The 110,850-nt window shown below is 70.5% G+C and carries 102 protein-coding genes, 5 tRNA genes, 1 other RNA gene and 6 pseudogenes (2 of these 114 cut by a window edge); 56 read left to right on the top strand and 58 right to left on the bottom strand.

The genetic code is table 11. The annotated features are described in order from the left end of the window. The 4 genes from AC2W7E_RS02525 to AC2W7E_RS02510 all read right to left on the bottom strand — a co-directional run. Positions 1-1,299 carry the 5' portion of an acyltransferase family protein gene (locus tag AC2W7E_RS02525; RefSeq protein ID WP_485988472.1) on the bottom strand. The gene continues 9 nt to the left of window position 1, outside the view, so the window shows 1,299 of its 1,308 coding nt (coding positions 1-1,299); it begins with the start codon at positions 1,297-1,299; its stop codon lies off the left edge, out of view. A gap of 96 nt (positions 1,300-1,395) precedes the next feature. Continuing rightward, the gene (locus tag AC2W7E_RS02520) at positions 1,396-2,067 is read right to left on the bottom strand and encodes a response regulator (protein ID WP_085607696.1); all 672 of its coding nucleotides are present in this window, start codon (positions 2,065-2,067) and stop codon (positions 1,396-1,398) included. After that, positions 2,064-3,332, bottom strand: coding sequence for a sensor histidine kinase (locus tag AC2W7E_RS02515; RefSeq protein WP_338566191.1), 1,269 nt, complete (start codon positions 3,330-3,332; stop codon positions 2,064-2,066). Before AC2W7E_RS02515 ends, AC2W7E_RS02520 begins: the two co-directional genes overlap by 4 nt. Before the next feature lie 5 nt (positions 3,333-3,337). Then, on the bottom strand, positions 3,338-3,991 hold the full coding sequence (locus AC2W7E_RS02510; protein WP_378871314.1) for a DedA family protein: 654 nt from the start codon (positions 3,989-3,991) through the stop codon (positions 3,338-3,340). 131 nt (positions 3,992-4,122) lie between these two features. On the opposite strand from AC2W7E_RS02510, the gene AC2W7E_RS02505 reads away from it, so the two are divergent. The 3 genes and pseudogenes from AC2W7E_RS02505 to AC2W7E_RS02495 all read left to right on the top strand — a co-directional run bounded on the left by AC2W7E_RS02505 (position 4,123) and on the right by AC2W7E_RS02495 (position 6,336). Continuing rightward, complete coding sequence (locus AC2W7E_RS02505; RefSeq protein ID WP_025103638.1) at positions 4,123-5,721, top strand: ABC-F family ATP-binding cassette domain-containing protein; 1,599 nt, start codon at positions 4,123-4,125, stop codon at positions 5,719-5,721. Between the two features lie 22 nt (positions 5,722-5,743). Further along, a pseudogene (locus tag AC2W7E_RS02500) lies at positions 5,744-6,106 on the top strand (pyridoxamine 5'-phosphate oxidase family protein); the annotation flags it as partial. After that, on the top strand, positions 6,076-6,336 hold the full coding sequence (locus AC2W7E_RS02495; protein WP_485988471.1) for a pyridoxine 5'-phosphate oxidase C-terminal domain-containing protein: 261 nt from the start codon (positions 6,076-6,078) through the stop codon (positions 6,334-6,336). The pseudogene AC2W7E_RS02500 and the gene AC2W7E_RS02495, both read left to right, overlap by 31 nt. A gap of 176 nt (positions 6,337-6,512) precedes the next feature. On the opposite strand, the gene AC2W7E_RS02490 is transcribed toward AC2W7E_RS02495, so the two are convergent. The 4 genes from AC2W7E_RS02490 to AC2W7E_RS02475 are packed head-to-tail and all read right to left on the bottom strand — an operon-like array spanning position 6,513 to position 8,410. Continuing rightward, positions 6,513-7,322: an SURF1 family cytochrome oxidase biogenesis protein gene (locus AC2W7E_RS02490; protein WP_366215547.1), complete on the bottom strand. Its 810-nt coding sequence runs from the start codon at positions 7,320-7,322 to the stop codon at positions 6,513-6,515. Next, positions 7,319-7,513, bottom strand: a complete 195-nt coding sequence (locus AC2W7E_RS02485) for a hypothetical protein (protein ID WP_025103635.1) — start codon at positions 7,511-7,513, stop codon at positions 7,319-7,321. The genes AC2W7E_RS02490 and AC2W7E_RS02485 overlap by 4 nt, the downstream gene beginning before the upstream one ends. Beyond that, positions 7,510-7,854 (bottom strand): DUF3099 domain-containing protein, encoded by a 345-nt coding sequence (locus AC2W7E_RS02480; protein WP_025103634.1) that lies wholly within the window; start codon positions 7,852-7,854, stop codon positions 7,510-7,512. Before AC2W7E_RS02480 ends, AC2W7E_RS02485 begins: the two co-directional genes overlap by 4 nt. A 52-nt stretch (positions 7,855-7,906) precedes the next feature. Continuing rightward, the gene (locus tag AC2W7E_RS02475) at positions 7,907-8,410 is read right to left on the bottom strand and encodes a DUF4190 domain-containing protein (protein ID WP_338566184.1); all 504 of its coding nucleotides are present in this window, start codon (positions 8,408-8,410) and stop codon (positions 7,907-7,909) included. A 140-nt stretch (positions 8,411-8,550) separates the two neighbouring features. On the opposite strand from AC2W7E_RS02475, the gene AC2W7E_RS02470 reads away from it, so the two are divergent. Then, complete coding sequence (locus tag AC2W7E_RS02470) at positions 8,551-9,261, top strand: beta-ketoacyl-ACP reductase (protein WP_485988470.1); 711 nt, start codon at positions 8,551-8,553, stop codon at positions 9,259-9,261. Positions 9,262-9,276: 15 nt separating this feature from the next. Here AC2W7E_RS02470 and AC2W7E_RS02465 read toward each other — a convergent pair whose 3' ends face one another. The 3 genes from AC2W7E_RS02465 to AC2W7E_RS02455 are packed head-to-tail and all read right to left on the bottom strand — an operon-like array spanning position 9,277 to position 11,936. Next, positions 9,277-9,972, bottom strand: a complete 696-nt coding sequence (locus AC2W7E_RS02465) for an alpha/beta fold hydrolase (RefSeq protein WP_485988469.1) — start codon at positions 9,970-9,972, stop codon at positions 9,277-9,279. 38 nt (positions 9,973-10,010) lie between these two features. Then, complete coding sequence (serB, locus tag AC2W7E_RS02460; protein WP_485988468.1) at positions 10,011-10,646, bottom strand: phosphoserine phosphatase SerB; 636 nt, start codon at positions 10,644-10,646, stop codon at positions 10,011-10,013. Between the two features lie 48 nt (positions 10,647-10,694). Continuing rightward, a complete protein-coding gene (locus tag AC2W7E_RS02455; protein WP_062634342.1) occupies positions 10,695-11,936 on the bottom strand; it encodes a glucose-1-phosphate adenylyltransferase in 1,242 nt (413 codons plus the stop codon). A gap of 69 nt (positions 11,937-12,005) precedes the next feature. Between AC2W7E_RS02455 and glgA the strand changes: the two are divergent. The 3 genes and pseudogenes from glgA to AC2W7E_RS02440 all read left to right on the top strand — a co-directional run bounded on the left by glgA (position 12,006) and on the right by AC2W7E_RS02440 (position 14,370). Next, positions 12,006-13,189, top strand: a pseudogene (glgA, locus tag AC2W7E_RS02450) (glycogen synthase). A 17-nt stretch (positions 13,190-13,206) separates the two neighbouring features. Beyond that, positions 13,207-13,992 carry an ABC transporter ATP-binding protein gene (locus AC2W7E_RS02445; RefSeq protein ID WP_485988467.1) on the top strand — a complete coding sequence of 262 codons (786 nt, stop codon included), beginning with the start codon at positions 13,207-13,209 and terminating at the stop codon, positions 13,990-13,992. Between the two features lie 120 nt (positions 13,993-14,112). Further along, positions 14,113-14,370 carry a type B 50S ribosomal protein L31 gene (locus AC2W7E_RS02440; RefSeq protein WP_025103626.1) on the top strand — a complete coding sequence of 86 codons (258 nt, stop codon included), beginning with the start codon at positions 14,113-14,115 and terminating at the stop codon, positions 14,368-14,370. Between the two features lie 69 nt (positions 14,371-14,439). Here AC2W7E_RS02440 and AC2W7E_RS02435 read toward each other — a convergent pair whose 3' ends face one another. Genes AC2W7E_RS02435 through AC2W7E_RS02425 form a run of 3 tightly spaced genes read right to left on the bottom strand, consistent with a single transcriptional unit; the run spans position 14,440 to position 18,034 of the window. Next, a complete protein-coding gene (locus AC2W7E_RS02435; protein WP_303709786.1) occupies positions 14,440-14,724 on the bottom strand; it encodes a hypothetical protein in 285 nt (94 codons plus the stop codon). A 53-nt stretch (positions 14,725-14,777) separates the two neighbouring features. Then, positions 14,778-16,034, bottom strand: a complete 1,257-nt coding sequence (locus AC2W7E_RS02430) for an alpha/beta fold hydrolase (RefSeq protein ID WP_485988466.1) — start codon at positions 16,032-16,034, stop codon at positions 14,778-14,780. Then, positions 16,031-18,034: a DUF262 domain-containing protein gene (locus AC2W7E_RS02425; RefSeq protein WP_485988465.1), complete on the bottom strand. Its 2,004-nt coding sequence runs from the start codon at positions 18,032-18,034 to the stop codon at positions 16,031-16,033. Before AC2W7E_RS02425 ends, AC2W7E_RS02430 begins: the two co-directional genes overlap by 4 nt. Before the next feature lie 176 nt (positions 18,035-18,210). On the opposite strand from AC2W7E_RS02425, the gene AC2W7E_RS02420 reads away from it, so the two are divergent. Beyond that, entirely contained in the window at positions 18,211-18,984 is a 774-nt protein-coding gene (locus tag AC2W7E_RS02420) for a hypothetical protein (RefSeq protein ID WP_025103622.1), read from the top strand. 182 nt (positions 18,985-19,166) lie between these two features. After that, positions 19,167-19,670 (top strand): DUF3145 domain-containing protein, encoded by a 504-nt coding sequence (locus AC2W7E_RS02415; RefSeq protein ID WP_025103621.1) that lies wholly within the window; start codon positions 19,167-19,169, stop codon positions 19,668-19,670. Between the two features lie 139 nt (positions 19,671-19,809). Here AC2W7E_RS02415 and yczR read toward each other — a convergent pair whose 3' ends face one another. Then, positions 19,810-21,213 carry a MocR-like transcription factor YczR gene (gene yczR, locus AC2W7E_RS02410; RefSeq protein ID WP_303709790.1) on the bottom strand — a complete coding sequence of 468 codons (1,404 nt, stop codon included), beginning with the start codon at positions 21,211-21,213 and terminating at the stop codon, positions 19,810-19,812. Between the two features lie 95 nt (positions 21,214-21,308). Here yczR and yczE point away from each other — a divergent pair, with 95 nt between their 5' ends. After that, on the top strand, positions 21,309-21,986 hold the full coding sequence (gene yczE / locus AC2W7E_RS02405) for a membrane protein YczE (protein ID WP_485988464.1): 678 nt from the start codon (positions 21,309-21,311) through the stop codon (positions 21,984-21,986). 86 nt (positions 21,987-22,072) lie between these two features. Here yczE and AC2W7E_RS02400 read toward each other — a convergent pair whose 3' ends face one another. From AC2W7E_RS02400 to aceE, 6 genes are all read right to left on the bottom strand, one after another. Further along, positions 22,073-23,311 (bottom strand): beta-ketoacyl-[acyl-carrier-protein] synthase family protein, encoded by a 1,239-nt coding sequence (locus AC2W7E_RS02400; protein WP_485988463.1) that lies wholly within the window; start codon positions 23,309-23,311, stop codon positions 22,073-22,075. A gap of 95 nt (positions 23,312-23,406) precedes the next feature. Beyond that, positions 23,407-23,655, bottom strand: coding sequence for an acyl carrier protein (locus tag AC2W7E_RS02395; RefSeq protein WP_017202249.1), 249 nt, complete (start codon positions 23,653-23,655; stop codon positions 23,407-23,409). 69 nt (positions 23,656-23,724) lie between these two features. Further along, the gene (locus AC2W7E_RS02390) at positions 23,725-24,726 is read right to left on the bottom strand and encodes a beta-ketoacyl-ACP synthase III (protein WP_085607669.1); all 1,002 of its coding nucleotides are present in this window, start codon (positions 24,724-24,726) and stop codon (positions 23,725-23,727) included. Next, positions 24,723-25,643 carry an ACP S-malonyltransferase gene (locus AC2W7E_RS02385; RefSeq protein WP_485988462.1) on the bottom strand — a complete coding sequence of 307 codons (921 nt, stop codon included), beginning with the start codon at positions 25,641-25,643 and terminating at the stop codon, positions 24,723-24,725. The genes AC2W7E_RS02390 and AC2W7E_RS02385 overlap by 4 nt, the downstream gene beginning before the upstream one ends. Positions 25,644-25,740: 97 nt before the next feature. Further along, positions 25,741-26,937, bottom strand: coding sequence for a PucR family transcriptional regulator (locus AC2W7E_RS02380; protein WP_025103615.1), 1,197 nt, complete (start codon positions 26,935-26,937; stop codon positions 25,741-25,743). A 31-nt stretch (positions 26,938-26,968) separates the two neighbouring features. Then, positions 26,969-29,695 carry a pyruvate dehydrogenase (acetyl-transferring), homodimeric type gene (gene aceE / locus AC2W7E_RS02375; RefSeq protein WP_485988461.1) on the bottom strand — a complete coding sequence of 909 codons (2,727 nt, stop codon included), beginning with the start codon at positions 29,693-29,695 and terminating at the stop codon, positions 26,969-26,971. Positions 29,696-29,848: 153 nt separating this feature from the next. On the opposite strand from aceE, the gene AC2W7E_RS02370 reads away from it, so the two are divergent. From AC2W7E_RS02370 to AC2W7E_RS02360, 3 genes are all read left to right on the top strand, one after another. Next, a tRNA-Val gene (locus AC2W7E_RS02370) sits at positions 29,849-29,921 on the top strand. Positions 29,922-29,949: 28 nt separating this feature from the next. Next, positions 29,950-30,837, top strand: a complete 888-nt coding sequence (locus AC2W7E_RS02365; protein WP_366215555.1) for a TIGR01777 family oxidoreductase — start codon at positions 29,950-29,952, stop codon at positions 30,835-30,837. 64 nt (positions 30,838-30,901) lie between these two features. Further along, a complete protein-coding gene (locus AC2W7E_RS02360) occupies positions 30,902-31,855 on the top strand; it encodes an L-lactate dehydrogenase (protein ID WP_485988460.1) in 954 nt (317 codons plus the stop codon). A 34-nt stretch (positions 31,856-31,889) separates the two neighbouring features. Here the strand turns inward: AC2W7E_RS02360 and AC2W7E_RS02355 are convergent, their stop codons facing one another. After that, positions 31,890-32,654: an SDR family oxidoreductase gene (locus AC2W7E_RS02355; protein ID WP_485988459.1), complete on the bottom strand. Its 765-nt coding sequence runs from the start codon at positions 32,652-32,654 to the stop codon at positions 31,890-31,892. A gap of 100 nt (positions 32,655-32,754) precedes the next feature. Here AC2W7E_RS02355 and AC2W7E_RS02350 point away from each other — a divergent pair, with 100 nt between their 5' ends. Then, positions 32,755-33,591: a helix-turn-helix transcriptional regulator gene (locus tag AC2W7E_RS02350; RefSeq protein ID WP_315108278.1), complete on the top strand. Its 837-nt coding sequence runs from the start codon at positions 32,755-32,757 to the stop codon at positions 33,589-33,591. An 11-nt stretch (positions 33,592-33,602) separates the two neighbouring features. Here the strand turns inward: AC2W7E_RS02350 and AC2W7E_RS02345 are convergent, their stop codons facing one another. Further along, on the bottom strand, positions 33,603-34,442 hold the full coding sequence (locus AC2W7E_RS02345) for an aldo/keto reductase (RefSeq protein ID WP_085607652.1): 840 nt from the start codon (positions 34,440-34,442) through the stop codon (positions 33,603-33,605). 100 nt (positions 34,443-34,542) lie between these two features. On the opposite strand from AC2W7E_RS02345, the gene AC2W7E_RS02340 reads away from it, so the two are divergent. The 4 genes from AC2W7E_RS02340 (at position 34,543) to rnpB (ending at position 37,805) form a co-directional block, all read left to right on the top strand. Next, the gene (locus tag AC2W7E_RS02340) at positions 34,543-34,926 is read left to right on the top strand and encodes a YchJ family protein (protein WP_025103608.1); all 384 of its coding nucleotides are present in this window, start codon (positions 34,543-34,545) and stop codon (positions 34,924-34,926) included. 37 nt (positions 34,927-34,963) lie between these two features. After that, positions 34,964-35,701, top strand: a complete 738-nt coding sequence (locus AC2W7E_RS02335) for a zinc ribbon domain-containing protein (RefSeq protein WP_085607651.1) — start codon at positions 34,964-34,966, stop codon at positions 35,699-35,701. Between the two features lie 22 nt (positions 35,702-35,723). Continuing rightward, entirely contained in the window at positions 35,724-37,424 is a 1,701-nt protein-coding gene (locus AC2W7E_RS02330) for a bifunctional 3'-5' exonuclease/DNA polymerase (RefSeq protein ID WP_485988458.1), read from the top strand. Positions 37,425-37,448: 24 nt separating this feature from the next. Beyond that, positions 37,449-37,805: RNase P RNA component class A (rnpB, locus tag AC2W7E_RS02325), an RNA gene on the top strand. Positions 37,806-37,920: 115 nt separating this feature from the next. On the opposite strand, the gene ppgK is transcribed toward rnpB, so the two are convergent. After that, positions 37,921-38,667: a polyphosphate--glucose phosphotransferase gene (ppgK, locus tag AC2W7E_RS02320; protein ID WP_025103605.1), complete on the bottom strand. Its 747-nt coding sequence runs from the start codon at positions 38,665-38,667 to the stop codon at positions 37,921-37,923. 81 nt (positions 38,668-38,748) lie between these two features. Here ppgK and AC2W7E_RS02315 point away from each other — a divergent pair, with 81 nt between their 5' ends. From AC2W7E_RS02315 to AC2W7E_RS02300, 4 genes are read left to right on the top strand one after another with little or no spacing between them, the layout of a single operon-like run. Then, the gene (locus tag AC2W7E_RS02315; protein ID WP_025103604.1) at positions 38,749-38,988 is read left to right on the top strand and encodes a hypothetical protein; all 240 of its coding nucleotides are present in this window, start codon (positions 38,749-38,751) and stop codon (positions 38,986-38,988) included. Between the two features lie 2 nt (positions 38,989-38,990). Next, on the top strand, positions 38,991-40,328 hold the full coding sequence (gene glnA / locus AC2W7E_RS02310) for a type I glutamate--ammonia ligase (protein WP_025103603.1): 1,338 nt from the start codon (positions 38,991-38,993) through the stop codon (positions 40,326-40,328). A 7-nt stretch (positions 40,329-40,335) separates the two neighbouring features. After that, on the top strand, positions 40,336-43,311 hold the full coding sequence (locus AC2W7E_RS02305) for a bifunctional [glutamine synthetase] adenylyltransferase/[glutamine synthetase]-adenylyl-L-tyrosine phosphorylase (RefSeq protein ID WP_485988457.1): 2,976 nt from the start codon (positions 40,336-40,338) through the stop codon (positions 43,309-43,311). Between the two features lie 48 nt (positions 43,312-43,359). Beyond that, positions 43,360-44,280 (top strand): diacylglycerol/lipid kinase family protein, encoded by a 921-nt coding sequence (locus tag AC2W7E_RS02300; protein ID WP_025103601.1) that lies wholly within the window; start codon positions 43,360-43,362, stop codon positions 44,278-44,280. Here AC2W7E_RS02300 and AC2W7E_RS02295 read toward each other — a convergent pair whose 3' ends face one another. Next, positions 44,281-45,384 carry an AI-2E family transporter gene (locus tag AC2W7E_RS02295; RefSeq protein ID WP_374460143.1) on the bottom strand — a complete coding sequence of 368 codons (1,104 nt, stop codon included), beginning with the start codon at positions 45,382-45,384 and terminating at the stop codon, positions 44,281-44,283. A gap of 148 nt (positions 45,385-45,532) precedes the next feature. Continuing rightward, the gene (locus AC2W7E_RS02290; RefSeq protein WP_485988456.1) at positions 45,533-46,903 is read right to left on the bottom strand and encodes a serine/threonine-protein kinase; all 1,371 of its coding nucleotides are present in this window, start codon (positions 46,901-46,903) and stop codon (positions 45,533-45,535) included. Positions 46,904-47,039: 136 nt separating this feature from the next. Here AC2W7E_RS02290 and AC2W7E_RS02285 point away from each other — a divergent pair, with 136 nt between their 5' ends. After that, complete coding sequence (locus AC2W7E_RS02285; protein WP_485988455.1) at positions 47,040-47,432, top strand: VOC family protein; 393 nt, start codon at positions 47,040-47,042, stop codon at positions 47,430-47,432. Positions 47,433-47,455: 23 nt separating this feature from the next. Here the strand turns inward: AC2W7E_RS02285 and AC2W7E_RS02280 are convergent, their stop codons facing one another. The 4 genes from AC2W7E_RS02280 to glnA (AC2W7E_RS02265) all read right to left on the bottom strand — a co-directional run bounded on the left by AC2W7E_RS02280 (position 47,456) and on the right by glnA (AC2W7E_RS02265) (position 50,931). After that, a complete protein-coding gene (locus tag AC2W7E_RS02280; RefSeq protein ID WP_485988454.1) occupies positions 47,456-47,740 on the bottom strand; it encodes a WXG100 family type VII secretion target in 285 nt (94 codons plus the stop codon). Beyond that, positions 47,737-47,877 carry a hypothetical protein gene (locus tag AC2W7E_RS02275; protein ID WP_485988453.1) on the bottom strand — a complete coding sequence of 47 codons (141 nt, stop codon included), beginning with the start codon at positions 47,875-47,877 and terminating at the stop codon, positions 47,737-47,739. The genes AC2W7E_RS02280 and AC2W7E_RS02275 overlap by 4 nt, the downstream gene beginning before the upstream one ends. Before the next feature lie 340 nt (positions 47,878-48,217). Beyond that, complete coding sequence (locus AC2W7E_RS02270; protein ID WP_485988585.1) at positions 48,218-49,426, bottom strand: putative T7SS-secreted protein; 1,209 nt, start codon at positions 49,424-49,426, stop codon at positions 48,218-48,220. Positions 49,427-49,506: 80 nt separating this feature from the next. Then, complete coding sequence (glnA, locus tag AC2W7E_RS02265; RefSeq protein ID WP_025103592.1) at positions 49,507-50,931, bottom strand: type I glutamate--ammonia ligase; 1,425 nt, start codon at positions 50,929-50,931, stop codon at positions 49,507-49,509. A gap of 147 nt (positions 50,932-51,078) precedes the next feature. On the opposite strand from glnA (AC2W7E_RS02265), the gene AC2W7E_RS02260 reads away from it, so the two are divergent. Beyond that, the gene (locus tag AC2W7E_RS02260; protein ID WP_025103591.1) at positions 51,079-51,474 is read left to right on the top strand and encodes an RDD family protein; all 396 of its coding nucleotides are present in this window, start codon (positions 51,079-51,081) and stop codon (positions 51,472-51,474) included. Between the two features lie 3 nt (positions 51,475-51,477). Here the strand turns inward: AC2W7E_RS02260 and AC2W7E_RS02255 are convergent, their stop codons facing one another. After that, the gene (locus AC2W7E_RS02255) at positions 51,478-51,966 is read right to left on the bottom strand and encodes an ATP-dependent zinc protease family protein (RefSeq protein WP_036292426.1); all 489 of its coding nucleotides are present in this window, start codon (positions 51,964-51,966) and stop codon (positions 51,478-51,480) included. An 18-nt stretch (positions 51,967-51,984) separates the two neighbouring features. Here AC2W7E_RS02255 and AC2W7E_RS02250 point away from each other — a divergent pair, with 18 nt between their 5' ends. Next, positions 51,985-53,172 carry a RimK family alpha-L-glutamate ligase gene (locus AC2W7E_RS02250; RefSeq protein ID WP_025103589.1) on the top strand — a complete coding sequence of 396 codons (1,188 nt, stop codon included), beginning with the start codon at positions 51,985-51,987 and terminating at the stop codon, positions 53,170-53,172. 57 nt (positions 53,173-53,229) lie between these two features. Here AC2W7E_RS02250 and AC2W7E_RS02245 read toward each other — a convergent pair whose 3' ends face one another. Continuing rightward, positions 53,230-53,940, bottom strand: a complete 711-nt coding sequence (locus AC2W7E_RS02245) for a DUF4191 family protein (protein ID WP_025103588.1) — start codon at positions 53,938-53,940, stop codon at positions 53,230-53,232. Positions 53,941-54,104: 164 nt separating this feature from the next. On the opposite strand from AC2W7E_RS02245, the gene AC2W7E_RS02240 reads away from it, so the two are divergent. Continuing rightward, positions 54,105-55,538, top strand: coding sequence for a hypothetical protein (locus tag AC2W7E_RS02240; RefSeq protein WP_485988452.1), 1,434 nt, complete (start codon positions 54,105-54,107; stop codon positions 55,536-55,538). 15 nt (positions 55,539-55,553) lie between these two features. On the opposite strand, the pseudogene sucB reads toward AC2W7E_RS02240, so the two are convergent. The 3 genes and pseudogenes from sucB to AC2W7E_RS02225 all read right to left on the bottom strand — a co-directional run bounded on the left by sucB (position 55,554) and on the right by AC2W7E_RS02225 (position 60,246). Next, positions 55,554-57,322: pseudogene (gene sucB / locus AC2W7E_RS02235) on the bottom strand (2-oxoglutarate dehydrogenase, E2 component, dihydrolipoamide succinyltransferase). A gap of 66 nt (positions 57,323-57,388) precedes the next feature. Continuing rightward, the gene (gene lpdA / locus AC2W7E_RS02230) at positions 57,389-58,762 is read right to left on the bottom strand and encodes a dihydrolipoyl dehydrogenase (RefSeq protein WP_485988451.1); all 1,374 of its coding nucleotides are present in this window, start codon (positions 58,760-58,762) and stop codon (positions 57,389-57,391) included. Between the two features lie 5 nt (positions 58,763-58,767). Further along, a complete protein-coding gene (locus tag AC2W7E_RS02225; protein WP_485988450.1) occupies positions 58,768-60,246 on the bottom strand; it encodes a leucyl aminopeptidase in 1,479 nt (492 codons plus the stop codon). A gap of 114 nt (positions 60,247-60,360) precedes the next feature. On the opposite strand from AC2W7E_RS02225, the gene AC2W7E_RS02220 reads away from it, so the two are divergent. From AC2W7E_RS02220 to AC2W7E_RS02210, 3 genes are all read left to right on the top strand, one after another. Further along, on the top strand, positions 60,361-61,302 hold the full coding sequence (locus tag AC2W7E_RS02220) for a proteasome assembly chaperone family protein (RefSeq protein ID WP_025103583.1): 942 nt from the start codon (positions 60,361-60,363) through the stop codon (positions 61,300-61,302). A gap of 215 nt (positions 61,303-61,517) precedes the next feature. Beyond that, positions 61,518-62,711: an RNA polymerase sigma factor gene (locus tag AC2W7E_RS02215; protein WP_378871878.1), complete on the top strand. Its 1,194-nt coding sequence runs from the start codon at positions 61,518-61,520 to the stop codon at positions 62,709-62,711. Beyond that, entirely contained in the window at positions 62,711-63,403 is a 693-nt protein-coding gene (locus tag AC2W7E_RS02210; protein ID WP_029989267.1) for a coenzyme F420-0:L-glutamate ligase, read from the top strand. Before AC2W7E_RS02215 ends, AC2W7E_RS02210 begins: the two co-directional genes overlap by 1 nt. 98 nt (positions 63,404-63,501) lie before the next feature. Here the strand turns inward: AC2W7E_RS02210 and AC2W7E_RS02205 are convergent, their stop codons facing one another. Next, positions 63,502-64,518, bottom strand: coding sequence for a sugar-transfer associated ATP-grasp domain-containing protein (locus AC2W7E_RS02205; RefSeq protein ID WP_485988449.1), 1,017 nt, complete (start codon positions 64,516-64,518; stop codon positions 63,502-63,504). A gap of 84 nt (positions 64,519-64,602) precedes the next feature. Here AC2W7E_RS02205 and AC2W7E_RS02200 point away from each other — a divergent pair, with 84 nt between their 5' ends. Beyond that, entirely contained in the window at positions 64,603-65,307 is a 705-nt protein-coding gene (locus tag AC2W7E_RS02200) for an alanine racemase C-terminal domain-containing protein (RefSeq protein ID WP_485988448.1), read from the top strand. Continuing rightward, positions 65,304-66,356 (top strand): alanine racemase, encoded by a 1,053-nt coding sequence (locus tag AC2W7E_RS02195; RefSeq protein WP_485988447.1) that lies wholly within the window; start codon positions 65,304-65,306, stop codon positions 66,354-66,356. Before AC2W7E_RS02200 ends, AC2W7E_RS02195 begins: the two co-directional genes overlap by 4 nt. Before the next feature lie 26 nt (positions 66,357-66,382). Here the strand turns inward: AC2W7E_RS02195 and AC2W7E_RS02190 are convergent, their stop codons facing one another. After that, positions 66,383-66,601 carry a DUF7455 domain-containing protein gene (locus AC2W7E_RS02190; protein WP_025103577.1) on the bottom strand — a complete coding sequence of 73 codons (219 nt, stop codon included), beginning with the start codon at positions 66,599-66,601 and terminating at the stop codon, positions 66,383-66,385. Positions 66,602-66,782: 181 nt separating this feature from the next. On the opposite strand from AC2W7E_RS02190, the gene AC2W7E_RS02185 reads away from it, so the two are divergent. Next, complete coding sequence (locus AC2W7E_RS02185; RefSeq protein WP_025103576.1) at positions 66,783-68,894, top strand: DNA gyrase/topoisomerase IV subunit B; 2,112 nt, start codon at positions 66,783-66,785, stop codon at positions 68,892-68,894. 60 nt (positions 68,895-68,954) lie between these two features. On the opposite strand, the pseudogene AC2W7E_RS02180 reads toward AC2W7E_RS02185, so the two are convergent. Continuing rightward, positions 68,955-71,395 (bottom strand): annotated as a pseudogene (locus AC2W7E_RS02180) (DNA gyrase/topoisomerase IV subunit A). A 44-nt stretch (positions 71,396-71,439) separates the two neighbouring features. On the opposite strand from AC2W7E_RS02180, the gene AC2W7E_RS02175 reads away from it, so the two are divergent. Continuing rightward, positions 71,440-72,561 (top strand): alkaline phosphatase family protein, encoded by a 1,122-nt coding sequence (locus tag AC2W7E_RS02175; RefSeq protein WP_485988446.1) that lies wholly within the window; start codon positions 71,440-71,442, stop codon positions 72,559-72,561. 15 nt (positions 72,562-72,576) lie between these two features. Here the strand turns inward: AC2W7E_RS02175 and sepH are convergent, their stop codons facing one another. Beyond that, a complete protein-coding gene (gene sepH, locus AC2W7E_RS02170; RefSeq protein WP_025103573.1) occupies positions 72,577-73,626 on the bottom strand; it encodes a septation protein SepH in 1,050 nt (349 codons plus the stop codon). A 199-nt stretch (positions 73,627-73,825) separates the two neighbouring features. On the opposite strand from sepH, the gene AC2W7E_RS02165 reads away from it, so the two are divergent. Then, complete coding sequence (locus AC2W7E_RS02165) at positions 73,826-74,119, top strand: DUF4193 domain-containing protein (RefSeq protein ID WP_025103572.1); 294 nt, start codon at positions 73,826-73,828, stop codon at positions 74,117-74,119. A gap of 75 nt (positions 74,120-74,194) precedes the next feature. Here the strand turns inward: AC2W7E_RS02165 and AC2W7E_RS02160 are convergent, their stop codons facing one another. After that, positions 74,195-74,659, bottom strand: coding sequence for a DUF3093 domain-containing protein (locus AC2W7E_RS02160; RefSeq protein ID WP_126893120.1), 465 nt, complete (start codon positions 74,657-74,659; stop codon positions 74,195-74,197). 12 nt (positions 74,660-74,671) lie between these two features. On the opposite strand from AC2W7E_RS02160, the gene dut reads away from it, so the two are divergent. The 5 genes from dut to dxs all read left to right on the top strand — a co-directional run bounded on the left by dut (position 74,672) and on the right by dxs (position 81,541). After that, the gene (gene dut, locus AC2W7E_RS02155) at positions 74,672-75,142 is read left to right on the top strand and encodes a dUTP diphosphatase (protein WP_126893121.1); all 471 of its coding nucleotides are present in this window, start codon (positions 74,672-74,674) and stop codon (positions 75,140-75,142) included. Beyond that, on the top strand, positions 75,139-75,726 hold the full coding sequence (locus tag AC2W7E_RS02150; RefSeq protein WP_025103569.1) for a DUF3710 domain-containing protein: 588 nt from the start codon (positions 75,139-75,141) through the stop codon (positions 75,724-75,726). Before dut ends, AC2W7E_RS02150 begins: the two co-directional genes overlap by 4 nt. After that, positions 75,723-76,457 carry a DUF3159 domain-containing protein gene (locus AC2W7E_RS02145; RefSeq protein ID WP_025103568.1) on the top strand — a complete coding sequence of 245 codons (735 nt, stop codon included), beginning with the start codon at positions 75,723-75,725 and terminating at the stop codon, positions 76,455-76,457. Before AC2W7E_RS02150 ends, AC2W7E_RS02145 begins: the two co-directional genes overlap by 4 nt. A gap of 108 nt (positions 76,458-76,565) precedes the next feature. After that, entirely contained in the window at positions 76,566-79,445 is a 2,880-nt protein-coding gene (locus AC2W7E_RS02140) for an aconitate hydratase (protein ID WP_197426452.1), read from the top strand. A gap of 155 nt (positions 79,446-79,600) precedes the next feature. Beyond that, entirely contained in the window at positions 79,601-81,541 is a 1,941-nt protein-coding gene (dxs, locus tag AC2W7E_RS02135; RefSeq protein WP_485988445.1) for a 1-deoxy-D-xylulose-5-phosphate synthase, read from the top strand. 28 nt (positions 81,542-81,569) lie between these two features. Here the strand turns inward: dxs and AC2W7E_RS02130 are convergent, their stop codons facing one another. Both AC2W7E_RS02130 and AC2W7E_RS02125 read right to left on the bottom strand, forming a co-directional pair. Next, positions 81,570-83,012 carry a glycerol-3-phosphate dehydrogenase/oxidase gene (locus AC2W7E_RS02130; RefSeq protein ID WP_485988444.1) on the bottom strand — a complete coding sequence of 481 codons (1,443 nt, stop codon included), beginning with the start codon at positions 83,010-83,012 and terminating at the stop codon, positions 81,570-81,572. Next, complete coding sequence (locus AC2W7E_RS02125; protein WP_485988443.1) at positions 83,009-83,617, bottom strand: TetR/AcrR family transcriptional regulator; 609 nt, start codon at positions 83,615-83,617, stop codon at positions 83,009-83,011. Before AC2W7E_RS02125 ends, AC2W7E_RS02130 begins: the two co-directional genes overlap by 4 nt. A 20-nt stretch (positions 83,618-83,637) precedes the next feature. Between AC2W7E_RS02125 and AC2W7E_RS02120 the strand changes: the two genes are divergently transcribed. The 3 genes from AC2W7E_RS02120 to AC2W7E_RS02110 are packed head-to-tail and all read left to right on the top strand — an operon-like array spanning position 83,638 to position 87,839. Then, on the top strand, positions 83,638-85,269 hold the full coding sequence (locus AC2W7E_RS02120) for an FAD-binding oxidoreductase (protein ID WP_485988442.1): 1,632 nt from the start codon (positions 83,638-83,640) through the stop codon (positions 85,267-85,269). 1 nt (position 85,270) lies between these two features. Next, positions 85,271-86,185, top strand: a complete 915-nt coding sequence (locus AC2W7E_RS02115) for a YegS/Rv2252/BmrU family lipid kinase (RefSeq protein ID WP_485988441.1) — start codon at positions 85,271-85,273, stop codon at positions 86,183-86,185. Continuing rightward, positions 86,175-87,839 carry a GMC oxidoreductase gene (locus AC2W7E_RS02110; protein WP_485988440.1) on the top strand — a complete coding sequence of 555 codons (1,665 nt, stop codon included), beginning with the start codon at positions 86,175-86,177 and terminating at the stop codon, positions 87,837-87,839. Before AC2W7E_RS02115 ends, AC2W7E_RS02110 begins: the two co-directional genes overlap by 11 nt. Here AC2W7E_RS02110 and AC2W7E_RS02105 read toward each other — a convergent pair whose 3' ends face one another. From AC2W7E_RS02105 to AC2W7E_RS02090, 4 genes and pseudogenes are all read right to left on the bottom strand, one after another. Next, complete coding sequence (locus AC2W7E_RS02105; protein ID WP_485988439.1) at positions 87,840-89,981, bottom strand: 3-hydroxyacyl-CoA dehydrogenase NAD-binding domain-containing protein; 2,142 nt, start codon at positions 89,979-89,981, stop codon at positions 87,840-87,842. After that, positions 89,978-91,182 (bottom strand): annotated as a pseudogene (locus tag AC2W7E_RS02100) (thiolase family protein). Before AC2W7E_RS02100 ends, AC2W7E_RS02105 begins: the two are co-directional and overlap by 4 nt. Before the next feature lie 73 nt (positions 91,183-91,255). Then, positions 91,256-92,449, bottom strand: coding sequence for a ribonuclease D (locus tag AC2W7E_RS02095; RefSeq protein ID WP_485988438.1), 1,194 nt, complete (start codon positions 92,447-92,449; stop codon positions 91,256-91,258). Further along, entirely contained in the window at positions 92,442-93,023 is a 582-nt protein-coding gene (locus AC2W7E_RS02090; RefSeq protein WP_025103557.1) for a DUF3000 domain-containing protein, read from the bottom strand. The genes AC2W7E_RS02095 and AC2W7E_RS02090 overlap by 8 nt, the downstream gene beginning before the upstream one ends. A gap of 25 nt (positions 93,024-93,048) precedes the next feature. Between AC2W7E_RS02090 and AC2W7E_RS02085 the strand changes: the two genes are divergently transcribed. Next, a complete protein-coding gene (locus tag AC2W7E_RS02085; RefSeq protein ID WP_025103556.1) occupies positions 93,049-94,206 on the top strand; it encodes an alpha/beta hydrolase family protein in 1,158 nt (385 codons plus the stop codon). Here AC2W7E_RS02085 and AC2W7E_RS02080 read toward each other — a convergent pair. After that, a complete protein-coding gene (locus AC2W7E_RS02080) occupies positions 94,190-94,621 on the bottom strand; it encodes a SufE family protein (RefSeq protein ID WP_025103555.1) in 432 nt (143 codons plus the stop codon). The two genes, AC2W7E_RS02085 and AC2W7E_RS02080, sit on opposite strands and share 17 nt — an antisense overlap. Positions 94,622-94,639: 18 nt before the next feature. Then, positions 94,640-95,533, bottom strand: a complete 894-nt coding sequence (locus tag AC2W7E_RS02075; protein ID WP_485988437.1) for a sulfurtransferase — start codon at positions 95,531-95,533, stop codon at positions 94,640-94,642. Between the two features lie 144 nt (positions 95,534-95,677). Between AC2W7E_RS02075 and zapE the strand changes: the two genes are divergently transcribed. From zapE to AC2W7E_RS02055, 4 genes are all read left to right on the top strand, one after another. After that, positions 95,678-96,715 (top strand): cell division protein ZapE, encoded by a 1,038-nt coding sequence (zapE, locus tag AC2W7E_RS02070; RefSeq protein WP_025103553.1) that lies wholly within the window; start codon positions 95,678-95,680, stop codon positions 96,713-96,715. 134 nt (positions 96,716-96,849) lie between these two features. Beyond that, positions 96,850-98,088 (top strand): ammonium transporter, encoded by a 1,239-nt coding sequence (locus AC2W7E_RS02065; protein WP_025103552.1) that lies wholly within the window; start codon positions 96,850-96,852, stop codon positions 98,086-98,088. Positions 98,089-98,397: 309 nt separating this feature from the next. Next, on the top strand, positions 98,398-98,700 hold the full coding sequence (locus AC2W7E_RS02060; RefSeq protein ID WP_485988436.1) for a type II toxin-antitoxin system PemK/MazF family toxin: 303 nt from the start codon (positions 98,398-98,400) through the stop codon (positions 98,698-98,700). Positions 98,701-98,783: 83 nt separating this feature from the next. Continuing rightward, a complete protein-coding gene (locus AC2W7E_RS02055; protein WP_303709152.1) occupies positions 98,784-99,170 on the top strand; it encodes an SPW repeat domain-containing protein in 387 nt (128 codons plus the stop codon). Positions 99,171-99,230: 60 nt separating this feature from the next. Here AC2W7E_RS02055 and AC2W7E_RS02050 read toward each other — a convergent pair whose 3' ends face one another. Both AC2W7E_RS02050 and AC2W7E_RS02045 read right to left on the bottom strand, forming a co-directional pair. Next, positions 99,231-99,404, bottom strand: a complete 174-nt coding sequence (locus tag AC2W7E_RS02050) for a hypothetical protein (RefSeq protein ID WP_153244978.1) — start codon at positions 99,402-99,404, stop codon at positions 99,231-99,233. A gap of 111 nt (positions 99,405-99,515) precedes the next feature. Next, positions 99,516-99,941, bottom strand: coding sequence for a GIY-YIG nuclease family protein (locus AC2W7E_RS02045; protein ID WP_126893134.1), 426 nt, complete (start codon positions 99,939-99,941; stop codon positions 99,516-99,518). A 103-nt stretch (positions 99,942-100,044) separates the two neighbouring features. On the opposite strand from AC2W7E_RS02045, the gene AC2W7E_RS02040 reads away from it, so the two are divergent. Together AC2W7E_RS02040 and AC2W7E_RS02035 are read left to right on the top strand one after the other, a co-directional pair. Next, the gene (locus tag AC2W7E_RS02040) at positions 100,045-101,010 is read left to right on the top strand and encodes a TIGR03885 family FMN-dependent LLM class oxidoreductase (protein WP_485988435.1); all 966 of its coding nucleotides are present in this window, start codon (positions 100,045-100,047) and stop codon (positions 101,008-101,010) included. After that, a pseudogene (locus tag AC2W7E_RS02035) lies at positions 101,007-102,670 on the top strand (alpha-amylase family protein). The gene AC2W7E_RS02040 and the pseudogene AC2W7E_RS02035 overlap by 4 nt, the downstream one beginning before the upstream one ends. A gap of 52 nt (positions 102,671-102,722) precedes the next feature. Here the strand turns inward: AC2W7E_RS02035 and AC2W7E_RS02030 are convergent. Continuing rightward, positions 102,723-102,795: transfer RNA gene (locus tag AC2W7E_RS02030), tRNA-Val, on the bottom strand. A gap of 151 nt (positions 102,796-102,946) precedes the next feature. Here AC2W7E_RS02030 and AC2W7E_RS02025 point away from each other — a divergent pair. The 5 genes from AC2W7E_RS02025 to AC2W7E_RS02005 all read left to right on the top strand — a co-directional run bounded on the left by AC2W7E_RS02025 (position 102,947) and on the right by AC2W7E_RS02005 (position 104,273). Then, positions 102,947-103,019: transfer RNA gene (locus tag AC2W7E_RS02025), tRNA-Gly, on the top strand. A gap of 52 nt (positions 103,020-103,071) precedes the next feature. Next, a tRNA-Cys gene (locus AC2W7E_RS02020) sits at positions 103,072-103,142 on the top strand. A 27-nt stretch (positions 103,143-103,169) separates the two neighbouring features. After that, positions 103,170-103,244: transfer RNA gene (locus AC2W7E_RS02015), tRNA-Val, on the top strand. 206 nt (positions 103,245-103,450) lie between these two features. Then, the gene (locus AC2W7E_RS02010) at positions 103,451-103,771 is read left to right on the top strand and encodes a hypothetical protein (protein ID WP_025103546.1); all 321 of its coding nucleotides are present in this window, start codon (positions 103,451-103,453) and stop codon (positions 103,769-103,771) included. A gap of 172 nt (positions 103,772-103,943) precedes the next feature. Next, positions 103,944-104,273 carry a DUF7882 family protein gene (locus AC2W7E_RS02005; protein WP_062634442.1) on the top strand — a complete coding sequence of 110 codons (330 nt, stop codon included), beginning with the start codon at positions 103,944-103,946 and terminating at the stop codon, positions 104,271-104,273. A gap of 75 nt (positions 104,274-104,348) precedes the next feature. On the opposite strand, the gene AC2W7E_RS02000 is transcribed toward AC2W7E_RS02005, so the two are convergent. After that, complete coding sequence (locus AC2W7E_RS02000) at positions 104,349-104,822, bottom strand: DUF4383 domain-containing protein (protein ID WP_085607600.1); 474 nt, start codon at positions 104,820-104,822, stop codon at positions 104,349-104,351. Positions 104,823-105,010: 188 nt separating this feature from the next. On the opposite strand from AC2W7E_RS02000, the gene AC2W7E_RS01995 reads away from it, so the two are divergent. Together AC2W7E_RS01995 and AC2W7E_RS01990 are read left to right on the top strand one after the other, a co-directional pair. Beyond that, positions 105,011-105,505 (top strand): DUF6098 family protein, encoded by a 495-nt coding sequence (locus AC2W7E_RS01995; protein WP_231729437.1) that lies wholly within the window; start codon positions 105,011-105,013, stop codon positions 105,503-105,505. After that, positions 105,502-106,254 carry an MBL fold metallo-hydrolase gene (locus AC2W7E_RS01990; protein WP_485988434.1) on the top strand — a complete coding sequence of 251 codons (753 nt, stop codon included), beginning with the start codon at positions 105,502-105,504 and terminating at the stop codon, positions 106,252-106,254. Before AC2W7E_RS01995 ends, AC2W7E_RS01990 begins: the two co-directional genes overlap by 4 nt. A gap of 10 nt (positions 106,255-106,264) precedes the next feature. On the opposite strand, the gene AC2W7E_RS01985 is transcribed toward AC2W7E_RS01990, so the two are convergent. The 6 genes in view from AC2W7E_RS01985 to AC2W7E_RS01960 are tightly spaced (at most 50 nt apart) and all read right to left on the bottom strand, a layout consistent with a single transcriptional unit that may run on beyond the window. Further along, complete coding sequence (locus tag AC2W7E_RS01985) at positions 106,265-107,491, bottom strand: Dyp-type peroxidase (protein ID WP_485988433.1); 1,227 nt, start codon at positions 107,489-107,491, stop codon at positions 106,265-106,267. After that, positions 107,491-108,021: a copper chaperone PCu(A)C gene (locus tag AC2W7E_RS01980; protein ID WP_485988432.1), complete on the bottom strand. Its 531-nt coding sequence runs from the start codon at positions 108,019-108,021 to the stop codon at positions 107,491-107,493. Before AC2W7E_RS01980 ends, AC2W7E_RS01985 begins: the two co-directional genes overlap by 1 nt. Before the next feature lie 11 nt (positions 108,022-108,032). Next, on the bottom strand, positions 108,033-108,653 hold the full coding sequence (locus AC2W7E_RS01975; RefSeq protein ID WP_485988431.1) for a copper resistance CopC family protein: 621 nt from the start codon (positions 108,651-108,653) through the stop codon (positions 108,033-108,035). Next, positions 108,568-109,371: a hypothetical protein gene (locus AC2W7E_RS01970; protein WP_485988430.1), complete on the bottom strand. Its 804-nt coding sequence runs from the start codon at positions 109,369-109,371 to the stop codon at positions 108,568-108,570. Before AC2W7E_RS01970 ends, AC2W7E_RS01975 begins: the two co-directional genes overlap by 86 nt. Positions 109,372-109,421: 50 nt before the next feature. Continuing rightward, positions 109,422-110,771 (bottom strand): cryptochrome/photolyase family protein, encoded by a 1,350-nt coding sequence (locus tag AC2W7E_RS01965; protein ID WP_485988429.1) that lies wholly within the window; start codon positions 110,769-110,771, stop codon positions 109,422-109,424. Beyond that, a protein-coding gene (locus tag AC2W7E_RS01960) for a DoxX family protein (RefSeq protein WP_025103536.1) crosses the window boundary here: on the bottom strand, positions 110,768-110,850 show its 3' portion. It continues 295 nt past the right edge of the window; 83 of the gene's 378 nt are visible here — the last part of the coding sequence; its start codon lies off the right edge, out of view; the stop codon is at positions 110,768-110,770. The genes AC2W7E_RS01965 and AC2W7E_RS01960 overlap by 4 nt, the downstream gene beginning before the upstream one ends.

The following is a 110,850-nucleotide window of genomic DNA, read 5'->3' as shown; positions in this document are numbered from 1 at the left end:
GACGGGGCTTTCGGAGCGTCCCGCCAGCCGCAGCGCCGCGACCAGGAGCAGCACCGCGAGGGCGGCGGTGGAGACGGTCGTGCCGAGGACGAGCAGCAGCACCACTCCGGTGAGGCCGAGGACGGTTCCCACGGCCAGGCGGCGCCGCGAGGACGTGGCCTGCGGCGAGGGGTGATTCTCGAACCGGTCGACACGGACCGCGACCATCGCGGTGAGGACGACAGCGGTCAGGAGCCACAGCGGGCGGGCGGCCCACCACTCCGCGCTGTCGAGCGCGGGCAGAGTGAATCCGCCGAGGAGAGCGACCAGCGCCGTCGCCCCGGCCATCGCCAGCAGCACCGGCATGTGCCAAAGGTAGATCGTCATCGTCCGCCGGGTGACGAAGGCGGTGAACGCGGCCACCGGACGGCGACGACTGAGGCGCCCGATGTGCGCCCGGTACAGGGAGAACAGGATCGTGTGGATCAGCCCGACCAGCAGCAGGGCGAACGTGGGCGGGTTGATGTTGGCGATGAGGTCGGGGGAGTACGCGCCGATGAGGAACAGGGCGACGAGCACCCCGAGGGCGCCGATGCCGATCGTGACGCGGGTCCGGCGACGAAGGGCGTCCACGCGGCCGTCGGCGAGGAGGAATCCCAGCTGCTGCATCGTCAACCACACGAAAGCGAGGTTGAGGAAGCCCACGGCGTCCGTCCCGGTCACGGCCCGCAGGACATCGACCGCCACGGCCGCACCCGCGAGGAGGGTGATCGTACGCAGGGGCGCGCGGTCGTGCAGGGCGACGAACGCGGGGAGCAGCGCCTGACACAGCAGGAAGACCCCGAGGAACCACAGCGGCTGTGCGTATCGGAAGCCGGCGACGGCGATGAGATCCGGCGCGACACCGAGGACGGTGAGCACCGCGAGCGCGACCCCGACCGCGCCGACCGTGAACAGGGCCGGGCGCAGGAGCCGGTGCACCCGACCGGCCACGAAGGCGGTCGCGCTCCCGCCGCGGGCGCGGAGGCGGCGGTACGCGAGGAGCCCGGAGAATCCCCCGATCACGAAGAAGAGCGGCATCACCTGCAGCAGCCAGCTCAGCGGGGCGATCCAGCTCGTGCCGTCGCTCGCATTCTCGAACACCGGCCCGGTCTCGGACACCGTGACCCCGACCATGACGGCGTGCAGCAGGACGACGCCGAGCACGCAGACGGCGCGCACGACGTCGATGCCGGTGTCGCGGTGACCCGCGTGGCCGGATGAAGCGGGGGCGGGGGCGGGGGCGGGGGTGCTGAGGCGTGGAGCCGCGGCGATGACCATGAGTCCTCCTGGGAACGGTGTCCTCGGAGGCTATGGAGGCGGTGGTGGGCGGGACATCACTCCGTGGTGCCGTCCTGACCCCTACGCAGGGGTGACTCAGGCGGAGGGCTCGACCAGGCCGGTGTCGTAGGCGAGGATGACGGCGTGCACGCGGTCCCGGAGGCCGAGCTTCGCGAGCACCTTGCCGACGTGGGTCTTCACGGTCTGCTCCGCGATGAACAGGTCGCCGGCGATCTCGGTGTTCGACCGGCCCTTGCCGATGAGGACGAGGACCTCCCGCTCGCGGTCGGTGAGTTCGGCGAGGGCCGTCGCCGACCGCCGCGAGGCCGGCCGCCGTCCGGCGAACTGCTCGATCATGCGCCGGGTCACGCTGGGGGCGAGGAGCGCATCGCCGCCGGCCACCACGCGGACCGCATGGACGAGCTCCTCCGGCAGAGCGTCTTTGAGGAGGAACCCGCTGGCCCCGGCGGCGAGGGCGTCGTAGACGTAGTCGTCGATGTCGAAGGTGGTGAGCATGAGGATCCGCGGCACGTGCGCGGCAGGGTACGACGGACCGAGGATGCGGCGGGTGGCCTCGATGCCGTCGAGCTCCGGCATGCGGACGTCCATGAGGATGACGTCGGGATCGAGCCGCGCGGCGAGCGTCACGGCCTCCGCGCCGTCGGCCGCCTGGCCCACCACGCGGATCCCCTCGTGCGCGTCCAGCAGGGCGGCGAAACCGGCGCGGACCATCGCCTGGTCGTCGGCGATGAGCACGCTGATCGTCACGGGTTCTCCTTGTCTTCCGCCGAGGCGGTCGGGGTGGGCGGTACGGCCGTTGCAGACAGCGGCAGGGCGGCCTCGACGGTCCAGCCGCCGTCGTCGGAGGGCCCGGCGGCGAGGCTTCCGCCGAGCAGTTCGGCGCGCTCGCGCATTCCCCGGAGGCCGTAGCCGCCGGAGGGGCTCTCGGTCGCCTGCGGCGGTGCGGCGTTGTGCACACGGATGTGCAGGGCATCGGCGTCGGCATGGAGGCGGACGGTGACGCGGGCACCAGGCGCGTGGCGGACGGCGTTGCTCAGCGCCTCCTGCACGATGCGGAAGGCGGCGATCTGCACGCCGGGTCCCGCCGCGGAGGCCGCTTCCATCCCCTCCAGCACGAGGCCGACCTCCACCCCTGCCCGGCGGATCGTGTCGACGAGGGCCGGAACGTCGTCCAGTCCCTGCTGCGGTGCGAGCTCGGCGTGCTGGTCCTCGGTGCGGAGCACGCCCAGCATGCGCCGCATCTCGGTGAGCGACGTGCGCGCTGTGGCGGCGATGTCGTCGAACTCGGCGGCGGCCTCGGCGTCGAGGTCCGCGATCCGGTAGCGTGCGGTCGACGCCTGCACCTGGATCACCGACATGCTGTGCGCCACGACGTCGTGCAGCTCCCTGGCGATCCGGGTGCGCTCCTCCACGAGAGCGCGCCGGGATTCCTCCAGCGCGCTGTGCTCCTTCTCCCTCGTGAGCTCCGCGGCGACACGCACGCGACCGGCGACGAGGACGGCGATGAGCAGCATCGCGGCAGCGACCGAGGTCGTCACGATGAGATTGGCGGTGGCGCTGCCGGAGCTCGCCGGCGTCGCGACCATGTCCGGGCGCAGCAGCGGCGCCGTCAGCGAGGTCAGTGCGCCGATCACGAGGGTGAGGCCTCCGAGGCGGGCTCCCTGCACGAAGGACATCACGCCCACGAGGAGGACGAAGGCCAGGAGCGCCGGTACCGACCAGGGCCAGGGGGAGTGGATCGCGCGCGCCGGCTCGACGAGGAGCGGCAGCAGGAAGGCGCCGGCGGCGAAGACGACGATCGCCGTCCGCGGCCGGGAGGGGACGAGGAGGGGAGCGCCGCACACGGCGGCGCCGAGCAGGAAGGACAGGGGCAGCGGCGTGCCGGAGAGCACCGTCTGCAGGGAGACGAGGAGCGCGTACAGCACGACGACCGCCGCAGTCAGCGCCACGAGGGCGCCGGTGCGACGGCTCATCCGTGGCGGGCGCGGGGTGCGCTCTCGGCGGCGTGCCATGCGTCTCATCCTGCCAGGTGCGCGACCGGCGTACGGCGTCGGCGGAGCGCCGCGATCCGGTCGATGATCACACCGACGAGCAACGCGACGACGATGCCGATCGCGGCGCTGAGCACGGGCTGGTCGTGCAGCCAGGCGCCGGCGAGCAGCCCGATCGCGAGGCTGAACACGCTCCAGCTCACACCGGCGATGAGGCTCAGCGGGAGGAACCGCCGCCAGGGGAACCCGAGCGCTCCGGCGGACATGTTCACCGCGACGCGTCCGATCGGGATGTAGCGGGCGCCGAGGATCAGCGTGGCACTGCGGCGGTCGAGGGCGTGCTGCGCGAAGGCGAAGGCGGCGGCGACGCGGGGGCGCCGCATCCAGGCGAATCTCGTCGTGCCCAGTCGGCGGCCGATGAGGAACGCGATGTTGTCGCCGATCGCGGCGCCCAGGGCGGCGACGGCACCCAGCAGCACGATGTCGCCGTCACCGGTGGACGCGGCCACCGCCGCCGCGGCGACGAGGACCGTCTCGCTCGGGACCGGCGGGAAGAACCCGTCGATCACGGTCACCGCGAACAGCACGGCGTACAGCCAGGGGGAGGCGATCGCCTGCAGGATGAGATCGTTGAGGATGTCCACTCCGGCACCGTAAGCAGCGGGTGGGGAGAGGGACATCACTCCGGGGTATCGCCTCGGTCACCCTGGAGAGGGATATCCGTGGCGGGCGTCGCCACAGGCGCGGCGGCATATACTGGTTGGCTGGCCGCTCGGCCATCACCCTCCTCCCGAACGAACGGACGTCCGCTGTGCTTGCCGTGCACGACCTCGAGATCCGCGTTGGCGCGCGCCTGCTGATGGAGAACGTCTCGTTCCGTGTGTCCGACGGCGACAAGATCGGCCTCGTCGGACGCAACGGTGCGGGCAAGACCACGCTCACCAAGGTGCTCGCCGGCGACGTGCTGCCCTCGGGTGGCACCGTCACCCGGTCGGGTGAGCTCGGCTACCTGCCGCAGGACCCCCGTTCGGGCAACCCGGAAGACCTCGCCCGTACCCGGATCCTCGATGCCCGCGGCCTCGGTCAGCTCAACCTCGGCATGACGGAGGCCTCGCTCGCCATGGGCTCCGACGACCCCGCGGTGGCCGCCAAGGCGATGAAGCGCTATGCCGCGCTCACCGAGAAGTTCGAGGCGCAGGGCGGCTACGCGGCCGAGGCCGAGGCGGCGTCGATCGCGCACAACCTCTCGCTGCCGGACCGCATCCTCGACCAGCCCCTGTCGACCCTCTCCGGCGGCCAGCGTCGTCGCATCGAGCTCGCGCGCATCCTCTTTTCCGACGCGCAGACGATGATCCTGGATGAGCCGACCAACCACCTCGACGCGGACAGTGTGGTGTGGCTGCGCGAGTTCCTCAAGAACTACAAGGGCGGGCTGATCGTCATCAGCCACGATGTCGAGCTCGTGGGCGAGACCGTCAACCGGGTGTTCTACCTCGACGCCAACCGCCAGGTCATCGACATCTACAACATGAACTGGAAGAACTATCTGCGGCAGCGCGCTGCGGACGAGGAGCGTCGCAAGAAGGAGCGGGCCAACGCCGAGAAGAAGGCGACGACCCTGCAGCAGCAGGCGGCGCGCTTCGGGGCGAAGGCGTCGAAGGCGGCAGCAGCGCACCAGATGCTCGCGCGCGCCGAGAAGCTCCTCTCCGGGCTGGAGGACGTGCGCCAGGAGGACCGCGTCGCGAAGCTGCGGTTCCCGAAGCCCGCCCCCTGCGGCAAGACCCCGCTCATGGCATCCGGGCTGTCGAAGTCGTACGGCTCACTGGAGATCTTCACCGACGTCGACCTCGCGATCGACCGCGGATCCAAGGTCGTCGTGCTCGGTCTCAACGGTGCGGGGAAGACGACGCTGCTGCGCATGCTGGCAGGTGTCGACAAGCCGGACACCGGGCAGCTCGAGCCCGGACACGGTCTCAAGGTCGGGTACTACGCGCAGGAGCACGAGAACCTCGACGTCAGCCGCTCGGTCCTCGAGAACATGGTGTCGGCCGCTCCGCACATCACGGAGACGGAGGCCCGCAAGGTCCTCGGCTCCTTCCTGTTCACCGGTGACGACGTCCTCAAGCCGGCGGGTGTGCTGTCCGGAGGCGAGAAGACCCGGCTGTCGCTGGCGACGCTCGTCGTGTCGTCCGCGAACCTCCTCCTGCTCGATGAGCCCACGAACAACCTCGATCCGGCCTCCCGCGAGGAGATCCTCGGGGCGCTGGCCCACTACGAGGGCGCGGTGGTGCTCGTGTCGCACGACCCCGGCGCGGTGCAGTCGCTGAACCCCGAGCGTGTCCTCATCCTGCCCGACGGCGTCGAGGACATCTGGAGCCAGGAGTACCAGGACCTCATCGAGCTCGCGTAGCGGGTCGTGGCATAGTCGGAGGATGGCGGCGCACCCGATCCTTCCTCCCTCGGAACTCGCGGCGTGGTTGCGTGCGCAGCCCACCCTCACCGGGACGGCGCCGCCGCTGCACCTCGACGACCTTCCCGACGATCCGGTGCTGCTCTTCCGGGAGTGGCTCCGCGCGGCGGCCGCGGCCGGCGTCCCCGAACCGCATGCGGCGACGCTGGCGACGGTGGACACGGACGGCATCCCGGACGCGCGCACCCTGATCCTCAAGGACGTGGACGCGCGCGGCTGGGCGTTCGCCGGGGCCCGGTCCTCCCGGAAGGCCGCGCAGCTCGACGCGCATCCTGCTGCGGCGCTGAACCTCTGGTGGCAGCCGCAGCGGCGTGCCGTGCGCGTACGGGGAACCGTGCACGAGGCGTCGGCGGCCGAGAGCGACGCCGACCTCGCGGCCCGCTCCGAGAGCGCCCGCGCGGTCTCCGACCGGGGGACTGGGTGCTGTGGCGGGTGGTTCCGACGCGGGTCGAGTTCTGGCAGGGGGCGTCCGACCGGAACCACACCCGGATCGTCTATGACGTCGTCGGCCGCGTATGGCGGCATGCCGTCACGGGCTCTGCTCGCGAGCGCTAGACATCGAGATCGACCGGAGGCGCCCCGCAGGCGGGGATCGAAATGGTGCGTGCCGACGGTCCAAGAGGCCCGTTTCCCATCCTGCGTCGGCCGGGCGGTCCGTCCGGGATCGAAAGGGTGCCGGGCAGCGCAGCGTCCGGCGCGTTCTCGCGCTCGCGTGACGCTCGGCGGGTGCGTCAGCGCGCGTCGAGCAGTTCGTCCTCGGCGTCCGCGTCGCGGTCGCGGCGTTTCGGTGCCTTCGCCGGTGCCGGCTTCCCCTCGACCTCTTCGCGGTGCTTCACGATCTCCGTGCGGATGATGTACCCGATGAAGATGAAGCCCATGATGGCGAACAGGATCCACTGGATCGCATAGGACAGGTGCGGACCCGGGTCGTCGGTGGGGGACTCGAAGCCGCCCAGCGCGGCATCCGCGGCGGGCTGTTCCTCGACCAGGCGTCCGTAAGCACCGGTGATCACCTCGTCGCCGACGAGGTCGGCGATGGACGGGAGGTGGATCGTGGGCACCTGGCCCTCCGGAGCCCCGCGTCCGGACCCGGGAAGCGGCTCGCCGGGACGCAGGCGGACGGTCACCGTGACCTCGCCGGACGGTGGAGAGGGGACAGCGTCCGGGAGCTCGCCCTCGCCCGGTGCCACCCAGCCGCGGTCGACGATGAGCACACGACCGTCCGTGTCGCGGAAGGGGACCAGCACCTCGAACGCGCTCGTTCCGCCGTGGGGACGGTTGCGGACCAGGAGCTGCTCGTCGGCGAGGTACTCGCCCTGCAGCGTGACGGGGCGCCATTCGTCCGCGGGGTCGAGCTCGTCGTCGGCGACCACGTCGGCGAGGGGGACGGCCGGGGCATTGTAGTTCTGCTCCACCAGCGCGATCTGCTCAGCGCGGGATTCGTTCCTCTCGAACTGCCAGTTGGAGAGGAAGACGCAGGCGATCGCGAAGCCGATGGCGATGAGGACGTACACGCCCCAGCGGGTCAGGCGGTTGCTCATGAAGGCACCCCGTCTCGCACCGTCACCGGGAAGTCCCGCGCGGCGAGGTAGTCGTGGAGGAAGCCGACGTGCTCCTCGCACGCCAGCCAGATCTTCTCGCGATCCGCGGAGTGGATACGCGGGTTGCGCCAGACGACCTGCCTCGTGGCCGCGCTCCGGCAGCCGGCGCGCGAGCAGATGAGCGCGCTCATCGGTCGGTGCGGCCTTCGCGGATGGTGATGACGTCGGGGGCGGTCTCCGGAGCGAGCGATGGTGCGGGCGGCGCGTCGATCTCGCGCATCGGCGACTCGGCGGCGGTCTCCGTGCTGTCGCTGCCGGCGTTCGCGAAGACGACGGCGATGTACGGGAGCACGGCGGCGGCCAGCGCGAACACCCAGGTCCACCAGCCGAACGGCTGCACGAAGAACATCAGCCCGAAGCAGACGATGCGGATCGTCATCGTCAGGGCATACCGGCGCACACGATGGTCTCCCTCATCCCGCGGGGACTGCGGCAGTGAGGTGACGGCCGGGACTCGACGTGCGTTCTTCACGATGGTTCCAGCCTACGCCGCCGTGGCGACATCGGCATGCCCGGGCGAGGCGTCAGCTCGCGAAGACGAACGGCAGGGTGAAGGCGCCGAAGACGACGAGGCCGATGATCGTCGAGACGATGGTGAAGACCAGCACGCCGATCATGACGTAGCCGAGGATGAGCCCGGCGATCGCCATGCCGCGGCCGCCGAGACCGGGAGTGCGACGGATCTGCCCGAGCGCCATGTGACCGGTGATCACGGCCGCGATCGAGGCGAGCATCGGCACGATCGCCCAGAACAGCACGACACCGGCGATGCCGCAGACGAGGGAGGTGATCGCGAGTCCGCTGGACGGCCGCGCAGGCGCGGCTCCATACGGTTGCGGGGCCGCGTACTGCTGCGGGGCCCCGTACTGCTGAGGCGTCGAGTACTGCTGAGGCGCCGAGGACGGCTGCGTGGCGGCGTTCGCCGGCGGTGCCGGCGGGAACCCCGGGTACGCCGGGGCGGAACCGGGAGCCGGGGGGAAGGCCGGGGGCTGCTCGCCGGACGAACCGGAGATACGGGGATCGCTCACGCTGGTGCCTTTCGTCGCCCTCAGAGTCCCAGGAGGCTCCCGGTCTGTCAAACCGTCATCGTGAAGGCGGCCCGGCAACGTCGCTAGGATCGATCACGGCCCGGAACCCCGGCCCTTGACCCCAGACCCAGGAGTGTCCCATGAGCGCGGAGCGCGTCGTCCTCGTCACCGGAGGCAACCGCGGCATCGGCCGCGCCATCGCCGAGCGCTTCGTGCGGGAGGGCTACCGGGTGGCGGTGACCGCTCGCAGCGGAGAGGGTCCGGAAGGCACCCTGACGGTGCGCGCCGACGTCACGGACGCCGCCGCTCTCGACGCGGCCTTCACCGAGGTGGAGCAGCAGCTGGGTCCGGTGGAGATCGTCGTCGCCAACGCCGGGATCACCAAGGACACCCTGCTCATGCGCATGAGCGAGGAAGACTTCGACAGCGTCGTGGCCACGAACCTCGGCGGCACCTTCCGCGTCGTCAAGCGTGCGTCGAAGGCGATGCTGCGGGCACGGTTCGGACGGGTCATCCTCATCTCCAGCGTCGTGGGCCTGTACGGCTCCGCCGGGCAGACGAACTACGCCGCCTCCAAGAGCGCGCTGGTCGGTTTCGCCCGCTCGCTCACGCGCGAGCTCGGCGGGCGCGGCATCACGGCCAACGTCGTGGCACCCGGCTTCATCGAGACCGACATGACGGCGGAGCTCCCCGAGGAGACGCAGAAGCAGTACAAGGCGAACATCCCCGCGGGGCGGTTCGCGACGCCGGATGAGGTCGCGGGCGTCGTGACCTGGTTGGCGAGCGACGACGCCGGCTACATCTCGGGCGCCGTCATCCCGGTCGACGGCGGTCTCGGCATGGGGCACTGACCCCAGCGGTCCTCGTCAGCGATCGATCGCGCGCACGAGGAGCTCCGCGAGACGCTCGGGCGCCGAGAACTGCGGCCAGTGTCCCGAGCCGATCCGGACGACCTCGGCGTCGCCGATCGCCCGATACTCCTCGGCGTACGGACCCCACTGGCTGATCACCGCGTCGAAGGCGTCCTGGTCCAGCCCTCCCATCAGCAGGGTGACCGGGATGCGGTACCGCGCCGGGTCGCTCAGTGCGAGCTCGTCCGTCGGCACGCGCGCGGGCACGCTGTGGGTGAGCGCGGCCGTCCTCGCACGGGTCTCGTCGTCCAGATCGTGCACGTCCTCATCGGGGAAGAAACCCCAGCCCGGGAACGGGACGACGCCGTCCTGCACCGGGAACTCGCTGATGCCCGAGCCCGGGGGCGGCGGCACGGTGTCGACGAAGACGACCCGGGTCACGCGGTCCGGTCGCGCGTCGGCGACGCCCCAGGCGACGTTGCCTCCGCCGCTGTGTCCGACGACCACCACGTCGCCCTCCGCGGCATCGACGGCGGCGACCGCGGCGGCGACCCAGTCGTCGATCCCGACACTCGCCGCCGTCTCCGCAGACGCGTCGAGCCCGGGCATGGTCAGCGGACGAGGGCGGTGGCCGGCGCGCTCGAGGGCAGGCACGACGTCGTCCCAGCTGGAGGCGTCGAGCCAGAGGCCGGGAATGAGGATGATGTCCATGACCCGACCGTAGACCCGGCCACGGACATCGGCCAGCGTCAGGGGAGGAGCGGGATGACCGTTCCGAGGTCGACGGGGCCGATGACCAGGCTCGCGGACTCGCGGACGGCGGGCTTGGCGTTGAAGGCGAGCCCCAGGCCGGCGACCGCCATCATCGGGAGGTCGTTGGCGCCGTCGCCGATCGCGATGGTTGCGTGCGGCGCCACGCCGAGCTCCTCGGCCCAGGTGCGCAGCCAGAAGGCCTTGGCCGCGCCGTCGACGATGTCACCGTCCACCCGCCCCGTGAGTGCGCCGTCGGCGACCTCGAGGCGGTTCGCGCGCCACCGGTCCACACCGAGTCCCGGCGCGACGTCGTCGAGGATCTCGTGGAATCCGCCGGAGACGACGCCGACGACGCCGTCTCGTGCGTGCACGGCGGCGGTGAGGTCGCGGACGCCCGGAGTCGGCTCGACGCGGGCGCGAACGCGGGCGAACGCCTCGACGGGAACGCCCGCGAGGGCAGCCACCCGGGAGCGGAGGCTGGTCGCGAAGTCGATCTCCCCGCGCATCGCGGCTTCCGTGGCCGCCTGCACCTCGGTGCGACGGCCGGCCTCCTCGGCGAGGAGCTCGATCACCTCGTTCCGGATGAGCGTGGAATCGGCATCGAGGACGACGAGGAATCGCGCGGTGGTCACCCCCCGAGCCTAGCGACCGGGGGACCGGCGCCCACGCCGCATGACGCGTCAGCGTTCGATGAACACGCCCTTGCCCACGACTGTGATCCCCGACTCCGTGACCGTGAACCCGCGGGCGAGATCGCGTTCGCGGTCGACGCCGACCGTGGCGCCGTCGGCGAGCACGACGTTCTTGTCGAGGATCGCGCGGTGCACGCGGGCGCCCTGACCGACGTGGACGTGATCGAACACCACGGAGTCCGTGATGGTCGAGCCGCCGCCGGCCAGGGTCCACGGCCCCACGACGCTGCGTTCGAGGTGCGTGCCGGAGAGCACCGACCCCAGCGAGACGATCGAGTCGATCGCGTTGCCGATCCGCCCTACGGAGTCGCGGACGAACTTCGCCGGCGGGGAGTTGACCGCCTGCGAGTGGATCGGCCACTCCATGTTGTAGAGGTTGAAGATCGGGAGCGTCGAGATCAGGTCCCGGTGCGCGTCGAAGAACGAGTCGATCGTCCCCACGTCGCGCCAGTACGAGCGGTCGCGCGGGGAAGACCCCGGGACCTCGTTCTGCTTCATGTCGTAGTAGCCGGCCTCGCCGCGGTCGACGAAGTACGGGACGATGTCGCCGCCCATGTCATGACTCGACGTCGGCAGCTCGCCGTCGGCCTCGACCGCCGCGATGAGGGCGTCCGTGTCGAAGATGTAGTTGCCCATGGAGGCCAGCACTTCGTGCGGGGAGTCCGCCAGACCCGTGGCGTCGGTGGGCTTCTCGAGGAACTGCCGGATGCGTCCGGACTCCGGGTCGGCGTCGATGACCCCGAACTGGGACGCCAGGGCGAGCGGCTGACGGATGCCCGCGACCGTCGCCTTCGCGCCGGACTCGATGTGCGCCTCGAGCATCTGCCGGAAGTCCATCCGATAGACGTGGTCGGCGCCGATCACGACGACGATGTCGGGCTTCTCGTCGTTGATCAGGTTCATGCTCTGCAGGATCGCGTCGGCGGATCCGGAGAACCACCGCTTGCCGAGCCGCTGCTGGGCCGGGACCGAGGCGACGTACGAGTCGAGCAGCGCCGACATCCGCCACGTCTGCGAGATGTGCCGGTCGAGGCTGTGCGACTTGTACTGGGTCAGGACGACGATCTGTCTCAGCCCGGAGTTGATGAGGTTCGAGATGGCGAAGTCGATCAGGCGGTACTGGCCGCCGAACGGGACGGCCGGTTTTGCGCGGTCGGCCGTCAGCGGCATGAGTCGCTTGCCCTCGCCGCCGGCGAGGATGATCCCGAAGACCTTCTTTGGAGCGGACATGGGTCCACCATAGATCCCGTTCGGCGCGGGGAACTAGCATCTGGACAACCCGCTCGATAGCGTCTAGGCATGCGAGTCGAGATGATCACCAAGGAGTATCCGCCGGAGATCTACGGAGGCGCGGGTGTGCACGTCGCCGAACTCGTCTCCGCACTGCGTCGGGACATCGATGTGACGGTGCGAGCATTCGGCGCGCCGCGCGACGAGGAGGGCACCTTCGCCTACCGCGCTCCCGAGAGCCTCTCCGCCGCCAACCCGGCGCTGCAGACGCTCGGAACGGACCTGGAGATCGTGTCGGCCATCGCGGGTGCCGACGTCGTGCACAGCCATACCTGGTACGCCAACTTCGCCGGACACCTCGCCTCCCAGCTCCATGGGATCCCGCACGTGCTCACGGCGCACAGCCTCGAGCCGCTGCGGCCGTGGAAGGCCGAGCAGCTCGGGGGCGGCTACGCCGTGTCGAGCGGCATCGAGAAGCTCGCCTACGAGAACGCCGCCGCGGTGATCGCCGTGAGCGCCGGCATGCGCGCGGACATCCTCCGCAGCTATCCGCAGGTCGACCCGCGCGGGTCCGGGTGATCCACAACGGGATCGATGTGGAGCGCTGGCGTCCGGTGCAGGATCCGGCCTTCCTCTCCTCGATCGGCATGGATCCTGACCGCCCCTCGGTCGTCTTCGTCGGACGCATCACACGGCAGAAGGGTCTGCCCTACCTTCTGCAGGCGGCACGGCTGCTGCCGCCCGAGGTCCAGCTCATCCTCTGCGCCGGTGCTCCGGACACGCCGGAGATCATGGCGGAGGTCCAGGAGGGGGTGCGGCTGCTGCAGCAGACCCGAGAGGGCGTGGTGTGGATCGAGCGGATGCTGCCGCGGGACGAGCTGTCGGCGATCCTGGCAGCGGCGACCACCTTCGTCTGCCCCTCCGTCTACGAGCCGCTCGGGATCGTGAACCTCGAGGCCATGGCGTGCGGAGCCGCCGTCGTGGGAACGGCGACCGGCGGCATCCCCGAGGTCGTCGACGACGGCGTGACGGGCCGGCTGGTCCCCATCGAGCAGGTGCAGGACGGCACGGGCACACCGACCGACCCCGACCGCTTCGTCGCCGATCTCGCGGCGGTCCTCACCGAGGTCGCCACGGATCCGGCGCGGGCGCGGGAGTACGGGGAGGCCGGTCGGGAGCGGGCCCGCACGCAGTTCAGCTGGGGCGCGATCGCCGACGAGACCCGCGCGCTCTACGCAGAGCTGTCCGCCTGAGCCGATAGGCTTGCGGTATGCCGATCGCTCTGGAGTTCACCGACGTCGTCGTGCGCCGAGAGGGGCGCAACATCATCGATCACGTGACCTGGCAGGTCTCTGACGATCAGCGATGGGTGATCCTCGGGCCGAACGGTGCGGGGAAGACGACCCTGCTGCAGCTCGCCGACACGCTGATGCACCCCACCTCGGGCACGGTCACCGTCCTCGGCGAGACGCTCGGACGCGCGGACGTCTTCGAGATCCGTCCGCGGATCGGGTTCGCGTCGTCGGCCATGGCCAAGCGCATCCCGCGCGACGAGACGGTGCTCAACACCGTCCTCACGGCGGCGTACTCCGTGCTCGGGCGCTGGAACGAGAGCTACGAGGACATCGACGAGCGGCGTGCGCTGCGTGTGCTGGGCGACTGGCGTCTCGCGCACCTCGCCGACCGCACCTTCGGCACGCTGAGCGACGGCGAGCAGAAGCGCGTGCAGATCGCCCGGGCGGTCATGACGGACCCGGAGCTCCTGCTGCTCGACGAGCCGACGGCCTCGCTCGACCTCGGCTCGCGCGAGGAGCTGCTGGCTCTGCTCGGCGGCTATGCGTCGGCGCCGACGACGCCCGCGATGCTCATGGTCACCCACCACGTCGAGGAGATCCCCGTCGGGTTCACGCACGTGCTGCTGATCCGCGACGGCGCCGTGGTCGCCGCGGGCCCGATCGCGGAGACGCTCACCGCGGAAGCCCTCGGCGAGACCTTCGGCATGCCGATCGCGCTCAGCAGCGAGGACGGGCGCTACTCCGCCCGCGCCGCCTCCTGACCTCGGTTCCGATGGGTTACTGAGCTTGTCGAAGTACTGGTAGAATCGATCCTTGGTGCGTTCGGCACCACAGACTTCCCTCGTCCCTGGCACAATCCAGGGCAGCAACAAAGGAATCCCATGAAGACTGACATTCACCCCGAGTACAAGGCTGTCGTGTTCCGCGACCTGGGTTCGGGCGAGACCTTCCTCACCCGCTCCACCGTCACGAGCGACAAGACGATCGAGCTGGACGGCGTGGAGTACCCGGTGATCGACGTCGAGATCTCGTCGGCCTCGCACCCCTTCTACACGGGCAAGCAGCGCATCATGGACTCGGCCGGCCGCGTCGAGAAGTTCAACCAGCGCTTCAAGGGCTTCGGCGGCTCCTCCAAGTAAGACCGCCCACGAAGGCCCCGTACTCCTCGGAGTGCGGGGCCTTCGTCATGCGCGGGGTGGGCGAGTCGCTCAGACGTCGATGACGATGCGTCCGCGCTGGATGCGGCCCGGCGGATCTCCGGGGGTCGGCGCCGGGGCCGTGCGCCGGGTCTGCCGGTCCCGCTCCTGGCCGGCCTCGTGCGCGGTGGGGGACCACACCGCGTCGAAGACGCCGACGAGCCCTCCCGAGCCGGCCTGCTCGTACTTCTCCTCAACCGGACGACGGGAGAGGGAATGCCGGATGCCCACGAAGAACAGCACCGGCCCCGTGCCGAGCACGAGGACGATCGTGGTCCACCCGAGCAGATGCTCCATGGCCCCAGGATAGATCGCGGAGCGCGGCGGTGGCATCCGTCGCGCGGCGGAGGTCAGCGGATGCGGCGTCCGTGGGCGAGGTCGATCAGCCGCTCCAGCACGGGTCCCGTCCGCAGGCCGTTGTGCTCATGCTCACTCGTCACCCAGGGCGTCACGCCGGGGAGGAGACGGGCGGTCTCCAGCGAGAACTCCAGGGGCACATACACGTCGTTCACGTAGACGGCGGCCGCGCCCGTCGCCCCGGAGGCGGCGAGGGCGGCGGTGTCGTAGATCCGCGGCCAGGGGTGCTCCGCCAGGATCGACGTCACCTCCCGCCAGGGCTGCAGCGCCGGGACGGTGTCGGCCCACTCGCGGCGGATGTGCTCGCCCGTGAAGAGCGTTGGATCGTCGCGGAAATCGGTCGGCTCGACGCGCTCGGCGGACCACCGCGTGGTGTGTCCGTTCGCATAGCTCGACTCGTGGAAGGCGTAGTACAGCGGGTTGCGGCCGCCGAAGGGCATGGCGTGCTGGAGGTCGTGCCGGAAGGCGTTGGACGCGGGATCCCGTTCGAGCAGCGACCAGACCGTCTGCCAGCCGTCGTCGGTGCCGAGAGCGGAGCCGACGGAGCGCAGGCGGGAACGTGACACGACCTCGCCGTCGGGAAGGACGAGCTCACCGGCGTCCGCGAGATCGATCAGGCGTCGCATGACGTCGCGGTGCTCCGGGAAGCGCCGGTAGTACCGCTCGGAGGCCGTGCGCATGTGGTCGTAGCAGAGCGCGTACACCTCGTCCGGATCGCGCTCGACCGTGCTGAGACCGCCGGTGATGAAGACGTCGTCGAGGGAATCCGCGTGGGTCGACAGGTACGCCAGCGTCGTGAACCCGCCGAACGACTGCCCGAGGACGCTCCAGGTCGATGCCCCCAGATGCTCCCGCAGTGCCTCGCAGTCGCGCACGATGGCATCGGCACGCAGGTGCGTCAGGTGCTCGGCGACGGCTTCGGCGCCCTGCGCGAGGTCGCCGTCGCCGACGGGGGAGGAGAGGCCGGTGCCGCGCTGGTCCAGGAGCACGAGCCGATACTGCGCGAGGGCCTGATCCAGCCAGGCCGGCGCCGTGGAGGAGTGGAAGGGGCGCGGCGCCTCGTGGCCCGGCCCGCCCTGCAGGAAGACCAGGTAGGGGAGCGCCTCGCCGCCCTCCCGTGCGACGACGCGGGCGAACACATCGATCGTGCGGGTGTCTGCCGGGTCCTCCCAGACGAGGGGGACCGTGAGCGTGTGCTCCTCGATCGCAAGGTCGAGCAGGCGGCGGCGGATGACAGTGGTCATGGTCACATCACATTCCCGATGTAGGAGTACTTCACGAAGACCTCGGCGGCGATACCGGACTCGTCGAGGACGCCCTGGACGGCCGTCATCATGTAGTTCGAGTCCCAGCCCATGTAGAGGAAGTGCGTGTCATCGAGGTCGTCCCACTGCCCCTTCCACGCCTTGTCGCGGTAGATCGGGCCGCCGTGGGTCGCGCAGTACGCCAGAGCGGCCTCGGTCGTGTCGGTCCAGGCGCGACGGAACACGCGGTTGAACAGGTGCTTGACGTCGTACACCTCCCACCGCTCGCCGCGGTACTCCACGTAGTCGAACTCGCGCTCCCACCCCGCGGGCCAGCCGCGGCGGCGCACGGCGTCGAGGATCGGGGTGAGGCCGTCGTCGTCGATCTCGGGCAGCGCGGGTCGTGCCCACACGCGGACGAGGTCGGCCGTCAGCGCCACCGTTCGTGCGGTGATGGCCGCCGTGCCCCAGGATTCCTCCGCGGCGAGGGCACGGGTGGCCGGCACCGCGCTGCGGGCGTAGGCCTCATCGCGTTTGGCGGGGAAGGAAGCGCCGAACACCCGCTCCGTCAGCCCCTGCTCCAGGAGCGTGAGGTTGCCGAGGGTGGGTGCGAGGGCACGGTGGCTGTTCTGCTCGTCCTCGGAGTACTCGCTCCAGGGACGCACGCCGTCGCCGGACCAGGCGTCGCCGGGGACGGCCGGCACGACGTGCTCGACGTCGAAGCCGTCCACGTCGTCGACGCCCTCGAGCCGGCCGAGCACGTAGGCCGGATACGGCAGCTCGCTGTACTTGAGCACGGCGCTGACCCGCTCGTCCGACGGGGTGATGCGCGCGATGGCGCGGGCGAGGGCGTCGTGTCCGTCGCGACGGGCACGGCAAAGACGGGCGATCAGGCGTTCGGCGGGAAGGTTCACGAGCGCGCGACGGAGGAACATCGCCTGCAGCCACTCGAGCGTCTCGAGGAGCTGACTCCGGTCGATGAGGCCACGCGCGTGATCGCTGTAGGCGCTCATGACCAGCGGGGAGGAGGAGCGTCCGAACGTGTTCACGTACCTCAGCTGCCGCGCGATCTCCGGGTCCTGCTCCTTCGTCGGATCGAGGAGGATGCCGTAGATCTCCGCATAGTGCCGCCACGTCTCGGCGTCGGCCTGGAGGTGGGCGACGTCGACGCGCGGGAACGACTGGCGGAAGGCGCTGTACACGCCGTGCTCGCCGTTCGCCGCCACCTCACGCCCCGTCACGAGCACGAGGTAGTGGCGCCAGAACGCGCCGATCGCCTCGCCCGTGTGCTGCTCGATCGGCAGCCAGAACCGCGCTTCCACATCCAACTGCTCGGCGTGGTTCAGCCCCATGAGGATGTAGTTGTGGATCAGCTCGTGATCCCGCAGCGGCTCGCCGGTGGAGTTCAGGCTCTCGAAGATCTGCTGCGCGTTGGCCTGGGCGCCGAGCGTGATCGAGACGTGCTCCAGGCGCTGCAGCCCCTGCCAGATGAACGGCACCTCGTCGGCATGGATCTGGCTGCGGAAGAACGCGTAGTTGTCGTCGAAGCGCGATTCGCGGTCGACGTCGTCCCGGCGATCGAGCACGACCGACTCGTAGAGATCGGCCCAGGCGTCGTGCGGACGGAGCTTCGTGCGCTCGGGATCGTCGGGGCGGACCAGCACGCGGGCGAGGTCGGCGGCGAGCTCCGGATCGCGGTCGCGCACCGAGTGATGCAGCGCGGCGACGAGGAGCATGAGCGTGGTGAGGCGCTGCTGCCCGTCGATGAGGATGAGGTCGGCGTCCGGACCGGAGCCGTCCTCGGCGGAGAGGATCGAACCGATGAAATGGCGATGCGCGTCGTCTTCCGCGGCCACCGCCCTGACGTCGGAGAGGAGCCGCTCGCAGCCGCCGATGTCCCAGCGGTACTGCCGCTGGTAGACCGGGACGACGATGGTCGTGCGTCCCGCCGCGAGCCATTCGATCGTGTTGACTGCCGTCGCCTCGACGTTGGTCGCGGTGCTCATGCTGGTGTCTCGTCCTCCCGTAGCGACAGGCGCCACGGACGCGCCGGGTGCCCCGCCCAGTCTATTCGCTTATCCACGGCGACCCTCCGGGGGAGCGCCAGGTCCCGCTGTTAGCCTTGCCTTATCAGGGCCTGTTAAAACGTGCTGGCCCCCGATGAAAGGAACATGACTCGATCATGGGATACATCAAGTCCGCAGCGCTGGAGGAGAAGGGCTTCGTCGTCCTCGACAGCTACGACCAGGAGGCCGACCCCAAGGAGTGGCTCGACATCGAGTACGTCGACTGGAAGTCCTCGGGCGACACCCGGTTCGCGCCCCTCGCCAGCGCCTTCGGCGACATCGAGTGCAACGGCTTCTGGAACCACAAGCCGCCGCGCACCGACAAGGACGGCGTCTGGATCGACGAGCAGACCGCCAAGGCCCCGAACCTCACCCGTCGTGCGCAGGAGCCCGGTGCGAACGTCGGTCGCTGCCGCGTCATCGAGCTGCAGCCGACCCCGTACGGCGACTGCCTCTACAACCTCCACCAGGACGACAACAACCGCCTGAACCCGGACGGCACCGGCTGGGTCGTCCGCGGGTTCTTCAACCTGACGGACGACAAGGACAGCTACTTCGTCCTGCGTGAGAACCGCACGGACCCCAGCATCGAGTACCGCATCGCCCTCCCGGCGGGTGCGCAGCTCATCGTCGACACCCAGCGCCTGTGGCACGCGGCCACGCACAACGGCACCGACCCGCGCTACTGCCTCATCACCTCGTGGACCTCCGGTCCCGAGCTCGACGCCTACATCGAGAAGTACCACGGCACCGACGACGTCCCGAACGTCGAGGTCCCGCAGGACGTGCTCGAGTTCGGCTACGCCGAGCAGGCCCGCAAGGACGCCGCTCGCGCGGCCTACTACGCCGCGAAGGGCCAGCAGGTCAAGCAGGCCATGAGCGAGGCCTGAGCTGGGTCGCTGAGCTCGTCGAAGCGCCCGAAGGCCCCGGTCCACGGACCGGGGCCTTCGTCGTCGAATCACACGCTTGTGATTTCGCGGGAACTCGGCGAGAATGGGCGCACAACCGCATACTCTCGCCACTTCGTGGTTCAGGTCGTAGGGGAAGACGCACCTGATGAAACGGAGAGATCATGGCGACGGCTTACGCACGCGGAGTGGTGTTCATCCACTCGGCGCCTCGCGCGCTCTGCCCGCACCTGGAATGGGCGGTGGGTCGCGCTATCGGGCGTGCGGTGAACTTCGACTGGACCGAGCAGCCCGTGCTGACCGGCGCGCGCCGCGCCGAGTTCTACTGGGACGGTCCCGTCGGTACCGGTGCTGCCCTCGCGACCGCGATCCGGGGCTGGGAGCACCTCCGATTCGAGGTGACGGAAGACCCGACGCCGCGCAGTGACGGCGGTCGGTGGCTGCACACGCCGGACCTCGGCATCCACTACGCCCAGACCGATGCCGCCGGCAACATCGTCATCGGCGAGGACCGCATCCGCTACGCGATGGAGATCGCCGCGGGCAACGCCGTCGAGCTGCAGCGCGAGCTCGACATCGCCCTGGGCTCCGCCTGGGACGAGGAGCTGGAGCCCTTCCGTCACGCCAGCGACGACGCGCGCGTCGTCTGGCTCCACAAGGTCGGCTGACCGACCGTCGATACCGGGAGCGCGGAGGCGTGAGTATCGGATTCCGGTGAGTGATCCCGGACGCTGAGAAGACGAATCCGCGCTCCGCTCGACGAAGACCCCGCCCCGGGAGACCGGGCGGGGTCTTCGTCTGCGCCGGTCAGATCACGGCCGCGTGCGCGAGGTCGTCGACGGTGTTCACTCCACCGCCGCGCACGTCCGCCCAGGCCTGCGCCAGGCGCGTCATCGCCTCCGTCGCACGCTCGGGCGGGAGCGTGATCGGGATCCGGAGTCGCCGCTCCAGCACGCCGCCGGTCGTGAAGCGCGGTCCGGGCGGCAGGATGAGTCCCCGTTCGCGGGCAGCGAGGGAGAGGGTCGTCGACAGGGGAGCGCCGAGATCGATCCAGGCGGAGAGGCCGCCGGGCGTCTCCGGCATCCGCATCCCCGGGATCCCGGCGATTCCCGCGGTCACGGCCTCCCGTCCGGCCGTGAGGCGTCGCCGGACGTGCTGGGTCAGTGCCGGGACGTCGTCGAGCAGCTCCACGGCGATGCACTGCTCGAGGAGGGCCGTGCCGAGCTCGAACGAGGGGCGGACGGCCAGCAGCCGGGCGATGACCGAGCGCTCGGCGCGGATCCAGCCGATGCGCATGCCTCCCCACGCGATCTTCGACATCGATCCCACCGTGATCACGTTCGGGCCCTCGGCTGCCATCGGCGTCGGGGCCCATCCCCGGTCGATGTCCAGCTCCGCCGTCGTCTCGTCGACGATCAGGTGCGTGCCGGTGTTGCGGGCCGTCGTCGCGATCCGGGACCGCTCCTCCTGCGGCAGCGTCGCTCCGGTGGGGTTGTGGAAGTCCGGGATGAGGTACGCGACGTGCGGGCGCGCTGTCCGCAGGGTGTCGGTGAGGTGGCGGGCGTCCCAGCCATCGGTGTCGACCGGCGTCGGCACCAGACGGTAGCCGTGCCGGTGCAGAGCCTCGAGCGCATGCGGGAAGGTCGGCTGCTCCACGAGGGCGCGTTCGCCGCGGCGGCCGATCGCCGTGAGGATGAGGTTGACGGCGTTCAGGGCGCCCGAGGTGATCATGATCTCGTCGGCCGAGGTCGCCGCGCCGCGTTCGGTGAATCGGCGGGCCACGGCTTCTCGGAGCTCGGGAAGGCCCTGCAGCGAGTAGCCGCTCGTCCCGCGCAGGGCCGCCAGCCGGGGGAGGGAGCGCACGGTCGCGTCGTACAGGCCGGGGGTCGAGTCCATCGAGGCGATCGACAGGTCGATCGCCGCGTCGTCCGCGTCGGGGGCGGCGGCCGCCGGGCCGTGCGGGAGGGTCACTCTGGTGCTTCCGCCATGATGCCGGGACACGTAGCCACCGGCCTCGAGAACGCCGTAGGCGCGGGTGATGGTCGAGCGTGACCGCCGCAGCTCGAGCGCGAGGGCGCGCTCGCTCGGCAGTCGCTCGCCGACCGTGAGGCGTCCGTCGAGGATGAGGGCCCTGATGCGGTCGGCCAGGCCCGACGCTGAGGCGTCGTCGATGTCCTGGGTGCCGAGCTGGGTGACGAGACGGGAGGCCATGCCTCCAGCCTGCCGCAAAGTGGCCTTCCATGTGCAGACCACTTTTCGCTCAGTGGTCGGCCTCGTCCCGCCTTCGTGCGGGCCACGATGGAGAGATGCTCTTCCGTGCCGTCTTCCTGCCCTTCACCGCGACCAGCCGCCGAGACCTGGCCGAGCGGCTGGCGCAGCTCGTGGGCGGGCTCTTCCTCTACGGCGTCGCCCTCGGCTTCATGGTGCGCGGCGGGATCGGCGTCGCGCCCTGGGACGTGCTCTCGCTGGGTGTCGCACGCTGGACGGGACTCGGGTACGGACTCGTCACGGTGCTGATCTCGATCGTCGTCCTGCTGCTGTGGATCCCGCTCCGTCAACGGGTGGGTCTCGGCACCCTGCTCAACGCGCTGCTCATCGGCCCGTTCGCCGACCTCACCCTCCTCGTGCTGCCGGCTCCGCCCTCCGTGTGGGTGGGGGCGCCCATGTTCGTCTTCGGACTCGTGCTGCTGGCGTTCGCGACCGGGCTCTACATCGCGGCGGACTTCGGCCCCGGACCGCGCGACGGACTCATGACGGGGCTCGTCCGGGTGACCCGATGGCCGGTCTGGCTGGCGCGGACGGTCATCGAGGGGTCCGTGCTGCTGATCGGCTTCCTGCTCGGCGGTCCGGTGGGCGTCGGCACCGTACTGTTCGCCTTCGGCGTCGGCCCGTTGATCGGCTGGTTCCTCCCGCGGATCGAGCGCCGCCGCCGGGAGCGTTCGCAGCGCCTCGCCGTCGGGGCCAGCGCGCCCCTGGGTCCCTGAGCCCGTCGAAGGGCCGGAGCGGACCGCGCATGATGAAGGCCCCCGGGATCACATCCCGGGGGCCTTCATCGTGGACGCGGAAACGGTCAGTCGACGCCGCCCAGCACGAGCACGGCGTTGTGTCCGCCGAAGCCGAACGAGTTGCTGATGGCGATCTGCGGGCCGTCGCCGAGCGGAGCCGCCTCTCCGGACAGACGGAACGGCACCTCCGGGTCCGGCTCGGTCATGTTGATCGTCGGCGGGGCCACGCGGTCCCGCAGCGCGAGGAGGGAGAAGATCGCCTCCAGCGCGCCGGTCCCACCCAGCAGGTGTCCGGTCGACGCCTTGGTGGCCGACACCGGGATCTCGTCGATCCGGTCGCCGAAGACGTTCTTCAGCGCGACGTACTCGTTGGGGTCGCCGACCGGGGTCGAAGTCGCGTGGGCGTTGATGTGCGTCACCTGGTCGGGCGTGATGCCGGCCTCCTCGAGTGCCTGGATCACGGCACGCGCCGCCCCCTTGCCCTCCGGGTCGTTTCCGGTGATGTGGTACGCGTCGGCCGTCACGCCGCCGCCGAGGACGTAGCCGTAGATCTTCGCGCCGCGGGCCTTGGCGTGCTCCTCGGTCTCGAGGATGAGGGCCGCGGCGCCCTCGCCCATCACGAAGCCGTCGCGGTCGATCGCGCCGGGTCGGGAGGCGTGGGCGGGGTCGTCGTTGCGGCGCGACAGCGCCTGCGCGGACGCGAACGCGGCCATCGTGATCGGGTGGATCGCCGACTCGGTGCCGCCGGCGATGACGACGTCGGCCAGCCCCTCCTGCAGATGGTGGAAGGCGTGGATGATCGACTCGGTGCTGGAGGCGCACGCGCTGACGACGGTCTGCGCATAGGCGCGGGCCTCGAACTGCAGCGACAGGTTGCCGGCGGCCGCGTTCGGCATCAGCATCGGCACGGTCAGCGGCATGACCCGGCGGGGGCCCTTCTCGCGCAGCGTGTCCCAGGCGTCGAGCAGCGTCCAGAGGCCGCCGATCCCGGTCGCGAAGTCGACGCCGAGGCGCTCGGGAGCGACCCCGGGCGAGCCCGCGTCCTCCCAGGCCTCGCGCGCCGCGATGAGCGCGAACTGCGAAGAGGGGTCGAGACGCTTCGCCTCGTGGCGGGGCAGCACCTCTTCCGGGCGGACGCTCGCGGAGGCGGCGAACGTGACGGGCAGGTCGTACTCCTGCACCCAGTCGTGCTCGATCGTGCGGGCGCCGGAGGCACCGGCGAGAAGGTTGTCCCAGTTCTCCGGAGCCGTCCCGCCGATGGCGGAGGTGGCGCCGATGCCGGTGACGACGATGCGCTTGGTCATGAGGTGTGGTTCCTTGTCGAAACGAGTCCGTGCGGGGGATGGGCAGGGCCGGAGGATGCCACGCCCGCGCGGGCGAGGGTGGCATCCTGCCGGGATTACTCCTGGCCCGCGACGATGAAGTTGACGGCGTCGCCGACGGTCTTCAGGTTCTTGACCTCGTCGTCCGGGATGGTGACGCCGAACTTCTCCTCGGCGTTGACGACGATCGTCATCATCGAGATCGAGTCGATGTCGAGGTCGTCCGTGAACGACTTCTCCAGGGCGACCTCGCTGGCGTTGATGCCGGTCTCGTCGGTGATCAGCTCTGCGAGGCCGGCGAGGACCTCATCGTTGGTGAAAGCCATGGTGGTCTTCCTCTTTCTTGCGGGTTGTATTCGGAACCGTGGAACAGTCTAGGGAAGGTCGACGCGTCTTCAGGGGAGGACGACGACCTGGGCTGCGAAGACGAGGCCGGCGCCGAAGCCGATCTGCAGGGCGAGGCCACCGGAGAGCTCCGGGTGCTCGGCCATGAGGCGGTGGCTGGCGAGCGGGATCGAGGCGGCCGACGTGTTGCCGGTGGTCTCGATGTCGCGGGCGATGACGGTGGTCTCCGGCAGACCGAGCTGCTTGGCGAACTCGTCGATGATGCGCATGTTGGCCTGATGCGGGATGAAGGCGGCGAGGTCGGAGGCCTCGATCCCGGCCTTGTCCAGCGCCTCGCGGGCGACCTTGGCCATCTCCCACACGGCCCAGCGGAAGACCGTCGGGCCCTCCTGGCGGAGCGTCGGCCACGGCACCACGCCGTCGCGGAAGTCCGTGAGGGTGCCGTTCATACCGACGGCGTCGGCCTTGGAACCGTCGCTGCCCCAGACCGCGGGGGCGATGCCCGGCGTGTCGCTGGGGCCGATGAGAGCGGCGCCGGCGCCGTCGCCGAGGAGGAACGAGATGCTGCGGTCGGTCGGGTCGACGACGTCGGAGAGCTTCTCCGTGCCGATCACGAGGGCGTGGCGGGCGGCGCCGGCCTTGATGAGCGCGTCCGCCTGCGCGACCGCATAGGCGTAGCCGGCGCAGGCCGCGTTGATGTCGTAGGCCGCGGCCGGGTTGGCCCCGACGCGGTCGGCGACGATGGCCGAGACCGACGGCGTCTGCTTCGGGTTGCTGATGGTCGCGACGATGACGAGGTCGACCTGGTCGGCGGGGACACCCGACTTCTCGATGGCCTCGGCTGCCGCCGCGGTCGCGAGGTCGATGGCGTCCGTCCCCTTGTCGGCTCGGGCGCGCGTGACGATGCCGGTGCGCTGACGGATCCACTCGTCGCTGGAGTCGATCGGCCCGATGAGGTCTTCGTTGGGCACCGCGTTCTCGCCGCGAGCCGCGCCGAACGCGTAGATGCGGGTGTAGGCGGGCCCGGCGATCTGGGCGAGGGAGGCGGTCATGCGGCTTCTCCGTTCAGCAGCGCGACGGCGGCTTCGAGGTCTTCGGGGGTCTTCACGGCGACCGTCGGCACGCCGCGCAGGCCGCGCTTGGCGAGACCGACGAGGGCGCCCGCGGGGGCGAGCTCGATGACGCCGGTCACCCCGGCGTCGGCGAAGGAGGTCATGCAGAGGTCCCACCGGACGGGGGAGGAGACCTGATCGACGAGGTAGTCGAGCGCCGTCGCTCCGTCGGTCACGACCGAGCCGTCGCGGTTGGTCCAGAGCGTGATCTCGGGGTCGGACGGCTGCACGTCGGCGACCGCGTCGCGGAGCGCCGAGACGGCGGAGGCCATGTAGTCGGTGTGGAACGCTCCGGCGACCTGGAGCGGCACCACGCGGGTGCCCTTGACCGGCTCCTCGGCGAGAGCTGCCAGGGCCGGGAGGGGACCGGCGACGACGATCTGCCCGCCGCCGTTGAAGTTCGCCGGCGCGAGGGCGAGCTCGGCGAGGCGGGCGAGGAGCGTCTCCTCATCGCCGCCGAGGACCGCGCTCATCCCCGTCGGGGTCTGGGCGGCGGCATCGGCCATCGCCCGCCCGCGGATGCCGACGAGGCGCATGCCCGTCTCGGCGTCCAGCACGCCGCTGCCGACGAGCGCCGCGATCTCCCCGACCGAGTGCCCGGCGATGCCGTCCGCGCGGCGACCGGCGGCGGCCACGAGGGCATCACCGGCGACGAGGGAGGCGGCCACGATCAGCGGCTGGGCGACCCGGGTGTCGCGGATGGTGTCCGCGTCCGACTCGGTGCCGTGCGTGCGGAGATCGACCTGCGCGGCCTCGGAGTAGGTGGCGAGACGCTCCTCCACTCCGTCGAGCTCGAGCCAGGGGGCGAGGAATCCGGGGGTCTGCGAGCCCTGTCCAGGGCAGACGACGACAATCACCCACCCAGTCTGCCAACGATCGCGGCAGAACGGTGGATGATCCATCACAAGATTGCGCGGAACCCTTGTGTGTGGCGCACAGAATGCACCGGGTGGGTCAGCGCGGAGGGCGGCGCAGCGGCGGACGGCGGCGTACCTGCTCCGCGGCCCCGATGGAGCCGAGGATGAGCGCCGTCTGCAGGATGAGCGCCTCGCGGGGCCCGGTCGCGTCCCACCCGATGACCTCGCTCACCCGCTTCAGGCGGTAGCGGACGGTGTTCGGATGCACGAAGAGCTCGCGGGCCGTCGCCTCGAGGGAACGGCCGTTGTCGAGATAGCTCCAGAGCGTCGTGACGAGGTCGGTCGAGTGCGCCTGCAGCGGGCGGTAGATGCGCTCGATCAGGGTCTGCTTCGCGAGAGGGTCGCCGGCGAGGGCGCGCTCCGGGAGCAGGTCGTCGGCTTCGACGGGCCGCGGTGCGCTCCGCCAGGCGCGAGCCACCGCGAATCCGGCCAGCGCCGCACGCGCGCTCTGGCTGGCGTCGACGAGGGCAGCGACAGCCGGCCCCAGCACGACGAACCCCGGGCCGAACGACGGCTCCAGACGGGCCGCGATCTCCTGGAACCCGAGCTCCTCGTCCTCGCCCTCCTGGCCCTCGACGCGCGCGCGTCCGAGCACGAGCACGAGGCGCGAGCCCTGCACGCCGATCAAGACGTCGACCGCGAGCTTCCGCGCCGTGCGGCGCACGAGGTCGACGTCGAACTGCGGAGGCGTGGTGCCCACGAGGACCGCGACCTCTCCGTGGCCGTGCCACCCGAGAGCGGCGATCCGGCTGGGAAGCTCCTCGTCGGCCTCGCCCGTGAGGATCGAGTCGACGACGAGCGCCTCGAGCCGCGCGTCCCAGAGGCCGCGGGCCTCGGCGGCGCGCGCGTAGACGTCGGCGGCGGCGAACGCCACGTCCCGCGAGTAGAGCAGGATGGCCTCGCGAAGGTGCTCGCCCTTGCCCGCCACCCGTTCCTCGGTCACCTCGACCGTGACGCGGATGAGCTGGAGAGTCTGCTGCAGACTCACGCTCCGCAGCAGCTCACGGGGAGCGGCGGCGAAGATGTCCGCGGCGATCCACGGGGTGGACGTCGGGTCGTCGTACCACTGGATGAACGAGGTGATGCCCGCCTGCGCCACCAGCCCGACCGCGGAGCGGCGGGCCGGTGGCATGTCGGCGTACCAGGGGAGGGTGTCCTCCAGCCGCTTGATCGTCACCGTGGCGATGTCGCCGGAGATCCGGCGCAGCCAGGTGAGCGTGGCGGCCTTGTCCATGCCGGCGGCGGAGGCAGCTGTCACCGAGGGCTCAGCTTTCGCCGCCTGCGTTGCCGCTCGTGCCGGCGTTCACGTCGTGCAGGCGGTACTTCTCGATGGCCTGGGCGGAGAGGCCGCGGTCGACCTTGCCCTCCTCGGCCAGCGCCTGCAGCGTGCGCACGACGATCGACGGTCCGTCGATCTTGAAGAAGCGGCGGGCCGCGGCACGGGTGTCCGAGAAGCCGAAGCCGTCGGCGCCGAGCGTGGCGAAGCGGTTCGGGACCCACGGGCGGATCTGGTCCTGCACGGCGTGCATGAAGTCGCTCACCGCGACGACGGGACCCTCGGCGCCCTGGAGCTTCTGCGTGAGGTACGCGGTGCGCGGCTCCTGGTCCGGGTGGAGGAAGTTGTGCTCGTCGGCGGCGAGGCCGTCGCGGCGCAGCTCGGTCCACGAGGTGACCGACCACACGTCGGCGACGACACCCCAGTCCTTCTTCAGCAGCTCCTGGGCCTCGAGCGCCCACGGCAGGCCGACGCCGGAGGCGAAGAGCTGGGCACGGGGGCCGTCGCCCTCGCCGACGGAGACGCGGTGGATGCCGCGGACGATGCCGTCCACATCCACGTCGGCCGGCTCCGCGGGCTGGACCATCGGCTCGTTGTACACCGTGAGGTAGTACATGACGTTCGGGTCTTCGTGCTGCCCGCCGTACATCCGCTCGAGACCGGAACGCATGATGTGCGCGATCTCGTAGCCGTACGCGGGGTCGTAGGAGACCGTCGCCGGGTTGGTGGAGGAGAGCAGGTGCGAGTGCCCGTCGGCGTGCTGGAGGCCCTCACCCGTGAGGGTGGTGCGCCCGGCGGTGGCGCCGATGATGAAGCCGCGGGCCATCTGGTCGCCGGCGGCCCACTGGGCGTCGCCGGTGCGCTGGAAGCCGAACATCGAGTAGAAGATGTAGATCGGGATCAGCGGCTCGCCGTGCGTCGCGTACGACGTGCTTGCGGCGGTGAACGCCGCGAGAGCGCCCGCCTCGTTGATGCCGACGTGGACGATCTGTCCCTGCGGGCTCTCCTTGTAGGCGAGCAGCAGCTCCCGGTCGACCGAGGTGTAGTGCTGGCCGTTGGGGTTGTAGATCTTCGCGGTCGGGAAGTACGCGTCCATGCCGAACGTGCGCGCCTCGTCGGGGATGATCGGCACGATGCGGTGGCCGAACTCCTTCGAGCGCAGCAGGTCCTTCAGCAGACGGACGAACGCCATGGTCGTGGCGATCTCCTGCGTGCCGGAGCCCTTCTTGGGGAGCGCGTAGGCGTTCTCCTCGGGAAGGGACAGGCCGACGTGCGTCGAGCGGCGCTCCGGGAGGAACCCGCCGAGGGCCTTGCGGCGCTCGAGCATGTACTGGATCGTCTCGTCCTGCGGTCCCGGGTTGTAGTACGGGGGCAGGTACGGGTTCTCCTCGAGCTGCGCGTCCGTGATCGGGATGTGCATCGCGTCGCGGAACGTCTTGAGGTTGTCCAGCGTCATCTTCTTCATCTGGTGGGTCGCGTTGCGGCCCTCGAACTGCGGGCCCAGCCCGTAGCCCTTGACGGTCTTCGCGAGGATGACCGTCGGCTTGCCCTTGTGCTCGGTCGCGGCCTTGAAAGCGGCGTAGACCTTGCGGTAGTCGTGGCCACCGCGCTTGAGGTTCCAGATGTCGTCGTCGGAGTAGTCCTTGACCAGCGCGGCGGCGCGCTCGTCGCGGCCGAAGAAGTGTTCCCGGATGTACGCGCCGGACTCGGCCTTGTACGTCTGGTAGTCGCCGTCGGGGGTGACGTTCATGAGGTTGAGCAGTGCGCCCTCGGTGTCGCGGGCGAGCAGGTCGTCCCACTCGCGGCCCCAGATCACCTTGATGACGTTCCAGCCCGCGCCGCGGAAGAACGACTCGAGCTCCTGGACGATCTTGCCGTTGCCGCGCACCGGGCCGTCGAGACGCTGCAGGTTGCAGTTCACGACGAAGGTGAGGTTGTCAAGGCCCTCGTTGGCGGCGACCTGCAGCTGACCGCGGCTCTCGACCTCGTCCATCTCGCCGTCGCCGAGGAAGGCCCAGACGTGCGACTGCGAGGTGTCCTTGATGCCGCGGTTCTCGAGGTACTTGTTCGACATCGCCTGGTAGATCGCGTTGATCGGGCCGAGACCCATCGACACGGTCGGGAACTGCCAGTACTCCGGCATCAGGCGCGGGTGCGGGTACGACGGGATGCCGTTCGGCGCGTGCGACTTCTCCTGGCGGAAGCCGTCGAGCTGGTCCTCGGTGAGGCGACCCTCGAGGAAGGAGCGGGCGTAGGTGCCGGGGGAGGCGTGGCCCTGAATGAAGATCTGGTCGGCGCCACCGGGGTGGTCCGCGCCCTTGAAGAAGTGGTTGAAGCCCACCTCGTACAGCGCCGCCGAGGACGCGTAGGTGGAGATGTGACCGCCGACGCCGATGCCGGGGCGCTGGGCGCGGTGCACCGTGATGGCGGCGTTCCAGCGGATCCAGGCGCGGTAGCGCCGCTCGATCTCCTCGTCGCCGGGGAACTCAGGCTCGTTCTCCGGGGCGATGGTGTTGATGTAGTCGGTGGTCGGAACCATCGGCACGTTCAGGTGCAGTTCCTTGGAGCGCTTGAGCAGGCTGAGCATGATCTCGCGCCCGCGGCCGTGGCCCTTGGCGTCCACCAGCTCGTCGAGCGACTGCTGCCACTCACCGGTCTCTTCCGGATCGCTGTCGAGGGGGCCCTGAGAGTACGGATCCTGGTCGTGGACGGTCACGGGGGAACCTTTCGTCAAGCTGGCAGGTCATGCCAAGGAAACGGGAAGCGACACGGGCAGCCTTGTCGGCCGTGCACAACGCGCGCCGACCTCAGCCTATCCCTCTTCCACGACACGGGTGCGCATCCGCGCCCGGATAGACTGAGCGCACCAGGGCCTTTAGCTCAGCTGGTAGAGCGCCACGTTTACACCGTGGATGTCGTCGGTTCGATCCCGGCAGGGCCCACCCGTAACGTTTGCAGCGGGGAGCGGCAATGGCGCGACGCATCGTCATCAGCGGGGCATCAGGCCTCATCGGTTCCGCTCTGGCCGCCTCCCTGCGGGCGGACGGGGTCGAGGTCAGCACCCTCGTGCGACGTCCTCCGCAGGCGGAGGGCGAGATCGAATGGTCGCCGGGGGACACCGCGCTCGACCCGGATGCGCTCGCGGGAGCGGAGGCCGTCGTCGCCCTCGGAGGCGCGAGCGTCGGCCGGCTCCCGTGGACGCGAGCATATCGCCGTCAGCTCGTCGAGTCGCGGCTCGACGCGACGAACACCCTGACCACGGCGCTGCGCGCTCTGCGCACCGACGCGCCCGCCTTCCTCTCCGCCTCCGCTGTGGGCTACTACGGATCGGCGCCCGGCGAGGTGCTCACCGAGCACTCCGGCCCCGGGAGCACCTTCCTCGCCGACCTCACCGTGCGCTGGGAGACGGCCGCGCGACGAGCGGAGGACCACACGCGGGTCGCCCTACTGCGGACGGCACCGGTGATCCACCGCCGGGGTGTGCTCCGCCCCATGATCACGCTGACGAAGCTCGGCCTCGCCGGCCCGCTGGGGCCGGGCACGCAGATCTGGCCGTGGATCTCCTTGGACGACGAGGTGCGCGGCATCCGCCATGTCCTCGACGAGAAGCTCGCGGGGCCGGTCAACCTCACCGGGCCCACCCGGGCGTCCGCGAACGACATCGGTCGCGCGCTCGCGCAGCGGATGCATCGGCCGTTCTGGGTGCCCGCTCCCCGGTGGGCCCTACGCCTCGCTCTCGGCGACGCCGCCGAATCGTTGCTGCTTCCGGATGCGGACGTGCGGCCTGAGGCGCTGCAGCAGTCCGGCTTCCGCTTCACCCATCGCACCGCTGCGGATGCGGTGGCCGCGGCGGTCTGACGGCGACGCGATTCTCCCGGCGAGACCCCTGCCGTCGCGGCGCCCGCGCTGTCAGGATGGGCGCATGGAGATCATCGAGAACTCGAAGCTCACCGTCGTCGGCGCCGGCAGCGTCGGATCGAGCGTGGCCTATGCGGCTCTGATCCGCGGTTCGGCCCGCCACGTCGCCCTGTACGACATCGCGACGGAGAAGGTCGAGGCGGAGGTGCTCGACCTCGCGCACGGCACGCAGTTCACCGGCAGCAGCGACATCATCGGCGGCAGCGACATCTCGGTGGCGGCCGGGTCCCATGTCGTGGTCATCACGGCGGGAGCGAAGCAGAAGCCGGGGCAGACCCGCACCGAGCTCGCCGGGGTGAACGCCGGCATCATCCGGCGCATGATGCCGGAGCTGCTGTCGGTCGCGCCCAATGCGGTCTACGTCATCGTCACGAACCCGTGCGACGTGCTGACGGTCATCGCCCAGCAGGAGACAGGACTGCCGCCGGAGCGCATCTTCGCTTCGGGCACCGTGCTCGACACGTCTCGGCTGCGCTGGAAGCTGGGGGAGCGGGCGGGCGTGTCCACGGCGAGCGTGCACGCCCACATCATCGGAGAGCACGGCGACACCGAGTTCCCGCTCTGGTCGCGGGCGACGATCGGCACGGTCCCGATCCTCGACTGGGAGACCCAGGGGCACCCGCGCTTCACTCTGGAGGAGCTGGACGAGATCGCCGTCGACGTCCGCGACGCCGCCTACAAGGTGATCCAGGGGAAGGGCGCCACGAACTACGCGATCGGGCTCTCCAGCGCGCGCATCGTGGAGGCGATCCTCCGGGACGAGCATGCGGTGATGCCCGTGAGCACGGTTCTCCGCGACTTCCACGGGATCGACGGCGTCGCCCTGTCCGTGCCGTCGATCGTCAGCGCCGCCGGGGCCCTCCCGATCCGCACGACGGCGTTCTCGGATCGCGAGCTCGAGCTGCTGCGGCAGTCCGCCGAGGCGCTCACCGCGGTCGCCGCATCCCTGCAGGAGTGACGGCGGGTGGGGCGGCGGACCGCCCCACCGGGGTTCACCGGCCGTGCGGATCCGTGCGGTTGAGCACCGCCACGACCTCGTCGTAGTCGCCCCGCGCCTCGCCGTAGCGGAGGAACTTCACCCGCTCGACCTGGATCTCGGTCGCGTCGGGCTGAGTCTCGATGAGCGTCATGACCTCGTCGATGAACGCGTCGAGGGGCAGTGCGGCCTCGTTCTCCGCATGCCCGGGCATGAGGTCCGTGCGCACGGCGGGCGGCTCGAGCTCCTGCACCGCGACAGTCGTGCCCGCGAGCTGCAGCCGCAGCGACTCGCTGAGCATGTGGATCGCCGCCTTGCTCGCGTTGTACGTGGGCGTGACCTTCAGGGGTGCGAAGGCGAGACCGGAGGAGACGGTCATGATGGTCGCCGAGGGCTGGGCCTGCAGATGCTCGATGAAGGCCGCGATGAGGCGGATCGGGCCGAGGATGTTCGTCGTGACGGTCTCCTCGGCGGTGGACAGGAAGCCGGCCGGCGTGGTCCAGTCCTCCGCCCGCATGATGCCGGCCATCGTGACCAGCACGTTCAGCGTCGGATGCGCGGCGAGCACCGCGGCCGCGGCCTCGTCGATGCTCGCCGGGTCGGCCGTGTCGATGCGGATCGTGTGGAGTTCGGGATGCGCGGCAGCGATCGCGGCCAGCCGGTCCTCTCGGCGTCCGCCGACGATCACGGTGTTGCCGCGCGCCTGCAGCCGGAGGGCCAGCGCCAGACCGATCCCGCTCGTCGCGCCGGGGATGAAGATGGTGTTTCCGGTGATGTCCATGGCCCCAGCCTCGGCGCTGCGCCCGCGCCGTTCCAGAGACGGCTGATCGGGGGATCGGCGGTCCCTGGATCCCCTCACGCGTCCGGGGGATACTGCACGGATGGATCGTGACGCCCTGGCCGACTTCCTCCTGCGCCGTCGGGAGGCGCTGCGTCCTGCCGACGTGGGCCTGCCCGAGGGGACTCGGCGACGGACGGCCGGACTGCGCCGCGAGGAGGTCGCACAGCTCGCGACCATGTCGACGGACTACTACACGCGTCTCGAGCAGCGTCGCGGCCCGCAGCCGAGCGCGCAGATCCTCGCCGCCCTCGCCCGTGCGCTGCGGCTGTCCTCGGACGAGCGCGACTACCTCTACCGGCTCAGCGGGCTCAGCGCTCCCGATCGCGCGGTGATCACCGACTACGTCCGTCCCGGCATCCTCCGCGTGCTCGACCGTCTGCACGACACCCCGGCGTTCGTGGTCTCGGCTCTCGACGAGGTGCTGGTGCAGAACGACGCCTCCCGGGCGCTGATCGGAGACGCGAGCGGTCTGACCGGGTTCGACCGGAGCGGCATCCATCGCTGGTTCGCGCGACCGGAGGAGGAACGGCGTCGGTACCGGGAGGTCGATCACCCCCGGCAGTCACGGGCGCTGGTGGCGGCGTTGCGCGCGGCGTACGGCACCATGGGCGCGCGGTCGCGGGCGGGGGAGATCGTGGCGGATCTGTCGGAACGGAGTCCCGAGTTCGTGCGGCTCTGGGCGGCCCACGAGGTCGCCCGTCGCTTCGAGCAGCACAAGGTGATCGTGCATCCGGAGCTCGGGGAGATCGAGGTGGACTGCCAGGCGCTGTTCACCGAGGACGAGTCGCAGGCGCTCATCGTCCTGACGGCGCAGCCGGGGAGCGAGGCGGCCGGGAAGCTGGAGTTCCTGCGCGTGCTCGGTACGCAGAGCGTCTGAGCCCTCCCCGCTCAGGACTCCTCGTGCACCGCGGGATCGCCGTCGAACAGGCGCCCGTCCGCGCGTCCGAGTGCGGTGATCGCGGCGACCTCCGCGTCGTCGAGCACGACGGCGGCGGCGGCGAGGTTCGCGGCCTGGTGCTCCGCGGACGACGCCTTCGGGATCGCGACCGTCTCCCTGGCCACGTGCCAGGCGAGGACGGTCTGCGCGGGCGTGATGTCGTGAGCGGCGGCCACCTCGCGGACGACGTCCTCGTCGAGGAGGGCCTGCGCACGCCCCAGCGGGCTCCAGGCCTCGGTGAGGATGCCGTGCTCCCGGTGGTAGGCCAGCTGCTCCTCCTGCGGGAAGTACGGGTGCACCTCGATCTGGTTCACGACCGGCCGGACCCCGGTCTCCCGTTCGATGCGCTCGAGATGCTCGGGGAGGAAGTTCGAGACGCCGATCTGGCGGACGACGCCCCGCGCCTGGGCGTCCACGAGCGCCTCCCACGCCTCGACGTACTCGTCCTGGCTCGGGTTCGGCCAGTGGATGAGGTGCAGGTCGGTCGCGTCGAGGCCGAGGCGGGAACGGCTCTCCTCGATGCTGGCGGTCGCCGTCGCGCGGGCATGGTGCCGTCCGGGGAGCTTCGTCGTCACGATGACCTCGGAGCGGGGGAGGCCGGAGGCCGCGACGCCGCGCCCGACGGAGCCTTCGTTCTCGTAATTGAACGCGGAGTCCACGAGGCGGTATCCCGCACGGAGGGCCTGGGCGACCGCGTCGGCTCCGGCGTCGCCGTTCAGCCGATACGTGCCGAGGCCGAGTGCCGGCAGGGCGAAGCCGTTGTGGGCGCGGAAGGTGGGGACAGTGGTCATCGGTGCTCCTGGCGTTGGCGTGCCTCCAGCGTAGGGCGAGTTGGCGCGACACGGTCCTCCGCGCGATGCTGGCAGGCATGACCCTGATCGTCGCGCTCCCATGACGGAGTCCGCCCGCTGCCCCTGCGCCTCGGGGGATACGTTCGCCGCCTGCTGCGGACCGCTCCTCGATGGCGCTCCTGCCCCGACCGCCGAGCGGCTGATGCGCTCCCGGTACACCGCTTTCGTGCGGGAGGACGGGGCGTACCTGCTCCGCACCTGGCACCCGGAGACGCGACCGGAGACGATCACCTTCGAGGCGGACCTGGAGTGGCGGCGTCTGCTGATCGTGGACCGCGTGGCGGGCGGCCCGTTCGACACGGAGGGCGTGGTCGAGTTCGAGGCGTTCTGGCGGCAGGGCGGCACGCGCGGATCGCTGCACGAGCGCAGTCGCTTCGTCCGTGAGAACCGGACGTGGTTCTACGTGGACGGCGACATCCGGTGATGCGGCCCTCGGCCCGGCAGCGACTAGATTTGAGAACGTGAACGCCACCCCGGAGAACCAGCGCACCCTGCTCGACATCGCGGACCTCGACCGGCGCATCGCGCAGGCGGAGCGCGCCCGCACGCAGCCGAGCCAGGCGGGCCGGATCGCCGAGCTCGTCGCCATTCGTCAGGAGCAGCTCCGCGAGCTCACGGTCCTGACCGGCGCCAGGGACGACGCCCGCACCGAGCTCTCGCGGCTGGAATCGGACGTCGCGCTGGCCGAGCAGCGGCGCGACCGCGACGCCCAGCGCCTCGCGGCGGCCACCAACCCGAAGGAGGCGCAGGCGCTGGAGCACGAGCTCGCCAGCCTCGCCAAGCGTCTGAGCGACCTGGAGGACGCGGAGCTCGACGTCATGGGCCGAGTCGAGGAAGCCGACGCCGCCGTGGCCGCCCAGCAGGCGCTGCTGGATGCGACGACCGCGGAGGGGAGTGCCCTCACCGCGCAGGGCAAGGCCGACGTCGCCGCGGCGACCGACCTCGGCGCCCAGCTCGCCCGCGACCGGGAGGCGGTCGCCGCCACCGTTCCCGCGCCGCTTCTCGCGGAGTACGATCGCCGCGCCGCGAACAGCGCCGGAGCCGCGCTCCTCACCCGCGGAACCTGCGAAGGCTGCCGCATGATGCTGCCCGGCACCGATCTCAACGAGATCCGTCGCGCGCCCGAGGACGAGGTCGTCTCGTGCCCCGAGTGCGGCTGCATCCTCGTGCGCACCGAGGAGTCGGGACTCTCGTCATGAGCGCATCCGGCCTGCACCGCCCGTGACGGCGCCGGCGTCGGGCCCGGAGCGACGCCTCGCGCTGGTCGGCCTCGGTGCGGGGGAGTACGCCGCGATCGAGCTGGACGAACACGACGAGGAGCAGCAGCGCACGCTCCTGCCCGCGGCGGAACTCGCGGGATGGGTGGCCGCGGTCGAAGCCGCCGACGCCCCGCGGTGGATCATCCGCAGCGCGGCCGAGATCTACGCGCTGCTCCTGAGTGAAGGCGTCAGGATCACGCGCAGTCACGACCTCGTCCTCTGTCACGCGATCCTGCGCGACACGGCCATGGTGTCCACGCCGCTGGCGCCTGCCGCCGCATGGGAGCGCCGCGACCCGGTCGACACCACCCCCTCCCTGTTCGACGTCCTCGACGAGGAGTCCGGTGAGGACGCGGTCACCGCAGCACTCGAGCAGTACCGCGCGCAGCGGACCGTGATGGCGGAGGCGGCCGATGGACGCCTGACGCTGCGGTGCGCCGCAGAGTCGGCCGGCGGGCTGATCGCCGAGGAGATGCGCGTCGCGGGGCTCCCGTGGGACGCCGGGGTGCACGACGCGATCCTCACCGAGACCCTTGGCGCTCGTCCGGCTGCGGGCGGGCTGCCCCGACGGATGGTGGAGCGCGGCGACGAGGTGCGGGCGCTGCTCGACGACCCCACGCTGCACCTGGACAGTCAGCCGAAGCTGCTGCGGGCGCTGCACCGCGTGGGCGTGTCGGTGGAGTCCACGAGCAAGTGGGAGCTGTCGGCCCACGAGCACCCCGTGATCGAACCGCTCCTCGCCTACAAGAAGCTGTCTCGACTGCTCAGCGCGAACGGCTGGACCTGGCTGTCGGAATGGGTGCAGGACGGCCGCTTCCGCCCGGTGTACATCCCCGGGGGCGTCGTTACCGGACGGTGGGCATCGGCCGGCGGCGGCGCGCTGCAACTGCCGCGCAACCTCCGCCCCGCTGTGCGTGCGGATCCGGGCTGGGCCCTCGTCGTCGCGGACGTCGCCCAGCTCGAGCCGCGGATGCTCGCGGCCATGGCGGCCGACGAGGCGATGGCGGCCGCGGCACGCGGCGGCGATCTCTACGCGGGGGTCGTCGCGTCGGGTGCCGTCGCGACCCGCGAGGAGGCGAAGTACGCGGTTCTGGGAGCGATGTACGGCGCCACCAGCGGCGACAGCGGGCGACTCGTTCCCCGGCTGCGGAAGGTCTATCCCCGCGCCATGGCGCTCGTCGACGACGCGGCGCGTGTCGGGGAGGACGGCGGCATCGTGTCCACCTGGCTCGGTCGCTCCTCGCCGCGTCCGCCCACGGAGTGGATGCGGCTGCAGGCTGATGCCACGGGCGCCGACGCCGATCCTGCCGTGGTCTCCCTCGCCCGCCGCCGCGCACGGGAGTGGGGGCGCTTCACCCGGAACTTCGTCGTCCAGGGCACCGCGGCGGAGTGGTCGCTCATCTGGCTCGCCGAGATCCGTCACCGCCTGGCACAGCTTCCCGAGGTCTTCGGCGCGGCCGAGGCATCGGGGCCGTTCGCCCGGGAGCCGCACCTGGCGTTCTTCCTGCACGACGAGGTCATCCTGCACACACCGCAGGAGCACGCGGAGGCCGCGGCCGACGCCGTCCGCGAGGCCGCTGCCGTCGCCACCACCCGCCTGTTCGGCACCTTCCCGATCGACGTGCCGCTCGATCTGCGCATCGCGGACTCCGCCGAGAAGTGAGGCCCCGTAGACTGGAGGGGCGAATGGGTCGACTGGACGGTCGCGTGGCGGGAAACCGCACCGAGGAACGTCCGGGCTCCACAGGGCAGGGCGGTGGGTAACACCCACCCGGAGTGATCCGCGAGACAGTGCCACAGAGAGCAGACCGCCCCGCGAGGGGTAAGGGTGAAAGGGTGGTGTAAGAGACCACCGGGGGCCGTGGTGACACGGCCCGCCAGGTAAACCTCGCCCGGAGCAAGGTCAGACAGAGGATGATGACGCGGCCCGCCGAGTCCTCGGGTAGACCGCTGGAGCGGCACGGCAACGTGTCGCCGAGAGAGATGGCCGTCGAAGGGGCGAAGAACCCCGGAACAGAACCCGGCGTACAGGTCGGCCCATTCGCCTCGAACGCCGAAGGCCCCGATGACTGCCGTCATCGGGGCCTTCCCTCGTTTGGGTCCCTGAGCCTGTCGAAGGGCCCTGAGCGTCCCGCTGGGTCCCTGAGCCTGTCGAAGGGTCAGTCGCCGGCGAGCGAGGCGGCGCCGATGATGCCCGAGTTGTTGCGGTGGATCGCGGGGACGATCGGCGTCTTCAGGTCGAGCAGGGGCAGGAAGTCGCCTGCGTTCTTCGACACGCCGCCGCCGACCACGAACAGGTCGGGGCTGAACAGGAACTCGATGTGGGAGTAGAACGCCTGCAGGCGCTCGGCCCACTCCTCCCAGCTCAGGCCCTCGCGCTCGCGCGCCGAGGTGGCCGCATAGGTCTCGACGGACTCGTACTCGCGGAAGTTCAGGTGGCCGAGCTCCGTGTTCGGGAGCAGCACGCCGTCGTACAGGAACGCGGAGCCGATCCCGGTGCCGAGCGTGGTCAGGAGGGTGAAGCCGAGCACGTCGCGGGCGGCTCCGTGGCGGGCCTCCGCGACGCCCGCGGCGTCGGCGTCGTTCACGAAGACGATGTTGCGGCCGAGGCCGTCGCGGAAGAAGCGCTCGGCGTCGAAGTCGATCCACTCCTTCGAGACGTTCGCCGCGGACAGGGTCTTGCCGCGCTTGACGATCGCGGGGAACGCCACGCCGAGCGGCAGGGTCGACTCGTGGACGTCGAGCGTCTTCAGGACCGTCTGCACCGCGACGAGGACGTCTTCCGGTGCCGCGCCGGCCGGAGTGGGCACGCGCACCCGATCCGAGGCCATGGTGCCGTGTTCGAGGTCGACGATTCCCGCTTTGATGCCCGTGCCGCCGATGTCGACGCCGATCGCTTTTGCCATGGCCGATAGCTTAGCGACCACGGTGCACGCCAGTAGGATCGATGACATCACCCCAACCGCTCGCGGGAAGAAGGAGCAGCCATGACCGACGGCGATCACAAGTACTGGTACAACTCCGTCACGGGCGAGGTCGAGTTCGGCATGCTGTCGCCGTCCATCGACCGCATCGGCCCGTTCGACACCGAGGCCGAGGCGCGTCGCGCCCCCGAGGTGCTCAAGGAGCGGTCGCGTGCCTGGGCCGAGGAAGAAGCCGCGGAGCAGGGCTGGGACGCGAAGCCGTCCAGCGGCTTCGGTGCGGAGAAGGGCCAGGGCGCAGAGTAGCCATGGACAAGCAGAGGGACTTCGTCCTCCGGACGATCGAGGAGCGCGGCGTCAAGTTCGTGCGCCTGTGGTTCACCGACGTGATCGGCACGCTCAAGTCCGTCGCCATCGCGCCGGCCGAGGTCGAGGGCGCCTTCGCCGAGGGCATCGGGTTCGACGGCTCCGCGATCGAGGGGCTGACCCGCACGTACGAGTCCGATCTGCTCGCCCAGCCCGACCCGACGACCTTCCAGACGCTGCCGTGGCGCGGGGAGATCGACCCGACCGCGCGCATGTTCTGCGACCTCACCACGCCCGACGGACAGCCCGCGGTGGCCGATCCCCGTCACGTGCTGAAGCGGACGCTCGCGAAGGCCGCCGATGCGGGCTTCACGTTCTACACGCACCCGGAGATCGAGTTCTACCTGCTCAAGTCGTCGTCGTTCGGTCCTGAGGGGCCCGTCCCCGTCGACTCCGCCGGCTACTTCGACAACGTCCCCGGGGGCACGGCGCACGACTTCCGTCGCCGTTCGGTCCGCATGCTGGAGGACCTCGGCATCTCCGTGGAGTTCAGCCATCACGAGGGCGGCCCCGGCCAGAACGAGATCGACCTCCGCTACGCCGACGCCCTCACCACCGCAGACAACGTGATGACCTTCCGCACGGTCATCAAGGAGGTCGCGATCGAGCAGGGCGTGTACGCCACGTTCATGCCGAAGCCGCTCAGCGGCCAGCCCGGCAGCGGCATGCACACGCACATGTCGCTGTTCGAGGGCGATCAGAACGCGTTCTACGAGGAGGGTGCGAAGTACCAGCTCTCCAAGACGGGCCGTCACTTCATCGCGGGCCTGCTCAAGCACGCCAACGAGATCTCCGCCGTGACGAATCAGTTCGTCAACTCGTACAAGAGGCTCTGGGGCGGCGACGAGGCCCCGAGCTTCATCACGTGGGGGCACAACAACCGGTCCGCTCTCGTCCGCGTCCCGATGTACAAGCCGAACAAGGGGCAGTCCTCGCGCGTCGAGTACCGCGCGCTCGATTCCGCGGCGAACCCGTATCTCGCGTACGCGCTCATGCTCGCCGCCGGTCTCAAGGGCATCGAGGAGGAGTACGAGCTTCCGCCGGAGGCGGAGGACAACGTCTGGGCGCTGAGCGACGCCGAGCGCCGGGCGCTGGGCTACTCCGCCCTGCCCGCCAGCCTCGACCACGCCCTGGAGTACATGGAGGCCTCCGAGCTCGTCGCGGAGACGCTGGGGGAGCAGGTGTTCAACTACGTGCTGCTCAACAAGCGCAAGGAGTGGGAGGCGTACCGCGGCCAGGTCACGCCGCTGGAGCTGAAGAACAACCTCGAGCTCCTCTGAGCGCGGCATGGCTCGCCCCGACGCCTCCGTCTCGCTCTCGGCCCTCGCCCGGCTCGGGTTCGCTGAGCTGAGCGAGGCCGCGGCGTCGCTGGCGGAGCTCGAGAGCCTGCTCGGCGTGCCGCGCGCGATGCTGCTCGAGGCGGCCGTCGCGGCGGACCCGGATGCGGCGGTTCGCGGGATGCTGCGGGTCGCTCGACGAGACCCTGCCCCGCTGCGGGCGCTCGCGGACGACGAGGAGACGCGCCGGCGCGTCTGGCGCGTCTTCGGTGCCTCTGTGGGACTGGCGGAGTTCTTCCTGCGGCATCCCGACGAGCTGGACGTGCTGGCCGCACCGATCGACGTGCTCCCCACGGCGGACGTGTGGCGCGATCGCCTCCTCGCCGCCGTCGGGGCGGAGGACGGGTTCGCCGACGCGGCGGACGACGGGACGGTCGTGGCGCTCCGCGTCGCGTATCGGCGGAACCTCGCGGAGATCGCCGCCTACGATCTCGGTCACTCGCGCCCCGAAGAGGTCGTCGCCGCGGTCGCCGCTTCCCTCGCGGATCTCGCCGGCGCCGCCCTCGAGGCCTCGCTCGCGATCGCCCGCACCCACCAGGCGCCGTCCGCCGGTCGGGACGCCGTCGCTGCCACTCAGCTGGCCGTGATCGGCATGGGGAAGGCCGGCGCGAGGGAGCTCAACTACGTCAGCGACGTCGACGTCATCTTCGTCGGCGGCACGGCGGATGAAGAGGCGCTTTCCGAGCCGCAGGCGATCGACATCGCCACGCGCCTGGCCAGGGACACCATGCGCAACCTCAGCGCCATCGAGGTCGAGCCGCCGCTCTGGGAGGTCGACGCGGCGCTGCGCCCGGAGGGCAAGCAGGGCGCCCTCGTGCGCTCCCTCGCGTCGCACGTCGCGTACTACGACCGGTGGGCGAAGAGCTGGGAGTTCCAGGCTCTGCTGAAGGCTCGTCCGCTGGCCGGCGACCCCGACCTGGGCGCCGCATACATCGACGCGGTGCAGCCGCGCGTGTGGTCGAGTGCCGCCAGGGAGGAGTTCGTCGAGAGCGTCCAGCGCATGCGCGAGCGGGTCATGGAGCACATCGACCCGGAGGACGCCCCGTACCAGCTCAAGCTCGGCGCGGGCGGGCTGCGCGACATCGAGTTCACGGTGCAGCTCCTGCAGCTCGTACACGGTCTCACCGACGAGTCGCTGCGCACGCGTGGCACGCTGGAGAGCCTGGACGCCCTGGTCGCCGGCGGCTACATCGGCCGGGCGGATGCGGGCACCTTCGCGGACGACTATCGGGTGCTGCGGCTCATGGAGCACCGTCTGCAGTTGCGCGACCTCAGCCGCACCCACCTCATGCCCAAGACACCGGCCGGCCTGCGCATCCTGGCGCGCAGCACGAAGCTGGCTGAGACGGGGGAGGGCGTCTGGGCGCGCTGGGAGAGCGTCCGCCGCGAGGTGCGCGACATCCACACCCGCCTCTTCTACCGCCCGCTGCTGAGCGCCGTGGCCGGACTGCCCGAGGAGGAGCGCACCCTCTCCGCGGAGCAGGCTCACGACCGGCTCGCCGCGATCGGGTTCCGCGACCCGGCGGGAGCGTTGCGCCACATCGGCGCGCTGACACGCGGACTCAGCCGCAAGGCGACGATCCAGCGGCACCTCATGCCCGTCATGGTGCGCTGGTTCGCGGACGGCAGCGACCCCGACTACGGCCTCCTCGCGTTCCGCCGCATCAGCGAGCGGCTGGGGGACACCTCGTGGTTCCTGCGCATGCTGCGGGACTCCTCCGGTGCGGCAGAGAGCCTCACCCGACTGCTGTCGTCCTCGCGGTACATCGGCGAGCTGCTGGAGTGGATCCCGGAGTCGGTGGCGTGGCTGGACAGCGCCGAGCGACTGCGTCCACGGAGCGCGCAGGCGCTCGACGACGAGGCCCGAGCGATCCAGACGCGCCATGAGACGGTCGCCGACGCGTTGCGGGCCGTCCGGGCCCTGCGGCGTCGCGAGCTCCTGCGCACGGCGATGGCGGCCGTCCTCGATGTCGTCACCATCGAGGAGGTGGCCACCGCGCTCACCGACATCACGGATGCGACGATCCAGGCCGGCCTCCGCGCCGTCCTCCGCGAGGTCGTGCCGCCCGAGGACACGGCGCTCGACTTCGCGGTCATCGGCATGGGGCGGTTCGGCGGCGCCGAGCTCGGCTTCGGGTCCGATGCGGACGTGCTGTACGTGTACGACGCGAACGGCGTCGACCCGGGCAGAGCGGAGAAGCTCGCGACGCGGATCGTGGCCGGGCTCCGCGAGCATCTGACGGATCATCGCCTGCCCCTTGACCTCGACGCGGGTCTGCGGCCCGAGGGGCGCAACGGTCCGATCGTGCGGTCCCTCGACGCCTACGCGGCCTACTACCGCCGCTGGTCGCTGTCCTGGGAGGCGCAAGCGCTCCTGCGGGCGCGCGGTGTCGCCGGGAGCACGAAGCTCATCGGGCGGTTCACGGAGCTCGCGGACAGCATCCGGTACCCGGAGACGGTCGACCTCCAGGGGCTCCGGGAGATCAAGCGGATCAAGGCGCGCGTCGAGGGGGAGCGGCTGCCGCAGGGCACCGACCCCCGTCGTCACCTCAAGCTCGGGCCGGGGACTCTCAGCGACGTGGAGTGGCTCGTGCAGCTCCTCCAGCTGCAGCATGCGACCGACGTCCCGGGTCTCCGCACCACGTCCACGCTGCACGCGCTCGACGCCGCGGTCGCAGCCGGGCTCGTCGAGGAGGACGACGCCGAGCGCTTGCGGGCGGCCTGGCTGCTGTCGAGCCGGCTCCGTTCGGGCATCACCCTGCTCACGGGGCAGACGAGCGACGTCCTGCCTGCCGACCGCCGTCAGCTGGATGCCCTGGCCCGTCTGCTGGGCTATCCGCCCCGGTCGGCGACACCACTCGAGGAGGACTACCTGGCGGTCACGCGGCGCGCCCGGCGGACCTTCGAGCAGCTCTTCTACGGCTAGACGGCCGGTCGAGTTGCACGATCGTCCTCCGTCGCTCAGAGTGAGCGTATGACCTCTCCTCGCATCGGCGTGATCTGGAACCCGACGAAGTCCGACCGGGATGTCCTCGGGGAAGCGGTGACCCTCGCGTTCGGCGAGGAAGCCGATGTGCGCTGGGGGGAGACCACCCCGGACGACCCCGGGCGCGGCGTCGCGGCGAAGGCCGTGGAGGAGGGTTGCGCTCTCGTCATCGCGGTCGGCGGCGACGGCACGATCCGCGCCGTCGCGGAAGCTCTGGTCGGAACCGATGTCGCTCTCGGGATCGTGCCGCAGGGCACGGGCAATCTGCTCGCGCGCAACCTCGGTGTGCCGCTGGAGGGCGTGCTGCCGGCGCTCGAGCACATCCGCGACTCGGAGCCCCACCGCATCGACCTCGGCTGGGTGGAGTTCGACGGCGAGGAGCATGCCTTCTCCGTCATGGTCGGCTTCGGGGTCGACGCGCAGATGCTCGTGGAGACCAACGACGACCTCAAGGATCGCGCCGGCTGGCTCGCCTACGTCGAGGCGATGGGGCGCGCACTGGCCGGCACCGAGATGACGGACATCACGCTGCAGCTCGACGACCACGAGCCGGAGGAGGTGCGCGGGCACACGCTGCTCGTCGGCAACTGCGGCATGCTCCAGGGCGGCATCCGCCTGCTTCCGGACGCCGTCCTCGACGACGGCCTCCTCGACATGCTGCTCATCAGCTCCGACGGCGCGCTGCAGTGGCTCGACACCGTCCGCTCGGTCGTCTGGGACAACGGCATCCGTCGCATGATCGGGAACGTCGATCAGGCGGTCAGCACGGACTCCACCACCCACGTGTCGGCGGAGCGGATCCGCGTGCAGCTCGCCACGCCGCAGATGTTCGAGATCGACGGCGAGGAGGTCGGCGAGATCGACGCCTTCACCGTGCGCGTGCAGCCGGGCGCCGTCCTCGTCCGCTGATCAGGCGACGGTCACCGCGGGCGGCGTCTTCTTCCTGTCCTGGTTGGGGAAGACGACCTTCTGCACGATGATGATGATGCTCGCGGCCACCGGGATCGCGACGAGCGCACCCAGGATCCCGCCGAGCGCGCCACCGGCCACTGCGGCGATGACGACCAGTGCGCCCGGGACGTCGACGGCCTTGTTCATGATCCGCGGAGAGAGCACGTACGCCTCGATCTGCATGTAGATCAGGTAGTAGATGATCGCGATCAGCGCGGTCGTCGGCGAGACGAACAGGCAGATGAGCGAGATGATGATCGACGCCGAGAGGGTTCCGACGAGCGGGATCATCGAGCCGATGAAGGCGATCAGTGCGAGCAGCGCCGGCACCGGCGCTCCGATGATGGTCAGGAAGATGAGGCTCAGGATGCCGTTGGTGAGCGCGAGGCTCGCCTGACCGATGACGTAGCGCCCGACGGCACTGGAGACGTCCTCCAGGAGCTCGCTGAACGTGTCGCGCTGGTACGCCGGGACGAACCGGGCAGCCACCCGCTTCATGCTGCGCAGCGACGCCATGAAGTAGAGCGTGAGGATGACCACGATCGTGATGCCCGTCAGGCCGCCGGCGATTCCGGCGCCGACGGCGAAGACACCGCCGCCGATGTCGAGGAAGTTGTCCGGGTTCTGCACGAAGCCGACCACGCCGTCGACGGCGTCCTTGATCGTGCCGCCGAACTGTCCGCTGACGTCCTGGAACCAGGCGCTGTTCGTGAAGTCCTCGATCATCTTCGGACCGTCTTTGATCAGGTTCCCGATCTGCTCCGCGAGGGTGGGGACGATGGCGAGGATGATCCCGGCGAAGGCGAGGAGAACCCCGATCACGACTACGGCGACCGCCGCCGGACGGGGGAGCTTGCGCTCGATGAACCGCACGATCGGATCGAGGCCGAGCGCCAGGAAGAGCGCGACGCCGATGTAGACCAGCACGGTGGCGAGCTGGCCGACGATGCCGCCGATCATGAGCGCGACGAGAACCCCGAGGGCACCGAGGAGACCGAACATGAACGGGTTCGCCCTGGCGCCGGCGACCACGCTCGACGGCGACCGTCGCTGCGCGGACACGCTGGGTGCCTGATCCGGCGGTGCGATCAACTTCCTGCGACGCATGGTCCCCTCCCTCTGTCGATACTCGACACTCGATCATCCTCCACCCGGTCCCGCGCGCTGCTCAGCGACACCCGCCGGCTCGGCGGGCGTCGGGAGCGTCGGATCAGTGGCTGCTGTTGCCCTTGCCGCTGTTGCCCTTGCCGTTGTTGCCGTCGCGGCCGGGGCTCTTGCCTCGGTTCTCCTGCGCCTGCGGTGCGGCGTTCTCGGGCAGGCTCTCCTCGGCAACCGACTCGGTGACCGATGCGGTCGGTGCCACCGGTGTCGCGGCCACCGGCTCGACGGCGACGGTCTCTCTCGGCTCCGAGTCGACGAGGGTGTCCGCGGGAGCCGGCTCGACCGGCACGAGGTCCTCGACGATCCTCGACGCGCCATCGGAGACGGCGCCCGAGCTGGCGAGAGCCTGCTCGCCGTGGCCGAGCAGTGCTGCGGAGCCGGTGGTCACCGCGCCGAGCATGACCACCGCGGCGATGAGGAGAGACTCGCGACGACGGCGCGTACGCCGTGCCGGGGACGCCGCGGGGTGCGCCGCGGCGGCGCGACGGCGGGCGCGAGCCTCGGCGCGCGTCCGGGGGAGGGTGCTTGCGGTCGGCGCGGGAAGCGGCACGGTGACGTCTGTTGCCACCTCTTCGGTGACGGGGAGATCGATCAGCCGGCGCAGTTCGCTCTCGACCTCCAGAGCGTGCGGTCGTGCGTCGGGGTCGATCGCCGTCATCGCGCTGAGCAGTGCGGCCCACTCCGAACCCAGTTCCGCCGGGATCTCCGGCGCGATGTGGAGACGGGCGAGGGCGGATTCGACGCTGAGGGTGGGGGCGAAGCCGGGCCTGCCGGTGAGGGCCTCCAACAGGACGAGACCGAGCGCGTAGATGTCGACCGCGGGACGGATGTCGCCGTTCCGCAGCTGCTCGGGTGCCATGTAGGTCAGCGTCCCGAGGACGATCCCGGGAGTGGTGACACGGGACATGTCGATGGCGCAGGCGATCCCGAAGTCGGCGAGCTTCGCGCTCCACCTGCCGTTCGTGTCGAAGGGCGGCGTGAGCAGGACGTTCGAGGGCTTGATGTCGCGGTGCACGATGCCGGCGCTGTGCACGGCGTGGAGGGCGGAGGCGATGTCCGCCCCGATCGTGGCGATCTCGCGCGGGGTCACCGTCGCGCGGGCCATGCGCTTGCTCAGCGTCGGTCCCGGCACGTACTCCATCACGAGGTATTTCGGTCGTCCGGGCTCGAGGTGCGCGTCGAGGAGCGTGACCAGGCCCGGGTGGTTGAGGCCCGCGAGGAGCGCCTTCTCCGAATGCACCCGCTCCACGGACAGCACGGTATCGTCGGACTCGCGGAACATCTTCACCGCTACGGTGCGTTCGAGCGCGATGTCCTCCGCGCGGTACACGGTCGCCATCCCGCCCGTGCCGACGGCCTCCGCCAGGCGGTAGCGGCCGTCCAGAAGCGCGGCGGTCGGCGGGGCTTCCTGGGTGATCACGGCGTCCTCCACTGGCGGGACCGGGTATCCCGACGATGTATTCACCGTATCCGCGCAAAAAAAGCGACGCGTTGGGGTTGACGTAGAGCCCGACACCTGCAATGGCGGATCCACGGGGAGCTGAGAGACTGGACGGATGGCAGGGATTCACCACGTGGAGGTCTGGGTCGCCGACCTCGTGTCGTCGCGAGCTGAGTGGGGATGGCTGCTCGGTGCGGTGGGTTTCGTCCGCGTCAGCGCGTGGCCCGAGGGCGAGTCCTGGGAGGCAGGTGGCGCGTATGTCACCCTCACGACATCCCCGAACCTCAGCGGCAGTGAACACGATCGTCGTGCCCCGGGCGTGAACCATCTCGCCTTCGCTGCGGGCCCGCGGGACCGAGTGGACGCGATCATGGCGGCGGCGCCCGAGCACGGCTGGCGGCCTTTGTACGCGGAGCGCTACCCGCACGCCGGCGGGCCGGATCACTACGCCGGATGGCTGGAGAACTCCGCGGGGTTCAAGGCCGAGATCGTCGCCGACGAGCGCTGACGCGGGCCATGCCAGGAGCGCCGTTACCGCCAGAGGCGGGCAGCGGTGCTGGCGGTCTCCCTGGAGATGGCGTTGGCGGTGATGAGTCGTCGGTTGGCTTCGGCGAGGGCTGCCTTCATACTGCGGATGGGGGTGTCCCAGTCGTGGTGGGCGCGGTCGTATGCTGCCTGCGCCTCACCGGACCATGAGGATCGCAGCAGGGTGGCCTCCGCGTCGAGGCCATCGAGCGCGTCTTCGAATCGCCGGACGGTGATGGCGAGACGCGCGACCGTGTCGCTAATGGCGTCGTGGCGGACCGCGACTCTCATCGTTCCTCCGACAGCTCCTGGCTGAGGTCGAGCTCGCGGAGGACGTACGGCTGAGCGACGGCGTCGGTGAGGTAGTACGTGTAGAAGATGACCGCGGCTTCGTCAGCGGTGAACACCTCGTTCGAGAACACGCGCACCGCGCGGGTCTGATTGATCGGGATCAGCGTCGTCGTCCCGTCGACGGCTCGGCACGCCCGACCGTATACAAGTGGCTCTCACCGTCAGGTCCAGGCAGTTTCACCTCCACCGTCATTGCGTCGGCAGAGCCTGCCGCCTGCATGAAGGTATCCCCGGCAGGCTCGCGGAAGCCCACGGTGCTGGAGGGATCGGATCCGGGCCAGATTATGTAGGTCAGCTTTCGCTCGCCGTCCAGGTGGCCCAGCATGAGCCTCAGATGCGCGGGAATGGGGCGGAAGCTGTCCGTGATCCAGCCGCGCTGCCCGCTGGGTGTTTCTTCGCCATGCGTAAATGGCGCTCTCATGGGACATCCCTGCTCTCTACTCGCGTGATGATGATGTCATCACCGTCTAGTTTGCCGCGCGCGGGCGTACCTGCGTTTACGGCATCGTCGAACTGGCGCTGGGTGCTCGATGCCCTGCCATACTCATCGATAGCCGAGCCGGACTTGACCTCGATTCCGGTATAGGTGTTCGACCCGTCATTATTCTTGACCAACCCGTCGTACGAGCGGCTCGCTTGCGGGGCGCCCTCATAGGTGACGTGAACTTTCCTTCGAATCACGTCGACCCAGGGCCTGATCTCCTGGCCATTCGCATAGCGCCCACCGGTGTCGCGCCCATCCCCGCGATCGACACCCTTGCGGGAGTCGGCGGCTCGGTCGGTTTCGCGGAACGACCGCCCGGTTGCATCGCCGATGAGTCCTGCACCGACGCCGGCGACGCCGATGCCTGCTGCGGCGATGGCGGGAGCGCCGGCGAGGGCACCGACGCCGGTCACCGTCAGGCCTGCGCCGCCGACAGCGAGTGCGGCGCCTCCGATGAAGGTCGCAGCCCCGCCGAGGAGTTCGAGGATGATGTCCGGGTGCTCCCACAGCGTCTGTGCGGAGACGGCGAGCATGTCCATCGTGGCTTGGAACGGCTGCACGACAGCAAGGGTGAACACCGTCTCGGTGACGGCATGCTGCGCTGCGGTCGCGGCCTCAGCCTCGGTGAGCGGCATGCGCGCGGCCTCTGCAGCCTGGTCCAGCCGGACTGCGCAGTCCCGGGCGACGACCTCCAGCGTCGCCCGGGCGTTGAACAGCACCTCTCTGGCCTGTTCATGCGCCGGACCGGACGGGTCGACGAACGGCACCTCCGCCTCCGGGTGCCGTAGGCCCTGCCCGACCCGAAGCTCGCGGACGTAAGCGCGGTGCGCGGCCAGTGCCGCGGCGGCCTGCTGCTCGGCCTCGTCCCACAGGGTGATGGCGCGCGCGGCCTCCTCCTGCGCCCACTCCAGCGCATCCGCCCAGGTGAACAGGGCGTGAGCGCCCTCGCGGAGCCCGTCGCCGGCGTTCGACCAATGCAACAGCTGACGATCGAAGCGCGTCAGGTACGCGTCGTAGGCCTCGCCCGTCCAGGTGCCCTCGTCGTCGAGCGTCGCGAGTTGGTCGTGCACGCGTGCTGCAGCCACGCCGTGTGCCTTCCATGCCTCGGCCGTCGCCCTGACCTCGCCGGGGGAGCCGGGGATGAGGGCGGCGGCCCGGCCCCCGGACGGCGAAAGAGCCCGCCCCCAGATGGGGACGGGCTCTCTCGCGATCCGCGGTCGGCTCAGACGCCGAAGTACAGCTCGTACTCGAACGGGTGCGGGCGCTGAGCGATCGGCAGGATCTCGTTCTCGTACTTGTAGGAGATCCAGGTCTCGATGAGCTCCTCGGTGAACACGCCGCCCTCGAGGAGGAACTGGTGGTCGGCGCGGAGCGCCTCGAGGGAGTCCAGCAGGGAGTTCGGCACCTGCGGGATGTTCTTGGCCTCCTCGGGCGGAAGCTCGTAGAGGTCCTTGTCGACGGGCTCGTGCGGCTCGATGCGGTTCTTGATGCCGTCGAGGCCCGCCATGAGCTGCGCGGCGAAGGCGAGGTACGGGTTGCCCGAGGCGTCGGGGGCGCGGAACTCGATGCGCTTGGCCTTCGGGTTCGAGCCCGTGATCGGGATGCGGATCGCGGCGGAGCGGTTGCCGGCCGAGTAGACCAGGTTGACCGGAGCCTCGAAGCCCTTAACCAGACGGTGGTAGCTGTTCAGCGTCGGGTTGGTGAAGGCGAGCAGTGCCGGCGCGTGCGCCAGGATGCCGCCGATGTACCACCGCGCGATGTCGCTGAGCTGACCGTAGCCGGCCTCGTCGTAGAACAGCGGCTTGCCGTCGTTCCACAGCGACTGGTGGGTGTGCATACCCGAGCCGTTGTCGCCGTACAGCGGCTTCGGCATGAAGGTGGCGACCTTGCCCCACTCCTCGGCGGTGTTCTTGACGATGTACTTGAACTTCAGGATGTCGTCCGCCGCGTGCACCATGGTGTCGAAGCGGTAGTTGATCTCCTGCTGGCCGGCCGTTCCCACCTCGTGGTGGGAGCGCTCGAGGATGAAGCCCGCATCGATGAGCTTGAGGGTGATGTCGTCGCGCAGGTCGGCCGTCTTGTCGACCGGGCTGACGGGGAAGTAGCCGCCCTTGTAGGGGGTCTTGTTGGCGAGGTTTCCGCCCTCCTCCTCGCGGCCGGTGTTCCACGCGGCCTCCTCGGAGTCGACCTTGTAGAAGCTCTCGCCGGCGGTCACGGAGTAGCGCACGTCGTCGAAGATGTAGAACTCGGCCTCGGGGGCGAAGAACGCGGTGTCGGCGATGCCGGTGGAGGTGAGGTACTTCTCCGCCTTCTTCGCGACCTGACGCGGGTCCTTCGAGTAGATCTCGCCGGTGCGCGGGTTGTAGATGTCGAAGATCATCACGAGGGTGCTCGCCTCGCGGAAGGGGTCGATGTACGCCGTCGTCACATCCGGGATGAGCTGCATGTCCGACTCGTGGATGCTGGCGAAGCCGCGGATGGACGAGCCGTCGAACAGCTGTCCGTCCGTGAAGAAGGCCTCGTCGACCGTCGCCGCAGGGATGTTGAAGTGCTGCTGCACACCAGGGAGGTCGGTGAAACGGATGTCAAGGAATTTGACGTCGTTCTCCTTGATGTAGGCCAGTACCTCGGACGAATCTTTGAACATGTACGACTCCTGTGATGCGGATCGATGGCTTCGGGGCCACTCTGCACAGTACGGACGGGGGATTTCTCCACGGTATCCGCTTTGTTTCGTCCGTGTTACAGCGTGAGCAGGATCAGAGGGCATCCACAGCCTCGGTAGGCTGGAGGGGTGACGGATGCTGTGAACACGTACCCCGGTGAGCGACTCGGACTCCCGGAGTCCGGGCCGGGGAGCATCGGTCGCCCCGGACGTCGGATCGGGGCCCTCGCGATCGACTGGACGGCAGCTGTCATCCTCTCCGTCGCGTTCTTCCAATACGACCCGTTCGCCACGCTGCTCATCTTCGGGGTCGTGCAGATCCTCTTCATCCCGACCGCGGGCGGCAGCCCCGGGCACCGCATCCTGGGCATGCGTGTCGTCCGTCTCGACGGCGGATGGGTCGGTCTGTGGCGCCCGATCGTGCGCACGCTGCTGCTCCTGATCGTGATCCCGGCCGTGGTGTGGGACCCGGATCAGCGTGGCCTGCACGACAAGGCCGTGGGAACGGTCCTCATCCGCGCCTGACGCTCAGGCGCGGCCGCGGTTGCGCCGACGTGCCTCACGGGGCGCGCGACCGCCGAGGAAGGAACGCGCCGGATCCACGACGTAGCCGCGACGCAGCGCTTCCCGGCCGATCAGCATGCGGAATCCCATCTCGTCCCGGTTGCTCAACGTGACCTCGGCCATCACCTCGCGGTCGACTAGCCGGATCATCAACTGCACGACGAGACGCTCCTGCGCGTGCCCGGACGAGCTCCGGACGGCCCGGCGATCGTGGATGGGGGACTCCACGACGACCGCGTCCTCCTGGCTGTCCTGCCAGGGCTTCACGCGGAAACGCACCCAGGCCTCGCCGTCGCGCTCGAACTCCTGGATGTCGAACGCGTGCAGGGACGAGGTGCGGGCGCCGGTGTCGATCTTGGCTTTGATCCAGTCGACGCCGAGATCGGGCAGGCTCACCCACTCGCGCCACCCCGTAAGGGTGTTTGAATGGGTAGACCTACTCACCTGATACATCCTGGCAGGAAATCCCCCGTGAAGATCGCAGTGCTGTCCCGTGCGCCGCAGGCGTACTCCACCCAACGCCTCCGCGCGGCCGCACTGCAGCGGGGCCACAACGTGAAGGTGCTCAACACGCTGCGCTTCGCGATCGACCTCACCTCCGATGAGCCCGACCTTCACTACCGGGGCCGGCAGCTCAGCGACTACGACGCGATCCTGCCCCGCATCGGCAACTCGATCACGTACTTCGGCACCGCCGTGGTGCGGCAGTTCGAGCAGATGGACGTCTACACCCCCAACACGGCGAACGGCATCTCCAGCGCGCGCGACAAGCTGCGGGCGAACCAGATCCTCTCCCGGCACAACATCGCGATGCCGCCGACCGCCTTCGTGCGCAACCGCGCCGACGTGCGACCGGCGATCGAGCGCGTCGGCGGCGCTCCCGTGGTGATCAAGCTGCTCGAGGGCACCCAGGGCATCGGCGTCATCCTCGCGCCTCAGGTGAAGGTGGCCGAGGCCATCATCGAGACGCTCCACTCCACCAAGCAGAACGTGCTCATCCAGAAGTTCATCGCCGAGAGCCGGGGGCGCGACATCCGCGCACTCGTCGTCGGGGACCGCGTGGTCGCGGCCATGCGCCGTTCGGCGGCCGGAGACGAGTTCCGCTCCAACGTGCATCGTGGCGGCTCGGTCGAGGCGATCGAGCTCGACCCCGTCTACGAGCGGGCCGCGGTGCGCTCGGCCCAGATCATGGGCCTCCGTGTCGCCGGCGTGGACATGCTGGAGGGGGACGAGGGACCCCTGGTGATGGAGGTCAACTCCTCCCCGGGCCTGCAGGGCATCGAGACCGCGACCAAGCTCGACGTCGCGGGAGCGATCATCGACTACATCGCCGGTCAGGTCGCCTTCCCGGAGATCGACGTGCGGCAGCGCCTCACCGTCTCCACGGGGTACGGCGTCGCCGAGCTCATGGTCCACGGCGCCGCGGACCTCGTCGGGAAGACGCTGGGGGAGGCGGGCCTGTGGGAACGCGACATCACGGTGCTCACGCTGCACCGCGGAGTCAGCGTCATCCCGAACCCGCGCAAGCACGTGGTCCTCGAGGCCGACGACCGCCTGTTCTGCTTCGGCAAGCTCGATGAGATGCGCTCGATGATCCCCGAGCGTCGTCGCCGGCGGGCGAAGGTGCGCCGCCTCCCCAAGCAGCCGCTCTCGGAATGAGAGAAGCGCGGCCGCCCTCGATGAGGACGGCCGCGCTTCGCGGTTCCGGGGCGCGGGTCAGCGCGGACGCTGCGCCCGTACCTTCGTCGGGTCGATGCCCTTCGGGATGGGAAGCGACGACAGCGACTGCGACACCGAGTCGATGCGGCGGATGACGGCCGCCATGGTGGCCTTGTCGATGGCCTTCGGAAGCTTCTTGATGGTCTTCGCGAGGTCGGCGATCGGCACCTCGTCCTCGCCGTGTCCGACGTAGAGCACCGTGATCGGCACGCCGTGGGCGACGCGCTGCGCCCGGCTGCGCTCCTCGTTCACCAGTCGAGTGAGGCGTCCGCGGGCGCCCTCGCCGACGACGACGATGCCGCCGCGGCCGACCGTCCGGTACACGGCCTCCTGCGTCTTCGGGTTGATGCCCACCGGTGTCTCGGAGGCCTGCCACTGACGACCCAGGCTGGTGCTGAGCACGTGACCCGTCGCACCGGGCATGCCGTCGATCTTCGTGTACATGGCCGAGGTCGAAAGTCGGGTCATGAGGAAGAGGGCGCCGAGGACGCCGAGCATGAGGCCGGTGATGGCCCACAGGACGAGGGTCCACACCTGGAACGGCGGGATCAGGTAGCCGGCCAGGAGACCGAGGAGCACGCCGCCGATGAGGATCGCGGCCTGCGCCCAGGGGAGCCAGGGGTAGGCCTCGCGCGTGAACCGGAAGAGGGACTTGATCTGGGAGAAGAACCCAGGACGCTTCTCGGGTTCGGGAGCACGCTTTGCCATGGAGACCAGCCTACCGAGTCCGAGAGCCTTGCGATGCCGCCGTTCGCGTGCAGCGGAGAGGACGGCGCCTGATCTCTCCTGCACAGTCCGGCCCGGTTCCGGATCCCGTCCCGGAGCGGATGAACACGCGGACGGGACCGTGGCGATCGGTTGGGATGGGTCGCATGACAGATGAGCGTGAGAATCCGCCCTTCGACCAGGCCGTACTGCCGCAGGCTCATCGCACGATCCGGCTCCTGGATCCTGGGGAGGGACCCCTGGAGGGCGCTCTCGTCGCCTCGCCGGATGGTCCGGTCGTGCGCCGCGATGCGGAGGGCCTCACCGGATGGGCGGGGTGGCGGTACGCGGGGTCGCAGCACGTCGCCGCCCCTCTCGACGTCGTCCGTCGCGCGCGCGGACACGACGTGCTGCTTCCGTGGTGCACGGAGACTCTGCACGTCTTCCTGGAGCGGGCCGGTCGAGCGCGGGGAGGGCTGTCCTCGGGGGAGATCAGCACGGTCGTCGTGAGCATGCTGCGCGGGCTGAGCGAGCTGGGGCCGATGCCGGCCGCCGAGGTGCCGGGGGCCTGGTGGCTCACCGAACGCGGCCGTCCTGTCTTCGTGCTGGGAGCGGGCCAGGACGCGGCGTCGGCGGTCCTGGCGGTCCTGGATCGCCTGCACGCGGACTGCGCGGACAAGGCGCTGATCCGCGTCCTCGATCGCCTCCGGGAGCATCTTCGCACGGCTGCCGCGCAACGCCGTGTACCGCGACGGCTGCTCGAAGAAGGGGAGCGGGAGCTGCTGGAGATCGCGGCGCCGCGGCCGCTGGAGTCCGTGACCGAGGATCAGGCGGGTGCCTCCGTCGGCGCCGCCATGGCGCTCCGGCGCCTCCGAGCCGACTCCGCCACGCGCACTCGGGCGCGGGAGACCGGCGTGCGGCGGGACCGTCCCCGCGTGCGCGAGCGAGCGACGGTCGCCGCCGCCCTTCGCGCCTTCCTCGACCACCTCTCCAGCCGAGCGCGCGCCCTCGTCCGCCCGCGCGAGGTCGCAGCGCACCGAGGGACGGAGCAGCGGAGCACACGGCCCCGCCGGGCGCGGATCTTCGTCGTCGCCGGAGTCTGCGCGGCGGCTGTGCTCGTCGCCGGGTCGTTGTGGCCCAGCGGAGGAGAGGGGTCTGCGGCCGGAAGCCCCGATGCGGGTACGGCGACGACCGCGCGTCCGTGGACGTCGGATCCCGCGGACGAGACCTCGTGGGAACCCGCGCGGTCGCCGATGCCGTCGCCCACCGCGGGCGTCACGCCACCGGTGGTCGATGATCCGCTGGCCGCCCTGCCGGACGTGATCACGCGGATCGCGGAGTGCGAGTCGCGAGAGGATCCGGTGTGCGCGACGGCGATCGCGGGGGGAGCGCCTGCGATCAGGGCGGTCGCGGCAGAGCTCATCGGCGGTGAGGACCCTGTGCTGGTGGATCGCTACGGAGACATCGCCGTGCTGGAGCTGTCGTCGTCGTCCGCGGGTCGAGAAGGCTCAGGCGCGGGGGCGATGATCGTCGTACTGGTGTGGGTGGACGAGAAATGGCTGGTCCGCGACGCGTATCGCGTCGCGGACCAGCCGAGGTGAGGTGAAGCCGCCGGATCAGGCTCCGAGCTGACCGCTGAACTGCGCAGCCTCGAGGCGGGCCTTCACCGCACCGAGGAAGCGGGCCGCGTCGGCACCGTCGATGATGCGGTGGTCGTACGACAGAGCCAGGTACACGTAGGAGCGGACCGCGATCGCGTCGGTGCCGCCGACCTTGACCAGACCCGGGCGCTTGACGACCGTGCCGGTGCCGAGGATCGCCGACTGCGGCAGGAACACCACGGGGGTGTCGAACAGCGCGCCGCGCGAACCGGTGTTGGTCAGCGTGAACGTGCCGCCGGCGAGCTCGTCCGGCTTCAGCTTGTTGTCGCGCGTGCGCGCCGCGAGGTCGGCGATCTCATGGGCGATCTCGGCGATGTTCTTCGAGGCCGCGTCGCGGAGCACCGGCGTGAGTAGACCGCGCTCGGTGTCGACCGCGATCGAGACGTTCTCGGAGGCCGGGTAGACGATCTGCTCGCCGTCGACCGTCGCGTTGATGATCGGGAAGGCCTGCAGGGCCTCCGCCGCCGCCAGCGCGAAGAACGGGAGGAAGGAGAGCTTGTCACCCGTCTTCTCGAGGAAGGACGCCTTGACGCTGTCGCGGTACTCGGCGAGAGCGGTGACGTCGACCTCGACCACGGTGGTGAGCTGAGCGGTCTGCTGCATCGACTCGACCGCGCGCTTGGCGAGGACCTTGCGCAGGCGCGACATCGGCTGAGTGGTCCCGCGCAGCGGCGACACCTCGAGCGGTGCCGGGGCCGGTGCCGCGGCGGCGGCCGGTGCGGCGGTCGCCGTCTCGGCCGCCTTGAGGACGTCCTCCTTGCGGATGCGGCCTCCCACGCCCGTGCCCTTGACCGTGGCCAGATCCACGCCCTGCTGCGCAGCCAGACGGCGGACGAGCGGGGTCACGTAGAGGTTGTCGCTCTCGGTCGGCAGCGACAGCTTGGGAGCCTCGGTCTGCGCGGGCTGTGCCGGAGCAGCGGGCTGTGCGGCAGCAGCGGGCTGGGCCGGCGCGGCGGGGGCTCGGCCTGCGGAGCGGGAGCAGCCGGAGTCTCGGGCTGTGCAGCCGGAGTCTCGGCCTGCGGGGCCGGCGCGGCGGGAGCCTCGGCCTGCGGAGCGGCAGGAGCCTCGGGCTGAGCCGCGGGAGCAGCACCGGAACCGACACGTGCCAGCACGGCGCCGACCTCGACGGTCTCGTCCTCGCCGGCGACGATCTCCTGCAGCACGCCGGCGACCGGCGACGGGATCTCGGTGTCGACCTTGTCGGTGGAGATCTCGAGGAGCGCCTCGTCGACCTCGACCGAGTCGCCGACCTGCTTGAGCCACCGGGTGACGGTGCCCTCGGTGACGCTCTCGCCGAGCTCGGGAAGCACGATGTCGGTCGCGTCGCCGGACGGAGCCGCAGGGGCGGACTCGGCGGGCGCGGACTCGGCGGGAGCCTGCGGCTCCGCTGCGGGAGCCGCGGCGGGCTCCGGAGCGGCGGGGGCGGCGGCTTCGGCCGGAGCGGCTTCGGCGGCGGCAGGGGCATCGCCGGCAGGGGCCGCGCCGCTGCCGTCACCGATGCGGGCCAGCAGAGCACCGACCTCGACGGTCTCGTCCTCGGCCACGAGGATCTCCTCGATCACGCCGGTGACGGGGGAGGGGATCTCGGTGTCGACCTTGTCGGTCGAGATCTCAAGCAGGCCCTCGTCCGCCTGGACGGTGTCTCCCACCTGCTTGAGCCAGCGGGTGACCGTACCCTCTGTGACGCTCTCACCGAGAGCGGGGAGGACCACGGATGTGCTCATGACTGAGTCTCCTTCAGAAGTTGTATGACGCTTGTCTAGCTTAGTGACTCGGGCACCGGTTGGTGCTCAGAGGGCGTGCAGGGGCTTTCCGGCCAGTGCGAGGAAGGCTTCGCCGAGGGCCTCGCTCTGGGTCGGGTGGGCGTGGATGAGCGGCGCGATGTCCTCCGGGTGGGCTTCCCACGCGACCGCGAGCTGCCCCTCCGTGATGAGCTCTCCGACGCGGTCGCCGAGGAGGTGCACGCCGAGGACGGGTCCGTCCTTGAGGCGGACGACCTTGACGAGGCCACCGGTGCCGATGATCTCGCTCTTCCCGTTCCCTGCGAGGTTGTACTCGTAGGAGTGGACGGCGTCGGCACCGTGCGCGGCGACCGCCGCCTCCTCCGTCAGACCGACCGAGGCGACCTCGGGGCTGGAGTAGGTGACCTTCGGGATCTGCACGTCGGGCACGTTCACGGGGGAGAGACCCGCGATGCGCTCGGCGACCGCGATGCCCTGCTGGAACCCGCGGTGGGCGAGCTGGAGACCCGGGACGATGTCGCCGACCGCCCACACGCCGGGGACATCGGTGCGGAGGTCGCCGTCCACGGTCACGAACCCGCGGTCCAGAGGCACGCCGGCTTCCTCGAAGCCCAGGTCGGCGGTGGCGGGGCCGCGGCCGACGGCGACGAGGAGGTAGTCGGCGGTGAACTCCGTGCCGTCCTCCAGCGTGACGGTCACGGACGAGTCGTCCTGCGTGGCGCTCTGGAAGCGCACGCCGAGGGAGTACTGGATGCCGCGGCGGCGGAACGCGCGCTCGAGTCCCTTGCTCATCGCGATGTCTTCGTTCGGGACGAGGTGGGGCAGGGCCTCCACGATCGTCACCTCGGCGCCGAAGGAGCGCCACACGCTCGCGAACTCGACGCCGATCACGCCGCCGCCCAGGATGAGCACGCGCTCGGGGATGACGTCCAGGGCGAGGGCCTGCTCGCTGGTCAGGATCCGGCCGCCGATCTCGAGCCCCGGCAGCGAGCGGCTGTAGGAGCCCGTGGCGAGGATCACGTCCGTGCCGACGTAGACGTCGTCGCCGACGCTCACGCTCCGGTCCGCGTTCAGGCGACCGAGCCCGGTGACCGTCGTGATCCCGCGCGCCTTCACGAGCCCCTCGAGACCCTTGTACTTCTTGGCGACGATGCCCTCGCGATAGGCGCGCACCCCGGCGACGTCGATCCCGCCGAACGAGGCCGTGACTCCCACGGAGGAGGCGTCACGCACGTGGTCCGCCACCTCGGCGGCGTGCAGCAGCGCCTTCGTGGGGATGCACCCGCGGTGGAGGCATGTGCCTCCCACCTTGTCCTTCTCGATCAGTGCGACGGACTTGCCGAGCTCGCTCGCTCGCAGTGCCGCGGCGTACCCGCCGCTGCCGCCGCCCAGGACGACGATGTCGAAGGTGTGGGTTGTCATGGGTGTCATGCCTCCGGGTGGGATGCTGCTTCGGCGAAGGCGATGATCGATCGGACCATCGCCCCCGTGGGGCCCTTCTCGGTGAAGCCGTAGGGGGCGCCGGCGTGTTCACCGGAGCCCGCGATGTCCAGGTGCACCCAGGGGATGCGCGGCGCGTCGTCCGCGTCCGAGGTGCGGCCGACGAAGCGCCGCAGGAAGAGGCCGGCGAAGGATGCGCCGCCCATCCGATCTCCCATGTTGGCGTTGATCATGTCGGCGATGGGGGAGTCGAGCGTCTCCTCCATGTAGGCGGGCAGAGGCATGTGCCACGCCGGCTCCCCCGTGCGCGCGGCGGCGGCGAGGAACTCCGCGACCGTCTCGTCGTCGCCGAAGACGCCGGTGTGACGGTGGCCGAGGGCCGCGACGATCGCGCCGGTCAGCGTCGCGACGTCGATGATGACGTCGGGGTTCTCGCGGCTCGCGGCGACCAGACCGTCGGCGAGGACGAGGCGCCCTTCCGCGTCGGTGTTCAGCACCTCGACGGTGGTGCCGTCGAGGATGCGGATGACGTCGCCGGGGCGGAGGGCGCGGCCGGACGGCATGTTGTCGGTGATGCAGAGCCAGGCGGTCACGTGCACGGGGAGGCGGAGGGCGGCGATGGCGCGGAGGGCGGCGAGGGAGGTCGCGGCACCGGCCATGTCGAACTTCATGCCGACCATCGAGGCCGCGGGCTTCAGCGACAGGCCGCCGGTGTCGAAGGTGATGCCCTTGCCGACGAGGGCGATGTGGCGCTGCGCGTCCGCCGGCGCGTAGTCGAGGCGGACGAGACGCGGCGGCCGGTCGGAGCCCTGGCCGACGCCGAGGATGCCGCCGAAGCCCTGTTCCGCGAGAGCGGTCTCGTCGAGGATCTGCACGGTGACGTCGAGGTCGGCGACGCTGTCGGCGGCGCTCTGCGCGAGCTGTGCAGGGCTCTGCCACTCGGCGGGCACGTTCACGAGGTCCTTGATGAGGGCGACGGCCTCGCCCGTCGCGTGGGCACGGGCGATCGTCGCGTCGTCGAGCGGGGCGTGGACGACGACCGCCGTCGCCCGCTTCTTCCTGCCGTTCTCGGCGCGATAGTCGTCGAAGCGGTAGCCGCCGAGGACGGCGCCTTCCGCCGCCGCGGCCGCGTGCGCCTCGAGCCCGGAGGCGAGGCCGAGCGAGACGGTGTCGAAGCCGGTGAGGGAGCGGAGAGCCGTGCCGGCGGCGCTGCGCACGGACGCGTCGTCGATGGTGGAGCCGGCGCCGACGACCGCGAAGGGGAGCGTCGTCACCTCGGGGGCGTAGACCCGCGCGAACGCTCCGGCGGCGCCGGTGAAGCCGATGCCCGCGAGGACGTCGGCGAGACCGGGGTGAGCCGCCAGGGACTCGGCCGACTCGGAGAGATCGGGGACGACGAGCACTGCGGCATCGGCAGCGCTTCCGGGGAACTGATCGGTGGTGTGCGAGAGCACGGGAAGCGTCATGGTCTCCATCCTAGGATCTCCGCCCCGGGGTCGTCGGCCCGCCCGGCGGGGTGTGTTCGCTCTCAGCGAGACAGGTCAGAGCCCGGGTCGGGGTGCGGCTCGTAGCATGGAGACATGCCCTTCTCCGGAGAGATCCACGAACGCGTCGCGAACGCTCCCACGGTGCCCCACGGCCTGCCTCTCGTGATGCTGCTCACCGGATTCACCGACGCGGGCAGTGCGGTGTCGGGGCTCATCGATCACCTGAGGGAGACGACGTCGCCGCAGCCGCTCGCGATCTTCGACAACGACGTGCTCCTCGACTACCGCGCGCGTCGCCCCGTGATCTCGTTCGACCAGGACCACCTCGCCGAGTTCCGCCCGCCCCGACTCGAGCTCTCCCTCGCCACGGACGCGCTCGGACGCCCGTTCCTCCTCCTCACGGGCTACGAGCCCGACTTCGCCTGGAACGCCTTCGCGGAGACGGTGCTGGACCTCGCAGCGGAGTTCGAGGCGTCGGGACTGCACTGGGTGCACTCCATCGCCATGCCCGTGCCGCACACGCGTCCCATCGGGACGACGGTGAGCGGGAACCGGCGCGACCTCGTCGTGTCGCACTCCGTGTGGCGTCCGCGCACGCAGGTGCCCGCCACTGCCGGTCACCTGCTCGAGTACCGGTTCGCGGAGCGCGGGGAACGCGTCGTCGGCTTCGTCCTCCTCGTGCCGCACTACCTCGCCGAGACCGAGAACCCGGAGGCGGTCAGCGCGGCGGCGGAGAAGCTCATGGCGTCGACCGGCCTCGTGCTCATGCTGGACGCCGTACAGGAGCGGCGTGCGGACTACATCGCCCGGGTCGACGAGCAGGTCGCGGCGAACGACGAGCTGCAGCAGATGGTGCACAACCTGGAACGTCGCTACGACGCCTACATGGCCGGCCGTGACCCCGAGGACGACTCGTACGACGAAGGCGGATTCAGCGAACGCGACCTGCCCAGCGCCGATGAGCTCGCGGCCGAGCTCGAGCGCTACCTCGCCACCCGTCCGTCGGGCGACGACGACAAGCCGGGCCGCGGCTGAATCCGTCCGTGCGGATCGGGCGCGAATGCGTCCTCATCGCCATACGTGTGCGATACTAGGAGTCCGACCCGTTGTCAATCAGTGTTTTCGAGCGCTGGACTTGACAAGGGTCTTACTAGTGTCCGAAATGTCCCGGGGTCTCCCAGCGGCCCCGTGAAAGGCGAAACGTGACTCCTGCCACGACGAAGAACACGCGGACGAAGAAGGCCGATCAGATCACCGCGGATCCCGAGGTCGAGGACGTCGAAGCGACCGAAGCGGCTCCCGCGCCCAAGCGCGCCGCGGCCAAGCGCGCCCCCGCGAAGAAGAAGAAGTCGGACGACGTCGTCGAGGAAGACGACGCCGCTACGGCCGAGGGCTCCGAAGACGCCGCGGGCGACGAGGAGGAGGATGACGCGAAGCCGGCCTTCACCGAGCCGCTGCCGACCGGTGCGATCGTCATCTCCTCCAAGGACGACGAAGAGGTCCCGGTCTACTCGACCCAGATCACCGGCGCGACCGCCGACCCGGTCAAGGACTACCTGAAGCAGATCGGAAAGGTCGCACTGCTGAACGCGGCCGAAGAGGTCGAGCTCGCGATGCGCATCGAGGCGGGTCTGTTCGCGGAGGAGAAGCTCTCCGCGATGTCTCCCGCCGAGAAGACGAGCCAGCTCGGACTCGACCTGCAGTGGGTCGCCCGTGACGGTCAGCGCGCGAAGAGCCACCTCCTCGGCGCGAACCTCCGTCTCGTCGTCTCCCTCGCCAAGCGCTACACCGGTCGCGGCATGCAGTTCCTGGATCTGATCCAGGAGGGCAACCTCGGTCTCATCCGCGCGGTCGAGAAGTTCGACTACACCAAGGGCTTCAAGTTCTCGACCTACGCGACCTGGTGGATCCGTCAGGCCATCACCCGCGCCATGGCCGACCAGGCCCGCACGATCCGCATCCCGGTGCACATGGTCGAGGTCATCAACAAGCTCGCCCGCGTGCAGCGCCAGATGCTGCAGGACCTCGGTCGCGAACCCACTCCGGAAGAGCTGAGCCGCGAGCTCGACATGACTCCGGAGAAGGTCGTGGAGGTGCAGAAGTACGGTCGCGAGCCGATCTCCCTGCACACGCCGCTCGGCGAAGACGGCGACAGCGAGTTCGGTGACCTCATCGAGGACACCGAGGCCGTGGTCCCCGCCGATGCCGTGGGCTTCACGATGCTGCAGCGTCAGCTCGAGCAGCTCCTCGACTCGCTCTCGGAGCGCGAGGCCGGCGTGATCCGAATGCGCTTCGGCCTGGGCGACGGTCAGCCGAAGACGCTCGACCAGATCGGTGACACGTTCGGGGTGACACGTGAGCGCATCCGCCAGATCGAGTCCAAGACGATGGCCAAGCTGCGCCACCCGAGCCGCTCGCAGTCGCTGCGGGACTACCTCGAGTGATGCAGGCGAACGAGGGCAAGGCGCTCGAGGCGAGCGTCGACGGAAAGAGCTACGCGCGGATTCCGCTGCGCACCCGTGTCGTGATGCCGGACGACGATCTCGACGCCATCATCACGGAGTACGCCAAGGATGCCGTCCAACCGGGCGACCTCCTCTTCGTGACCGAGAAGATCGTCGCGATCACGCAGGGGCGGTCCTACCGCCTCGACGAGATCAAGCCGCGCAAGCTCGCGCTGTTCCTGTCGAAGTACGTCACCCGCACGCCGTACGGCATCGGTCTCGGCATGCCGGAGACGATGGAGATGGCGCTGCGCGAGTGCGGTACGCCGCGCATCCTCTTCGCGGCGGCCGTCTCGGCGGTCACCAAGGCCTTCGGGCGCAAGGGCGACTTCTACCGCATCGCGGGGGACAAGGCGCGCGCGATCGACGGCCCGACGAAGCACACCATCCCTCCGTACAACGAGGCTGTGGTGCTCGGGCCGAAGGACCCGGACCGGGTCGCGGCGCACCTGAAGACGCTGATCGGCGGCCAGGCCGAGGTGGCCGTGGTCGACATCAACGATCTCGGCGGCAACATCCTCGGCTCCACGCTGGACAAGGCGGGGGAGCTGCGGCTGGTGAAGATCCTGGGTGACAACCCGCTCGGTCAGGGCCTCGAGTCCACCCCGCTCGGCATCGTCCGCGCGGTCTGAGCAGGGCGACCCACCCCTTTACGAACGAACCGGCCCCTTGCGTGCGAACGCAAGGGGCCGGTTTGCGCGTAAGGGGCCGGGTCGACGCTTCGACAGGGTCAGAAGCCGATGACCTCGCGATACCGCGGCTTGTGTCCGGTCCGGATACCGGTGACGCTGGGCTTGTTCTCGTACACGCCCGCGCCCCAGTTGCCCTCGACGAGCACGGGGCCGTCCGGGGTCACGACGACGTCCCAGCCGACGTACTGCACCTGCGGCACGACGCGGGCGACCTGATCGATGAACGCGCGCACCTCGTCGATGTACGGCAGCTGGAAGTCGGCGATGCGGAACCCGGAGTCCGGGTGCGTCTCGTGGACGTGGCCGTGCGAGTCGTAGCCGGCGCCCACCGCGTGCCCGTTCTCGTCGAGCATCGTGTAGAAGCCGCCGAAGGTCATCTGGTCGCTCACCGCGCCGCGGCCGAACTTCTGCGCCATCGCGAGGATGTGTGCCTTCTCGCCGTCGAAGAACGCGGTGATGCGCGTGGTGTTCACGGTCCCGGGGCACACCGCCGCCAGGTCGTCGTGCTGGCGGATGACCTCTTCGATCAGCAGCTCGCCGCGATCGAGGAGGCCGCGGTGGAACTCGGTCCAGTCCGTGATGTCGGCCGCGTGATACCGGTGCACACCGGTGCCGGCCTGACCGACCGGCTCCTTCGTGACGATCGTGCCGCGGCGCTCCGTGAGAGCGCGGACCTCGTCGGCGTTCCCCTCCTCGACCACCATCCACTCGCGGTGCAGGTGCGCGGAGAACTTGCGGTTGAACTCGATCTTGTCCTGGAAGATCCAGCGGAAGTCGGGGTGGTCGTACTTCTGCGAGAGCTGGTTGGACACGGGATGCGTCATGTACGTCTCGCGCTCGGCGCGGTTCAGCATCGCGAAGTCGTAGTCGATGTAGTCCTGGAAGCCGACGTTGTGACGGGCCGCCGACCAGAGCATGTCGGCGACGATCGTGGGCACGGGCCGGTGATGCTGGGCCGAGGCCTCCTTGGCACGTTCGAACACAGAACCGACGTCGATGCGGCGGGCACGGCCGAGGAGGTAGCGGATGCGGGGCGCGAGAGAAAGACGAGACATGAAGCTCCGGGTCTAGGGATCGACGTCCCAGTCTACGCGGGGAGCCCCCAGGCTCCTGGGAGCGCGGAAGCTAGGCTGGAGCACGTGTGTGACACGAGTTCGAGTGCGCTTCCGCAGGCGATGATCTCGCGTTCGGCCCTCGCTGCCGGCGCGTCCGCGGCGATCCGGGCGGGGGGTCGCCGGGCCGACCTCCGGCGCGATGCGTGGGGTCACGGTCTGCTCGCCGTCGCCCAGGCGGTGACCGCGGCGGGAGCGGAGGAGGTCATCGTGGACTCTCCCGGAGAGGTCGAGGCGCTCCGTCTCGAAGGCATCACCGCCACGACCACTGGAGAGCCGGACCTCGATCCCCGTCTCCTCTATGGGCTGCCATCCACGGAGGGCCTCCCGACGACGCCTCCGGTCATGCGTCTGGTTGGCCGTGTCATGTCCACCAAGCGCCTGCGGGCGGGAGAGGCCGTCTCGTACGGCTACACCTTCCGGGCGGCGGCGGACACCACGGTCGCGCTCGTGACGGGCGGCTACGCTCAGGGCGTCGTCCGGGCCCTGGGCAACCACGCGGACGTGGAGATCGACGGCGCACTGCACCCTATCGTCGGGCGTGTCGCGATGGACGTCTGCGTCATCGACCTCCAGGGCGCTCTCGCGGAGGTGGGCGACGCGGTGACCTATTTCGGAGGGACCGGACCCGCCTCCGGCGCTATCGCGCGCTGGGCGGAGCTGACCCGGATGACCCCGGCCGAGCTCGTCGCGGTCCCGGGAGCGCACGCCGTGCGCGGATGGGAGGCATGATGGGAGGCTCGATGCGCCCCGAACTGCGTCTGGACAGTGCCGTCTTCCGCGCGAACATCGCGGCGGTCCGTGACCGCCTCGGCGACTCCACGCTGATGCTGGTCCTCAAGGACGACGCCTACGGCCACGGGCTCCGCTGGGCGGTCGAGACGGCCCTCGAGGCCGGGGTGACCTCGTTCGGCAGCTATGACGTGCGCGGAGGCGTCGAGGTCCGGCGCATCGCGGGCGGAGAGGTGACGGTGTTCGCCTGGGCGACCTCGACCGATGAGGAGATCGACGAGGCGCTCCTGCAGGACATCGAGCTCGGCGTCGGCACGGTCGAGTATCTCCGGCGCATCGCCGCGCGGGCGGAGGTCCTCGGCGTGCGCGCACGGATCCACCTCAAGATCGACACCGGGCTGCATCGCAACGGCGTGCGCCCGGAGGACTGGGCGGCCGCGGTCGCCGAAGCCCGAGACGCCGAGCGCTCCGGCGCACTCGCCCTCGTCGGCGTCTGGAGCCACATCGCCGAGGCGAGCGATGCCGAGGACGACGAGGCGCAGGCCGTGTTCCTCGACGCCGTCCGGCAGGTCGGCCTGACCGGGCCGCAGCCGGGGTCTGTACACCTCACGGCCTCGGCCGCGTCCTGGTGGCGACCCGAGTTGCGCGGGACCGTGTCGCGGATCGGCGCGTTCTGCTACGGCATCCGCTCGGCGGACGGTCCGGACCTCGACGGGGTTCGTCCCGCGGCGCGTCTCGTCGCGCCGGTCGTGCGGGTGGAGGGCGAGAGCGCGATCGTCGCCGTCGGGAGCCTGGACGGCGTCCCCTCCACGCTGGCCGGGATGACGGTGGGCACCCCCGCCGGCTCGCGTGCGGTCTCGACCATCGATGTCGCCACGATGACTGTCGAAGGCTGGCCGGGGATGGCGGTCGGCGACGAGGTGACGATCTTCGGCCCCGGCGCACAGGGGGAGGAGACAGCAACGACCCTCGCCGAGCGGATCGATACGGTGGGCGAGGAGATCCTCACCCGACTCGGTCCGCGGATTCGGCGGAGGGTCGTGGACTGAACCGGTTCGACCGGCTCAGGCGCTGATCAGACCGTCTCGATGAGACGAGCGGTCTCGTCGTGCCAGCTCGTGGCCACGCTGCGCAGCTTCTCTTCGTACTTGCGGCCGTGGTGGGCGCAGAAGAGCAGCTCGGAACCGTTGACCTCGGCGGCGATGTAGGCCTGCGCTCCACACGAGTCGCAGCGGTCCATCGCGGTCAGGCGGTACTCGACAGCGGAGGTCTCACGTTCGGTCGTTGCATTCATCTCGGGGCCTCCTCGGGTGTCGGCGTCCTTGTTGGTCGTGCTCAATACAACCACGCTGCACCTGGGGGCATGCCCGGTCGACGGCGTGTTTCGCTCAGCGCGTACGCGCGCACCCGCGAACGCGGCGACCCGGGGAGTGTCTGCGAGGGGCGGCTCCCTCCCGCGAATAGACTCGGAGATTGTGAATGCCGAGTACTCCGCCCATCATCTCCAGGTGCTCGAAGGACTCGAGGCGGTCCGCAAGCGCCCCGGCATGTACATCGGCTCGAACGGTTCGCCCGGGCTCATGCACTGCCTCTGGGAGATCATCGACAACTCCGTCGACGAGGCGGTGGCCGGCAACGGCTCGCGCATCGACGTCATCCTCCACGACGACGGCAGCGTCGAGGTGCATGACCGCGGTCGCGGCATCCCCGTCGACGTCGAGCCGCGAACCGGTCTGACCGGCGTCGAGGTCGTCTACACGAAGCTGCACGCCGGAGGGAAGTTCGGCGGTGGCTCCTATGCGGCATCGGGCGGTCTGCACGGCGTCGGGGCCTCGGTCGTGAACGCCCTCTCCGAGCGCCTCGACGTCGAGGTCGACCGCGGCGGCAAGACCTACGCGATGTCCTTCCACCGCGGTGAGCCCGGCATCTTCCAGGACTCGGGGGAGAAGCGGCCCGATGCGCCGTTCACCCCGTTCGAGGAGAACAGCGAGCTGCGCGTCGTCGGCAAGGCGCCGCGCGGCGTCACCGGCACCCGGGTGCGGTACTGGGCCGACCGCCAGATCTTCACCAAGGACGCCGCGTTCCAGCTCGCCGAGCTCGAGACGCGGGCGCGTCAGACGGCCTTCCTGGTCCCCGGGCTCGAGATCGTGGTGCGCGACGAGCGCGCCGCGAGCGCCGGGGTGGGGGAGGACGGTGCGCCGACCGGCCCCGTGGAGACGTCGTACCTCTACGAGGGCGGCATCTCCGAGTTCGTGGACTACCTCGCGGTCGACCCGCCGGTGACCGACACCTGGCGCATCCAGGGGGAGGGGACGTTCACCGAGACCGTCCCGGTCCTGCAGCCGGACGGGCACATGGTGGCGACCGAGGTCGAGCGCGTCTGCGCCGTCGACATCGCCCTGCGCTGGGGCACCGGCTACGACACCCGCATCCGCTCCTTCGTGAACATCATCTCCACGCCGAAGGGCGGTACGCATCAGCAGGGCTTCGAGCAGGAGCTGTTGAAGGTGCTCCGCAGCCAGGTCGAGCAGAACGCCCGCCGGCTCAAGGTCGGCAACGACAAGCTCGAGAAGGACGACGTCCTCGCCGGCCTCACCGCGGTCCTCACGGTCAACGTGCCGGAGCCGCAGTTCGAGGGTCAGACGAAGGAGGTGCTCGGCACGCCCGCCGTGCGCCAGATCGTGGCCCAGGTGATGCGGAAGGACCTCCAGCAGCGTTTCACCTCCACCAAGCGCGACGACAAGAGCCAGGCCACGCAGCTGCTCGACAAGATCGTCTCCGAGATGAAGGCCCGCGTGTCGGCACGCGCCCACAAGGAGACGCAGCGCCGGAAGAACGCGCTCGAGTCCTCGACCCTGCCGACCAAGCTCGTCGACTGTCGGACGAACGACGTGGAGCGCAGCGAGCTCTTCATCGTCGAGGGAGACTCGGCCCTTGGCACGGCGAAGAACGCGCGCAACAGCGAGTTCCAGGCGCTGCTGCCGATCCGCGGGAAGATCCTCAACGTGCAGAAGGCGTCGGTCGGCGACATGCTGTCCAACGCCGAGTGCGCGTCGATCATCCAGGTGATCGGGGCCGGCTCCGGGAGGACCTTCGACATCGACGCCGCGCGCTACGGGAAGATCATCCTCATGAGCGACGCCGACGTCGACGGCGCGCACATCCGCACCCTCCTGCTCACGTTGTTCTTCCGCTACATGCGGCCCCTCATCGAGCACGGACGGGTGTTCGCCGCCGTGCCGCCGCTGCATCGGATCATCGTCATCAACCCGGGATCCAAGCCGAACGAGACGATCTACACCTACAGCGAGCAGGAGCTGCACGCGCTGCTCGCGAAGCTCCGCAAGGCCGGCAAGCGCTGGCACGAGCCGATCCAGCGCTACAAGGGTCTCGGCGAGATGGACGCCGAGCAGCTCGCGAACACGACGATGGATCGCTCCGGTCGTCTGCTCCGCCGCGTCCGGATGGAGGACGCCGAGGCGGCGGGCCGCGTCTTCGAACTGCTCATGGGCAACGAGGTCGCCCCGCGGCGGGAGTTCATCATCGATTCCGCCGACCAGCTCTCCCGTGAGTCCATCGACGCCTGAGAGCAGAAGTCACGAAGAAGGGGACCCGGCGCGGCCGGGTCCCCTTCTTCGTGGAACGGATCAGACGAGCGTGCGGCCGATGCTGCCGATGACGCCGTCGATCGGCTGACCGGAGGCGTCGCGTCGTGCCCCCACGTCCGGCAGCTTGCGCACCGCGCCGGTGGGGTCGACGGCCAGAGCCGGGTTCGGGCCGACCCAGGCGACGGTGAGGCGGTCCTCGCCCTTCAGGAAGGCGTGGGCGCGGACGCCGCCGGTCGCGCGGCCCTTCGACGGGTATTCCGTGAAGGCCGAGACCTTCGCGCGGCCGGGATCGGTGCCGGGCAGGATGCTCTCCGCGCCCGACACCGTGGCGACGACGGCATCGGTGTCCGGGCGGACGGCGCCGAAGAAGAGGACGGAGGCGCCCGAGCCGAGCTTGATGCCCGCCATGCCGCCGGCCGGCGCGCCCTGGGGGCGGACCGTCGAGGCCGAGAACCGCAGCAGCTGCGCATCCGTCGTCAGGAACACGAGGTCGGCGTCATCCGCCGCGTCGGCCACACCGACCACGGAGTCTCCGGTCTTGAGGCCGATGACCTCCAGGTCGGGCCGCACGGGCAGGGTCGACGGCACGATGCGCTTCACGATGCCCTGGGCGGTGCCGAGCGCGACGGGGGTCTCGCTGTCGAAACGGACGAACCCGAGGATGCGCTCACTCTTGGTCGTGATCCCCAGGTAGTCGCGAAGCGGAGTCCCCGCGGCGAGCTGCACCGAGGTGCCCGGCACCGAGGGCAGGTCCACGGGGGAGAAGCGGACGACGCGTCCCGTGCTGGTGAGCGCCCCGACCTCGCCGCGGACCGTCGTCTCGACCGTCGCGAGGATGGCATCGTGCTTGCTCCGCCGGGCCGGAGCCGTCAACTCCTGTCCTTCGCCGAGGTCCACGCGCACGGCGCGGCCCGTCGTCGAGAGGACGACGGTGGTCGGCGCGTCGGCGATCTGCAGGTCGACGGCGCCCTTCGTCGCACGGGGCTTCGGCGGGGCCGCGTTCATCAGCAGGGTGCGCCGCGGCGTCCCGTACGCCTCGGCCACGGCGTCCAGCTCCCGGGCGACGGCCGCGCGCAGCAGGGCCGGGCTGGCGAGCAGCTCGCGCAGCGACGCGATCTCCGCGAGGAGGGCGTCGCGTTCCGCCTCGAGCTCGATGCGCGAGAACTTGGTCAGACGTCGCAGCCGCAGCTCGAGGATGTACTCGGCCTGCGGCTCGCTGAGGTCGAACACGGACCGGAGCCGGGTGCGGGCCTGCTCGGTGTCGTCCGACGACCGGATGACCTGGATGACCTCGTCGATGTCGAGGATCGCGATGAGCAGACCCTCCACCAGGTGCAGGCGCTCCTCCCGGCGGGCGAGACGGTACCGGCTGCGGCGGGTGATGACCTCGATGCGGTGGCCGACGTAGACGCTGAGCATCTCCTTGAGCCCGAGGGTGCGGGGCTGGCCGTCGACGAGGGCGACGTTGTTGATGCTGAAGGAGTCCTCCAGCGGGGTGAGCCGGTAGAGCTGCTCCAGCACGGCGTTCGGATCGAAACCGGTCTTGATCCCGATGGCGACGCGGAGGCCGTGGTTGCGGTCGGTGAGATCGGTGACGTCGCTGATGCCCTGCAGCTTCTTCGCCTGCACCGCGTCGCGGATCTTCTCGATGAGACGCTCCGGGCCGACCATGTAGGGCAGCTCCGACACGATGATGCCCGTGCGCCGGGGGCCCAGCGGCTCGATCGACGTCCGCCCGCGGACCTTGAGGGCACCGCGCCCGGTCGTGTAGGCGTCCTTGACGCCGTCGAGCCCCATGAGGATCCCGCCCGACGGGAAGTCGGGGCCGGGGACGTACTCCATGAGGTCCTCGGTGGTGGCGTCCGGGTTCTCGAGTAGGTGGGTCGCGCGGCGACGACCTCGATGAGGTTGTGCGGCGCCATGTTGGTCGCCATGCCCACCGCGATGCCGCTGGCACCGTTGACGAGCAGGTTGGGGAACGCCGCGGGCAGCACGGCCGGCTGCTGGAACTGGCCGTCGTAGTTCGGGATGAAGTCGACGACGTCCTCGTCGAGGTTCTCGGTGAGCGAGAGCGCGGGGGCGGCGAGACGCGCCTCGGTGTACCGCGCGGCGGCGGGGCCGTCGTCCAGGGATCCGAAGTTGCCGTGACCGTCGACGAGCGGCACCCGGAGGGCCCACTCCTGCGCGAGGCGGACGAGCGCGTCATAGATCGCCGAGTCGCCATGGGGGTGCAGTTTTCCCATGACCTCGCCGACGACCCGGGCGCTCTTCACATGGCCGCGGTCCGGGCGCAGGCCCATCTCGGCCATCTGGAACAGGATGCGGCGCTGCACCGGCTTGAGGCCGTCTCTGGCGTCCGGGAGTGCCCGCGAATAGATGACGGAGTACGCGTACTCCAGGAAGGAGCCCTGCATCTCGTGAGAGAGATCGATGTCCTGGATGCGTTCCTCGACAGGCTCGGGCGGCGGGGTTTTCGGCATGGACTTCCTGAGGGCGTACGGGAGCCTGTGTCAGACTGGCTCGGATGTCCTTCATGCTACCGTCCGCGCCGCCGGGCGCCCGGAGCGTCGTCGGGGTGGCGGACGACCTGTGCGCCGCTCTCCGCGGCGAATCCGCCACGCTGCCGCGCGTCGATTCGACCGTGCTCGTGGTGATCGACGGCCTCGGGGCGATCAGCCTCCGCGGGCACGCCGGTCACGCCCGCTCGCTCACCGCGACGATGACGAAGAAGGACGTCGCGCAGACGGTCTTCCCGACGACGACGGCGGCCGCCCTCACGAGTCTCACCACCGGGGTCTGGCCGGGGCAGCACGGTCTCGTCGGCTATCGCGTCCGGGATCCGGAGCGGGATGTCCTCGTGAATCAGCTCAGCGGGTGGGAGACGGACGGTCTGGACCCGCTCACCTGGCAGGCCGCCCCCACGGTGTTCGAGCGCATGGCAGCGACGGGCCGGCCGGCCTTCGCCGTGGGGCTGGCGGCGTACGCGCACAGCGGCTTCACACGTGCGACCCTCCGCGGCGCGACATTCGTCCCCGCGGCGACGCCGGAGGAACGGGTCGAGGCCTCCTACGCGCTGGCCGCGGAGAACCCGGGCTCCCTCGTCTACTGCTACCTGCCCGAGGTCGACAAGGCGGGGCACAAGCACGGGGTGGCCTCCGCGGAATGGGTCACCGCGCTGGAGCGGATCGACGGCGCGCTCTCGGTCCGCGTCCCGCCGCGCGTGGGCGTGGTGGTGACCTCGGATCACGGCATGGTCGACGTACCGTCCCATCGGCAGGTCGTGCTCGAGGAGGAGCATCTCGTCGGCATCCGGCACGTCGGGGGCGAGCCCCGCATGCTGCACCTGTACCGGGAGCCGGACTCCGACACCGCGGTGCTGGCTACGCGTCTGCGCCGCGATCTGGAGGGGGTGGCCGAGGTCGCCACCCGGGAGGAGGCGCTGCGGGCCGGTCTCTTCGGCCCCGTCGTCAGCGACGACGTCCGGTTCCGGATCGGCGACGTGCTGATCGCCGCCACGGGTGTGCGCGCGCTCTACGACGGCACGGCCGAGGACCAGCGCAACCGCGGCATGATCGGGCAGCACGGCGCACTCACCCCGGAGGAGACCAGGGTGCCGTTCCTGCGGCTCGGCGCCTTCGCCTCCTGACACGAGCGACCGCGGTCACTCGTCGGTGCGTGCTCCGAAGACGATCTCGTCCCACGACGGCATGGCGTTGCGGCGCCGCCGACGGCCGCCGCTGTCGCCGGCGTCGTTCGAGGACGGCTGACGAGGCGTGGGCTCCGGGGCCGCGGGCTCGTCGTCCGGCTCCTCCAATGCGGCGAAGAGGGCGATCGGATCGGTGTCGTCCTGAACGTCTTCGATCTCGTGCTCGATCGGCGCCGCCTCGCGCTGGCCGCGGCGACGGCGCAGGGCCTCGAGGAGATCGGCGGTCTCGGGGCTCGTCGAGGCGGCGTCGGGGGCGCGGTTGATCGCGGCGTCCTGGACCGCCGGCGCCGAGCGCTCGGGCTGCGCCGGCTCCTCTGCCTCGGCCGCGGGGGCCGGGACGAGGCGCGGTCCGAAGGCGCCGGAGTCGAAGCGGCTGTCGTCCTTGTAGGGCGAGGCGGCGCGGTCGGCCTCCACGGCTCGCAGACGCGGGATCAGGCCCTCCGGCAGGGACCCCTGTCGCGAGAGCTGCGTGGCGTCGGCGTTCAGCGGCGAGAGGGCGCTCCGCCGAGGGTCGAAGCTCCAACGCGCGTCGTGCTCGACGTCGTTGGCGGAGAACTCCAGCTTGATGATCCAGCCGGACTCCTCCTTCCAGCTCGCCCAGCGCTCGGACGACGCGCCCACCTCGGCCAGCTTGGCGCGCACCGCGGCGCCGAACGTCGGCTGCGCGTCGGGCTCGACCTCGCTGCCGATGAGGACGGGGACGGCGAGCGCCTGGCCGATGATGTGCTCCCGCTCGGCGAGGACAGGACCCTCGAAGCGTGCGACGTCGTCGACGCTGATCCCGAGGAGCTCCGCGACCTCTGCGGCGGTGAGACCGGCGCGGATCTGGGCCTGGATGTCCCGCGGACTCGCGGCGAGCTTCTGCGCCGCCGGCTCGGCCTGGCGGGTCGCGCGGCGGATCTCCCGCTGCAGCACGGCGTCGATGGGCAGCGCGAACCGCTCGCCCGCCTCGGTCGCGAGGACGAGCACTCCTGCTTCTGTGCCGACGATGGTGACGTTTTCCATGCGAATGCCCCTCTGATGGGTGTGCGTTCATGGTGTCACGGGAGACGCGTCGGGAGAGGGAATACGGCGGGCGTGCCGTGAGTTTGCCCTGTCGCATGGGAGGGCATTTGCGAAACGCCCGCCGGTCATGCAAACTATGGCCGCCGATTACCCGACGGCGCACCCGCCCACTCGCACCATGAAAGTGGAGATTCACCGCATGGCAACCGATTACGACGCTCCCCGAAAGAGTGAAGACGACTCCGAGTCGATCGAAGCCCTCAAGGAGCGTGTGCCGGACAAGCTGTCCGGCACGACCGGAGACGAGGACTCCGACAACCCGTCGAACTTCGATCTCCCGGGCGCGGACCTCTCCGATCTCGAGCTGGATGTCGTCGTGCTGCCCGCGCAGCAGGACGAGTTCACCTGCATGAGCTGCTTCCTCGTGAAGCACCGCTCGCAGCTCGACCACGAGGGACCCGATGGCCCCATCTGCAAGGAGTGCGCTGCCTGAGCAGCCCTCTGCGCGACGCCTCACGCGCCCCCGACCATCCGGTCAGGGGCGCGCTGTCGTTTCTCCGGAGGGCGGTCAGCCCTGCGCCGCGCGGATGGCCGCGGCGAGCCGATCGGGCGTCCTGGTCGAGATCGTCCACGCGATGACGGGGTCTGCCTCGTCGATGTTCGGCACCACGACGACACCGTCGATGCCGCCGCGGATGAGGTGCCACCCGCGAGCCGGGAGCTCCGGTCCTCGTGCGGCCCGTGCCTCGTCGCCGGTCAGCGCCACCGGCTCGCCGAGGTGGCGCACGTCGATGTGGGCGGGTCCGGCGCGGAGCACGCCGTCCTGCACCGAGACGACCGGAGCCAGGGCGATGGCCGCCACCACGAGCAGCGCGGACACCGCTCCGCCGAGCAGCAGCGCGAAGGTCGAGCCGACCGGCACGAAGATCAGGGACACCATCGGTCCCGCCAGGGCGATCGTGACCAGCAGCCACAGGCTGGGGGCCAGGCGTTCGTGGTAGCGGGGACGTGCGTCCGTTGCGGGGTTCTGCATTAGCCTCATGGGGTGACCGATTCCGTTGATGTCCCCATTATCGCCGCAGCGGTCCCCGGCTATGCGCATCCGGGTGACGCCGGAGCCGATCTCGTCGCCGCCGAGGCCGTGCGGCTGGAGCCGGGGGAGCGCGCTCTCGTCCCCACGGGCGTGCGCATCGCGCTGCCGGACGGCTATGCGGCTTTCGTGGTGCCCCGCAGCGGTCTCGCGGCGAAGCACGGCATCTCGATCGTGAACTCTCCCGGCACCGTCGACGCCGGCTACCGGGGCGAGATCAAGGTCAGTCTGATCAACACGGACATCCACAGCGCGTACGATGTCGCCGTCGGCGATCGCATCGCACAGCTCATCGTGATGCCCGTCGCCCGTGCCCGGTTCCTCCCGGTCGACGAGCTGCCGGACAGCGTTCGCGGCGCCGGCGGATTCGGCTCGACCGGCTACCAGGCACAGACCCCCGAGAACGAAGCAGGACAGGCGAAATGACCGACAGCAACGAGACTCCTTCCAAGTCGGCGCCGGAGAACCGCGCCACCGAGGGCCCGTTCGACGACTCCGAGGCGAACCCCGTCCGCCCGTACATCGACCTCGGCGGGATCAAGATTCTGCCGCGCGAGGGGCTGAACCTGCGGCTCGAGGTGGAGGAGCAGAGCAAGCGCATCGTGGCGGTCGGGCTCGACTACGCCGAGTCGTCGCTCCAGGTGCAGCCGTTCGCGGCTCCGCGCAGCGGCGGTCTGTGGGACGAGACGCGCGTCCAGCTGCGCGACCAGGTCAAGGCGCAGGGCGGTCGCGTCGAGGAGCGGGAGGGGCCGCTCGGCAAGGAGCTGCTCGCGGAGGTGCCCGCGACCGCCAGTGAAGGCTCCGGCCTGCGCCTCGCGCGCTTCATCGGCATCGACGGGCCCCGCTGGTTCCTGCGTGGTGTGATCGGCGGCGCGGCGGCGTCCGACCCGGAGGCGGCGGCGAAGGTCGAGGACCTCTTCCGCTCGATCGTCGTCGTCCGCGGGGGAGCGCCCATGCCGCCGCGCGACCTCATCCCGCTGAAGATGCCGGCGACGCCGGGCTCCGCGTGACCACGCCGGACGCCGAGGAGCCGCGCACGCAGAGCGCGTCGGAGATCCTCGGAGCAGCACTCGGCGGCGCCGCGCGCAAGGCCGGGCTCGACCCGTCCGAGAGCGCGAGCACGCACAAGGTCGTCTGGTCGGCCATGGGCGGCTGGCGCGGGATCCTCGAGTCGGTGCTCCCGAGCCTCGCGTTCGTGATCCTGTTCACCCTTCGGCCTGAGCCCTTGCTGCTGCCCCTCGGAGTGTCCGTCGGTCTGGCCGCCGTGTTCACCGTCGTCCGGCTGGTGCAGAAGTCTCCGCCGTCGGCCGCCCTCGGCGGACTGATCGCGGCCGTGGCCGCCGCCGGTCTGGCCCTGTGGACGGGCCGCGGCGAGGACAACTTCGTCCCCGGCCTCATCACGAACGCGGTCTACGGGTCGGCGATCCTCGTCTCGGCGCTCATCGGCTGGTCCGTCATCGGTCTCGCGGTCGGCTTCCTCATGGGGGAGGGAACCGCCTGGCGTGCGGACCGTCGCAAGCGGCGGGCCTTCTTCTGGTTGGGCATCGCCTGGGCCGCGCTGTTCTTCGCCCGACTGATCGTGCAGTTCCCGCTGTACCTGGCCGGCGACGTCACCGCTCTCGGGACCCTCAAGCTCGTGATGGGACTGCCGTTGTTCGCGCCCCTGATCGCGGTGACCTGGCTGGTCGTCCGTGCGCTCTATCCCCGCGCGTCGTCGCACGACGACCCCGCGGCGGCGTGATAGATTTATCTCGACATCAAGATAAATCACGGGCTTTCGCCGGTGACCAGCGCGGAGCAGACTGGTTAGGTCCCCCTTGCTAGCCGCGCGGCCGCACCGGCGAGCAAGATGGAGGCGCCTGTCGCTCCCATCCGAATAGAAGGAGACGGATTCGTGTCCACGGTGAACAGCTTCGGTGCCAAGAGCACCCTGACGGTCGGCAGCACCGACTACGAGATCTTCCGCATCGACACGGTGCCCGGTTTCGACAAGCTCCCCTTCAGCCTCAAGGTCCTCCTGGAGAACCTGCTTCGCACCGAGGACGGCGCGAACGTCACGAAGGCGCAGATCGAGGCGCTCGGGTCGTGGGACGCCAACGCGGAGCCCAACACGGAGATCCAGTTCACGCCGGCGCGCGTGGTCATGCAGGACTTCACCGGCGTGCCCTGCATCGTCGACCTCGCCACGATGCGTGAGGCCGTCACGGCGCTCGGCGGCGACCCGAACAAGATCAACCCGCTCTCGCCGGCCGAGATGGTCATCGACCACTCCGTCATCGCCGACCTCTTCGGCACCGAGAACGCCCTCGAGCGCAACGTCGAGATCGAGTACGAGCGCAACGGCGAGCGGTACCAGTTCCTCCGCTGGGGCCAGACCGCGTTCCAGGACTTCAAGGTCGTGCCCCCCGGCACCGGCATCGTCCACCAGGTGAACATCGAGCACCTGGCGAAGGTCATCTACGACCGCACCAACGGCGGCGTCCTCCAGGCCTACCCCGACACCTGTGTCGGCACCGACTCGCACACCACGATGGTCAACGGACTGGGCGTGCTCGGCTGGGGCGTCGGCGGCATCGAGGCCGAGGCCGCGATGCTCGGCCAGCCCGTGTCGATGCTCATCCCGCGCGTCGTCGGCTTCAAGCTCTCGGGTGAGATCCCCGCCGGCGTGACCGCGACCGACGTGGTGCTGACCATCACCGACATGCTGCGCAAGCACGGCGTCGTCGGCAAGTTCGTCGAGTTCTACGGCGAGGGCGTCGCCTCGGTGCCGCTGGCCAACCGCGCGACGATCGGCAACATGTCGCCCGAGTTCGGCTCGACCGCCGCGATCTTCCCGATCGACGACGTCACCCTCGACTACCTGCGCCTCACCGGCCGCAGCGAGGAGGCCGTCGCGCTCGTCGAGGCCTACGCCAAGGAGCAGAAGCTCTGGCACGACGCCTCCCACGAGCCGGTCTTCAGCGAGTACATGGAGCTCGACCTCGGCACGGTCGTCCCGTCCATCGCCGGCCCGAAGCGCCCGCAGGACCGCATCCTCCTCTCCGAGGCGAAGACGCAGTTCGAGCAGGACATCCTGAACTACGCCACGGCGTCGACCAGCGACGACATCGTCGACCTCGAGTCCAAGCACTCCTTCCCGGCGTCCGACCCCGGTCAGGTCCCCGGCGAGGAGGAGCCGACCACGCGTCCCGTGCACATCAGCAGCGGCGCGCCGGCGAACGTGTCGAACCCGGTCCCGGTCACGACTCCCGAGGGCGAGAAGTACATCCTCGACAACGGCGCCGTCACCCTGGCGGCCATCACGTCGTGCACCAACACGTCCAACCCGTCGGTGATGATCGCCGCCGGCCTCCTCGCCCGCAAGGCGCGGGAGAAGGGCCTCAAGCAGAAGCCGTGGGTGAAGACCACGCTCGGCCCCGGCTCGAAGGTCGTCACCGACTACTACGAGAAGTCGGGTCTGGACAAGGACCTCGAGGGCCTCGGCTTCTACACGGTCGGCTACGGCTGCACCATCTGCATCGGAAACTCCGGGCCGCTCATCGAAGAGGTCTCCGAGGCGATCAACTCGCACGACCTCGCGGTCACGGCCGTCCTCTCGGGCAACCGCAACTTCGAGGGCCGCATCAGCCCGGACGTGAAGATGAACTACCTGGCCAGCCCGCCGCTGGTCATCGCGTACGCCCTCGCCGGCTCGATGCACTTCGACTTCGAGACCGACGCGCTCGGCAAGGACGCGGACGGCAACGACGTGTTCCTCAAGGACATCTGGCCCTCGCCGGACGAGGTCCAGGAGATCGTCGACTCGTCGATCTCGCGCGACCAGTTCATCAAGCAGTACGCCACCGTGTTCGACGGTGACGAGCGCTGGCGCAACCTGCCCACGCCGGACGACGACACGTTCCAGTGGGACGAGAACTCGACGTACGTGCGCAAGGCCCCGTACTTCGACGGCATGACGATGGAGCTCACCCCGGTGAAGGACATCGAAGGTGCGCGCGTCATGGCGACGCTCGGCGACTCGGTCACCACCGACCACATCTCGCCGGCCGGCAACATCAAGCCGGGCACCCCCGCGGCCCAGTACCTCACGGAGCACGGCGTCGACCGCAAGGACTTCAACTCCTTCGGCTCGCGCCGCGGCAACCACGAGGTCATGATCCGCGGCACCTTCGCGAACATCCGCCTGAAGAACCTCATGGTCTCGGCCGTGAACGACGGGCAGGTCGTCGAGGGCGGCTACACCCGCGACTTCACGCAGCCGGGCGGCCCGCAGTCGTACATCTACGACGCGTGCATGAACTACGCCGAGCAGGGCACCCCGCTCGTCGTCTTCGGCGGCAAGGAGTACGGCTCCGGCTCGTCCCGCGACTGGGCGGCCAAGGGCACGAGCCTCCTGGGCGTCAAGGCCGTGATCACGGAGAGCTTCGAGCGCATCCACCGTTCCAACCTCATCGGCATGGGCGTCGTCCCGCTGCAGTTCCCCGCCGGCGAGAGCTGGGAGTCGCTGGGTCTCGACGGCACCGAGATCGTCTCGATCACGGGACTCGAGGAGCTCAACAACGGCGTCACCCCGAAGACGGTCAAGGTCACCGCCACCCCGAGCGAGCACTCGCCCGAGGGCAAGCAGACCGTCGAGTTCGACGCGGTCGTCCGCATCGACACCCCCGGTGAGGCGGACTACTACCGCAACGGCGGCATCCTGCAGTACGTGCTGCGCTCGCTCGTCTGAGCCGCGACGACGAAGGGGCTCGTGTCCACGGACACGGGCCCCTTCGGCGTGTCAAGGGTCTCCCGCCCTCGGGGGATTCCCGGCTCCGAGCGGTAGGATCGGGAAGACGTCCGCACCCGTTCGGACGCTCTGCCGAGGCCTGTGAGGAGGCGCAGATGCCCATTCTTCCGAGCATCTCTGGACCGCGCGATCTTGATCGGCTCTCGCCGGAGCAACTGGAAGAACTTGCTGCGGAGATTCGGGCTTTCCTCGTCGAGAACGTCTCGCAGACGGGTGGGCACCTCGGTCCCAACCTCGGTGTCGTGGAGCTCACGATCGCCCTGCACCGTGTGTTCTCCTCGCCGGACGACCCCTTCATCTTCGACACCGGCCACCAGTCCTATGTCCACAAGATCCTCACCGGCCGCCAGGACTTCTCGAAGCTGCGCGTCCGGGAGGGGCTCGCGGGCTACCCGCAGCGCGCGGAGAGCCCGCACGACGTCGTCGAGTCCTCTCACGCCTCCAGCTCGCTGAGCTGGGCCGACGGCGTGTCCCGAGCGCTCACCGCGACCGGCCGTGCGGACCGACACGTGGTCGCGGTCGTCGGCGACGGCGCGCTGACAGGCGGCATGACGTGGGAGGCTCTGAACAACATCTCCGACGACAACGACCGCAACCTCGTGATCGTCGTCAACGACAACGGCCGCTCCTACGCGCCGACCATCGGCGGCATGTCCCGCTTCCTGAACCGGGTCCGCACCGCGGCGGCGTACAAGGATCTCCACCACAAGTCCGATCGCCTCTTCCGCGCGTTCGGGCCGGTGGGTCGAGCGGTGTTCCGCGGAGTGCGCGGCGGCACCCACGGATTCCTCTCGCGGTTCACCAACAACGAGGCCCTGTACTCCAACCTCGACATCAAGTACCTCGGTCCCGTCGACGGCCACGATCTTCCGGCGCTGCTGGAGACCCTGGAGCTGGCGAAGTCCTACGGCGCACCCGTCATCGTGCACGCGATCACCGAGAAGGGCCGCGGGTATCAGCCGGCCCGCGACGATGAGGCCGACCAGTTCCACGCGGTCGGCAAGATCGACCCGACGACGGGGGAGACGCTGTCCTCGGGCGGCCGCGGGTGGACCGACGTCTTCTCCGACGCCCTCGTGAAGGTCGGCGAGCGCCGCTCGGACGTGATCGCCATCACCGCGGCGATGCTCCGGCCCACCGGCCTCGCCCCCTTCGCGGAGCGCTTCCCCGACCGTGTCTACGACGTCGGCATCGCCGAGCAGCACGCGGTGGCCTCGGCCGCCGGACTCGCGTACGGCGGCCTGCACCCGGTCGTCGCCGTGTACGCCACGTTCATGGGACGGGCGTTCGACCAGGTGCTCATGGACGTCGCGCTGCACCGCGCGGGCGTGACCTTCGTGCTCGATCGGGCCGGCGTCACGGGTCCCGACGGCCCGAGTCACCACGGCATGTGGGATCTGGCCATGCTGCAGATCGTCCCGCACATCCGCATCGCGGCGCCCCGTGACGGTGCGCGTCTGACCGAGGCGCTGGACGAAGCGGTCGCCGTCGAGGACGCTCCGACCGTCATCCGCTTCCCGAAGGGCGACGTCTCCGCCGATCTGCCGGCGCTCGAGCGCCTCACGGACGGGGTGGACGTGCTGGCGCGTGGCGAGGGCGAAGACGTCCTCATCGTCGCCATCGGCCCGTTCGCCGCGCTGGCCGTCGACGTGGCGGACCGGCTGCGCGCCCAGGGCATCGGCGCCACCGTGATCGACCCGCGGTGGGCGATCCCGGTGCAGCCCTCGGTGGTCGAGCTGGCGGCGCGGCATCGCCTGGTGATCACGCTGGAGGACGGCATCCGCGTGGGTGGCATCGGCACCCGCGTGCGGCAGGTGCTCCGCGAGGCGGGGATCGACACGGCGGTGGACGAGCTGGGCCTTCCCGACGAGTTCATCGACCACGCGTCGCGCGATCAGATCCTCGCCGACGCCGGTCTCACCGCCTCGAAGATCGCCCAGGACGTCGTGGCGCAGGTGCTGGGCACCCGCATCCCGAAGGCCCGCCACGCCGGTGAGACCGGCGCGATCGAGCTCCCGCTCCACGAGCGTCACTGACGGAGGATCCCCCGGCGTCCGCTGCCCGTCAGGGCAGGTCGGCGAGGGTCTCGGCGACGATCCGCTCCACCGCCGGAAGGGCTCGGGCGCGGTCGTCGGAGACGAGCCCGATCCGCGTGCGGCGGTCGAGCACATCGGCTGCGGTCATCGCGCCTTGCGAACGCACAGCGTGCTCGACGGCGGCGCGGGAGAGTGCGCCGCCCTCGACGACATCGCCCGGTGCGGAATCGTCGATCAGGCGCAGGGTCGCGGTGCCACTGGGGCCGGCGCGGAGGCCGTACTGCCGCACCGCCAGGTCCACGGCGTCCTCGGCCATCCGCCGGTAGGTCGTCAGCTTGCCGCCGAGCACGGAGATCACCCCCGATGCGGAGGCGCGCACGAGATGCCGACGGGAGACGTCCGCGGTCTCTGCCGCTCCGGTGTCGACGAGCGGGCGGAGGCCGGCGAAGGCTCCGCGGACGCGGTCCCGCGCCACCGGCACCGCGAGCAGGCGGTTCAGTGTCTCCAGGAGGAAGCCGATCTCGGCCTCGGTGGGCTCGGCGACGGAGGGGATGGGACCCGGCGCGTCGACATCGGTGAGACCGACGAGGACACGCCCGCCGCGCTGTGGCAGGGCGAACACGTAGCGGCTGATGGAACCTTCCAGCGGGATGGTCAGCGCCGCGGCCGGATCGCCGAGATCCGCGGCGTCCAGGACGATGTGGGTGCCGCGGCTCGGGCGCAGGGTGAGGCCGTCGTCGAGGGTCGCCGCCCACACCCCGGTGGCGTTGATGACCGTCCGCGCCCGGATATCGATGCGTTCCCCGGTGAGCGTGTCCGTCGCTGCAGCGCCGTCCGCGTGCAGCCGCTCGGCGCGGACCCTGGTGAGGATCCGCGCGCCGAGACCGGCCGCCGTACGCGCGACGGCGACGACGAGGGCGGCGTCATCGGATAGCTGGCCGTCGTACGTGACCATGCCGCCGCGCAGTCCGCGGGGGTTCAGGGCGGGGAACAGGCGCAGTGCCCTCGCGGTCCCGACGGGATGCGGCCCGGGGAGGGTCTTCGCGCTCGTGCGCGCCTGCAGCCGGAGGAGGTCGCCCATCGCCATCCCCGCCGCCCCGGCCCCCCGCTGGCGGCCGCTCACGCCGGGGGCGAACGGGAGCAGCTGTCCGAGCGGACGAATGAGGTGGGGCGCGATCACCGACATCAGGAGATGCCGCTCCCGCGCACTCTCGCGCGCCGTCGCCACGTCGCCCGTCGCGAGGTACCGCAGGCCGCCGTGGACGAGCTTCGAGCTGAACCGGCTCGTCCCGAAGGCGAGGTCCTCCGCCTCGATCAGGGTCACCCGGAGACCGCGCGACGCGGCGTCCAGGGCCACGCCCGCCCCGGTGATCCCGCCGCCGACCACGAGGACGTCGCAGGTGCCGTCCGCCGCGGCGGCGAGATCGCTTCGGCGGCGGGCCGCGTGGAGGGCGGTCGGGGCGGAGGTCATGGCCGGAGGTGGCCGTCCAGCGCGGCGCGGAGCTCGCGTTCCCAGGCCTTCTCGTCGATGAGGTCGGCCACCGTGCCGTGCGACAGCACGGCGGACTGGGCGATCAGGAGCAGCATGACGGCGATCTCGCCGGGATCACCCGCGCGTACCGAGCCCTGGGCCTGCGCCGCCGCGATCGCGTCGGCGAGCCACTGGAGGATGAGTCGCTGGCTGGACCCCACCCGGTGCAGGGTGTAGCGCGTGAACGCCTCGGGTTCCTCGTCGAGGAGGTGGCCGTACACGGGGTCGGCCCGGAACAGGGAGGTGAATCGCAGCACGTCCGCAACGAGCGCGTCTCGGGAGCCGGTCGTCGCGGGGAACCGGCTGAGGAGGTCGGCGACCCGCCGGAGGAGCGCGGAGCGGACGACGTCGTCGGCATCCCGCCACGTCCGGTAGATGGTGGGCCGGCTGCGACCGGAACGACGCGCGAGGGCGGCGATCGTCACCCCGTGGACGCCGGCGCGGACGAGCAGTTCGTCGGCGGCGTCGAGCACCCGGCGTTGCGTGGCGTCCCAGGTCGGCGCGAGGATCTCCGAGCGCACGGCGAGCGGTTGACGTTCTTCCATGATGTGTCACACTGTAACCCATGGAGCAGGCGAACGGCAGAGGGGCCGACAGGCCCGAGATGCGCTGGGACGGCTGGGGCGATCCGGACCGGGCGAAAGAGCTTCCGCTCGCAGTGCGCGGCCTGCTGCCCCTGCTGCTGGGCCGCGTTCCCCGTCCGCCCCGTCCGCCGGCGCTGGATGACGTGCGGGTGCGGCCCTCGCGACTGACCGCGGATGATCGCGACGCGCTGGCGGCGGTGGTCGGCCCCGATGCGGTGGACGTCACGACGTCGGTGCGCCTCCGGCACGCCGGAGGACGCTCCACCCCCGACCTTCTGCGACGACGGCATCCCGAGCAGGATGCGCCCGACGCCGTGGTGTTCCCTGCGGACCACGACGCCGTGCGCGCCTGCCTCGCGCTGGCGGGGGAGCGCGGGATCGCCGTCATCCCGTTCGGCGGAGGAACGAGCGTGGTCGGTGCGCTGGATCCGGAGACCGGCCGGCATCGTGCCGTCGTCAGCCTGGACCTGCGTCGACTCTCCGGGCTGCTCCACCTCGACCCGCTCAGTGGTCAGGCGACTCTCGCGGCGGGCACGACGGGACCGGAGGCCGAAGCGCTGCTCGGCGTCCACGGGTTCGAGCTCGGGCACTTCCCGCAGAGCTTCCGCTACGCCACGATCGGCGGTTTCGCCGCCGCCCGATCCTCCGGACAGAACTCCGCGGGCAACGGGCGTTTCGATGCGATGGTGACGGGGATCCGGGTCGCGACGCCCACGGGGGACCTCGACCTCGGCCGCGCACCGGGATCGGCTGCCGGCCCCGACCTCGTCCGCCTCTTCCTGGGCTCTGAGGGGATCTTCGGCGTGATCACCGAGGTCCGGGTCCGGGTGCATCCGGTGCCGACGGTCCGGATCTTCGAGTCGTGGACCTTCCCGGACTTCGACCGCGGCGCCGATGCGCTGCGGCGGGTGGTGCAGCAGGGTGCGGGTCCCACGGTCATCCGCCTCTCCGACGAAGCCGAGACCGCGGTGAGCCTCGCCCAGGTCGGCCGGATCGGGAAGGCTCTCGCGAAGGGAGCCGGCGTCGTGACGGTGTTCGAGGGCGAGGACGCCTCCGGCCGCCGGGACCGGACCGCCGCGATCCTCGCTGCGGCAGGCGGCCGCAGTGCCGGCACCGGCGACGCGGAGGAGTGGGCGGCGGGACGATTCGACGGTCCGTACCTGCGCGACGCTCTGCTCGACGCCGGGGTGTTCTGCGAGACGCTGGAGACCGCGACGACCTGGTCGAACCTGCGCACTCTGAAGGAAGCGGTCGAGGCGGCCCTGCGGGACGGCTTCGACGCCGCGGATGCCCGCTCATACATCATGTGTCATGTCTCCCACGTGTATCCGACGGGCGCCTCCCTCTACTTCACGGTCCTCGCCGGGCTGCGACGGGAGCCCCTCGGCGCGTGGGCGCTCGTGAAGGGGAAAGTGAACGACGCGATCCTCGCGAACGGCGGGACCATCAGCCACCATCACGCCGTGGGTCGCGATCACGCCCCGTGGCTCGCGGAGGAGATCGGGGACACCGGCATGCGGATCCTCACCGCCGTGAAGCGGGAGCTCGATCCCCGCGGCATCATGAACCCGGGCGCCGTCCTCGCCGATGTCCCGACCGGGACGACCGTCTGAGATGGGGCACATCGCGGTCTTGTCGAACCCGCTGTCCGGCAAGGGCCGCGGGCAGCGGGTCGCGGACGACGCGCTCGCTCACCTCCGACGGCGCGGGGCGGACGTGCGCGTGTACGCCGGGCGTTCGGCTGCCGACACGAGGCGGCTGGCCGTAGTGGCCCTGGACGCGGGACCGGACGGACTCGTCGTCGTGGGCGGCGACGGCACCCTCTCGGGCATCCTCGAGGTCGTGTGTGCGGCGGGTGTCCCGGTGACGGTGGTTCCCGCCGGGACCGGGAACGACCTGGCGCGCGCCCTCGGGCTGCCGCGCGCGGACGTGTCGGAGGCCGTGGAACTCGCGCTGACCGGCGTGCCCCGCGCCATCGACGTCGGCGAGGTGCGGACGTCGACGGGCACCTCCCTCTTCCTCACCGTCGCGGCGCTGGGCTTCGATGCGCGAGTGAGCGACCGCACCAACCGCCTCCGCTGGCCCTCCGGCGCGCTGCGGTATTACCTCGCACTGCTGATCGAGCTCATCCGGCTGCGTCCGTTCGACTTCACGATCCGCGTCGATGACGGCCCGGAGACGGCGGCCCCCGGCACGCTCGTCGCGGTCGGGAACACCGCGAGCTACGGCGGGGGGATGCCGGTGTGCATCGGCGCCGCCCCGGACGACGGCGCCCTCGACATCGTCGCCGTGGGTCCGCTCGGCCGCCTCCGCCTGGTGCGACTGTTCCCGCTCCTCCTGCGCGGGACGCACCTGGCGCGCCGGGAGGTGCGGCACGTCCGGGCCCGCACGGTCACCGTCGCCGCCCCGGGACTCGTGGCCTACGCGGACGGCGAGCGTGTCGGCGAGGAGACCTGCACGATCTCGATCCGCGCGGGGGCACTGATCGTCATGACCCGGGCGGAGCGGAAGGACGCGCATGTTCGATGAGGACGTCGTCATCGTCGGTTCGGGCTTCGGCGGCTCCGTCGCGGCCCTCCGGCTCACGGAGAAGGGCTACCGGGTCCGCGTGTTCGAGGCCGGGCGGCGATTCGCCGACGAGGACTTCGCGAAGACCAGCTGGGACGTGCGTCGCTACCTCTGGGCCCCGGCGCTCGGGTGCTTCGGGGTGCAGCGCATCCATCGGCTGCCGCACGTCATGATCCTCGCCGGTGCGGGCGTGGGCGGGGGGTCGCTCAACTACGCCAACACGCTGTACGAACCGGGCGCGGCGTTCTTCGCCGACCCGCAGTGGGCATCGATCCGGGACTGGCGCACCGCGCTCGCCCCGCACTATGCCACAGCCCGGCGCATGCTCGGCGTGGTGGACCGCTATCCGCACGACGGACCGGTCGAGCGGATCATGGCCGGAGCCGCCGAGGACCTCGGGGTGGGCGCGACGTTCCGCCGCGCACCCGTGGGCGTGTGGTTCGGGGAACCGGGGAAGCGGGTCGCCGATCCGTTCTTCGGCGGCGATGGGCCCGAGCGCACGGGCTGCACGCTCTGCGGGAACTGCATGGTCGGCTGCCGCGTCGGCGCGAAGAACACCCTCGTGAAGAACTACCTCGCCCTGGCCGAGCGCCGCGGGGCGGTCATCGAGCCGCTGCGCACCGTCACCGAGGTGCGCGAGCTGCCGGGCGGCGGCTTCTCCGTCAGGACACGACGCAGTGGTGCCTGGTTCCGGCGGCGTGAGCAGACCGTCACCGCGCGAGAGGTCGTGCTGGCGGCGGGGACCTGGGGCACCCAGCAGCTCCTCCATCGGATGAAGGCGTCGGACGCGCTTCCGCGGATCTCCGACGCCGTGGGCCGGCTCACCCGGACGAACTCGGAGGCCTTGGACGGCGCCGTCGCCGTCCGGGTGCCGGAGCGGGTGGAGCTGGCGCGGGGCGTGGCGATCACCACCTCTTTCCACGTGGACGACCGCACCCATGTCGAGAACGTCCGCTACGGTCCGGGATCCAACCTCATGGGCGCTCTCGCCACCGTGCTGGTCCCCGGCGACCGCGCCCTGCCGGGCCGCCTCGCCGCACTCGCGGGGCAGGTGCTGCGCCGACCCGTGCAGGCCCTCCGCCTCGCCTCCCTCCGGCGCTGGAGCGAACGGGGGATCATCGCGCTCGTCATGCAGACCGCCGACAACTCGCTCACCCTGTCCCTGCGGCGTCGCCTCGGGCGGACGCGGCTCACGAGTGCCCAGGGGCATGGCGCGCCGAACCCCAGCCACCTGCCCGAGGCGCATCGCGCCGCCCGAGCCATCGCCGCGCGTCTGCAGCGTGAGGGCGGGGTGCCCACGGCGGCGCGCGGCTCCTGGCCCGAGGTCTTCGGGATCCCGCTCACCGCGCACTTCCTCGGGGGAGCGGTGATCTCCGGTGCGCCGGAGGAGGGTGTCGTGGACGAGTATCAGCGCGTCTGGGGGCACCCCGGGCTGCACGTCGTCGACGGCGCCGCTGTGCCCGCGAATCCGGGGGTGAACCCGTCCCTGACCATCACCGCCCTCGCGGAGCACGCGCTGTCGCACTGGCCGCGCAACGGCGAGCCGGATACCCGTCCGACGCCGCGGACGACACAGGGGGCCACGCCCACGGCGCGACCCCCTGCGGAGAGCTGATCAGCGGTTCTGGATGCCGCGGATCTGCGGGGTGTGGAACGAGCCGCCGAATGCGCGCTCGGAGGCCCCCTCGCGGTCGAGGTACGGCGACGCCCCACCATCGATGAACGGCCAGCCGGCGCCGAGGATGAGGCACAGGTCGATGTCCTCGACCTCCGGCACCACGCCCTCGTCGAGCATCAGCTTGATCTCGGTCGCGAGACCGTCCTGCACGCGCTGCAGGATCGTGGCCGCCGACGCCGGGCTCTTGCCGACGGCGGACGCCAGGACCTTCTCGGCCTGCTTCGTCCAGCCGACCACACGGCCGCCCTTGTCCTTCTCGACGACCTGGTCGAGCTCGGCCAGGGCGTGGAAGTTCTCGTTCGCGTAGAAGCGGTCCGGGAACGCGCGCACCATCGTGTCCTGCACGTGCGCGGCGACCTTCCAGCCGACGAGGTCGATGAGCTGGAAGGGGCCCATCGGCAGGCCGAGCGGCGCGAACGCCTTCTCGACGTCGGCGATGGGGGTGCCCTCGTAGACGGCGCGCGCCGCCTCGCCCATGACCTTCGCGAGCAGACGGTTCACCACGAAGCCCGGGGCGTCGGCGGTGAGGACCGCGTTCTTGCCGAGGTTCTTGGCGACGACGAACGCCGTCGACAGGGCGGTGTCGGCGGTCGCCGGCGTCTTCACGATCTCGATCAGCGGCATGACCGCGACCGGGTTGAAGAAGTGGAAGCCGACGAGCCGCTCCGGGTGGGAGAGCTTCGCGCCGATCTCCTCGACCGAGAGCGACGAGGTGTTCGTGGCGAGCACCGCGTCCTCCGCGATGATCTTCTCGATCTCGCCGAAGACCTGCTGCTTGACGCCGACCTCTTCGAAGACCGCCTCGATGACGAAGTCGCAGTCCGCGTAGAGGCTCTTGTCGGTCGTGCCGGTGACGAGACCGCGCAGCTTGTTCGCGGTGTCCGCGTCCACGCGGCCCTTGGCCTCCAGCTTGCCGATCTCCTCGTGGATGTAGGCGACGCCCTTGTCGACGCGCGCCTGGTCGAGGTCGGTGATCAGCACGGGCACCTGGAGCTTGCGCACGAACAGCAGCGCGAACTGGCTGGCCATGAGACCCGCACCGATGATGCCGACCTTGGTGACCTTCTTCGCGAGCTCCTTGTCAGGGGCGCCGACCGGACGCTTCGCGCGCTTCTGCACGAGGTCGAAGGCGTACATCGACGCGGCGAACTGATCGCCGGTCACCAGTTCCGCCAGGGCCTCGTCCTCGCGGGCGAAGCCTTCCGCCTTGGTGCCGCTCTTCGCCTTGTCGAGCAGCTCGAGAGCCGCGTACGGCGACTTCGGCACGGTGCCGATCTTGGACTCCAGCATGCCCCGCGCCATCTTGATGGCGATCGGCCACTTGGTGAGGCGCTCGATCTTGCCCGGCTCGTTCTTGCGCACGACCTTCGTGCCGCCGAGGACCGCGTCCGCCCAGGCGAGCGAGTTCTCGAGGTAGTTCGCCGCGGGGAAGATGGCGTCGAAGATACCCAGGTCGAAGGCCTGCTGCGGCTTCAGCATGCGGTTCTGCTTGAGCGGGTTGGAGATGACCACCTCGAGGGCGTTCTCGATGCCGATGAGGTTGGGCAGGAGGTAGGCGCCGCCCCACCCGGGGATGATGCCGAGGAAGACCTCGGGCAGTGCCACGGCCGCGGCCGAGGCGTCGACCGTCCGGTACGTGGAGTTCAGGGCGATCTCCAGCCCGCCGCCGAGCGCCAGGCCGTTCACGAACGCGAACGACGGCACGCCGAGCTCGCTCAGCTTCCCGAGCACCTTGTGGCCGAGCTGGGCGATCAGCCGCGCGTTGTCACGCGAACCGACCTTGCTGATGTCCGAGAGGTCGGCGCCGGCGGCCATGATGTACTGCTTGCCGGTGATGCCGACCGCCTGGATCTCGCCGGCCGCCGCGCGGGCCCTGAGGCCGTCCAGTGTCGCGCCGAGTTCGGTGAGGGTGGCCGGACCCAGGGTGTTCGGACGGGTGTGGTCACGACCGTTGTCCAGCGTGATCAGGGCGAGGACCTTGCCCGATGCGAGGCGGATGTCGCGCACGGGGGAGTGCGTGACGACCTCTCCCTCGGTGAGCGCCTGGATGGGCGAGAAGTCGACGTCGTCGTAGCTCACTTCTTCTTCTTTCCGTCGTAGTGCGGGTTCTCCCAGATGACCGAGCCGCCCTGGCCGAGACCGACGCACATCGCCGTCAGGCCGTAGCGCACGTCGGGGCGCTCCGCGAACTGCGCCGCGAGCTGGATCATGAGCCGGACGCCGGAAGCGGCCAGCGGGTGGCCGACCGCGATCGCGCCGCCCCACGGATTCACCCGGGGGTCGTCGTCGTCGATGCCGAAGTGATCGAGGAGGGAGATGACCTGGATGGCGAACGCCTCGTTGAGCTCGAACAGACCGATGTCGGAGATGTCGAGGCCGGCCTTCTTGAGCGCCTTCTCGGTCGACGGGATCGGGCCGATGCCCATGATCTCCGGCTGCACGCCGGCGAAGGCGAACGAGACCATCCGCATCTTCGGCGCGAGGCCGAGCTCCTTGACGGCGCTGCCGCCGGCGAGCAGCGACATCGTCGCGCCGTCGGTGAGCGGCGAAGACGTTCCGGCGGTGACGCGGCCGTGCGGACGGAACGGCGTCTTGAGGCCGGCGAGGTCCTCCATCGTGGTCTGCGGACGGCGGCCCTCGTCCTCGGTGGCCAGGCCCCAGGCGCCGTCGGCGCCCTTGATCGCGACCGGCACGAGATCCGGCTGGATCTTGCCGGCGTCATAGGCGGCCTGCACCTTCTGCTGGCTGCGCATGCCGTAGCGGTCGGAGCGCTCTTGGTGAGGTGCGGGAAGCGGTCGAAGATGCGCTCCGCGGTGACGCCCATGTTGAGGGCTCCGGGGTCGACCATCTTCTCCGCCACGAAACGCGGGTTGGGGTCGGCGTTCGCGCCGATCGGGTGGTGCCCCATGTGCTCGACACCGCCCGCCAGGGCGAGGTCGTACATGCCCACGCCGATCGAGGCGCCCATGGTCGTCACGCTCGTCATCGCGCCGGCGCACATGCGCTCCACCGCGAGTCCGGGGACGGTCTGGGGGAGTCCGGCGAGGATCGCCACCGACCGCCCGAGGGTGAGCCCCTGGTCGCCGGTCTGGCTCGTCGCGGCGATGGCGACATCGTCGATGCGGTCCGCCGGTACGGCCGCGTTGCGCTCCATCAGGCCGATGGTCGCCTTCACGGCGAGGTCATCCGCGCGGGTGTTCCAGTACATGCCCTTTTCGCCGGCGCGCCCGAAGGGGGTGCGCACTCCATCGACGAAGAAGACGTCCGAGATCTCGGCCACTCTGCCTCCAAGTTAGTGCGGTGGCCTCAGTCTATGAACGGCCGGAAACCGGGAGGAATCGGTTGGATCGAACCTACGAAGCGGTCGCGGACGTGGTGTCCGGCGATTGCGCCGCCTCTACAAAGGCGTCGGCGATCTTCTGTGCAGTCTGTTCAACCTGCCAGGGGCGGGCTCCGAGCGCGGAGAGCGCGGCGCCGATCTCCTCCGCCGTCGTCCCAGGGCCGTCCCACGCGACCCGGCGCAGGTACTCGGGCGTGAGGAGGTTCTCGGTGGGCATGCCCAGCTCCTCCGCGACGGCCTCGACGGCGGGACGGGCGGCCTTCAGGCGGGCGTCCGCCTCCGGGTTGCGGTCGCCCCAGGCGCGGGGCGGCGGGAGTGCGTCGCTGGGCACACGCTCGCGCGGCAGCGTCTCGGCGGCACGGCCGTCGACGATCGCCTGCCACCACCGGTCGAGCTGGGTGCGGCTCGCGCGACCCTGGAACTCCTTGACTCCCGCGAGAGCCTGCTTGGAGGCGGGGTTGGCGAGGACCGCAGCGACGAGGGAGCGGTCGGGAACGAGGCGCCCGGGCGAGATGTCCTGCTGCTGCGCGTACATCTCGCGCGCCTCCCACAGGGCGCGGGCGACGGCGAGGTTGCGGGCGCCGCGCACCTGGTGGAGCCCGCTCAGCCGCCGCCAGGGGTCTTCGCGCGGGGCCTTCGGGGCGCGCGCCAGGGTGGCGGCGAACTCCTGCGCGGCGAACGCGGTCTTGCCCTGTTCTTCGAGCTCGGCGACGAGGGCTTCGCGGACGTCGACGAGGTGCAGCACGTCGAGCGCGGCATAGTCCAGCCAGGAGTCGGGCAGCGGACGGGTGGACCAGTCGGCCGCCGAGTGCTCCTTCTTCAGGGTGATGCTGAGCGTGTCCTCGACGACGGCGGCCAGACCCACCCGGTCGTGACCGAGCAGGCGGGACGCCAGCTCGGTGTCGAAGATCTCCTTCGGCTCCAGGTGCAGCTCGCGCAGCGACGGGAGGTCCTGGCTGGCCGCGTGGAGCACCCACTCGACGTCGCCGATGGCCTCCTGCAGGGGCGCGAAGTCGCCGATCGCGGGCGGGTCGAACAGGAACACCCCGGCCTCGCGCCGGAACACCTGAACCAGATAGGCCCGCTGCGAGTAGCGGAAGCCGGACGCCCGCTCGACATCGACGGCGACCGGCCCGGTGCCTGCGGCGAGCGCAGCGCAGGCGGCACGGAACTCCTCGGTTTCGGAGATCACGGAGTATTCAGTCACGTACAGCCTTTCGCGCGCCGATCACGGCGATGCCCTCGGAACCCGGCGGAAGCCCCGCCAGCATTCCGACCAGCTCGGCCCATGCTTCGACGTGCGGTCGGAACGGGCCCTCCGGAGTCCAGGACGCCCGCAATTCTATCTGTGCGCCGTCGCCCTCGTCGGCGAGGCCCCCGAATCCCTTCGACAGCGTCTTCGTCGACGTGCCGGACGGGGAGTGGTAGATCGCGTCCCGGGAATCCAGCGCGTCCACGAGCCACGACCAGGTGACGTCGGCGAGCAGGGGGTCGGTGCCGATCTCGGTCTCGAGTGGCGCCTGGGCGAAGATCACGATGCGCCAGGCGCCGCCCCAGGCATCCGGCTCGTCCGGATCGTGCAGCAGGATGAACCGTCCGGTCCCGTACACGGAGTCGCCGTCCTCGCCCGGGCGGACGTCGGCGGACAGGGCGATCGCGAAGGGGGCCAGATTCTGGGGCGTGGGGATCTCACGGACCGCGATGTCGTCGCGGAACGCGGTCGCGCGCAGTTCGGCGACGGCGGCGTCGAAGGGCGTCCCGGCCTCGGGGTGTGCGGTCACGGCAACAGGCTAGAGTCGGAAGGCGATGAAGAGTCTCAGGCACGCCGTTGCGATCGTTGTCCCCGCGCTCCTCGCTGTGGGCGCCGCCGTCGGGGTCCTCGTGATCGCGGTGGCGCGCCGGGTCGTCACCCCGTTGCGAAGCCGCATCCAGGACACCGAGATCCTCGCGATCGACACCGGCGCTCAGACGATCGAGCTCCGCCGCACGCTCGACACCGAGCTCCCGGGGCGATACGGCCTGTTCACGACGGGCACCTACGGCTACGTCAAGCTCGGTGCCGTCCTCAGCGCCGACGGCACGACGGTGCGGCGCAAGCTCCTCACGAAGATCGAACCCGGCGCCAGGGTGGACCGAGGTGCGTCCTTCAGCGGCAGCTACTACACGTCGCCGAGCGAGCTGCACCTGCGCTGGGAGAACGTGCTCATCGGCTCTCCGGCCGGGCCGTGCCCCGCATGGTTCTTCCCCGGGGACTCCTCGACCTGGGTCATCCAGGTGCACGGTCGGGGCACGACCAGGGCCGAATGCCTCCGTGCCGTGCCGGTGATGCACGCGGCGGGGCTGCCCACTCTCGTCGTGTCCTACCGCAACGACGGCGAGGCCCCGCGCACCAGAGCGGGCGCCTATGCCCTCGGGGCGTCGGAGTGGCGCGACGTGGACGCCGGGATCGCCTACGCGCTGCGTCACGGCGCCGAGCGGGTCGTGCTGATGGGCTGGTCCATGGGCGGGGCGGTGTCCCTGCAGGCTGCGGTCAACTCCGGCCATCGCGATCGCATCGCGGGCATCATCCTCGAGTCGCCGGTCGTGGACTGGCGCACCGTGCTGCGCTTCCAGGCGCGGGTCGCCCGAGTGCGCGAGCCCCTACCCGCCCTCGCCATGGGGGCGCTGCAGCTGCCGCTCACGGCGAAGCTCAGCGGTGCGGACGAACCCATCCTGTTCGACCGCCTGGACATGGTCGCCCGTGCCGACGAACTGCACGCGCCGATCCTCATCCTGCACAGCGACGACGACGGCTTCGTTCCCGCGGACGCCTCGCACGCCCTGCAGGAGGCGCGGCCGGACCTCGTCACCATGCCGCGCTTCACGGTCGCGAGGCACACCAAGCTCTGGAACTACGACGAGAAGGGCTGGACCACCGCGATCACGGAGTGGCTCGCGGCGCAGGGGCTCAGCGCTTCTGCCTGACCTGGTTCTTGGCGCGCATCAGCATGCCGGTCATGCCGCCGATCCGCAGCGGTGACACGGCCTTGGTGAGCCCGATCGACTGCGGGTAGTCCTCGGGGATCGCCAGCACCTCGTCCGCCGTCAGCCCGGTGAGCCCCTGCACGAGGATGCTCGCGAAGCCCCGGGTCGTCGGCGCCTCTTCCGGAGCCGTGGCGTGCATGGTCACGACGTCGTCGTGGACTTCGACGTAGATGTAGACCGGCGACTGGCACTCCGCGACGCGCTCGCACATCTCCGGATGCGCCGCCACCTCGTCGGAGACGGCGGGCAGCTCGTCCGCGTACTCCAGGAGCAGCAGCAGGCGGTCCGATTCCGGGGTCTCCAGGAATCCGTCGCGGATCTCGGCGAGGGTCTCGGGCAGGGCGGAGGCGTTCATCCCCGCCATTCTCCCACCTCAGACGGTGCCGGGCTCCGTGCCCGCGACGATCGGGACGCGCACCGCGCTGCCCCACTCGGTCCACGAGCCGTCGTAGTTGCGGACGTTCTCGAAGCCGAGGAGGTGCTTCAGCACGAACCACGTGTGGCTCGAGCGCTCCCCGATGCGGCAGTAGGCCACGACGTCGTCGCCGTCCTGCAGCCCGGCGCCGTCCCGGTAGATGGCGTCGAGTTCCGCACGGCTCTTGAAGCCGCCGTCCTCGGCGACCGCCTTCGCCCACGGCACGCTCTGCGCGGTGGGGATGTGGCCGGCCCGCAGCGTCCCCTCCTCCGGGTAGGCGGGAGCCGTGGTCCGCTCGCCGCTGTACTCCTCCGGCGAGCGCACGTCGATGAGCGGGTTGCCGAGGTGGGCGAGCACGTCCTCCTTGTATGCGCGGATGGCCGTGTCGTCCCGCTCCACCACCGGGTACTCCGTGGCGGGGCGGTTCGTCGCCTCGCGGGTGAGCTCGCGGCCCTCCGCGATCCAGCGGTCACGACCGCCGTCGAGGAGGCGCACGTCCTCGTGGCCGAAGAGGGAGAACACCCAGAGCGCGTAGGCGGCCCACCAGTTGTTCTTGTCGCCGTAGATCACGACCGTGTCGTCGCGGGCGATGCCCTTGCGGCTGAGCAGCTCGGCGAAGCCCTCGCCGTCGACGTAGTCCCGCACCACCGGGTCGTTCAGCTCGGTGTGCCAGTCCACCTTCACCGCTCCGGGGATGTGGCCCGTCTCGTAGAGGAGGACGTCCTCGTCCGACTCGACGACCACGAGGCCGGGCTCTCCCAGGTGGGCGGCGAGCCACTCGGTCGTCACCAGGCGGCCGGGCTCGGCGTACTCGGCGAACTTGGGGGAGGAGGAGTCGAACTCGATGGCCATGGGGTCTCCGTAGCGGTGAGCGGGCGAGCGGGCGGTGCGGACGGCGTAGTGTGGATCCGTCCCTTCGACGATAGATCCTCCGCGCGCCCCCGGGACCCGATCCGTAAGACTTCGACACAGGCCGTTGCCTGATTCAGGACCGTGATGACCGACCCGACCACCCGCACCGGAACCGTCCACCTCACCGAGCGTACGCCGACGGTCAGCGGACCCGAGATGCTCGCGAGCCTCGTGCCGCCGCCGCAGTTCGACGACGCCACGTTCGACAGCTACCGGGCGGACCCCGCCTACCCGTCCCAGGAGGAGGCGAAGCAGACGCTGCTCCGCTTCGCCGGACGCGGCGCCCCCGTCAAGCGCGGCGGTCTGTTCAGCCGGGCCAAGAAGGAGCCGGAGCTCAAGCCCGGCGTCTACCTCGACGGCGGCTTCGGCGTGGGCAAGACCCATCTGCTCGCCTCGATCTACCACGCGATGCCTGCCCGACGGAAGTACTTCGGCTCGTTCATCGAGTACACCGCCCTGGTGGGTGCCCTCGGCTACAAGAACACCGTCGACCTCCTCAAGGGCGCCGATCTGCTCTGCATCGACGAGTTCGAGCTCGACGACCCGGGCGACACCATGGTCATGACGCGTCTGCTCGGGGAGCTCGTGCCCACCGGCACCCGGCTCGCGGCCACGTCCAACACGCCGCCGAACGCCCTCGGCGAGGGGCGCTTCGCCGCGCAGGACTTCCTCCGCGAGATCCACGCGATGTCGGACAGCTTCCAGACCCTGCGCATCGACGGCGTCGACTTCCGGCAGCGCGCGATCGACGGTCACGCCGTGGCGCTGGACGATGCCGCCTACAGCGCCGCCGTAGACGCCGCCGCGGCGGACGGCGCCGTTTCGGACGACGCGTTCGACGACCTCATCCGGCACCTGGCGCAGGTGCACCCCTCGCGCTACATCCGGCTCATCGACGGCCTGCACCGGGTGGGGCTGCGGGGCGTGCGCCAGCTCACCGACCAGTCCGAGGCCCTGCGGTTCGTCGCCTTCGTCGACCGCGTCTACGACGCCCAGATCCCGATCCTCGCGACGGGGCTCGGGCTCGACGCCGTGTTCTCCGACGAGATGCTCGCCGGCGGCTACCGCAAGAAGTACCTGCGCGCCATCTCCCGGCTCAACGCGCTCACGCATTCTGCGTAAGCCCGCAGGCCCGCGTAACGCGATGTTCACACGCGGAGGCGGGCTGTAACCGCGGGGAAACAAACCTCACGCATGGGCGAAATCGCCCGTGGTCACACTGAAGCTCTCAACTACTTCGGATGTGAGGTTTTCCTATGGATGCTCCCGGCAACATCTCGTGGGCGATCACCGCGACGGCACTGGTGCTGCTCATGACGCCCGGCGTCGCGTTCTTCTACGGCGGTCTCGTCAAAGCGAAGAGCGTCGTCAGCATGATGATGATGAGCTTCGGCTCGATCGGACTCGTCGCCGTGCTGTGGATTCTCTTCGGCTTCTCGATGAGCGCCGTGGACAGCCCGACGGCCTTCGCGGGCAACCCGTTCGCGGACATCGGCCTGTCCAGCCTCGCCTCGGGTGAGGGGTCGAACGTCGCCCTCCTCAGCGTCGCGTACGGCGCCACCTTCGCGATCATCACCGTCGCCCTCATCTCCGGGGCGATCGCCGATCGGGCGAAGTTCGGCAGCTGGCTGATCTTCGCGGGCGTCTTCGCCACGGTCGGCTACTTCCCGGTCGCTGCCTGGGTCTGGGGCGGTGGCTGGATCATGAACCTCGGCACCACCCTGTTCGGCGAGGACAGCGGCATCGGCGTGATCGACTACGCCGGCGGCACCGCGGTGCACATCAACGCGGGCGCCGCGGCGCTGGCCCTGGCCCTGGTGCTCGGCAAGCGCATCGGCTTCCAGAAGGGCATCCTCAAGCCGCACAACGTGCCGCTGACGCTGCTGGGCGCCGCCCTGCTGTGGTTCGGCTGGTTCGGCTTCAACGCCGGTGCGGAGTGGCTCGCCGAGGACATGGGCGGCGTCGGCCTCATCGGCCTGAACACGCTCGGCGCGACGGCGGCCGCGATCCTCGGCTGGATCCTCATCGAGCGCATCAAGGACGGCAAGCCCACCTCGGTCGGAGCCGCCTCCGGTGCGGTGGCGGGTCTCGTGGCGATCACCCCGGCCTGCGCCAACCTCACCCCCGGGTGGTCCCTCCTGCTCGGCGCGGTCGCCGGCATCGTCTGCGCCCTCGCAGTGGAGCTGAAGTTCCGCCTCGGCTTCGACGACTCGCTCGACGTGGTCGGTATCCACCTCGTCGGCGGTCTCATCGGCACCGTGTACCTCGGCTTCTTCGCGACCGGCACCGGCCTGTTCGTCGGCGGCGACGCCCGCCAGCTCGCCGTCCAGGTGATCGCCGCCGCCGGCGTGCTGATCTACTCCTTCGTGGTCGCCTGGGTGATCGGCTTCGTGATCCAGAAGACGATCGGGTTCCGCATCACGAACGAGGACGAGATCGCCGGTGTCGACCAGGTCGTCCACGGCGAGGAGGGCTACGCTCTCGCGAACGCGTGACGACGGTTAGGGTGACCGTGTGGGCACGACCAGCAACGGCATCCTGAAGACACTCGCGGATCTCCTGCGCCGAGCAGTGGGCTCCCCCCGGGCGTCGCGGACCTCTCCCGGTCCGCGGCGCCCGGACGCGCGTCTGCGGACGGCCGAGGAGCGCGAGCGGCGGTCGGCATCGGATGCCGGCGTCGAGCCGGGACGCGCCCGCGGCACCGAGACCGTGCGGCTCGACGCCGGGCGCATGCCGGCCGTCCGTGTGTCCTACGCGCCGCAGCGGGACGGGCCCCGGATGCGGGCGAGGTCGTCTGGACCTGGGTGCCGTACGAGGAGAACGACGGCCGAGGCAAGGACCGACCGGTGCTGGTGATCGGGCGGCAGTCCTCCGAGCGGGTGTACGCGGTGCGGATGACCAGCCGGCCGCACGACGGCGACCGCGACTACCTCTCGATCGGGAGCGGGGAGTGGGACGGGCAGGGCCGCGAGTCCTGGGTCGACATCGAACAGCTCTACAGCGTCCACGAGCGTGGTCTCCGCCGGGAGGCAGCGGCCCTGGACCGTACCCGGTACGCCCGGGTCGCTGCGGCGCTCCAGCGGCGATACGGGTGGGCACAGAGCTGAGGCGGATGCCGCGTTCCCATCCGATGGGGGCAGGGCTCCGAACCTTCCTGTGAGTCGCCGCCGGCGGCACCCAAGGAGGAATCATGCGTTTCATCCCCACCAAGGTCCATGGAGTTCTCGACTACGTCGTCGGAATCGCTCTGATCGCCGCGCCCTGGCTCTTCGGCTTCGCCGGCATGGGCGGAGCCCCCGTCGTCATCCCGATCGTCCTCGGCGTCGGCCTCATCGTCTACAGCCTCTTCACGAAGTACGAGTGGGGTCCGTTCGGTCTGATCCCCATGCCCGTGCACCTCGTCTTCGACATCGTCGCGAGCCTCTTCCTCGCCCTGTCGCCGTGGCTGTTCGGCTTCGCGGGCGAGGCGCTGAACGTCTGGCTCCCGCACGTCGTCGTCGGTGCCGCCGTCATCGTCGTCGTGCTGTTCTCCCAGCCGCAGCCGCAGAGCACCCGCGGACGCACCGCGACTGCCTGACGCCGGACACGACGAGGGGCGACCGGATGCCGATCCGGTCGCCCCTCGTCGTCGCGAGGACTACTCCTCGTCGTCGGCCTCGGCCTGATGCTCCTGCTGCTGCTCGGTGTCGACCTGGGCGGGAGGCAGATCCTGCAGGAACTGGCGGTCGCTGTTCGGGTCGCCGCTCCCGTCGCCGGCGAGCGGATCCTGCGCGCTGACGTCGTCGGCGGGGATGTTCTCTCGTCCGTTCATGTCCGGTCCTCTCACGCGGGGCGCCGGGTGCGCCCGTTCATCGGCGAGTCTGCCTGCCGTCCGCGAAGGACGGGATCCCCTGGTGCGATCCGGCGCGTGGTGATAGGCGGCTCAGCCCCGGAGAGCGGCGCTGAGCCAGCGGGCGTACTGGTGCCAGGGGTCGCCGTCCTGCTGCAAGCGGGCGATGTGAGCGCGGATCTCGGGCGTCAGGGTGAACCACTCGCCGCCTTCGCGCGCGGAGGCGAACTCGCGGTGACGCTGCTGTTCGCGCACCCGGTCGCCCCGTTCGAAGGCGAGGAGCTCGTCATGACGGATGCTCGCGAGTCTGCGCCGTGGCTGCCTGCTCGTGCCAATCTTCACCCTGCGGTCGTACCGGAGGTAGTACACGACGTCGATCCGCGGGAACGGCAGGTCGGGGTCGGGGGAGTCCCCATAGCGCCAGCCGCAGAGCGCGCAATGCCAGGCATCGTCCGTCCGCAGCCCGGTGAGACCGCCGCAGAGCGGGCAGGGTCCGGGGAGAAGGCGGGGTTTCGGCACCGGTGCAGCTTACGTCCGCCCTCGGACATCGGCCGTACCTGCCAGTACCCGGCGCTTCTGTCAACCACTGCCGTGGGGCGTCGTCGCTTGCCAGACTCGGCCTATGGTCTTCATCGGATTCCACGCCTCCCATGAGCAGATCCCGCCCAGCGCCTTGCTCGACGCGGTCGTCAGCGCGGAGTGGGCCGGCTTCGACGGGGCGATGTGCTCCGATCACCTGGCCCCGTGGCTGCCCGAGCAGGGGGAGTCGGGATTCGCGTTCAGCTGGATCGCCGCGGCGCTGGCCCGCACCCGCTTCCCGATCGGCATGGTCAACGCGCCGGGACAGCGATACCACCCGGCGATCGTCGCACAGGCCTTCGGGACGCTGGAGGAGATGTTCCCCGGACGGTTCTGGGCCGCGCTCGGCAGCGGGGAAGCCATGAACGAGCACGTGACCGGCGACGTCTGGCCCGCCAAGGACGTCCGGAACGCGCGGTTGCGCGAGAGCGTGGACGTGATCCGCCGGCTGCTGGCCGGAGAGGAGGTCGACCATGACGGTCTCGTGCGCGTGCACCGCGCGCGGATCTGGACCCGACCGGCGCAGCCGCCACCCCTCTTCGCCACCGCCGTCAGCCCGGAGACCGCGGAGTGGGCGGCCGGGTGGGCGGACGGGCTCGCGACCGTCGCCCAGGAGCCGTCCGCGCTCCGGAGGGTGGTCGAGGCCTACCGCTCGGCCGGGGGACAGGGGCCGTGCATCCTGCAGACCCACGTGAGCTGGGGCGCCGACGACGCCGAGGCGTACGCGACCGCGAAGGAGCAGTGGCGGCAGGGGGTCGTCACCCCGCCGCTCGCGTGGAACATCGAGCAGCCGGAGGACTTCGACGCCGCGGTGGGCGAGGTCGACGAAGCGGGGCTGCGCAAGGCGGTCCTCGTCGATCATGACGCCCGTTCCCTCGCGGGACGACTGGCGGAGCTCGTCGGCATCGGCTTCGACCGGATCTACCTGCACCACGTGGGCCGCGAGCAGACCGGGTTCCTGAAGGCGGCCGCCTCCGAGATCCTGCCCGCCCTGAGGGAGCGCACATGAAGATCACCGACACGAGCGACCTCTGGTGGAAGACGGCCGTCGTCTACTGCCTCGACGTGGAGACCTTCCTGGACGCGGACGGCGACGGCGTCGGCGACCTCCGCGGCCTCGCGCAGCGGATCGACTACCTGTCGCAGCTCGGTGTGACGTGCCTGTGGCTCATGCCGTTCTATCCCTCGCCCGACCTCGACGACGGCTACGACGTCAGCGACTTCTACGGCGTGGACCCTCGTCTGGGCACCCACGGCGACCTCGTGGAGGTGATCCGCACCGCCCGCGACCGCGGCATCCGCGTGATCGTCGACCTCGTCGTCAACCACACCTCCGACCGTCACCCGTGGTTCCGCGCGGCGCTCCGCAGCGTCGACTCGCCCTATCGCGACTACTACGTGTGGCGGGACGATGCACCGCCGAAGGGCGAGAAGAACACGGTGTTCCCCGGGCAGGCCGACGGGATCTGGACGAAGGACGACAAGTCGGGGCAGTGGTACCAGCACAGCTTCTACGAGCACCAGCCCGACCTCAACATCGCCAACCCCGTGGTCCGAGATGAGATCGCGAAGGTGATCGGGTTCTGGCTGCAGCTCGGCATCTCGGGGTTCCGGGTCGATGCGGTGCCGTTCCTCCTCGAGGTCCCGAAGACGTCCGACCTCCCCGACCCGCACGAGCTGCTGCGCGACATGCGGCGCTTCCTGCAGCGGCGGTCCAGTGAGGCGATCCTGCTGGGCGAGGTCAACCTGCCGTACGAGGAGCAGCGGGCGTACTTCGGGGGTGCGCACGGCGATGAGCTGACCATGCAGTTCGACTTCGTGGCGATGCAGGCGCTCTATCTGTCGCTCGCCCGCCGCGATCCCGCGCCACTCGTTGAGGCGCTCACGGCCCGCCCGGTCCTCGGGCCCGAGGTGCAATGGGCGAACTTCCTCCGGAACCACGACGAGCTCACCCTCGACAAGCTGAGCGACGCCGAGCGCGAGGAGGTCTTCGAGGCCTTCGCTCCGGACGAGCGGCAGCGGGTGTTCGGGCGCGGGGTCACCCGGCGCCTCCCGCCGATGCTGGAAGGCGATCCCCGGAGGATCCGGATGGCCTACAGCCTGCTCTTCACCCTCCCCGGAACCCCGGTGCTGTTCTACGGCGAGGAGATCGGGATGGGCGAGAACATCGCCATCGAGGGGCGGCAGGCCGTGCGCACCCCGATGCAGTGGTCGGCGGATCGCAACGGCGGCTTCTCCGACGCGCGCCCCTCCCGGCTGGTCGCGCCGGTGCCGACGGACGGGTACGCGCCCACGCACGTGAACGCCGCCGCGCAGCTCGAGGACCGGGGATCGTTGCTGCACTTCATCCGCGACCTGACCGCGCGCTACCGGGTGTCGCCGAGCTCGGGTGGGGGATGTTCCGCGTCATCGACCAGCCGCAGGACGCCCTGCTGGTGCACTCCCTGGAGGCGGATGTCGGGCGCACGATCGCCGTCCACAACTTCGCGGAACGGCCGGCGACGACGCGGTTCCGACTGGGGGAGGAGCCCGCGGGCACGACCCTGGTCGACCTCCTCGACGCGCGGCGCGTGCCCCTCGACGACGACGGCGGGGTGGAGCTGGAGCTTCCCGCGTACGGCTATCGGTGGCTGCGGGTCTCGCGACCGGGGGACGGCAGGGTCCTGTGACCGGTGGAAACACCGAAGGCCCCGGATGATCGGGGCCTTCGGAGGGATTCTGTGGGCGATACCGGACTCGAACCGATGACCTCTTCCGTGTGAAGGAAGCGCGCTACCAACTGCGCCAATCGCCCATACCCGCGGGGTACGTCAACCGATACTACCCGACCCGCGAGCGCCTCGATGACCAGTCGGGGAGACACGCGCGAGATTCGCCACGGGTTTGGCGGAGCGCGGATCATCGGCTAATGTTTCATAAGTGCCCGGGACAACCGGGAACGAAATGCGGATGTAGCGCAGTTGGTAGCGCACAACCTTGCCAAGGTTGGGGTCGCGAGTTCGAGTCTCGTCATCCGCTCGAGTGCAGTAGATCTTCTCGAAGATCGGCGGCACGTGGGGTCAATCCACACGGTGGCGTGGCCGAGCGGCTAGGCACCGGCCTGCAAAGCCGTTTACACGGGTTCGAATCCCGTCGCCACCTCACGGGAAAACTGAATAGCCCCAACGGGCGCGATTGGCGCAGCGGTAGCGCGCTTCCCTGACACGGAAGAGGTCACTGGTTCGATCCCAGTATCGCGCACCACCTGAAACCCCCGGTTCTGCCGGGGGTTTTTTCTTGCCCGCGGGGCATCCTCCCCTCTCGCGGCGTCGCAGATCCGCGCGAGGTCGCAGCCTCACGGCGGAGCCCTGCGACCTCGGTGCGAATCTGCGTGTCTGCGCCCTCGGGATCGAGTTCGAAGATGTGTTCGAATATCGGTATCCTGGAAGAGGCCGGAGGAAGGAGCCGGTGTGGGGAACTCGGGTCGCGCGCTCTCCGCGTACAACGACATGCGGTCGCAGCATCAGGCCATCGAGGCCGCCGCACGCCGCGGCCCCCTGCAGTCCCTGTCCGATCGCGAGCTCGCCTTGCGCGAGTCCGCCGTCACCGTCTATCCGCACGCGCTCCAGCGGCGGGTGCGGGCGTGGGTGCGGTTCGGCCCGGAGGCGATCCGCGTGGAGGCCAAGGTCGTCCGCTCCACTCCGCTCGCGGCGGGCATAGAGTTCCGTGCCGGCGAGCGCACCTACCGCTGCTGGGTCTGGGGGAATGCCGTGCAGCCGGCGGAGGGGTGACCGGGGAATGGACACCGCTCGCACGAACTGTTCGTTTCCTGTCCGCACAACGGTGTCTTCGTCTTCCCGGGTGCGGTGCCGGTGACAGGGTGGACGGACATCACCACCGGCGATCGACGATCGCACCTCCGTGGGACGAGACCTCGTGGCGATCATCTCAGGAAGGGCGGACATGGGCAGATTCATCTACGACGGAAGCACCAAGGTCGAGGTCGAGGACCGCGCGCTGCGGCATCTGCAGCTGGTGATGACCGCGAAGCTGCGGCGGGGCGAGCCCTTCCCGTACACCTGGAAGGAGGACGCCAGCGTCGGGGGCGGACGGATCACCGTCTGGCTCCACGCCGGGAGTTCTATGGTGTTCAAGTACGTCGGCAGCCGCCAGCCGGAGATCAACCGCGCCTGGGTCGACGCGCTGGCGTACACGGCGAACTCGCCCGGTGGTCTGTATCTCGTGCCGGAGCCCGCCGGGAGCGCCGTCACAGGCAACCTGGACCTGTCGTAGGGCAGGGGACGATGACAGCCGGGACGCCCCCTCCGCGAGGCGAGGAGGAGGCGTCCCGACGTGGTGCACCGAGCGTCAGACGCGCGCGGCGCCTGCGCCGTTCCGCGGGACGCGCGGCTCTCGACTGACGAAGATGCCCAGCAGCACCATGCCGATCGCGAGACCGAGGTGGAGCCAGTTGTCGGCGTTGTTCACCGGCAGGAAGTTCAGCTGCTCGTTGCCGACCGCGATCAGGCCGTACAGCCAGACGACGAGGTATGCGAGCCCGCCGATGATGAGGTAGAGGCGGGAGGCGCGCGGCGAGGCGGCGAGCGCGATGCCCGCGACGGCGAACAGGAGGTGCACGACGTTGTGCAGGACCGAGACCTGGAAGAGGCCGAGGAGCAAGGCCTCCGATGCTGCTCCGGCACCGTGCAGGTGTTCGGCCGAGTGGGTCAGCCCCGGGATGAAGCCGGCGATGCCGACGATGAGGAAGACGATGCCGACGATCAGCGCCGTCTTCTGGATCGGTGTCTCGGCGTAGCGGGTGGTGCGGGTGGTGTCGCTCATGATCCCCTCCAAGGTGGGTGCGGTTGCCCGAAGGTAGAACCCCTGGGCGCGGGCTGAGAGGGCATTGACGCGGCGGAAGCGGCGCGGTAACTTCTCGCGCGTCCGCGGCCGCTCCGGCGATGATGAGCTCCAAGCCCGGATTGTCAATCCCCCTCGGCGTCGTCACGGCCGCTTCTTACGCTCAGCCCATGACCGACGCCGCTCTCGACCGCACCTGCGGCACCTCGACCGATCGCGACGCTGCGACCGGGCTGCGACGCATCGACCACCTGGCGCAGCTGGCCGCGGTCGTCCGCGCATGCCCCGGTCTGCATGTCCGCTACTCCGAGGGACCGGACGCGGACGCCCGCCGCTCCAGCGTCGACACCGAGAGCGGACTGGAGCTCCCCGGGCTCTCCGTCAATCCTCTCGACGCCGAGCGGTGGTGGACGCGTCCCCTGGAGGACTGGCTGGCGCGCCAACTCTGCCAGTACCGGCACCTCGCCGAGCAGGATCCGCAGCGCATCGCCTGGGTCCTCCGGGGCGAGCACTGCGGCCGCGGCCCGGACTGCGAGCCGCTGCTGACGGACGTGGAGCCGATCGCCGTGATCGGCGCGCACGTGCTGCTCGAGGCCAGGGAGCGGTACGAGCGCAACTTCGATGCGGGGCGCGGGCCCGCCGACGACGAGGAGGACCGGGGATGAGCAGAGGGCGGCAGTGGACGGAGGTCGTTCCCGGCTTCTTCGGCATCAGCGTGGCGGACGTCAACTGCTACCTCGTGCAGACCGCGGACGGGCTGACGCTGTTCGATGCGGGACTGCCGCGCAGCAGGGGCGTGCTGCGCGACCTGCTCGGTCACCTCGCGGCGAAAGAGACAGACATCGATGCGGTCGTCCTGACGCACGGGCACTTCGACCACGTCGGTGTCGCGTGCGGGCTGCACGAGGAGGGGGTCTCCGTGTTCGTCCACCCTCGCGACGCACACCTGGCTCGTCATCCGTACAGCTACCGTCCGGCCTCACCGCGCGTCCCCTACGTGCTCACCCATCCGCGGGGGATCCCGACCATCACCCGGATGGCACTCGCCGGAGCGCTGAACGGCCGGGGCGTCGAGGCGCAGCCGCGCGTGAGACACGAGCATCCGATCGACGCCCCTGGGACCCCGATCGCGCTGTGGACTCCCGGGCACACGGAAGGGCACTGCGCATACCTGTTCGAGGAGTTCGGGGTGCTCATCGCCGGCGACGCCCTCGTGACGCTCGACCCGTATACCGGCGAGACCGGACCCCAGATCGTCGCCAGGGCGGCCACGGCCGACACCGCGGAGGCGATGGAGTCGCTGGACACCCTGGCACGGACGAGCGCGCGGGTCGTTCTGACGGGCCACGGAGAGCCCGTCCTGGACGGTGTGGGGCCCGCGGTCGCCGCCGCCCGGCGACGCGGACCCCACTGAGTCCTCGACCTCAGTCGAGCAGCGTCTCCCCGATGTAGCCGCCCTCCGCGCACCCCGGGGGCACCGCGAACACGGCGGATCCGATCGGGACCGTCCACTCGTTGAGCAGGTCGAGCTCGTCGAGCCGTTGCTGCATGGGGACGAACTGCCGCGCGACGTCGGCCTGGAACGCGGCGAAGAGCAGCCCGGATTCGGAGACGCCGCCTCCGGCCGGGCGCTCGTCGTAGTTGTACGCCCGTCGGAAGATGCGCTCCGTCCCGTCCCCGCGTGCGCGCCGGATGTGCGCGAACGCCGGGATGACGGGGAACCCGATGGCCGTCGTCGCGTCGAAGTCCGGCTCGTCGAACTCCGACGTCCCCGTGAGCGGCGCACCGTCGCGGAGCGTCCGCCCCACCGAGGCCTCGCGGCCTCCGCGATCCAGGCGGTCCCAGGCGTCGAGGTCCATGCGGATGCGGCGGAGGACCATGCCCGTGCCGCCGGCCAGCCAGCCGTCCTCACTCCAGACCACCCGGTCGAAGTCGTCGGTCCCCGGCTGCGGGTTGCTCGTGCCGTCGACCTGGCCGAAGAGGTTGCGCATGGTCGTGCCCGGTCGCTCGGTGCCGTGTGCCCGGCGGAAGCCCTGCTGGATCCATCGCACGGTCGCGAAGCCGCGCGCGTCCTTCAGGAGCATGCGCTGCGCGTGCGCGACGGTCAGAGGGTCGTCGGCGGCGAGCTGGAGGAGCAGGTCCCCATCCGAGAACTCCGGCTGCAGGCGGTCCACGCGGAAGGCGGGCAGCGGAGCGAGCCAGGACGGACTGCTGCCGCCGGCCCGTGCCACGAGAGCCGGGCCGAAGCCGAACGTGACGGTCAACCGGGCCGGGGCGAGTGCGAGTTCCGGCTCCGAGTCCGCGAGCGCCGATCGTCCCTGGGTGAGCCGCGCCGCGTCGTCCGTGAGGATGCGCAGGAGCCGGCGGAGTCCGTCGCGGTCGACCTCCGGCCGGAGGTCGAGCGTCACGAACGAGCCGTGCGCCTGGGCAGGGGTGTCGATCCCGGCCTGATGGACACCGTGGAACGGGACGGTGAGGGAGCCGTTGAGCGGTGCGGGGGCCGCGGGAGCCTCCGTGTCCGCTCGCGTGAGGGCGAGGTCGGCCCCGACCGCGACGGCGGCGCCGACACCGGCGACAGCCCCTCCGAGGAGGAACTGCCGCCGGGTCGAGCCGGTGCGGCCGGTGCGCGCGCCCGAGACGCGCGCGGCCATCAGTGGTCCATGCCCTCGTGGTCGTCGGCGCCGTCGTAGTTCTCGTTCGCGCCGGAGTAGTCCTTCACCGGCGCGGCGAACTCGAACGTGGAGTCGTCCGACAGGGTGACGGTGAAAGCGACCTCGTCACCGGCTTCCAGAGGCTCGGAGAGGTCCATCATCATGATGTGATTCCCCCCGGGCTCGAGGGCGAGGCTGCCGCCGGCGGGGACGACGAAACCCCCGGCGATCTCCCGCATGACCATCTCCCCGGCCTCGTTCTCCACGGTTTCGTGCAGCTCGATCATCGGCGAGGCGGCGGAGGTGACCGATGTCACCGTCACGTCCTCCTCGCCCTCGTTGACGAGCACGCCGAAAGCCGCGGACATGCCGTCGTCGGCCGCCTTGACCCAGGCGTCGTCGATCCGGAGATCGTCACCGGCGAGGGCGCTGGTCGGCGTCTGGGCTGTGGGCGCGGTGCACCCGGTGAGCGCGACGAGCGAGAGGACGATCGCCGCGCCGAGGCGGGGGAGGGAAGTGCGAATGTTCATGATGATGCCTTTCAGGAGTTCGCTGCCGTGTCGTCGCCGGATTCCGGCGGCACGGCGGCCGCGCGGCGGCGGCGGAGGATGAGGAGGAAGGCGAAGGCGGCGACGGCGAGTGCCGCGCCCGCCCCGCCGACGAGCAGGACCCGGACCGGGCCGCCCGTCTCGTCTGCGTTCTGATCCGATGCGGTCGACGACCCGCCCGAGGCGGACGCGGTCGGCTCCGGGTTCCCTGTCGACTCGAGCGGAACGGCGTCTCCGACGGCGAAGGGGATGACCCCCGCGATCGGGTGCCCGTCCTCGGAGACGACCTGCCAGCGCACCTGGTACCCGCCGTCGGGCATGTCGGGCAGGAGGGCGGCGGTGACGTTCCGTCCGCGCACCTCCACCTCGCCCGTGGCCCAGTCCTCGCCCTCCGCGTCGACGATGAGGACGACGGCCCCGGCGGTCGACTCGTCGAGGACGAGGAGCTCGCCCGAGAACGTCATCGTCACACTGACGGGCGCGGTGTCGAGCCGTTCTCCGTCGGCGGGGCTGCTCTCGATGAGTTGGTCATGGGCGGTCGCCGGCGCTGCCGTCGCGAGGATCGCGACAGCCGCCAGCACCGCCCCGGCCGCGAATCTGCGGACAGGGGACATGGAAGAGCCTCTCTTCAGACGTCGCCGAGCGACGCGGGTACCTGCGTTCGGACGCGCGCGTCATCGGGGACGGCGCGAGGACGCACCGCACGGCGGGAGGCCGCGGGCGCGGATCAGAGCGCGGGGAGAGAGGGCGGGCGCGCCCGAGAAGCGGAGTGAGGAGGCGAAGACCACGGCCCGCCGGCACGAGGAAGAGCCCGGCGAGGCGGAACGGAGAAGCAGCGGCGCGCGGGGCGAGCGTCGCATCCGCACGCCGACGCACCCAGCGGACCAGTCGGACGGCGAGAGCGCGCAGGGTGAGGAGCAGCCGCTCCCCGCGGTGGAGCGCCGTCACGGTGAGGAGGGCGGCGAGTGTGTGCCCGAGCCACATCGAGGCGTCGGCGGTCGCGACGACGGCCGTGCCCTCGGCCGCGGGGAGCACGAGCGGAGCGCCGTGCACGTGACGGACAGCCACGCCGGACGCGCTGACCGTGCCGAGCACGAAGAGCACGTGGAAGAGGAACTGGCTCACGGCCACCGAGAGGGTGAGTCGGGTGAGGGAGAGCGTCCGCCCGGCGAGGAGCACGCTGACCATGAAGGCGAACAGCCAGGGCACCAGGATGCCCAGAGGACCCGGCATCTCTCCGCCGCCGCTCACGTGACCGGCGAGAGCCACGAAGATCGCGAGCGACGAGGTCGCGAAGCCCCGCACGACGGCGGGCTTGCGGGACGGGCTCACGGGCACCAGTCTGCCATGCGGCGGCGGTCGCCGCGGGCGTGAGCCGGGCGTCAGCTCCGCGGTGCGCCGGAGCGCTTCACGACGTCGTAGGCCGCGAGCGCTGCCTTGCGGGTCTCGCCGAGGCCGACGATCGGCTCGGCGGGGGCGTCTGCGGCCCAGCGCCCGATGTACTGTCCTTCGCCGTCGAACTTCTTGGCCTGCAGCTCCGGGTTGAACACGCGGAAGTACGGGGCGGCGTCCGCGCCGGAACCCGCGACCCACTGCCAGTTGAAGGGGTTGCTCGCGTCGTCGGCGTCCACCAGCGTGTCCCAGAACCACTCCTCGCCGAGCCGCCAGTCGATGAGGAGGTTCTTGACGAGGAACGATGCCGTGACCATCCGCACCCGGTTGTGCATGTACCCGGTGTGCCAGAGCTCGCGCATGCCCGCGTCGACGAGGGGGACTCCGGTCTCGCCGTGCTGCCAGAGTTCCAGCCGCGCGGGGTCCAGGGGAGGCCACGGGAACGCGTCGAACTCGCGCCGCAGGTTCTTCGTCGCGAGATCCGGGAAGTGGAACAGCGTGTGCCAGGCGAACTCGCGCCAGCCGATCTCCGAGAGGAATCCGCCGGCCCCGTCGACGTCGATCGCCTCGTGCCACACGGTGAAGGGGCTGAGCTCGCCCCAGCGCAGTCGCGGAGACAGCCGTGAGGTGGCACCGGCGGCCGGGGCGTCGCGAGCGCGATCGTACGTGCGGAGGTCTTCGGCGAGGAAGTGCCGCAGCCGGCGGCGTGCGGCGGGCTCGCCGGGCTCCCACGTCTCGCGGAGTCCGCCCGCCCAGTCCGGGGCGGTCGGCAGCAGGCCCCAGTCGTCGAGCGGATCGGAGCGGAGCCGCCGGCCGGCGCCGCGAAGCTCGCGGGGCTCGGGGAGCGGAGCGCGCGGGGCCGGAAGGGCCAGACAGGCCCGCCAGAACGGCGTGAAGACGGAATAGTGCGTGCCGCTCCCGGTGGTGACCGTCCACGGCTCGTGCAGGAGCGACCCCGCGAAAGACGCGACCTGGAGGCCGTCGTCGCGCAGCGTCGCCTTCAGCCCCGCGTCGATCTCGCGCCCGGCCGCCCCGTAGCGGCGGTTCCAGAAGACCGCTCCGGCGCCCGACTCGGCGACCAGCTCCCGCACGATCCGGTCGGCGGGCCCGTGCCGCAGCACCAGCGTCGCCCCCTTCTCCTGCAGCCGCTCGGCGAGCGAGGCCAGCGAATGGTGCAGCCACCAGCGCGCCGCGCCGCCCAGCGGACGGATGCCGGGGGACTCCTCGTCGAGGACGAAGAGCGCGATGATCGGTTCGTCGCGCTCGACGGCGGCACGCAGCGCGGGGTTGTCCGCCAGGCGGAGATCGTCGCGGAACCAGACGATCGAGGGCGACGTCATCGGGTCGCCCACAGCGCCCAGGCGACCAGCAGCGGCTGCAGGAACAGGCGGCCGAACCGCCGCCGGTCCGTGTCGAGCC

The sequence above is a fragment of the Microbacterium sp. CFSPD4_SD4 genome, from assembly GCF_057364585.1.
Note: the sequence above shows the minus strand (reverse complement) of the source record. Positions and strands in the feature narration are given on the sequence as shown.

Excerpts from the sequence above, each read along its gene's own strand:
- lpdA (WP_485988451.1), bottom strand. The coding sequence starts at position 58,762 with ATGACAACCCACACCTTCGACATCGTCGTCCTGGGCGGCGGCAGCGGC.
- AC2W7E_RS02130 (WP_485988444.1), bottom strand. The coding sequence starts at position 83,012 with ATGACCTCCGCCCCGACCGCCCTCCACGCGGCCCGCCGCCGAAGCGAT.
- AC2W7E_RS01965 (WP_485988429.1), bottom strand. The coding sequence starts at position 110,771 with ATGACGTCGCCCTCGATCGTCTGGTTCCGCGACGATCTCCGCCTGGCG.
- AC2W7E_RS02080 (WP_025103555.1), bottom strand. The coding sequence starts at position 94,621 with ATGAACGCCTCCGCCCTGCCCGAGACCCTCGCCGAGATCCGCGACGGA.
- AC2W7E_RS02415 (WP_025103621.1), top strand. The coding sequence starts at position 19,167 with ATGGCGACGGCTTACGCACGCGGAGTGGTGTTCATCCACTCGGCGCCT.
- AC2W7E_RS02000 (WP_085607600.1), bottom strand. The coding sequence starts at position 104,822 with ATGAGCGACACCACCCGCACCACCCGCTACGCCGAGACACCGATCCAG.
- AC2W7E_RS02050 (WP_153244978.1), bottom strand. The coding sequence starts at position 99,404 with ATGAACGGACGAGAGAACATCCCCGCCGACGACGTCAGCGCGCAGGAT.
- AC2W7E_RS02345 (WP_085607652.1), bottom strand. The coding sequence starts at position 34,442 with ATGACCACTGTCCCCACCTTCCGCGCCCACAACGGCTTCGCCCTGCCG.
- AC2W7E_RS02280 (WP_485988454.1), bottom strand. The coding sequence starts at position 47,740 with ATGAGAGTCGCGGTCCGCCACGACGCCATTAGCGACACGGTCGCGCGT.
- yczR (WP_303709790.1), bottom strand. The coding sequence starts at position 21,213 with ATGGCCTCCCGTCTCGTCACCCAGCTCGGCACCCAGGACATCGACGAC.
- AC2W7E_RS02245 (WP_025103588.1), bottom strand. The coding sequence starts at position 53,940 with ATGGCAAAGCGTGCTCCCGAACCCGAGAAGCGTCCTGGGTTCTTCTCC.
- AC2W7E_RS02490 (WP_366215547.1), bottom strand. The coding sequence starts at position 7,322 with ATGAGCAACCGCCTGACCCGCTGGGGCGTGTACGTCCTCATCGCCATC.
- yczE (WP_485988464.1), top strand. The coding sequence starts at position 21,309 with ATGCTCTTCCGTGCCGTCTTCCTGCCCTTCACCGCGACCAGCCGCCGA.
- AC2W7E_RS02225 (WP_485988450.1), bottom strand. The coding sequence starts at position 60,246 with ATGACGCTTCCCGTGCTCTCGCACACCACCGATCAGTTCCCCGGAAGC.
- dxs (WP_485988445.1), top strand. The coding sequence starts at position 79,601 with ATGCCCATTCTTCCGAGCATCTCTGGACCGCGCGATCTTGATCGGCTC.
- AC2W7E_RS02340 (WP_025103608.1), top strand. The coding sequence starts at position 34,543 with ATGACGGAGTCCGCCCGCTGCCCCTGCGCCTCGGGGGATACGTTCGCC.
- AC2W7E_RS02255 (WP_036292426.1), bottom strand. The coding sequence starts at position 51,966 with ATGTATCAGGTGAGTAGGTCTACCCATTCAAACACCCTTACGGGGTGG.
- AC2W7E_RS02175 (WP_485988446.1), top strand. The coding sequence starts at position 71,440 with ATGTCCTTCATGCTACCGTCCGCGCCGCCGGGCGCCCGGAGCGTCGTC.
- AC2W7E_RS02305 (WP_485988457.1), top strand. The coding sequence starts at position 40,336 with ATGGCTCGCCCCGACGCCTCCGTCTCGCTCTCGGCCCTCGCCCGGCTC.
- AC2W7E_RS02210 (WP_029989267.1), top strand. The coding sequence starts at position 62,711 with ATGCAGGCGAACGAGGGCAAGGCGCTCGAGGCGAGCGTCGACGGAAAG.
- AC2W7E_RS02300 (WP_025103601.1), top strand. The coding sequence starts at position 43,360 with ATGACCTCTCCTCGCATCGGCGTGATCTGGAACCCGACGAAGTCCGAC.
- AC2W7E_RS02515 (WP_338566191.1), bottom strand. The coding sequence starts at position 3,332 with ATGGCACGCCGCCGAGAGCGCACCCCGCGCCCGCCACGGATGAGCCGT.
- AC2W7E_RS02360 (WP_485988460.1), top strand. The coding sequence starts at position 30,902 with ATGGAGATCATCGAGAACTCGAAGCTCACCGTCGTCGGCGCCGGCAGC.
- AC2W7E_RS02380 (WP_025103615.1), bottom strand. The coding sequence starts at position 26,937 with ATGGACAAGGCCGCCACGCTCACCTGGCTGCGCCGGATCTCCGGCGAC.
- glnA (WP_025103592.1), bottom strand. The coding sequence starts at position 50,931 with ATGTTCAAAGATTCGTCCGAGGTACTGGCCTACATCAAGGAGAACGAC.
- glnA (WP_025103603.1), top strand. The coding sequence starts at position 38,991 with ATGGACAAGCAGAGGGACTTCGTCCTCCGGACGATCGAGGAGCGCGGC.
- AC2W7E_RS01990 (WP_485988434.1), top strand. The coding sequence starts at position 105,502 with ATGAGCAGAGGGCGGCAGTGGACGGAGGTCGTTCCCGGCTTCTTCGGC.
- AC2W7E_RS02220 (WP_025103583.1), top strand. The coding sequence starts at position 60,361 with ATGCCCTTCTCCGGAGAGATCCACGAACGCGTCGCGAACGCTCCCACG.
- AC2W7E_RS02085 (WP_025103556.1), top strand. The coding sequence starts at position 93,049 with ATGAAGAGTCTCAGGCACGCCGTTGCGATCGTTGTCCCCGCGCTCCTC.
- AC2W7E_RS02440 (WP_025103626.1), top strand. The coding sequence starts at position 14,113 with ATGAAGACTGACATTCACCCCGAGTACAAGGCTGTCGTGTTCCGCGAC.
- AC2W7E_RS02160 (WP_126893120.1), bottom strand. The coding sequence starts at position 74,659 with ATGCAGAACCCCGCAACGGACGCACGTCCCCGCTACCACGAACGCCTG.
- ppgK (WP_025103605.1), bottom strand. The coding sequence starts at position 38,667 with ATGGCAAAAGCGATCGGCGTCGACATCGGCGGCACGGGCATCAAAGCG.
- AC2W7E_RS01980 (WP_485988432.1), bottom strand. The coding sequence starts at position 108,021 with ATGAACATTCGCACTTCCCTCCCCCGCCTCGGCGCGGCGATCGTCCTC.
- AC2W7E_RS02435 (WP_303709786.1), bottom strand. The coding sequence starts at position 14,724 with ATGGAGCATCTGCTCGGGTGGACCACGATCGTCCTCGTGCTCGGCACG.
- AC2W7E_RS02140 (WP_197426452.1), top strand. The coding sequence starts at position 76,566 with ATGGAGGCGCCTGTCGCTCCCATCCGAATAGAAGGAGACGGATTCGTG.
- AC2W7E_RS02425 (WP_485988465.1), bottom strand. The coding sequence starts at position 18,034 with ATGAGCACCGCGACCAACGTCGAGGCGACGGCAGTCAACACGATCGAA.
- AC2W7E_RS02150 (WP_025103569.1), top strand. The coding sequence starts at position 75,139 with ATGACCGACAGCAACGAGACTCCTTCCAAGTCGGCGCCGGAGAACCGC.
- AC2W7E_RS02315 (WP_025103604.1), top strand. The coding sequence starts at position 38,749 with ATGACCGACGGCGATCACAAGTACTGGTACAACTCCGTCACGGGCGAG.
- AC2W7E_RS02285 (WP_485988455.1), top strand. The coding sequence starts at position 47,040 with ATGGCAGGGATTCACCACGTGGAGGTCTGGGTCGCCGACCTCGTGTCG.
- AC2W7E_RS02445 (WP_485988467.1), top strand. The coding sequence starts at position 13,207 with ATGCCGATCGCTCTGGAGTTCACCGACGTCGTCGTGCGCCGAGAGGGG.
- AC2W7E_RS02005 (WP_062634442.1), top strand. The coding sequence starts at position 103,944 with ATGGGCAGATTCATCTACGACGGAAGCACCAAGGTCGAGGTCGAGGAC.
- AC2W7E_RS02485 (WP_025103635.1), bottom strand. The coding sequence starts at position 7,513 with ATGAGCGCGCTCATCTGCTCGCGCGCCGGCTGCCGGAGCGCGGCCACG.
- AC2W7E_RS01995 (WP_231729437.1), top strand. The coding sequence starts at position 105,011 with ATGACCGACGCCGCTCTCGACCGCACCTGCGGCACCTCGACCGATCGC.
- AC2W7E_RS02510 (WP_378871314.1), bottom strand. The coding sequence starts at position 3,991 with ATGTCCCTCTCCCCACCCGCTGCTTACGGTGCCGGAGTGGACATCCTC.
- AC2W7E_RS02110 (WP_485988440.1), top strand. The coding sequence starts at position 86,175 with ATGTTCGATGAGGACGTCGTCATCGTCGGTTCGGGCTTCGGCGGCTCC.
- AC2W7E_RS02195 (WP_485988447.1), top strand. The coding sequence starts at position 65,304 with ATGATGGGAGGCTCGATGCGCCCCGAACTGCGTCTGGACAGTGCCGTC.
- AC2W7E_RS01985 (WP_485988433.1), bottom strand. The coding sequence starts at position 107,491 with ATGGCCGCGCGCGTCTCGGGCGCGCGCACCGGCCGCACCGGCTCGACC.
- AC2W7E_RS02065 (WP_025103552.1), top strand. The coding sequence starts at position 96,850 with ATGGATGCTCCCGGCAACATCTCGTGGGCGATCACCGCGACGGCACTG.
- AC2W7E_RS02240 (WP_485988452.1), top strand. The coding sequence starts at position 54,105 with ATGACAGATGAGCGTGAGAATCCGCCCTTCGACCAGGCCGTACTGCCG.
- AC2W7E_RS02205 (WP_485988449.1), bottom strand. The coding sequence starts at position 64,518 with ATGTCTCGTCTTTCTCTCGCGCCCCGCATCCGCTACCTCCTCGGCCGT.
- zapE (WP_025103553.1), top strand. The coding sequence starts at position 95,678 with ATGACCGACCCGACCACCCGCACCGGAACCGTCCACCTCACCGAGCGT.
- AC2W7E_RS02125 (WP_485988443.1), bottom strand. The coding sequence starts at position 83,617 with ATGGAAGAACGTCAACCGCTCGCCGTGCGCTCGGAGATCCTCGCGCCG.
- AC2W7E_RS02365 (WP_366215555.1), top strand. The coding sequence starts at position 29,950 with ATGGCGCGACGCATCGTCATCAGCGGGGCATCAGGCCTCATCGGTTCC.
- AC2W7E_RS02390 (WP_085607669.1), bottom strand. The coding sequence starts at position 24,726 with ATGACCGCCTCCCTCGCCCAGATCGCCGGGCCCGCCTACACCCGCATC.
- AC2W7E_RS02455 (WP_062634342.1), bottom strand. The coding sequence starts at position 11,936 with ATGTCCGCTCCAAAGAAGGTCTTCGGGATCATCCTCGCCGGCGGCGAG.
- AC2W7E_RS01975 (WP_485988431.1), bottom strand. The coding sequence starts at position 108,653 with ATGTCCCCTGTCCGCAGATTCGCGGCCGGGGCGGTGCTGGCGGCTGTC.
- AC2W7E_RS02040 (WP_485988435.1), top strand. The coding sequence starts at position 100,045 with ATGGTCTTCATCGGATTCCACGCCTCCCATGAGCAGATCCCGCCCAGC.
- AC2W7E_RS02400 (WP_485988463.1), bottom strand. The coding sequence starts at position 23,311 with ATGACCAAGCGCATCGTCGTCACCGGCATCGGCGCCACCTCCGCCATC.
- AC2W7E_RS02165 (WP_025103572.1), top strand. The coding sequence starts at position 73,826 with ATGGCAACCGATTACGACGCTCCCCGAAAGAGTGAAGACGACTCCGAG.
- AC2W7E_RS02120 (WP_485988442.1), top strand. The coding sequence starts at position 83,638 with ATGGAGCAGGCGAACGGCAGAGGGGCCGACAGGCCCGAGATGCGCTGG.
- sepH (WP_025103573.1), bottom strand. The coding sequence starts at position 73,626 with ATGGAAAACGTCACCATCGTCGGCACAGAAGCAGGAGTGCTCGTCCTC.
- AC2W7E_RS02470 (WP_485988470.1), top strand. The coding sequence starts at position 8,551 with ATGAGCGCGGAGCGCGTCGTCCTCGTCACCGGAGGCAACCGCGGCATC.
- AC2W7E_RS02115 (WP_485988441.1), top strand. The coding sequence starts at position 85,271 with ATGGGGCACATCGCGGTCTTGTCGAACCCGCTGTCCGGCAAGGGCCGC.
- AC2W7E_RS02355 (WP_485988459.1), bottom strand. The coding sequence starts at position 32,654 with ATGGACATCACCGGAAACACCATCTTCATCCCCGGCGCGACGAGCGGG.
- AC2W7E_RS02465 (WP_485988469.1), bottom strand. The coding sequence starts at position 9,972 with ATGGACATCATCCTCATTCCCGGCCTCTGGCTCGACGCCTCCAGCTGG.
- AC2W7E_RS02350 (WP_315108278.1), top strand. The coding sequence starts at position 32,755 with ATGGATCGTGACGCCCTGGCCGACTTCCTCCTGCGCCGTCGGGAGGCG.
- AC2W7E_RS02190 (WP_025103577.1), bottom strand. The coding sequence starts at position 66,601 with ATGAATGCAACGACCGAACGTGAGACCTCCGCTGTCGAGTACCGCCTG.
- AC2W7E_RS02055 (WP_303709152.1), top strand. The coding sequence starts at position 98,784 with ATGCGTTTCATCCCCACCAAGGTCCATGGAGTTCTCGACTACGTCGTC.
- AC2W7E_RS02395 (WP_017202249.1), bottom strand. The coding sequence starts at position 23,655 with ATGGCTTTCACCAACGATGAGGTCCTCGCCGGCCTCGCAGAGCTGATC.
- AC2W7E_RS02075 (WP_485988437.1), bottom strand. The coding sequence starts at position 95,533 with ATGGCCATCGAGTTCGACTCCTCCTCCCCCAAGTTCGCCGAGTACGCC.
- AC2W7E_RS02420 (WP_025103622.1), top strand. The coding sequence starts at position 18,211 with ATGGGATACATCAAGTCCGCAGCGCTGGAGGAGAAGGGCTTCGTCGTC.